The following is a 111,842-nucleotide window of genomic DNA, read 5'->3' as shown; positions in this document are numbered from 1 at the left end:
CGTGTCGTGAACACAGCGGAACTCGATCTCGATGCGATCGTCGCGTTGCTCGAAAACGCGCACGCGCGGGGAGAAGACGTGGCGCGCGTGCATTCCGGCGACCCTTCGCTTTACGGCGCGACAGGCGAGCAGATGCGCCGTCTCGATACACTCGCGATTCCTTATGAGATCGTGCCGGGCGTGACGGCGACGGCGGCATCGGCGGCGGCGCTCAAACGCGAACTCACCTTGCCGGGCATCTCGCAGACCGTGATTCTCACGCGCTATGCCGCGAAAACGTCGATGCCCGAAGGCGAATCGCTCGCGGAGCTGGCGCGTCATCGTGCGACGCTCGCCATTCATCTTGGCGTGCGGCATATCGAGCGTATCGTCGACGATCTGCTGCCGCATTACGGCGCGGATTGTCCTGTCGCCGTGGTGTTTCGCGCGAGTTGGCCGGATGAAACGCGCGTGGAAGGCACGCTTGCGGATATCGCGGTGAAGGTGCGGGCGGTGGGTCTGCAACGCACGGCGCTGATTCTCGTGGGCCGTGTGCTCGACGCCCAAGGTTTCGCCGATTCCACGCTCTACGGCAAGGAATGAAGGTCGATGCGCGATCTCGACGCTGTCTTCGCCGCGCTCGCTAAATCCGCGTTTCGCAGGCGTTTTGCGTTGGGTGTGCGGGAAGGGCGCTATCTGCGCGAACGCGGGGTGGAAGCGGTCGTCGCGCAGGCGCACGAGCTGATCGCGAAGCGCCTTGCGCCGCAAGCGCCGCTCAACGATGGCAAGCAGACGCCGTTTCGCGGGCATCCGGTGTTCATCGCGCAGCACGCGACGGCGACGTGCTGCCGCGGTTGTCTGGCGAAATGGCACGGCATCGCGGCGGGCAAGGTACTCGATGAAGCCGAACGTCGGCATGTCGTCGACGCGATCGATCGCTGGCTGCGCGCGCAGCCGTTGCCGGAGATCGCGGCTGTTGAAAAGCGGCAGGGCGAGTTGCCGTTTTGAGGTGCGGCTTATAACGCCCCCGCCGTGCAAGCGCGACGCCACCAGACCTGCTGAGCCTCAAGTCTTCATCGCCAATGCCGATAAGCACGGCATGGACAATTTCGACTTCGGCCCGGCGAAGGGGCCGCTCATCGCATCGATCGTGGCGCCCGCGAAAGCTTTGCTGAGCGCGCACAACGTCATCCGCAAGGCGCGCGGCGAACCGCCATTCACCGACGACGTGAAGGCATTCGCCGCATGGGTCGACCGAGGCGAACCCGAGGAGCCCGCGATGGCGCCGGTTCTATGCCGCCTGATCCGCGACGGCTACACGAGCTGATGCATCAGTTCTCGCCGCGTCGGTTCCGAGCCGGATCGGACTTCCGCTTCGCCCGCCGCGCCAGCATGTTGAGCGCTTCGACGAGCGCGGAGAACGCCATCGCCGCATAGATATAGCCTTTCGGCACGTGCGAGCCGAATCCTTCCGCGATCAGCGTCATCCCGATCACGAGCAAGAAGCCGAGCGCCAGCATCACGATAGTCGGATTGCGTTCGATGAACCGCGACAGCGGCCCCGCCGCGAACAGCATGACCGCGACCGCCGCGATCACGGCAACGAACATGATCGGAATGTGTTCCGTCATGCCGACCGCCGTCACGATACTGTCGATGGAAAACACCAGATCGAGCAGCAGAATCTGGCCGATCGCCGACAACGGTGTGAGGCGCGCGCCCGCATTCGCGCCAGCGTGATCGTCGGCGTCGTGCGTGACGTGATGGCGGATTTCCGTGGTCGCCTTCCACACGAGAAAGACGCCGCCCGCGATCAGGATCAGATCGCGCCACGAGAAGCCGTGCCCGAACGCCTCGAAGATCGGCGCGGTGAGGCGCACGATCAGCGCGACCGTGCCGAGCAAACCGAGCCGCATTACGAGCGCGAGCCCGATGCCGATGCGTTGCGTGCGCTCCCGATGCGCCTCGGGCAGCTTGTTGGTCAGGATCGAGATGAAGATCAGGTTGTCGATGCCAAGCACCACTTCCATGACGACGAGCGTCGCGAGAGCGGCCCAGGCGGCGGGATCGGTCAGCAGTGTGGCGAGGTAGTCCATGCGCGTCGGAAGCCTTTGAGTTGTGCGAAAGCCGCATCGAGTGGATTGAGCGCGTGATATTAACGCAGACTTGGATTAATGAAAGGAACTTGAAAACTTTTCGAGACACCAAGCGGAGGAGACACAGAGATGCGTTGCGAAGTGTCAGCGTTTGCGCTCAAAACACAACAAGCGCCGGATTTGAAACGGTTTTTTCCTTATGCGAAGATGCTCACCGCAGACGATTAAGGGTAAACTCTCGGTCTCGTTTGCCGCCGATTGCGGCGCCTGCCCACCCTCCTGCGCGCCGCAGGAAAACTCCTTGAGCAGCATGTCAGGAAAATCTCAACGCCTCGTCGAGCTGGACTTCTTTCGCGGACTCGTGCTGCTCGTCATCGTCGTCGATCACATCGGCGGCAGCATGTTGTCGCGCTTCACGCTGCACGCCTTTGCGCTCAACGACGCCGCCGAAGTCTTCGTGTTCCTCGGCGGCTTCGCCACGGCGACGGCCTATACCGCGATGGCCAGCCGGCGCTCGGAAAGCGCCGCACGCGTGCGATTTCTCAAGCGCTCGGTCGAAATCTACCGCGCGTTTCTCGTCACTGCCGCGCTGATGCTCGTCGCGACCTTCCTGCTGCGGCCGTTTTTCGGCAGCGCGCCGAATCTGGCGCTGCATGACCTCGACAGTCTCACGGCCGCGCCGGTGTCGTCGCTGACGCAGATTCTCACCTTCGAGCGCCAGCCGTATCTTGCCGCCGTCCTGCCGATGTACGCGCTCTTCGCGCTGTCCGTGCCGCTTACGCTGCCGCTCGCGCGCAGCAAGCCGTGGTTGCTGCTCGGTCTGAGCCTCGGCCTGTGGGCGTTTGCGCCGCAAATCGGTGAATACTTGCCATCCGCCAACGACACGCTTTGGGACTTCAATCCCGCCGCCTGGCAACTGATGTTCGTGCTCGGCGTGCTGGCGCGCTGCACGCCGGTTTATCAGCGCGTGAGTTCGCATCGCATGGGATGGGTCGTCAGTCTGGGCGCGCTCGCGCTGATCATCGGCATGGCGTACTACAAGCTGCTCGTACTGCCGCCCGTCTTGGATAGCGCGTTCAAGCGTGACCTCGCCGGCGCGCGCGTCGTCAATTTTCTCGCCATTGCGTGGATCGCCACGAATTTTGCGCGCTACGGTCTGATCAAGGAAATCGCATCGCGCCTGCCGTGGGTCGGGGCAGTGGGGCGCGACGGCATGGTGTGCTTTGTCGTCGGCACGGTGATATCGCTCGTCGTCGATTCCATCCTCTTCACGCTGACCGATGGCCTCATCAACGTGCCCGCCGGTCTGGCCGCGGATGCGATTGCCGTAACCACGCTGCTTGCCGTGCCTCAAGTGCATCAAGCGGTCTTGCGATGGCTGGGCGGGCGGCCAAGGACGATTCCGGCTGTGGTTCCTGCTGCCGAGAAAGGCGGGGCGCAGTAAGAAAGGGCGGCGAACAGGCCGCCTTTTTAACGCGCATACGAGCAACTAACGGTCGAGTTCAACGGCAGCTTGAAAGGGATTGGGCACAACCCTTGCAGACAAGGCGAAACCTTAACGATAAACCATCGACGTCATGTTAAAACTTGCCATTCTTTTCGCGGTCATCTCGGTCATCGCCGGCTTCTTCGGTTTCGGACGCGTGTCGTCCGGTGCGGCCGGCATCGCGAAGATTTGCTTCTTCATCTTCCTGATTCTGTTCGTCATCTTCCTGATCGTCGCCATTTCGGCGGGCTCGCTCGTCTTGTAACGACTGCGCGCTTCCTCGCATCGACCCGGTCGCCGGGTCGGTGTTACTCTGCGTCAAGAGACATTCACGCGACGGCATGGGCGCCCGACGACCCCGCCGCGCTGAATTCGAAAGGAGGAGGCGATGCAGCATGCCATCGGCGCGGCGCTTCGGCCCGCGCATCATGACGTAATCCATCAATCGCATGAGCGCTCGGCCACTTTTGGTCTTTCCGCGACCATGCGTCCCGAATACGAAGTCTTGTCCGGCGCGCAACTCGCCTTGAAGCGCGACGAGAGCCGCGCGCTCTTCGCTCACGCGTTGCCGGTGATGGAAACGCTCTACGCGCAGATCGCCAACACGCACAGCATGATCGCGCTCACGGATTCGAGCGGGCTGATTCTGCATTCCCTGGGGGACGACGACTTCCTCGCCCGCGCGCAAAAGGTCGCGCTGCAGGCGGGCGCGGTGTGGAGCGAGGCGCATCAGGGCACGAATGCCATCGGCACGACCATCGCCGAACGGCAGGCCGTCACCGTCCACGGCGATCAGCACTATCTGCGCGCCAACCATTTTCTGACGTGTTCGTCGGTGCCGATTCTCGATCCGCGCGGCGGCTTGAGCGGCGTACTCGATGTCACTGGCGACCGCCGCGGCTATCACCAGCACACGATGGCGCTCGTCAAAATGTCCGGCCAGATGATCGAGAATCGCCTGATCGCAAGCGCGTTCGGCGACGGTCTGCGAATTCATTTTCATAGCCGCCCGGAATTCATCGGCACGTTGATGGAAGGCATCGCCGTATTCGATCTCGATGGCCGGCTTCTGAGCGCCAATCGCAGCGCGCAGTTTCAACTCGGACTGGAGCTTGGGCATCTGCGCGTGCAGACGCTGGCATCGCTATTCGGTGCGACTCCCGACGAACTGATCGAGCGGGCCGGCAAGCCGCCGCGCCGCCTTCTGCTGCATAGCGGCGTCGGCGTGTTCGCGGGCGTCGAATATCGCGAGCGCACGGTCGCGCCGGTCGCGGTGCCAGTCAGAACGAATGCGCCCGTTGAAAGCAAGACGCCGTCGCGTCTCGCTGATCTCTGTACGGGCGATGCGCGCGTGTACGAACTCATCCAGCAAGTCAGGAAAGTGGTCGGCAAGGAGATTCCTATCCTGATCGGCGGCGAGACCGGCGCGGGCAAGGAGATGCTGGCGCGCGCCATTCATCGCGATTCGCCACGGCGCGATGGACCGTTCGTCGCGGTGAACTGTGCGTCGTTGCCTGAGACGCTGATCGAATCCGAGCTATTTGGCTATGCGCAGGGCGCGTTCACCGGCGCGGCCAAGCGCGGTGCGTCGGGCAAGATCGTGCAGGCGAACGGCGGCGCGCTCTTTCTCGATGAAATCGGCGACATGCCGCTCGCGCTTCAAAGCCGGCTCTTGCGCGTGCTGCAAGAGCGCGTGGTCGAGCCGCTCGGCGCGGCGCGCGCCGTGCCGGTCGACTTCACGCTGGTCTGCGCGAGCAACCGCAAGTTGCGCGAGCAGGTTGCGAAGGGCGAGTTTCGCGAGGACCTGTTTTATCGCGTGAACGGCCTGGCTGTAACCTTGCCGCCGCTGCGCGAGCGCACCGATTTGCGAGCGGCCGTCGAGCGCATCTTGCGCCACGAGTGTCTTGCGGACCGCGTGTTGAGCGTCGACGAAGATGTGCTCGCGCTGTTTGCGCGGCATCGCTGGCCGGGTAATTTCCGGCAGTTGAGCAATGTGCTGCGCACGGCATCGGCGATGCTCGATGATGACGAAACGCGCATCGGCGTGACGCATCTGCCGCGCGATTTCATCGATGATTTCGAGGCTCCCGTTCGCGACGAACCGAGCGCTGCTCCCGCTGGCGATGCGCGGCTCGCGGATATTGCCGCGAGCGTGGTTGCGGCGGCGCTGGAGTCGCATGGCGGCAATGTGTCGGCGACGGCGCGGGCGCTGGGTGTGTCGCGAACGACGGTTTATCGGAAGTTGCGGCGATAGCGCTTCCTTCACTGATACGACATGGTGAAGAGTGCCTTGCCGCTGACTCGGCCCATTTGCAAAGTCGCCGAGGTGCGCACGTACTGTGCGATAAGCGGAACGGTCATCGCGCCGCCGCTGGCTGTTCCAACGCTCCACTGGTTCGACGTTCCCGCGAGCGGCGATGCCGGTCCATAGGAGACCGGGCTGGAACCGAGCAGCACGCGAAGCCCTACACCTGACGCAGCCGAATCGCCACCGATCGTCAGAATATTCGATTGATTGGCAGGGTTGAGCGCGTCGGTGAGTGTCACGTTCACCTTGGCCCCCGCGGCACAATTCAGACCGAGGGAAAAAGCGGTGTTGCCCGCTGTCGCGCCGACGCTCGGCAAGTCCGACGGCGCGACTTTCTGCATCGTCACGGTGACCGCAGGCGTGGTAACGCTGCAGGCCTGACCGGTCACCATAGTGCCGGTGACGAGCGTCTCCGTGACGGTCAACGTATTAATGCAAGGGCCAGTGAAACTGATGGTCATGGAAGGCAGAATGGTGATCGTTCCGCCACTGATCGGTCCGGTCACGACCAAATCGGCGCGCACGTAGTGGGCCGTGCTGCCGCTCGTGACCGTAAAGGAACTGGTGGTCGGTGCCTGCTCCCAGCTCCCGTTCCAGCCGCTCGTGATATAGAACCGCACGCCTATGCCGTCGACGTTCGTCTGATAGGTTTTCGGATTGCCTGCGACCACGTTGCCGTTGACGGTGGTGATTTGCTGGATCGTGCACGTGACATTGGATGCCGACGCGCCGGGATTCTGCGACGTGCTGTTGAGTATCGTGCCCACAGCCGCGTCACGCCCGATCGAGAGCGAACCGGGAAATGACATCGGTGTCATGGAGCCATTTGGAAACGTGATTGTGTCGCCAAAAGCGCAAGTACCCGTGAGCAGCAGCCCAAGCGCGAGAAGTCGCGTGATCGCGGGGTATGGAGAACGGCCAAGCCGGTGCGCGGACGATATCCGCCGAGAACCGGTCCGAAGGTTTTTCATGCGAAGCATGACTTGAGCATAGTGGCCCGCCACGCGAATTGCGAACACTCGCGAGGCAATGCAAGTGCGCGCGAAACGAAGGTGGCGATCGTGCCGTTACGCGTGATGATCCAGCGAACTTGCATCGCCCGCGGCAGACGGCAGCGCGCCGCTATGATCCTTGAGGCCCACGCCGGTCAGCTTCAGGCGGCGCGCTTCGTTCAGCAGCCAGTGCAGCTTGAACGCGGCCGCATCGTAGTTCAATCCCTCGGGCCGCACGTTCGAGATGCAGTTGCGCTCGGCGTCGTGACGGCCTGGCCTCGGCGCAAAAGTCACGTAGAGCCCGAGGCTGTCGGGCGAACTGAGGCCCGGCCGCTCGCCAATCATCACCACGACGATGCGCGCTCCCAGCAACTCGCCGATCGGGTCGCCGAGCGCGACACGCGCCTGTGTCGCGATGACGACAGGCGCGACTTTCCAGCCATCGAGCTTCGGACTCAGGCGGGCGAGAAAGGCGGCGGCGTGTCGCTGCGCGGCGAAAGCCGAGAGGCCATCGGCGGCGACGAAAACAATGTCGGGCGCCGCTTCTGTTCGTGCGGCATGTTCGGCAAGGCGGGCGCGGCTGGCATCGTCGAGAGCGCGGCCCAGGTCGGGACGCCGCAAATAATGATCGCGATCCGGCGCGGCGCTCGCCGCTTCGAGCGTGTCGAAGCCGGCTGCATGGAGTTCCGCGGCGAGCGCGGCGGTATCGAGCGGCTGATGCACGGCGTCGCGCGCCTGCGCATGCGCCAGGCCAAAGGCGAGCAGCGGCGCGGTTGGCAAACTGTCGCCGGTGCGTCCCAGAGCAATGCGCGCGTTGGTGAAGCGCTTGAGCGCATCCCAGGGATTGGTTTCGATGCCGTTGGTGGAGCTCGAACCACTGGCAGATGCACTCGCGCGAACGCTGTCGCCGTCGTGCTTCGGCGCGCCAGTGTGCAAGCCCGCCATGTCGCGTCTTTGCACCGACGCGTCCGCGCGCTCATCGACGCGGTCCTCGCGCGCCGATGCATCCACGCTCCGCTTATCGATCTCATCCATCACGCATCGATCCAGTCGAGCAACGGCTGTCCCTGCGCGCTGCCGGATGCCGACAGCAAGCCGCCACGTCCATCCGTCACGCGCATTTTTTGCAGCCACGCTTCGAATTCCGGCGCGCGCTTCAAGTTCAGCACGCGGCGAATATAAAGCGCGTCATGGAACGACGTGCTCTGATAGTTCAGCATGACATCGTCCGCGCCCGGCACGCCCATGATGAAGTTCACGTTGGCCACGCCCAGCAGCGTCAGAAGCGTGTCCATGTCGTCCTGATCGGCTTCGGCGTGGTTCGTGTAGCAGATGTCGCAACCCATCGGCACGCCGAGCAGCTTGCCGCAAAAGTGATCTTCGAGGCCGGCGCGGATGATCTGCCGGCCATCGTATAAATATTCCGGACCGATGAAACCGACCACCGTGTTCGTCAGAAGCGGCTTGAAACGGCGCGCGACCGCATAGGCGCGCGCCTCGCAGGTCTGCTGATCGACGCCATGATGCGCATTGGCCGACAACGCGCTGCCCTGGCCCGTCTCGAAGTACATCACGTTGTCGCCGACCGTACCGCGACCGAGCGACAGCGCGGCATCGTGCGCTTCCTCCAACAGCTTGAGCGATACACCGAAACTCGCGTTGGCGCGCTCGGTGCCCGCGACCGACTGGAACACGAGATCCACCGGCGCGCCTTGCTCGATCGCCGCGAGCGTGTTGGTGACGTGAGTCAGCACGCACGATTGCATCGGCACGTCGTAGCGCTGGCGGAAATCGTCCATCATCGTGAGCAGCGCCGTGATGGCGGCAGGCGAATCCGACGCCGGATTGATGCCGATCACCGCGTCGCCGCAGCCGTAGAAAAGGCCGTCGAGCATGGACGCGGCAATGCCTTTCGGATCGTCGGTTGGATGGTTCGGCTGCAGCCGCACCGAAAGATGCCCCGGCAAGCCGATGGTCGTGCGAAACCGCGTGATCACCGGACGCTTGCGCGCGGCGAGGATCAGATCCTGATTGCGCATGAGCTTGGAAACGGCTGCGACCATTTCCGGCGTGAGACCCGCGGTCACGCCTTCGAGCGCGGCGGTGTCCGTGGTGTCGGCAAGCAGCCATTCGCGGAACTCGCCGACGGTGAGATGCGCGATGGGCGCGAAGGCATGCGCGTCATGGGTATCGACGATCAGGCGCGTGACTTCATCGTGCTCGTAGGGAATGAGCGGTTCGTCGAGAAACGCGCGCAGCGGCACCTGTGCAAGCGCGAGTTTTGCGGCGATGCGCTCTTCTTCCGTCGCCGCCGCGAGGCCCGCGAGTTCGTCGCCCGAACGACGCGGACTCGCGCGCGCGAGCAGCGTTTTCAGATCGTCGAAACGGTAGCGCCGTGCGCCGATCGTCTCCTGATATGTCATCGCGTTTCCTTCGTTCAAGGGAAAGCCGCCACGTCGTCCGTACGTGCTGCCACTCACTTTAACCGCTTCGCGCAGCGCCCGCGCCTCGTCAAAAAAGCCCGCCGCGCCGAAATCCGCGCCCGTGCGATAATTTCGCGCTTGTCCCGTCTCTTGCGTTGCGCCCGTGCAGCGTCATCGCCCGTGAAAAATCTCCTCGTGAACCTCGACCGTATCGGCGCTTTCGACGAAATCGTCGATGTCCGCACGCCGCTCGAATACGCCGACGATCACATCCCCGGCGCCCTCAACGCGCCGGTGCTGACCAACGAGGAGCGCGTGATCGTCGGGACCATGTACAAGCAGGTCTCGCCTTTCGAAGCCACGCGCGTCGGCGCCGCCATGGTCGCGCGCAATATCGCGCGACATCTGGATACGCTCTTTTCCGACCGGCCGCGCAACTGGCGCCCGCTCATTTATTGCTGGCGCGGCGGCAAGCGCTCCGGCTCGATGACGACCTGGTTCAACATGATCGGCTGGCAGGCGCGTCAACTGGAAGGCGGCTACAAGACTTATCGGCGCGAAGTGCTCGATTCCCTCGTCACGCTGCCGTGCCGTTTTCGTTACGTCGCGCTGACGGGCCACACCGGCAGCGGCAAGACGCGTCTGTTGCACGCGCTCGATCAGGCCGGCGCGCAAACGCTGGATCTGGAAGGGCTCGCGGCACATCGCGGTTCGTTGCTCGGCGCGTTGCCGGGACAGACGCAGCCTTCGCAGAAGGCGTTCGAGTCGGCGCTCGTGAGTGCGTTGCGTGGTTTCGATGCGGCCAAGCCCGTGTATATCGAAGCGGAAGGGCGGCGCATCGGCGCGCTTTCGGTGCCGGATGCATTGCTGGACGGTCTGCATGGCGCGGCGTGCGTGGAAGTGGAGGCGCGCCGCGAAGATCGCATCGCGTTTCTGTTGCAGGACTACGCGCATCTTTTCGACAATCCCGCGTTCTTCAAGTCGCAACTGGCGCGACTCATCGGGCTGCATAGCCGCGAGCGCGTGGAGCGCTGGCATCGGCTGATCGATGAGAACGCGCGTGCCGAGCTGTTCGCGGAACTCATCGACCGTCATTACGATCCCGCGTATGGCCGCAGCAGCCGCGCGCTTTATACGCATCTGGCAAAGGCGTCCCACATGACCTTCCGGCCCAACGATGCCGACAGCGTCGCGCAGGCCGAGGCGCTTCTCGCGCAATTGGCGCAGACATCGCCCGCGGCGAACTGAGATTAATCTTCATCATTCGAGTCAAACATGAATACTCACGCGCCCCGACCCCCTCGCATCGCGCCCGGCTGGATCGTTTTTCTGCTGATCGCGGTCGTCGGTCTCTTCTATGTCAAATGGTTTCCATACTACAACCGCGCGTTCGTGGCGGCGAGTCAGCATTCCATCGGCAAGTCCATTTTGATGGGCGCGTCCGCGAGTGCGCCGGCACCGTCGTGGCAAGCGGCGCTCGACTATGCCATGGCTTACGGCAAGGCCATCTGGCAGGCGATGGTGCTCGGCCTGTTGCTCGGTTCGGCGGTGCAGGCGTTGATTCCGCCGCGCTGGGTCGCGCGTGCGCTCGGCGAACGAAACTTCGGCAGCGTGTTGAATGGCGGCTTGATGTCCTTGCCCGGCATGATGTGCACGTGCTGCGCGGCGCCGGTCGTGGCGGGCTTGCGTGCGCGGGAAGCGGCGCCGGGCGCGGCGGTCGCGTTCTGGCTCGGCAACACGGTGCTCAATCCGGCGGCGCTGGTGTTCATGGGCTTCGTGCTCGGCTGGCAGTGGACCGGGCTGCGCCTCGTGCTCGGTGTGCTGATGGTGTTCGGGTTGGGTTACGCGGTCAATCGCATGGTGACGCCCGCGCAGGCGGCGCAATCGCGCGAGGCGCTTGCAAACCTCGTCAAGGAAGATGAGCCGGGCACGGCGTTTTCGCGCTGGTTGCGCATTCTCGGACGTATGACGTTGCGGCTCGTGCCGGAGTACATCGTGCTGGTGTTGTTGCTAGGCGCGGCGCGCGCGTGGCTGTTTCCGCATATCGGACCGAATATCGACGACAGCATGCTGTGGATCGTCGCATTCGCGATTGCGGGCACGTTGTTCGTCATTCCGACTGCGGGCGAAGTGCCGATCATTCAGGCGATGCTTTCGCTCGGCATGGCTGCCGGCCCAGCAGGCGCGTTGCTGATGACTTTGCCGCCCGTCAGCCTGCCCTCGCTCGCCATGCTCGCGCGCTCGTTTCCGCCGAAGGTGCTCGCGTTCGTCACGGCGGCGGTGGTCGTGTTCGGGGTAGTGAGTGGGGCGGTGGCGGCCTGGTGGTTTTGAGCAGACGGGCTCGGGTGCTCAACGACGATCGCCGTCGTGAGCGCCTTGCCCAGCGGCATCAATGCAGAGCCGCTCCCGCCTTGATCAACAACTTGAACGGCAAAGCCAGCAGCATCGCGCCGCCCACACCTGTCACCCAAAGCGCGACGAACCAGAAGACCTTCTTCGCGCGCATCATCGCAATAGAGCCGCCGCGTTCAGTGATAGTGATGTTCGCCATGACGCACCTTTCCTCTGAATACCCAATAACTCAGCATGGTGTAACCCAGGATCACCGGCAAAATAACCGCCGCGCCGACAATCGTGAAGAGCTGCGAAGAACGCGGCGAAGCGGCATCCCAAAGCGACACGCCCGGAAAAATCTCCTGCGGCGAAATGCTCGCAACCAATCCCGCGTAACCCAGCAACATGAAGCCGAGCGCCACCGCGAACGGCCGCGTTTCATGCCGCGAACGGATCGAGCGATGCATCGCCCAAGCACAGGCCACGACTAGCGCCGGCACCGGCAGCATCCGATAAAACCACGGCGAGTCGAACCAGCGCGATGCAATGCCCGCGTCCTGCAGCGGCGTCCACACGCTCACCACGACAATCGTCGCAAGCTGCAGCAGCGTCAACGGCCATACGACGCGATACAGCCGTCGCTGCAAATCGCCTTCGGTCTTCGCGATCAGCCAGCATGCGCCGAGCAGGGCGTAAGTCACGACGAGCGCGCCGCCCGTGAACAGCGAAAACGGCGTGAACCAGCCGAAGGCGTCGCCGGCGAAGCGGCCATCGGCGACGGGGATGCCATCGAGAAACGCGCCGAGCGCCACGCCTTGAAAGAACGTCGCGCCCGCCGATCCGCCGATGAACGCAAGATCCCACATGGACTTCGTGCGCGACGCCTTGGCGCGAATCTCGAACGACACGCCGCGAAAGATCAGGCACACGAGCATCAGCACGAGCGGCAGATAGAGCGCGGAAAGCACGGTCGAATAGACCATCGGGAACGCGGCAAAGAGACCCGCGCCGCCCAGCACGAGCCACGTTTCGTTGCCGTCCCACACGGGCGCGACGGTGTTCATCATCACGTCGCGGTCGTGCCGGTCGGGAAAGAAGGGAAACAGAATGCCGATGCCCAGATCGAAGCCATCGAGCACGACGTAGAGAAAGAGGCCCAGTGCGATGATCGCGGCCCACGCGACGGTGAGGTCCATATGTTCAAGCTCCTTCGATGGACTGATGCGGAAGACTCATCGGACGGCGCGCGGTGCCATCGGACGAATCGGGCGTATGAGACGGCGCGCCCGGCAACGCCGGCCCATGACGCAACAACTTCAGCAAGTAGTAGATGCCGGTGCCGAAGACGATCGTGTAGACGATCACGAACGCGAGCAGCGAGACGCCGACTTGCTGCGCGGTGACGGGCGAGACGGCGTCGGCCGTGCGCATCACGCCGTAGACCACCCACGGTTGACGGCCCGCTTCGGTCGTGACCCAGCCCGCGAGCAAGGTGATGAAACCGCTCGGACCCATGATCAGCACGAAGCGATGGAACCAGCGCGCATCGAATAACTTGCGCTTGCGATGCAGCAGCCAACCGGCGATGGACATGAGGATCATCAAGACGCCGAGTCCCGCCATCACGCGAAAACTCCAGAACACGATGGTCGAATTCGGCCGCTCGTCTTTCGGGAACGTCTTGAGGCCGCGAATCTCGCCGTCCCAGCTATGCGTGAGGATCACGCTGCCGAGATGCGGAATCTGCACGGCGTACTTCGTCGTTTCCGCTTCCATGTCCGGAATGCCGAAGAGATTGAGCGCGGTGCCGCCTTTCTCCGTTTCCCAAATACCTTCGATAGCCGCGATCTTCGCCGGCTGATACTTGCGCGTGTTGAGACCGTGCGCGTCGCCGACGAAAGCCTGGATCGGCGTCAGGACCAGCAGCAGCCAGAGCGCCATCGAAAAAGTCTTCCTGATGGCCGGATCGCGTCGGCCCTTCAGCAGATGCCACGCGCCCGTCGCGGCCACGACCAGCGCCGCGACGATGAACGCCGCAATCGCCATATGCGCGAGCCGGTACGGAAACGACGGGTTGAAGATGATCGCGAACCAGTCCACCGGCACGACGTGATCGCCTTCGATGCGAAACCCTTGCGGGGTCTGCATCCAGCTATTGGACGCAAGAATCCAGAAAGTCGAGATGAGCGTGCCGATGGCCACCATCAAGGTGGCGCCGAAGTGCGCTTTCGGGCCGACCTTGTTCCAGCCGAACAGCATGATGCCGAGGAAGCCAGCTTCGAGGAAGAACGCGGTCATCACCTCGTAGGTGAGCAAGGGACCCGTGATCGGACCGGCGAAGCTCGAAAAGCCACCCCAGTTGGTGCCGAATTCGTAAGCCATCACGACGCCCGACACCACGCCCATGCCGAACGCGACGGCAAATACCTTCGACCAGAAAAGGCACAGTTCCTTGTAGACGAGTTTGCCGGTCTTGAGCCACGCGCCTTCTAGCACGGCGATGAAGCTTGCAAGTCCGATGGAAAGCGCGGGAAAGATGATATGAAACGAGACAGTGAACGCGAACTGGATACGTGCCAGGTCGATTGCTTCGGGAGTCGCATGCATGATGACTTTTGCTTTGAAATTCACGCGTGCCGGATTGCAACGTGCGGCATGCGCGGGTTGAAACGTCGGTAATGCTGGAGCGGACTGTAGCGCCATTTATGCGTATCTGTTGCGCTGCGTCAGGAAATGCGCGTTGCGCGCAAATGCCGCGGTTTCAAGGATTTAGCGTGGCTAATGGCTTGAATGCGCATTGTTTTTGGTATGGAGGATGACTCGCCGAGAGCAGGAATGCGGGCTGCTTTACGCGACAATCGACCGCACTGCATCAAGACTCGTCCGATTCACATTGACGCAGGCTCGTTCGACGAACTTTCACGTCCTCGCGAGACTTCATTTGCGAGACGCGCGAGTACCATAATGGCTTTTGAGCACGCGCCACGCGCGGCTATGCAAGGAGACCCAAATGCGCCTCGATGACGAAGCAGAAAGCAGCAATGTCGAAGACCGGCGAGGCAGCGGCGGAGGCGGCGGATTCAGAGTCGGCGGCGGATCCATCGGCATCGGGACGATCGTCGTCGCGCTCGCGGCATCGTACTTCTTCGGCATCAATCCGATGACCATCATCAACGGCGCGCAAATGCTTCATGGCAACGCGCCCGTGCAGCAGCAAGCCGCGCCGTCGAATACGGCGCCAGCGCAAGACGCCGGCGCCGTATTCGTGCGTCGCGTGCTCGGCAATACCGAGCGAACCTGGCAACACATCTTCAGGACGCAGTTCAATCAGGACTATCCGGCGCCCAAGCTCGTGCTGTTCTCGGGCGGCACGCAAACAGGCTGCGGCACGGGACAAGCGGCGATGGGGCCGTTCTATTGTCCGAACGACCGGCGCGTTTATATCGACTTGTCGTTCTATCGCGAGTTGAAGGATCGCTTCGGCGCGGGCGGCGACTTCGCACAGGCCTACGTGATCGCGCACGAAGTCGGGCATCACGTGCAAAACGTGCTCGGCATCATGGACAAGGTCGATAGCGCACGCGCGCGCATGTCGCCCGCGCAGGCGAATGCGCTTTCGGTGCGCGTCGAGTTGCAGGCGGATTGTTTTGCGGGCGTGTGGGCGGCGGTTGCGCAGCAGGACAATGCAAAGCTCATTCAACCGGGCGATTTCGAGCAGGGCTTGAATGCGGCGGGCGCAATTGGCGACGACCGGTTGCAGCAGCAATCGCAAGGACGCGTGGTGCCGGAAGCGTTCACGCACGGATCGAGCGAGCAACGGCAGCGATGGTTGCGCAAGGGCTTGTCGTCCGGCGATATCCGTCAATGCGATACGTTTTCGGCCAAGACCCTGTAACGCCGTCTAGGCGCCGAAGACGTGACGCGACGGTGGACTTACAAACGCTGACAGCCGTGGCGCGACAAATTCTTTAGAATCGCTGTTTTTCCGGCGCGGCATCGAGCCGCACACACCGGTGCATCCAGGTCTGTCGATGAAGCGAATTCTGATCGTCAAAGTCACGTCTCTCGGCGATATCGTCGAAACGCTGCCGGTTGTCTCCGACTTGCGGCGGGCGTTTCCATCCGCGAAGGTCGACTGGGCCGCCGACGCCGCGTTCGCTGACATCATCCGTTGGAGTCAGGGTGTCGACCGCGTGCTGAGCGCGCCTTTGCGCAAGTTCAAGAAGGCGCGCAACTGGAACGATCTCAAGGAGATCACGGGGTCCATCAGCGAGTTGCGCGCCGAGAAATACGACGTCATCGTCGATATTCATGGCGTGTACAAGAGCGCGATCATCGCGTTCATAGCGCGTGGGCGGCGGCGCTACGGCTATCTGAATCAGGACCTTGGCGAGCGTGGCGCGGCGTTCGCGTACAACGCGCGCTTCGGTCCGCGTCCGCACACCGACGCCTGGCGCGGCATGCGCGTGAGCGTCGCCGATGCGCTGGGCTACGAGATTCAGGAAACGCCCGACTACGATCTTCGACTCCCCGAGCCTACGCATGACCTCGGCATTCCACGCGGCGGCGCGCCCATCGCCATGTTGTTCCACGCGACCTCCGCCGATGTGAAGAAGTGGCCAAAGGATCACTGGGCCGAAGTCGGGCGCTGGCTCGTCGAGCGCGGCTATCAGATTGCGTTGCCGTGGGGCACGGAGCGCGAGCGCGGCGAAGCGCAGGCTATTGCCGCACTCGTGCCGCAGGCGCTCGTGCTGCCGAAGCTGAGTGTCGAGGAATGCGCGCACTGGATTCAGGCGTCTGAACTGGTCGTCGGAACCGATACCGGGCTCGTCCATCTCGCACATGCTTTGCAGCGGCGCACCGTTATGCTGTTCGCGGCGACATCGCGCGAGCATTTCGGTATCCACGAACCCGGCCGTTCGGTCTCTGTCGGTGATGGCGGAGCGCCGCCTGACGTACCGCAAGTGCTCGAGGCAATACAAAGCGTTTTGGCTCCCGCTGAAGCGAATCGCCACGCGCATGCTGGCGTAATAACGCGTTAAAAAAATTTATGCGCATAAACTTTTTGCAGAATAATCGCGAAAGAGGGCGCACGGAAGTCATTTATTAGTGCGCGAACGTAAATTTTGCTTAATAGCACTTGACGGCGATTCCGCGACCGGAGACGATTGCGAAAACACTTAAGAATCGTCCGATAAATGATCGAAGACTCCGCCGTTGACGCACGACAGGCCTTCGTGCGTCTTCAACCTGCCGACGTCGTGCCGGGCGCGCCGCTCGAATGGGCGATCGTTTCCGCCGATGGAACGCCGCTTTTCGCGGCAGGCACCCTCATTCCCGACAAAGCGACGCGCGATTTCATTTTCAGGCAGTTCGATCCGCACCGGACTGCCGGCGACGCGGCGCCTCGACGAAAACCGGAAGAGCCGAGCGAGGAAACGCTCGTTCTCGACGACTTGGGTTTGTCGATCGGCGGCCGTATTGGCGTGCGTGTCACAGGCGGTTCGGGGTCGGCGATGTATGCGAGTCGCGTAATCGGGTTTTCGAATGCACGTCGCAATGGCGAGCGTTCGCTTTTTGTCACTCAGCCGCTCATGACGGGCTTCGATCCGCTGGACCTCACGCGTGGCGAACTGGTCGATCTCGTCGCGCTGACGGGAAAGGGCGTGTTCCGCTTCGCGTGTACGGTGGATGCGCTCTGCCGCGAGCCGTTCAGTTATGTGGTGTTATCGGCGCCAGGTACGATCCGCCGCCTGCGCACGCGCAAGTTCGTCCGCATGCCGACGCGCATGGCGGCATGCTTTGCCATCGAAGGCGAAGAGGGCGCGCTCAAACAGCCGGGTCGCGTGAGCGACATCAGTCCCTACGGCATGTCTTTGACTGTCGCGACGCCGAACGCGCGCGTGGGCGATCGTCTCGCACTCTCGTTTCGATTCGCGACCGACGGCGTCGATGTTCAGGTCGATACCATCGCCATCGTGCGTCACGTCGGCGACTTCGATGCATCGACGCAAAGCGCCGCTTATGGGCTTGAATTCGAATCGCTCGAACCGGCGCAGCGTATTGCGCTGAAGTCGTTCATGGCGGAGCACGGTTAGACAGGGCGTCGGCCGTTGCGCTTTGCCGAGCTGACATTCGCGAGCCTGCGCGTCGTCGGCGTCGTGGCCGAGCGCATGCCAGCCCCGCATCGCCCGCTTACCTCGAACATCAACTCGGAAAGCCATCCGGAAACAATCGCTCGACCGCATTCTCGAAGTGCTGAATCGGCGCGGCGCCACGCAATGCGATGGGCGGCGGCGGTTCCTTGCCCGGCGCGGCTTCGCGCGACAGCACGGCAAACGGCACGCCGCTCACGCCCAGTTGCTTGGCAAACTCTTCGTCTTCGATCACGAGGTCCGTGTAGGTGCCTTCGTCGAGCGCTTCTTCGAGCAACTCGGGATCGATGCCGCATGTCGCGGCAATATCGATGAGCGCGTCCGGATCGCCGATATCGATACCTTCCTCGAAGTAAGCCTTGAAGATCGCGCGATGCACGATATCGAAGCGCCCCGATTCCTGCGCAAAAAGCGCGGTCTCGAACGCCTTGCGGCTGCGTGGCGCGACGGGCGGCGGACGCATCAACACGTTGCGCTCCTCGGCAAGCGGAACCACCGAGTTTTCCCAGGCGTCCTGGGCTTGTTCGCTATTCGGATCAGGCAGCGGCGTGGGTTCGGGACGCAGTTCGAACGCGTGCCAGCGAAGCTCGACTGCGTTGCCATACGCCTTGGCGAACTGATCGAGCACCGGTGTTTCCAGATAGCAGAAAGGACATGTGAAGTCCGACCAGACATCGACATACAAAACAGGCGTGGTTGCCATGAAAAAACCTCGAATACAGGGCGATGCATGCGCGCGCCCGGAAAGGACAAAACAGCAAAACCGGTATGTTAGCGCGTGCTGCGAGTCGATGTAGGCATGGCGCGGCGCGTTCAAGATTCGCCGGCTCAGAACCCGCCGTCGAGCTCGATCTTGCTGCCGTCGAAGAAGCGCGACAGACGGAAGGCGCGCGGGTCGACGAGCGGGGTGTCGTTCGCGACGATATCCGCCATCAACCGACCCGCACCGGGACCGATGCCGAAACCATGCCCCGAAAATCCCGTGGCGATGAACACCCCGGGCGTTCCGTCGATGCCCGAGATGACCGGCACCGCATCGGGCGTTACATCGATATAGCCGGCCCACGACTGCTCGACCTTCACCGCGCCAAGCGCCGGAAAAACCGCGCGAAATTCGTCGAGCGCGCGCTGGTTGAAGGCCTCGACAGGCGCGGGGTCGAGCGTGCGCACGGACTCGAATACCGTCGGGCGATTCAGCGGCCAGTGGCGCGGACGGCGTAGTTCCTCGAAGAAGCGCGCGTTGAAGCCGAGCTTGAGCGCGCCGAGCTGGCTTTTTAGCGCGGGCAAAAACTTGAAGAACAGCCGGAAACTGTCGGGCGTGATGTCGCTGTAGTTGCGGAACGCGTTGGCGATGGTATAGCCGCCGTCGAGCCGCTTGCGATAACCCATCGCGTGATTGCACGCGCTCACGTCGGGACCGCCTTCGAGCGGCGCCGTGCGCATGACCGACGAACGCACCATGAGCTGTGGCACATCGACATCGAGGTTGCCCGCGAAGAGCCGCGTCCACGCGCCGCCCGCGACCACCACGCTCGTGCACGCGATCCGTCCGTATTCCGTCACCACGCCGCTGACCTTGCCGCCGCTCGTTTCCACGCCGCGCACGGCGCAGGGCGTGAGTATCTTGACGCCTCGCTTGCGCAGCGCGGCGGCCATCGCCGGGACGGCGCGTTGCGGTTCGGCGCGGCCATCGCCGGGCGTGTAGATGCCGCCCGCGAAGCGGCGTGACGCGCCGGTCATCAGCGCGGCGGTTTCATCGGCGGAGATGATGCGCGAGTCGAGCGCGTCGCGGCCGACTTTTGCGACCGCGCGCGCGAGCCACGCTTCGTGATCGGCGAGCGCTTTGGCGTCGTCGGCGGCATAGAGGATGCCGCATTCGCGAAAGCCGGTGTCGATGCCGAGTTCTTCATCGATACGACGCCACAGCTTCAGACTCTCGAGACTAAGTTCGAGCTCGCGCAGGTCGCGATGTGTCGCGCGGCACCAGCCCCAGTTGCGGCTCGACTGCTCGCCCGCGATGTGCCCTTTCTCGCACACCGCCACCGACAAGCCCTTGGCCGCCAGCGAGCGCGCGGTGCTGATGCCGATCACGCCGCCGCCCACGACGACCACGTCGACACGTTCGGGCAGCGTTCTGTCTTCGTCGATACGTTCTGTCAGCGGTCCCATGTCAGGACGCGCGCTCGTCAAGTCGTGCCGTTACGTTCATGTGTCGGTCAGGTTGAGCCGGGAGGCAGTCATGCTAAGGGATGCGCCTCTTTTTGACCATATCAATGAAATTGCCGCGATGTTGCATCAGGGCATGAAGCGCATGTTGCACGCTGTCTGCGCATGCGCCGGCGATCCGCTACGATAGGGCAGGCGCGGCGTCCAGGAGCAAACACAAGCGGATGCGCCGCGTCCGACAGCACCCGTCATCGAGCGTCAGGCACGGCGCGTGCGAACTCAGCGCCGCATGCGTCACGCGCCATTGGCGCCAGTCAACGCAATTTCACCCCATCTCTGGAGAACTTTCATGCAAAAGACAGCATCGGCGAAGTGGAGCGGCGGCATCAAGGACGGCAAGGGTTTCATCTCGACGCAAACCGGCGTGCTCAACGAAGCGCCGTATGGCTTCAAGTCGCGTTTCGAGGAAGGTCCGGGCACGAACCCGGAAGAGTTGATCGGCGCGGCGCACGCTGGCTGCTTCACGATGGCGCTTTCGCTGCAACTCGAACTCGCGGGTCTGAAGGCCGAAAGCCTGGAAACGAAATCGACCGTCACGCTCGATAAAGACGGCGAAGGCTTCACCATCACCGCGTGTCAACTCGATCTGAAGGCGAAGATTCCCGGCGCGGACAAGGCTGCATTCGACAAGGCCGCCCAAGCCGCGAAGGAAGGCTGCCCGGTGTCGAAGCTGTTTGCGGGCAACGCGAAGATTACGCTGAACGCCGAACTGGTTTCCTGAGCGTTCGAGGCGTAGTTTGAGTGAAAAGACGCGGACCGGTCATCTCGACCGTCCGCGTTTTTTAATGCCGCGCCGCGTTCTTCCTCTCGGCCTTATGCGCGTACATTTTGCTGTCGCTTTCAATCAGAAGGTCGAAGAAACTCGCATGCTGCGCGGGATCGAACTGCGTCTGTCCAACGCTGAAGCGAATCTCGTAACCGCGTGTGACCGAAGCATTGTGCGCAGCCAGCTTTGCGCGCAGACGTTCGAGCGCGTGGGCGGCTTCCTCGTCGCTCGCGTCGGTCAGGAGCGCGACGAATTCGTCGCCGCCAAGCCTGCCGATGACATCGCTTGCACGCAGCGAAGCGCGCAAGGCATCGGCGAAAGTGACGAGCGCGCGGTCGCCTTCCGCGTGACCAAAGGTGTCGTTGATACGCTTGAAATCGTCGAGATCGAAAAACAGCAGCGACGCGCGCCGATCGAGCCGTTTGCAGATATTGAGCGCATGCCGCGCTAGCGCTTCGAAACCGCGACGGTTGGCAATGAGCGTCAGGTCATCGACGGTTGCAAGTTCGATCGCCGCGATCTCCTGTTCCGCGATATGCGCGAGATCGCGCAAGAGGCTGCGCTCTTCGCCGTCGAATTCGCGGGGACGGGTATCGATGAGACAAAGCGTGCCCAACTTGCTGCCATTGGGCACCGTCAGCGGATGCCCCGCGTAGAACCGAATGCCGGGCGCGCCAGTCACGAGCGGATTGTCGTGGAAGCGCGTATCGATGCGCGCATCGGGAATCATCAACACGTCGTCATGCAGAATGGCGTGCGCGCAGAACGACACATCGCGCGAAGTCTCCGGCACATCGAGACCGATGCACGACTTAAACCACTGCCGATTCTCATCGATCAGGCTCACGAGCGCGATCGGCACGCCGAACAGCCGCCGCGCCAGGCGCGTGAGACGGTCGAAGCGCTCTTCCGGCGGGGTATCGAGGATATTCAGCGAGCGCAGCGTGGCAAGCCGGGCGGCTTCGGTCGAGGGTTTGGGCGCGACGAGCATGGATCTCCGTTTCCTGAGACGGTTTGGCGGCAGGGCCGCTGACGACGGGACAATCGGCAACAGTGCTTATTCTCCGACAAATACGCCAATTCTTCAGCACGAAGCCGAGCGCAGCGCTCGCTTCGACAGTCTCGCGCCGCGCGGCGTTTTCGCTATCATGCCGATGGACCGCGGCCCTTTGTCACGGCGCTTTCATCGCCCTTGCAGCGCACCTTCGTCGCGCAGGCGGGTCGGACATGGTGGCACTTCGCCATGAACCGACGACCCCTTTACCTGATTCGCATGGAGCGCCCATTGAAACTCAAGTTCGACTGGACCGTCATCACCCCGATTCTCGCGCTCGTCGTGCTCGTGGCCACCGCGCTCATTCACAACACCGCGCTCATGGCGCTGGCTGCCATCGCGCTGGCGTTCGCGGTGTTCGCGGCCGTGCATCATGCCGAAGTAGTCGCGCATCGCGTCGGCGAGCCGTTCGGCACGCTGGTGCTGGCCATTGCGGTGACGGTGATCGAAGTCGCGCTGATCGTCTCCGTCATGCTGTCCGGCGGCCCCGAAAAAGCCGGCTTGCCGCGCGACACCGTGTTCGCCGCGATCATGATTTGCAGCAACGCGATCATGGGGCTGTGTCTGCTGATCGGCGGCATGCGGCATCACGTGCAGGATTTTCAGTTGCAGGGCGCAAGCGCCGCGCTTGCCATTCTCTGCGCCATGTCCGTGCTCACGCTCGTCCTGCCGAACTTCACGAGCACCGTGCCGGGACCGGGCTTGTCCACTTCGCAACTCGTGTTCGTCGGGGTGATCTCGCTCGTGCTGTATGTGGTGTTCGTGTTCGTGCAGACCATCCGGCATCGCGACTACTTTTTGCAAGCCGTGCCGGATGTCGTCAAGCTAACCGCCACGGAAGACGACGTGCCCCACGCGCCGCCGCCGACCAACGCCGCCGCATGGACCGCGCTCGGCTTGCTCGTGCTGTCGCTTTTGTCCGTGGTCGGGCTGGCGAAGCTCTTGTCGCCTGCGGTCGAGGCGGGCGTCGCGGCAGCCGGTGCACCCGAGGCGGTCGTCGGCGTGGTGATCGCCGCGCTCGTTTTGTTGCCCGAAGGTCTCGCGGCATTGCGCGCGGCGCGTCTGAACCGGCTGCAAACGAGTTTGAACCTTGCGCTAGGCTCGGCGCTCGCGAGCATCGGTTTGACCATTCCCACGGTTGCGATCGTGTCGATCCTCATCGGCCAGCCTATCTCCCTCGGGCTCGCGCCGAAGGAGATCACCATGCTCGCGGTCACGCTGCTCGTCTCCGTGATCACGCTCGGCACCGGGCGCTCGACCGTGCTGCAAGGCGTCGTGCATCTGGTGATCTTCGCGGCCTTCCTGTTCCTGACCGTCGTGCCATGAGCATCGACGCATGCGGTTTTGCTACCATTCACGGTTTTCCGGCGCGCGCCGCGGGTTTCGTCGACCCGTCACGCGCTTGGCAGTAATCGCTCCGGCGTCAATTTTTACCGCAAGTCTCGAAGGATTGGAATGTCGTTCAAGAAGTCAGTCAGCAAGTCCGCATCGTTCGCTTTCTCCGCGATGCTCGCAGCACTCGCCGTCACCTCGGTTTCCGTTCACGCCAAGGAACTCACGCAGATCCGCTTCGCCGTCGATCCCAGCTACCCGCCGTTCGAATCCAAGCAGGCGGATGGCAAGCTGGCCGGTTTCGACATCGACCTCGGCAATGCGCTTTGCGCGCAGATGAAGGTCAAATGTGTGTGGGTCGAAAACAGTTTCGACGGCATGATTCCCGGCCTCAAGGCGCGCAAGTTCGACGCCGTGTTGTCCGACATGGGCATTACCGAAGAACGCCTGAAGCAGATCGATTTCACCCAGCCGCTCTACGATACCCACGCGCAACTCGTCGCGCGCGCGGGCTCGGGCATTCTGCCGACGCCGCAGGCGCTCAAGGGCAAACGCGTCGGCGTCGAACAGGGCACGGTGCAGGAACACTACGCGCGCGTGAAGTGGGAACCGCAGGGTGTGACCGTCGTGCCTTACGGCGATGAGGATCAGGTCGAGAACGATCTGGTCGCGGGCCGTATCGACGCCATGTTCACCGATGCCGCGCAAGCCGCCATCGGCTTTCTGAAGAAGCCGCAAGGCAAGGCGTTCGCGCTCGTCGGGCCGATTGTCGAAGACCGGGCGATCATCGGTCCGGGCACGGCAATCGGCTTGCGCAAGGGCGACGCCGATCTGAAGAACGGCCTGGACCAGGCGTTCGACGCGATCAAGAAGGACGGCACGTTCAAGCGCATCATGGCGAAGTATTTCGCCACCGATATCTCGATTCAGTAAGCGCCCTGGCGTTTAGCGTTCCGAGTATCGACCGAAAAGGCATCGCTTGCGGTGCCTTTCTTTTTTTACGAGGCAATTCATTCCATGCAGGTCACGCACCATCCGCTCGTCGCCGCTTCGCCTGGAACGGGGCGCGCGATCACGAGCTACGCCTTGGGCGCGGAACATGGGCCGAAGGTCTATATCCAGGCGTCGCTGCACGCCGACGAACTGCCGGGCATGGTGGTCGCGTGGTATCTCAAGCGGCATTTCGCGGAGTTGGAAGCGGCGGGGCGCCTGAACGCGCGGATCGTGCTCGTGCCCGTGGCGAATCCGGCCGGGCTCAATCAGCACTGGTTCGGCACGCAAATGGGCCGCTTCGACATGCAGTCCGGACAGGATTTCAACCGGCGCTTTCCCGCGCTTGGGCCGAGGCTCGTCGATAGACTCAAGCAACACCTGACTGGCGATGAAGCGCACAACGCCCGCGCCATCCGCGCCGCCTTGCGCGATGCGTTCGCGGCGCTCGAGCCCGCGACCGAACTCGAATCGCAGCGCATCGCGCTGATGACGCTGGCTTGCGATGCCGATCTCATCATCGACATGCATTGCGACTGGGAAGCCGTCGCGCATCTCTACACGACGCCCGAGGCCTGGGTTCGGATCGAACCGCTTGCGCGCTATCTCGGCAGCGAGGCGCAATTGCTCGCGGACGTGTCGGGCGGCGAGCCGTTCGACGAAGCGTGCGTATCGGCGTGGCGTTATCTGCGTGACGCGTTCGCCGGACGCTTCCCCATTCCTCGGGGCGCGGCAACCGTCACTCTCGAACTGCGCGGCGTGCGCGACGTATCGCGCGAAACCGCTGCGCGCGATGCACAGGCAATCGTCGATTATCTGACGCACGCGGGTTTTATTTCGGGCGATGCCCCCGCGCTGCCCGCGCTCGCCAATCCGCCGACGCCGCTTGCCGGATGCGAATACCTTCACGCGCCGATCTCCGGCGTGATTCTGCATGCGCGCGAAGTTGGAGAGAAAGTACGCGCGGGCGATGTCGTCGCTGAAGTGCTCGATCCGCTCCATGACGAACTCGTGCCGCTCATCGCGCAGAGCGGCGGCGTGCTGTATGCGCGGCACTGGACGCGGTTCGCGACGGCGGGAATGCTGGTCGCGCGCATCGCGGGCGCGGAAGTCCGGCGCGAAGGCGACCTGCTCGTGCCTTGAAGTTGCCGACGAGTCGTCCCACGCGGTTACCATACGTCGGCAAACCCGGTTTCAATGTCCACGGAGAACGACAGGAACATGCTGAAGAATCTCGATCCCTTGCTCAACGCCGACATCCTTCACGCACTCTGCGCGATGGGCCACGGCGATGAAGTCGTCATCTGCGACGCCAACTTTCCCGGCGATTCCGTCGCGCGTCAGACCGTGCGCGGACAATTGCTGCGTCTCGACGGCATCAACGCGCCGCGTGCGGTGCGGGCCGTGTTGTCTGTGCTGCCGCTGGATACGTTCGTCGATCATCCCGCCGAGCGCATGGAAGTGGTCGGCGACCCGGATGCGCTGCCTGCCGTACAGCGTGAAGTACAACGCGAAGTCGACGACGCCGAAGGCCGCGCCGTTCCGCTCGCGCCCGTCGAGCGCTTCGCTTTTTACGAGCGCGCCAAACAGGCTTATTGCGTGATTCAGACGAGCGAAGCGCGCGGCTACGGCTGCTTCATCTTCAAGAAGGGCGTGCAACTCGCGCCCGACACGCCAGCGCAATGACGCGCTGATTTCTTGACACTAGTTTGCGGCGCCTGACCGCGATCATGAAAACAGAATAGCCGGCCGGGCAACCCAGCGCGGCTTTCTGTCGGGCGCCTGCGCAAGGAGGGTCGGCCCGGCGGGAAGCGAGACATCCACGAGCGTATTACGGCGCGAGCATACCTTGCAGATGAAATAGCAGCCGAAGCTGTCGACGCTAGCTTCGGCCTTGGCGCGCGAGATCCTGCCGCTGCATCGTATGCAGGTCCACATAGATTCACCTTCGTTGTCGGAAAACTGGCTTTGGCTGGTTTCGCGCCGCCAGCGAAGTTCTTCCGATACCGGCTCTTTCGAGACCGGCAACTCGTCGAAGGTCTGCTCGCCATGAAACGCGAACACGTTGTCAAATGCACGCGGCTTGGTGCGACGTGTCTCGTGAAATGACAGTCAGAAAACTTGCTCGATAAGCGATGCCGCCAGTACTGGACAAATGCGGATCAGGGCAGTTTCAACGTGTAGTGATGCTGCCTCACCATGCGCTCAAAGCGAGCGAAAAGCAAACGGTATCGGGAAGGAGCAAGCAGAATGAGGCTGTTTCGGCTTGATATTAAGGCATGCTATAAAAGCTTCGAAAAGGCTTCGAGCCGTGCTTTCATTCCCTCAACACTGCCGGTAAAAAAATAAATCGCGACAGTTCCTCCGAAAGCGCCCACACTATGTGGCGCAGCAGTCGCCTTCGCGTCTGTGCAAGTCGGGGAGCAGGATCATGGCAAAAGGTCAGGTACGCGGAAATAAAGAGGCTAAAAAGCCCAAACAGCCGAAGAAAGTAGAGTCGCCGGCAGCGGCTGTATCGTGGGCCACGCCCAAGAAAAGCGCGGAAGCCAGCGCATCCGTGAAGAAGAAATAGCCTTAGCGCGACATTCGTTCAAGCTGTCCTCGGTGCATGGCGTGACGACGCTCTATTCTGACTTCGCCATCGAAGTGGAAGTCAGACGCCCACCACCGAGTCCCGATGTTTTCTCTTTCCGGACTGGAACCAGCATGACAACGAGACCCAAAGTCAATCCCGCCGTGGCCGTCAAACAAAGCGAATATACGATCGCGCAGAAGTCGCGTGCATCGGCGCTGAGCAACGCGGACAGCGAGCGCGCTCAAAAGCGCCGCGATAATGACGCGCTTATCGACGTCAACGCGAGCAAGTGGCGTTACGTGGGCCCGGGTGTCTAGATGGGAAAGCCCGCGGAAGTCCTCAACTTCCCGAACCCCAGCCGCAGCTACGACGCCGCAAGACACGGCGTGTGCTTCTGGGGTTACGACAGCAAGCGCGAGATCAGCTTTCTGGTCGAGGACAAGACGCTTGCCGCGCTGAATCCCGGCATGGGCACGGGTGAGCTGGCGCTGCTCGCCACGTTCGACCGCAATCGCGAACGCATTCTCGAACTGGCGAAGGGTCTCTACACGGGCGGCCCGCAGAACCGTTATACGATCCACGAGTAGCGTTCAACGCCGTGTAACCGTCACGTTGTCGCGGCGGCTTCAGTTGTCCAGCGCAATACGCACCGTGCGCGCGAGTTCATCGAGCTGAAACGGCTTGCGCAGCGCGGCAAAGCGCTTTTCCTTGATCTTCGATACATCGACGTCCGCATAGCCCGTTGCCAGGATCACCGGCAGATCGGCACGCAGTTCACGCGCTTTCGCGATCACCTCCATGCCGTTCATGCCGGGCATCGCGAAGTCGACCATCATCAGATCGGGATGGTCCAGTGGCAGGCGCTTGAGGCCGTTGGGGCCGTCGCAGGCGTGCGTCACCGAATAGCCGAGCGTCTGCAGACATTCGACGAGCATCTCGCGCACGTCTTCGTCGTCTTCGACCACGAGGATGCGCTTCGCGCCCGATGCGCTGTCCTCGGGTTTGAGCGCAACGTCGGCTTCCTGCAAATCCTTCGCGCCCAGCGGCAACCAGATTTCGACGCTCGTCCCTTTGCCCGGTTCGCTTTCGATACGCGCCACGCCGCCCGCCTGCCGCGCGATGCCGTAGACCTGGCTCAAGCCGAGCCCCGTCCCTTTGCCGACTGGTTTGGTCGTGAAGAACGGGTCGAACACGCGCGACAGCACGCCTGGCTCGATGCCCGAGCCCGAATCGCTCACACGGATGACCACGTAGCGTCCAGCCGTGAAGGTTTCGTCGGGCGCGGGGCGCTCGCCCGCGTGGATCGTGAGGCGCCCGCCGCCGGGCATGGCGTCGCGCGCATTGATCGTGAGATTGAGGACGGCCAGTTCCAGCTGATTGGCATCCGCCTGGGTCCAGAGATCTTCGGAATCGGAGGTCGTGGTGAACGCGATCGACGAGCCGAGCGAGATCGAGATGATGTCGCGCATGCCTTGCAAAAGCGACGCGACGTTGACCGCTTTCAAATCGAGATTGCTGGTGCGCGAAAACGTCAGCAACTGCGCGGTGAGCTTGGCGCCGCGTTCGGTGGCGCGCTTGGTCGTCGCGGCCATTTTGCGCACGCGCTCGTCGCTGCTGATTCGCGCGATCAATTCCGCGTTCGCCATGATGACATTCAGCAGATTGTTGAAATCATGCGCGATGCCGCCCGTCAATTGCCCGAGCGCCTCCATCTTTTGCGACTGCACGAGCACGGCCTGCACCTTGGCGCGCTCGTGGATTTCGCGCATCAGGCGATTATTTGCCGATGCCAGTTCCTGGGTGCGCTCGGCGATACGGCTTTCCAGCGAGTCGTTGAGCCGTTCGAGCGCTTCCTGCGCCTTCGAGCGCGCGATCAGATGCTGCTCCGACTCCGCGAGATGCCGGCGCGCATCGTACTGGCGCGCACGCGCCCGCAGCGACGACATCACCGCGCGGCGCAAGGTCTCCGAATTCAGCGGACGTTCGAGGACGAGCACGTTGCCAAGACGCTCCAGCATGTCGATACTCGCGGCCGAGCGCCGTTCGGTTGCGCGTCCTGAAAGCAGAATGATGGGAAAGTCGGACCACGCCGGTTGCCGGTCGATCCAGGCGGCGAGCACTTCGCCGTTGTCGCTCTTGAGCGATTCCTCGGTGACGATGGCAGTGCCCGCGCCGCGGTCGAGTTCGGCGGTGAGGCAAACCGAATCGGCGCACGCGAAGCAATCGCGGTCATCGAATGCGAGGACATCGGCGATTACGTCGGCATCGCGGCCGAATGGCGCCACTATCAGAACGCGAAACTCCATGGCGCTAGTTCCCCGAGGAGCCCGCGTGACTGGTGTCGGGAACCAGCATGGCCGTGCCGCCCTTGTACGAAGGCAGGCCGCTCAGAATGCCTTCGAAGTCGCGCAATGCCTCGCCGACGTTCAGCCCGCCCGCGCCCAGCTGAAATTGACGAATCGAGCGCTCATGGCCGCTCGCGCGGCTTTTCACGGCGGTCAGCGCCGTCAGCACTTCGCCTTGACGCTCGAAGTAGCGAAACAGCAGGACCACGTCGCTGAGATAACTGATATCCACGTCGCTCTGTATTTCGCCGATGATTCCATGCTGCCCCAGCACCAGCATCGTGATGACGCCGCGCTGGTTCAGATAGGTGAGCAGTTCGTGCATTTGCAGGAGCAGGTAGCGCTCGCCGGGCATCGCTTGCAGATACGCGTTCAGGCTGTCGATGGCAACGTAGCGCGCGTTGCCCTGTTCGACGCTCTGTCGCACGCTGCTCGTGAACTCTCCGGGCGATATTTCGGCGGGATCGACCTGGCGCAAGTTCAGCAAGCCGCTGTCGAGATGCGGCCGCAGATCGATGCCGAGGCTCGTCGAGCGCCGCAAAAGCGTGGTGCGCGTTTCATCGAAAAGATAGTAGACACACGGCTCGCCGCGTTCGAGCGCGGCGAGCAGACACGAGGTCACGGTGGTCGTCTTGCCCACGCCCGACGGCCCGACGATGAGCGTATTGGTGCCTGGCACGAGGCCGCCGCCGAGAAGCGCATCTAGCCCGGCCGTGCCGGTGCTGAGCGGCTTTGCCGAGAAATCGGCGTGATGTTCAGACGCGATCAGACGCGGATAGACTTCAATGCCGCCGGTGTTCAGCGTCATGTCGTGAAAACCTTCGCGAAACTTGATGCCGCGCATCTTCGCAATCCGCAGGCGCCGGCGCTCGCCGCCGTAGTCGTGCACGAGATTGTCGAGGCACAGCACGCCGTGCGCGATGCTGTGCAACTGCAGATCGCCGGGCTCGGACGTGTTGTCGTCGAGCAGCATGACGGTGCAGGCGCGCGTCGCGAAGTAACGCTTCAACGCGAGAATCTGTCTGCGATAACGCAGCGGGTTTTGCGAGAGCATGCGCAACTCGGACAAGCTGTCGAAGACGAGTCGCGCAGGCTTCACTTCATCCACTTGCGCGATGACATCGCGCACGGTTTCGCCCAGTTCCACTTCAGCGGGATGCAGAACGGTCTGCTCGTAACGCGGGTCGAGCCCTTCGTCCGATAGAAGTTCGATGATGGTAAAGCGCTTCGTGTCCCAGCCATGGCTTTCGGCCACGGCGACGAGTTCTTCCTTCGTCTCCGAAAGCGTCACATAAAGACCTGGCTCGCCGACTTCCGCGCCCTTGAGTAAGAACTGCAAGGCGAGAGTCGTTTTGCCCGCACCCGGCGCACCTTCGATCAGATACATGCGATGCGGCGTCAATCCGCCGCCGAGAATGTCGTCGACTCCCTCGATGCCCGTCGAAATGCGGGCGGGCAGGGCTTGCGTGGTTTTTTCTGGCATGTGCTTGCGCTTTCTGTTGTCTGGCCTTTTTATCTGGCCTTTCGCGCGAGCAATCGGAAAACATTGGAGAACGCCCGCGCCTCGCGTGGCGGTTGCAAGAAGCGAGCCAGTACACGCCGGCGCTGCGACGTTCGTTAAATTTACCGACTATCCAGCAAATTCCTGTTGCAAAAATCCAAACCAGAGCGACGCTTTTTAAGATTTGGTTGCAATGCAGCATGAAAAGGGTATAGTTAGGGTTATCCCCTAGCTAGTTACCCTGATTCTTTACCTGAGAGACGCCATGAAAACCACCGCTCAACAATCTTTGTTCGTTTCGTTCGGTTCGTTCCTGCGCTCGGCGAAGGCAACGGTGCGCCGCGAGTGGAATCGCGCACTGCAATTGCATCTGCAAAACTGCGAGATGCTCGTCGAATCGTATCGCCGCACCAAGTAAGTCGGACAATACCCGGTCAGAGTTTCAAAGCAACGCCCCGGAAGCGAATGGCTCCCGGGGCGTTTGTCTTTTACGAGCGCGTAGCGCATCGCCAGAGCGACAACGGCGCGCCTCCTCACGGAGAGCGCGCCGTTGTCGCATCGGATGGCGACGTCTAGATCGCCCAGCCGCCGAGATAGAACACCGCGAGCACGATCGCGATCGCGACCGTCCCCACGTTCAGCTTGCGATACTCGCCCGCCACGATCCGCCCGATCACCAGCGTGCAGAAGCCAAGCATGATGCCGGTGACGATATTCGCCGACAGCACGATGAACACGGCGCATACGAGCCCGGACATGGAGTCGACGGTATCGTCCATGTGCAGCTTGCTCACGTTGCCGAGCATGAGCAGGCCGACGTACATCAAGGCGGGCGCCGTCGCGTAGGAGGGCACGAGACCGGCGAGCGGCGAAAGGAACATCACCGCGAGAAAGAGCAGGCCGACGACCGTTGCCGCAAGCCCCGTCTTTGCGCCCGCCGCCACGCCCACCGACGATTCGATATACGCCGCCGCCGGTGCACCACCGAAGCATGCGGAGAAGATCGAGCTGAGCGAATCGGCCGTCAGCGCGCGTCCGCCGTTGACGATGCGCCCGTTGGCGTCGATCTGACCCGCCTGGCCCGCGACGGCGCGGATCGTTCCGGTGGCGTCGAACACGGCGGTCATCACGAGTGCGAGCACGCTCGGCAGCACGGCCATCGAAAGCGCGCCCTTGATGTCCATCGCGCCGATGAGCGACGCGTGTCCCGGCGTCGCGAGCGAAGGCAGCGCGAACACGCCGTGAAAGCGCACGGACGGATCGAAGATCAGGCCGATAGCCGACAGGCCGACCACCACGAGCAGAATGCCGCCCGGCACGCGCCGGCGTTCCAGCCCGAAAATCGCCGCCAGGCCGAGCACCGACATCAGCACGGGAAACGCGCGGATCGCGCCCAGCGAAACCGGCATGCCCGGCGCGGGATTTTTAACGATCAGGCCGACGTCGTTGGACGCGATCAGCAGCAGAAACAAGCCGATGCCGATGCCCGTGCCATGCGCGACGCCCGTCGGCAGATTGCGCAAGATCCACGAGCGCACGCCAGTCACGGAGATCGCGGTGAAAACGACGCCCATCAGGAACACGGCGCCCAGTGCGATGGCAGGCGAGAGGCCTTTGCCGAGCACGAGACCGAACGCGGTGAATGCGGTTAGCGAGATGGCGCAACCAATCGCGATAGGCAGACGCGCCCATACGCCCATCAGCAGCGAGCCGAACGCGGTCGTGAGGCACACGGCGACGAACACCGCGCTGGTATCGAAACCGGCCTTGCCGAGCATGCCCGGCACGACGAACACGGAGTAGACCATCGCGAGAAAGGTCGTGATGCCCGCGACCACTTCGGTCTTTTCCGTGCTGCCAGCGAGCGATATGCCGAAGTAGCGGTCAAGAAAGCCGCCGCTCGCGGTCGGTGCCGTGTCCTCTCGTTCGATAGGGGAAATGTCGATGTCGCCAAGCTGCTGGGCGGGGGATTCCAACATGAGCTGCTCCTTTATCAGCACGCTGAAACGGTCGACCGTGCGCGCAATCAAGCGCACTGCGGTCCGTCGTCAGGGTCGTCTCGTATTTAGTTCTGGATGTAGCCTCGTGCTCGCCGCTGATGGCTGCACTCGGTCAGGACAAAGACTATGGGAACGCAACGCGAGGTCCAATCCCGTGGAAAACATGCCGCTCATGCCAACATTCTTATATTTCTGAGAGTCCTAAGCTGGCTGGGGCTTCCCGCCAGAACGATAAACGCCGGACTAGGGCAAATGCCTAGGCCGGCGTCGGGGGTGAACGCTTCGTCACGTACGCCCTGACAAACCCATTACTGCATGATCCGCGATACACCGCGTCCGCGCGGGTCGGACATGGGCTCGGGCGTGTCGCCGTTGATGCGGATAGCCTGAATGTCGCCATTGAAGCCTTGCATCGTGAACTTATAGCCCTTGTCTTCGAGCTGCTTCACGACTTCCGGATCGAGCTGATGGAACGGCTCCTGGTAGATTGTGTCCGGCGGCAGCAACTGATGATGAAAACGCGTCGCGCCCACGGCTTCAGGTAGCGGCAAGTTGAAGTCGTAGACGTTCGAGAGCACCTGGAAGATCGACGTGAAAATGCGCGAGCCGCCCGGCGTGCCGATCACCATCGCGACCTTGTCGTCACGCGTGAGGATGGTCGGCGTCATGGAAGACAGCGGCCGCTTCTTCGGCTCGATGGCGTTGGCGTCGCTGCCGACCACGCCGAACATATTCGGCACGCCCGGCTTGGAAGCGAAGTCGTCCATCTCGTCGTTGAGCACGACGCCCGTGCCTTCGGCGATCACGCCCGAGCCGAAGTAGCCGTTGATGGTGTACGTGTTCGACACCGCGTTGCCCCATTTGTCGACGACAGAAAAGTGCGTTGTCTCCGCTTTCTCGGGCATCGATGTACCGAGGCCCGGCAGCACGCTCTTCGTCTCCGAGGGCTTGTCGGGATTCACTTCCTGTGCGCGTTTCAGGATGTAGTCGTCGTCGGTGAGTTGTGCAACCGGCACCTTGTAGAAGTCGGGATCGCCGAGATATTGCGCACGATCGGCGAAGACGCGTTTCTCGATTTCCGCGACGAGGTGAATGTACTGCGCCGAATCCAGCGGCACGCCTTCGAACTTGTCCTTCAGGTCCGCCTTCATCTTGAGCAACTGCACGAGGCCGACGCCGCCCGAACTCGGCGGCGGCGCGGTGATCACGCGATAGCCGTTCCAGCTCGCGACGATCGGTTGCCGCCAGACCGCCTTGTAGTCTTTCAGATCGCGCGACGTGATGAGGCCGTGGCCCGCCATGGAAGTGGCGATCAGCTCGGCCGTTCTGCCTTCGTAGAAGCCCTTGGCGCCCTTGTCGGAGATGCGCTGCAAGGTATCCGCGAGATCGGGCTGCTTGAATACCTGACCCGCCTTCATGCCGCCGAAGTAGAGATCGAAGTTCGTCTTGCCGGCGAAATCCTTCGATGCGGCGTCACGCCGGGAAATCAGTTGATCGTCGACGAGAAAGCCGTTTTCCGCATACTTGATGGCGGGCGCGAGCACCTGCTTCCACTTCAGCTTGCCGAAGCGCTTTTGCGCCTGCCACATGCCTTCCACCGTGCCCGGCACGCCGACCGCGCGATGTCCGTAAAGGCTCATGCCCTTGATGACCTCGCCCTTGTCGTCGAGATACATGTTGCGTGTGGCCGTGAGCGGCGCGCGTTCGCGATAGTCGAGGAAGTACGGACGATGATCCACGTACAGCGTCATGAATCCGCCGCCGCCGATATTGCCCGCTTCCGGATAAGTCACCGCGAGCGTGAAGGCGATGGCGACGGCTGCATCGACCGCGTTACCGCCTTGCTTCAGGATCTGCTCGGCGGTGTCGGCGGCGAACTTGTCGGCAACCGCCACGGCCGAGGCGGTGAGGACTTGCGGCTGAGTGTCCGCGGTCTTGGCAACGGCGGGCGTGGTTTCGACGAAACCGGCCGCCAGAAGCGCCGAGGCAACGATGGCGCTCAATGCGAGCGTGCGAAAGCGCGGTTCTCTTTTCGACTGCATCTCCTGCGTTCTCCTTAGGCTTTTCGGGGTTGTAAGCGCTTATACCATGTTCGCGGCGCGCCAAGAAATGGCACGCGCCGCATCATGCGCTCAAGGCATCAACTGACCGCCGTTCACGTCGATGATCTGGCCAGTCACATAGCGCGACATCGCCTCGGAGGCGAGATAGAGGAACGCGCCGCTGCAGTCGTCCGGCTCGCCTATGAAGCCCATCGGAATTGACTTGCGGAAGGATTCGAGCTGTTCCGGCGAGGTGAAGCGCTCCTGAAACGGCGTCTGGATCACGCCGGGCGCGACGGCGTTCACGCGGATGCGATCGCCCATCAGTTCCTTGGCCATGCCCTTGGTGATCGTGCTGACAAAGCCTTTCGACGCCGCATAAAGCAGCGCGCCTGGACCGCCGCCGTTGCGCGCCGCGACTGACGTCACGTTGATGATCGAACCGCCGCCGCCCGAACGCAGCGAGGGCAGCGCCGCGCGCGTGAATGCAACCACCGAGCGCGCATTGATATGCATGACTTCGTCGAAGAGTTCGTCGGTAACGTCGCCGATCGGCTCGCGCTTGACGAGGCTTCCCGCGTTGTTGATGAGCACGTCGATCTTGCCGAAGGCTTCGACCGTCGCGGCGACGGCGGCATCGATGGCCTTCGAATCGCGCACGTCCGCACCCACGGTAACGGCCGAGACCCCCAGCGCGCGCACGTCGCTCGCGACTTGCTCGGCTTGGTCCTTCGAGCTGTTGTAGTGCACCGCGACATTCGCGCCGTATTGGCCGAACGCACGCGCCGCCGCCGCGCCGATACCCGTGCTCGCGCCGGTGATGAGGATCGATTTGCCTTTCAGATCGTGCATGAGTGCTCCAGTGTGGTTGTTTTATGAACGGGACAGGTTGCGCCAGCCAAGAGTATACGGAGCATTCGCGGGCGGCGTCGGGCGGCGCGCAAGCCGCGCCCAAACCGGCCGCAAACAGTGGCAACATGTTCATCTGCTCACGTCGAAGTGAAACCAGGAGACGCACATGAACGCACAAGTCGATCCCATCCCCGCCGACCGTCAGGGCGTGATCCCGTACATCGCGGTGGCGGGCGGCGTGACGGCCATCGAGTTCTATACGAAGGTGTTCGGCGCTACCGAGATCTACCGGCTCGAACAGCCGGGCGGGCGCATCGGGCATGCGGAGTTGTCTATCGGCGGCAAGGTCGTCTATCTGTGCGACGAATTTCCGGAGATGGATGTGAAAGGCCCGCTCTCCGTAGGCGGCAGCCCGGTGATGCTGCATCTCTATGTCGATGACGTCGATGCCGTCGCCCAGCGCGCGGTGGACCAGGGCGCGACCATTCTGCGCGCGGTCGAAGACCAGTTCTATGGCGATCGCGGCGGCAAGATTCGCGATCCGTATGGGCATGTGTGGTGGATCGCGACTCACCGCGAAGATGTGTCGCCGGAGGAGATGCAGCGGAGGGCGGAGGCGTTGTTTGGCGGGGCGTGATTCTTCAACGCCCATCTGACGCGCTTACGATACGCGCGACGAGTCGGCTCGCGTGGAGCACGCGTCCGTCGGAACGACGCGCCGTGATGAATTCGCCAGCTAAGAAGCGCGCTTGTCAGCGCGAGCGCCGCGAAGAATTCACTACGCATCGAAACGCGGGTGAACCGCGCGCCACGCTCGAACGAAGCCGCTACGCATCGAACGAATACGTCTCGACCACGCGCCGCACCGATTCCCTGAACGACGCGACGAGATCCGAACGAATGCCGCTGCCCGGATAAGACAGCGCGTATTCATATTCGATATCGGTTTCGAACGGCCGCACGACCACGCCGTGCGAGCGCCAGACCTTGGCCGCGAACGGCTCGACGATCGACACGCCCAGACCGCCCGCGACCATCGCGTAGCGCGTGTGGGCAGTGTCGGTGAGCACGGTGTAGCGCGGCCTTTCTTCGGTCGCCGAAATGAGCGATTGCTCCGCCTCGTAAGGCTGCCGCGCATTGGGCAGCCAGCCGATCAGCTTCTCGCCGCGCAAGTCGTCCGGACGGATGATGTTCTTCGCAGCGAGCCTGTGCGACGCGGGCATGGCGCAAAGCGCACGCGCTTTCAGCAAGGTCTCGACTTCAATGCCTGCCACCGCGGGAAATGCCTGACTCAAGGCAACATCGGCGGTGTGATTTTGCAGGCTGACGAGCACCTCGGGCACCTTCACCGAATCCACCTTGATCGGCACGCCCGGATGACGCTCCGTGAAGTCGGCAAGCACGGGCGGCAACAACGTGGTGGCCAACACCGGCATGCAGGCGACGGTCAGGCCGTCCGAGGCTTCGTCGCGGATCATCTGCGCGACCTGTTTCAGGCGCTCCAGTCCCAGGAAGTTTTCCTCGACGGACTTATAGAAGCGCAGGCCCGCGTTGGTCGGATTCAGACGGCCGCCGATACGGCTGAAGAGGCTGAAGCCGAGATCGGCTTCGAGATCGGCAATCAGGCGGCTGATGGCCGGTTGCGTCACATGGAGTTTGCGGGCGGCGCCGACGCTGGTGCCCGTCATGATGAGGCTACGGAATGCCTCGATCTGGCGAAAACGAATCATTTTGGGGACGGCTTTGTCAAGCGGCTCTGGTAGTGCAGTTTCGGTACTGCGAGGACGCAGATCTTATAGGAAACAATGCTTTACTGCCTTTTCGCTGCGCTTTGACGCATGCCGACCGTGTGTGTTTTGCCAACAATTCGCACGAGTATTCGAAAAATTTAGTCACTATAACCACATGTGAGTGGCATCCGTCTTATTGATACGAAATACTCGCCGCCAACCTAGAAGCGCGATGAAAGGCCCGGCGTAAGCCAAAGGCTGGCCGCGGCGCGCGGGGGCAGTGCTTCGGGCTCTACGAATCTAGCCCTGATGATTCGTTGAGCCAATTGTTTAGTGCAGCCGAACTAAACGACCGGCGCAACTGCAACGATAACCAAGACAACGAGACAAGAAGGAAAACGCAATGCGCACGACCTCACTTACGCCCAAATACACTCTCGCGATGCTCGCGGCGCTGGCCTTCACGATGTCGGCGCACGCTGCCATCGTGCCGTCGGGCGTTACGCTTGCCGCCAAGCAGGAACTGGTGCGCAATAACGGCTCCGAAGTCGAAACGCTCAACCCCGCGCTGGTAGAAACGGTCGTGGCGGCGAACGTCACGCGCGACCTGTTCGAGAGCCTCACCGCCGCCAACGCGGACGGCACCGTGGTGCCGGGCGTGGCCGAAAAGTGGGAGCAGAAGGACGCGACAACCTGGCTCTTCCATCTGCGCAAGAACGCCCGTTGGTCCAATGGCGAGGCTGTCAGTGCGAGCGATTTCGTGTACGGCTGGCAGCGTTTCATCGACCCGAAGACGGCATCTTCTTATGCGAGCGTGTTCGGGCCGTTTCTCCTGAATGGCGCCGAGATCGTCGCGGGCAAGAAGCCGGCTAACGCGCTCGGCGTGCGCGCCATCGACGCCTATACGATCGAAGTCAAGACCGCCGGCCTCGTGCCGTTCCTCCCGGAACTGATGTCGAATCAGAACTTCGCGCCGGTGTATCGCGCGGGCGTCGAGAAATATGGGAAAGACTGGACCAAGCCGGGCAAGCTCGTGAGCAACGGCGCGTTTCAGTTGAAGGACTGGCAGGTCAACAGCAAGCTCGTGCTGACGAAGAACGCGAGTTACTGGGACAAGGAACATGTGCAGCTGACGCAAGTGACCTATCTGCCCGTCGAGGACGAAAACACGGACGTGAAGCTCTTCCAGTCGGGCGATAACGACATGACTTATCAGATTCCGACTGGCACGTTTGCCAAGTATCGCCAGCAGTTTCCGAACGACATTCGCAATTCGCTGATCCTCGGCACGCGCTATTACAGCTTCAACAATCGCGATCCGCTCCTGAAGGACGTGCGCGTGCGCAAGGCCTTGTCGATGGTGATCGACCGCGATCTGCTCGCGCAGCGCGTGACCGCCGACGGCCAGACGCCCATGTACGGGCTGATGCCCAAGGGCGTGCAGGGCGCGGATGTATCGGCATATGACTGGTCTGCCTGGCCGATGTCCAAGCGCGTCGAGGAAGCGAAGAAGCTGCTCGAACAAGCCGGCGTGAAACCCGGCACGAAGCTGCGTTTCGCCATGAACACGAGCGACTACAACAAGAAAATGGCGATTTTCGCGGCGTCGGAATGGAAGACCAAGCTCGGCCTCGACACGCAGATCGAATCGATGGAATTCAAGGTTCTGGTCAAGAAGCGTCACGAGGGCGACTATCAGATCGCGCGCAATGGCTGGGTCGCCGACTACAACGACGCCACCACGTTCCTCACGCTCGTGCAGTGCAAGTCCGAGCAGAACGACAACTTCAATTGCAATCCGAAGGCCGACGCCCTCGCGCAGCAAGCCAGCGAGACGACCGATCAGGCGAAGCGCACGCAGTTGCAGACGCAGGCGGCGAAACTCGTGATGGAGGATTATCCGTTCCTGCCGCTCCTGCAGTACGGCCTGCCGCGACTGGTGAAGAGCTACGTAGGCGGCTATTCGCTCAAGAATCCGATGGATCACTACGGCAGCAAGGACCTCTACATCGTCAAACACTGAGATACCTATGTGGTCTTATACATTGCGGCGCGTGCTGCTCACGCTGCCTACGCTTCTCATCGTGATCACGGTGTGCTATTTGCTGCTGCACGCCACGCCCGGTGGTCCGTTCGACGGCGAGCGCAAGGTTTCCGCCGAAGTGCTCGCGAATCTGCAGGCGAAGTATCACCTCGGCGAGCCGTTGTGGAAGCAGTACCTGCTGTATCTCGACAGCTTGTTGCACGGCGACCTGGGCGCCTCGTTCCGCTATGCCGACTGGAGCGTGAACGAACTCGTGCTGCGCGCCTTGCCGGTGTCGCTCTTCATCGGGGGCGTGTCGATGCTGCTCGCCATCATTATCGGCGTCGCCTTCGGCGTGGCGGCGGCGCTTCGGCGCAACAGCATGATCGATTACGCGCTCATGTTCGTGAGCAACGCGGGCAACGCGTTTCCCTCGTTCGTGATCGGGCCGGTACTGATCCTCGTGTTCGCCATTGCGCTGAAATGGCTTCCCGCGGGCGGCTGGAACGACTTTCAGATGCGCTACATGGTGCTGCCCATCGCGCTGCTCGTGATGATCAACGTCGCCACCGTGGGCCGCGTGACGCGTGCGAGTCTCATCGAAGTGATGAACACGCAGTACATCCGCACCGCGCGCGCGAAGGGCTTGCCCATGCGCACCATCGTGCTTCGCCATGCGATGAAGCCCACGCTCATTCCAGTCGTCTCGGTGCTCGGTCCGCTCGCGATTTCCTCGATCACGGCGGCGGTCGTGACGGAGTCCGTGTTCTCGTTGCCGGGCATCGGCAAGCTGATCGTGAACGGCGCGGCCAACCGCGATTACACACTGGTGCTGGGACTCGTCGTGCTCGTCACGGTGGTGGCCGTGCTGCTCAACCTTCTGGTCGACCTCGCCTATGCGTGGCTCGATCCGAAGATCCGTTACTAAAGGGCGCCCAATGAAATCCGTATCTTTAGCGCCGCTCTTGGAACAGGCCGTCGCGGGCCGAAGCCCCTGGCAGGACGCCCGCGCGCGCTTCGTGCGCAACAAGGCGGCGGCGGTCAGTCTCGCGTTGCTCGCGGTCATCACGCTTATCTGCATAGTCGGACCGTGGCTCTTGCCGAATCAGTTCGATTCCGCCGACTGGAACGCCATGAGCGCCGCGCCCACGTTCGAAAACTGGCACCTCTTCGGCACCGATGAAACCGGGCGCGATCTGCTCGTGCGCTGTCTCATCGGCGGACGCGTGTCGCTCGTGATCGGCGCGCTCGCCACGTTGACATCGGTCACGCTCGGCATCGTGTGGGGCGCGCTGGCGGGATTCATCGGCGGGAAGATCGATAACGCGATGATGCGTTTCGTCGACATGATGTACGCCATTCCGTACCTGCTGATCGCCATTCTCATGGTCACGCTGCTCGGCCGCGAGTTCTATCTCGTCGTGCTCACCATCACCGTGTTCTCGTGGATGGACATGGCGCGCGTGGTACGCGGCCAGACGCTCGCCATTCGCTCGAAGGAATACGTGGAAGCGGCGCGCGCCATCGGCGTGCCGACCTCGCGCATCATCGTGCGGCATGTGGTGCCGAATCTGCTCGGCATCGTCGCCATCTATACCACTGTCACGGTGCCCGGCGTCATTCTCACCGAATCCGTGCTGTCGTTTCTCGGGCTCGGCGTGCAGGAACCGATGACGAGCTGGGGCGTGCTGATTCAGGACGGCGTAGGCGTGATGGAAACCTCGCCGTGGATCTTGCTGTGTCCGGCGGCCCTGCTTTCGATCACGCTTTATTGCATCAACTTCGTCGGCGACGGTTTGCGCGACGCACTCGATCCGAAGGACAGGTGAGTCATGCCGCTACTTCATGTCAGCGATCTTCAGGTCGAGTTCAAGACCAACGACGCCACCGTGCGCGCGGTCAACGGCGTGAACTTCACGCTGGAAGCGGGGGAAACGCTCGGTATCGTCGGCGAATCGGGTTCGGGCAAGAGCCAGAGCGTGCTCGCCATGCTTGGGCTGCTTGCATCGAACGGACGCGCGAGCGGGCAGGCGCTGTATCGCGGGGAAAATTTGCTCGGGCTGTCGGGCAAGGCGCTGAACCGCATTCGCGGCAACCGTCTCTCGATGATCTTTCAGGACCCGATGAGTTCGCTCAATCCGTACCTGAGCATCGAACGGCAGATGACCGAAGTGCTCGAACTGCACAAGAACATGACGCGCCGCGCGGCGAAAAAGCGCGCCATCGGCATGCTCGAAGCGGTACGCATCCCGGAAGCGGCGCATCGTATCGGACAATATCCGCATGAGTTGTCGGGCGGCATGCGTCAGCGCGTGATGATCGCCATGGCGCTGCTCTGCGAGCCCGAAGTGCTTTTCGCCGATGAACCGACCACCGCGCTCGACGTCACCGTGCAGGCGCAAGTGCTGCAATTGCTGCGCGATCTGCAGCGCGACTTCGGCACGTCGATCGTGTTGATCACGCACGACCTCGGCGTGGTGGCCGGTCTCTGCGAAAAGGTCATGGTGATGTACGGCGGCCGCGTGATGGAGCAGTGCGATGCGAGCACGCTGTTCGCAAAGCCGTCGCATCCGTACACCATCGGGCTCTTGCGCGCGCTGCCGCGTCTCGACAAGAGCGGCGGCGAACTGACCGGCATTCCGGGCAATCCGCCGAACATGGCGCATCCGCCCGCGGGCTGCCCGTTTCACGAACGATGCGCGCATGCCGCCGAAGACTGCGTGCAGCACGTGCCCGCGTTGCGGCCGGTCGATGGCGTGCACTGGCTGCGCGCCTGCCACCGTCCCGCCGAAGACATGATCACCCGCTATCAGGAGGCGAGCCATGTCTGATGCATCGGCCCCGACGATACTTTCCGTGCGCGATGTCCGCGTGCATTTTCAGGTGAAGTCGAAGAAGCGCTTGCCGTGGGCGCCGTCGCGCACGCTCAAGGCCGTCGACGGCGTGAGCTTCGATCTGAAGGCGGGCGAAACGCTCGGCGTGGTCGGCGAATCGGGCTGCGGCAAGTCCACGCTCTCGCGCGCCATTCTCAACCTCATTCCCGCGACCGCCGGCGATATCGTGTGGATGGGCTCGCCGTTGCGCGAAGCATCGACGCGCGAATGGCATCGCGTACGCGGCGACGTGCAGATGATCTTTCAGGACCCGCTGGCATCGCTCGATCCGCGCATGACGGTCGGGCAGATCATCGCGGAGCCTTTGCTCGAACATCGGCCGGGCATGAGCCGGCACGAGATCGACGTTAAGGTGCGCGCGTTGATGGCGAAGGTGGGTCTGCGCGAACAGATGATCAACCGCTATCCGCACGAGTTTTCGGGCGGGCAGTGTCAGCGCATCGGCATTGCGCGCGCGTTGATTGTCGAGCCGAAACTCGTGATCTGCGACGAGCCGGTGTCCGCGCTCGATGTCTCCATTCAGGCGCAAATCGTCAATTTGCTGAAGTCGCTTCAGAAGGAGATGAAGCTCTCGCTGATCTTCATCGCGCACGATCTCGCCGTGGTGCGCCATATCTCCGACCGCGTGATGGTGATGTACCTCGGCCGCGTGATGGAGCTTGCCGACAAACACGCGCTCTATGAAACGCCGCGCCATCCGTACACGCGCGCGCTGCTTTCGGCCGTGCCGGTGCCGGACCCGTCGGTCGAGCGCGCCAAGGTCGTGCAGATTCTTTCCGGCGATATTCCGAGCCCGATCGACCCGCCATCGGGCTGCGTGTTTCATACACGCTGTCCCATGGCCGAGTCGCGTTGTTCGCTCGAGACGCCCACGTTGCGCGCGTTGGCGGAGAAATCCTCCGCCGCCTGCTTCTTTGCTTGATTACATCTAAACACGTCGAATAGAGGAACCCGGAAACTCGTCATAAAGCACTATCAATTTCGCTCGCGCGCAGCATGGCGCGTCTTCTGTTCGCCCTAGCCGTTTGCCACGTTCGTCCCGACCGTTTGTATCGCCGGACGTGGCTTTTCGCATCCGTTCGTTTCGGAATCCTTCATGGATTTCGATGGAGCAATCAACAGGTTGAGTCAGTAGTTGGAGATACTTTTCATGAAAAAACAAAAACGTTCCCTCGCGCTTTCCATTTTGCTTTTCAGCGGCTTCATGGCCGCTTCGGTCGCGTCCTACGGGCAACAAGCCCCGGCACCGACCGACGATACCGACCCGCCGTCGCGGCACACCGAGGCGCCGCCTTCATCGCCGCCCAATACCGAGGCAGATGCGCCCGTGAGCAATCAGGCGAAATCGAAAGGGCTGATCGAAGACTCGCATCTGAACTTGCTCACGCGCTCTTACACCGAGCATTTCGAAGCGAAGGGCGCGGAGAAGAAGGACGCGTGGGTGCTCGGCGAGCAAGCGGTATTCGAATCGGGTTACACGCGCGGTCTCGTCGGTCTCGGTTTCGATCTGACGATGTTCGGCGCGCTCAAGCTCAACGGCGGCAGCGGCGCGGGCAACCGCGTGCGAATTGGCGCGCCGGGCGAAGCGGGGCGCACGCAACTCGCGTGGGCGTATCCCGGCGTGTGGGACGTGAAGGCGCGTGTTTCGAACACCGTGTTCAAGTATGGCCAGCAACTCTTCGATAACCCGTTTCTCGTGCCGCACGACAATCGCGCGCTGCCGCCGACATATCGCGGCTTCTCGCTTGCCAGCGACGAGATCAAGAATCTGACCTTGAAGGCCGGTACCGTGGATGGCGTGATCGCGCGCGGCATGGCGAGCGTTACGGGCCTGACCACCGAGTACGGCGGCACGCACATGTCGCAGTTCACGTATTTCGGCGGCGACTGGACCCATGGCGACGATACCGCCGTCACGCTCTACGGCAGCGTCGCGAACAACGTGTGGCAGCAGTACTACCTCTCGGCGACGCAAAGTATCGGCGACCCGAAAACCGTGCGCTGGACCGGCGCGCTGAACTACTACTACACGGGCGCGATCGGCGACAAGCGCCAAGGCTCGATCAACAACAACGCGTACAGCCTGGCGCTTGCCGGCACGCACGGCGCGCATACGCTTCAATTCGCATTTCAGCAGATTGCAAGCGATCAGTTCTTCGACTACGTGGGCCAATCCGCGGGCGACTATCTCTCGAATTCGCTGGATGTCGACTACAACGCGCCGCACGAAAAGTCCGTGAGTCTGTCGTATTCGCTCAACATGAAGGAGTACGGCGTGCCCGGCCTGAAGTTCACGCTGTGGGGCGCGTATGGCTGGGACGCGGATGCGACAGCCATGGCCAACCAATATGCCAACCCGGATAGCAGCCAGCACGGGCTTTACTGGAAGGACGGGCAGCCGGTGCATGGCACGCACTATGAAATTGGCGTGATACCGAGCTATACGGTGCCGGACGGCAAGTTCAAGAACACGTCGGTCAAGTTCTACTACATGCACCATCACGGCAGCCAATACTATTCGGACGGAACGAGCGACGTGTATCGACTCATGGTCAACGTCCCAGTGAACGTGTTCTGACGAGAAGGGAGAAGCCTACAAAATCTCCTCTTTACATTACGTATAGCTTTCATTTATAAAGAGAGTGCGTGTTGCGGATTGCCATGTCTCGCCCACGCCCATCGCCCGGCAGCCTCGTGACTGCCGGGCTTTTTTTCGTCCGTTCAATGCGCGGCGGTAAGCTTTCATGCGCTTACGGTATGCATTGTCCTAAGTGAAAACCCCGCCGTTTCTTTCGCTTGACTTACTTGATATATCAAATACTGTGTATATGCGATGGCGGTCGAAGCGTCATCGCAGGAGGCGCCGCTCGGCGTCCGATTACACAAGGCAAGGAGACATGCATGGGAACCGACCGGATGGATCGCGAGACGGAGACGTCGCGCCTGGCGTCGCCGTGGGTGCAGTTGGTGTTCGGCGTGATTTGCATGGCGATGATCGCCAACATGCAGTACGGGTGGACGCTCTTCGTCAATCCGATCGACGAGAAGTATCACTGGGGCCGTGCATCGATTCAGGTCGCGTTCACTATCTTCGTGGTTACCGAGACGTGGCTCGTGCCCGTGGAGGGGTATCTCGTCGACAAATACGGTCCGCGTCCTGTCGTCGTGTGCGGCGGCTTGCTGTGCGCGATTGCCTGGGCGATCAACTCGGTGGCGTCGTCACTGCCGCTCTTGTACTTCGCGGCGGCGGTGGGCGGCATCGGCGCGGGCGCGGTGTATGGAACATGCGTCGGTAACGCGCTCAAGTGGTTCCCCGAGCGACGCGGCCTCGCGGCGGGCATCACGGCGGCGGGCTTCGGCATGGGATCGGCCGCGACTGTCGTGCCGATTGCGCACATGATCAAGTCGAGCGGATACGAAGCCACGTTCCTCTGGTTCGGACTCGGTCAGGGACTCGTGGTGTTCCTGCTCGGCATGGCGCTTTACGCGCCGCCCGCGCAGATGCTCGCCGCGGTCAAGAGCAAGTTGAAGCGCGCCGTCTACAACGCGAGCCCGAAGCAGGTGTTGAGTTCGCCGATCTTCTGGGTGATGTACATCATGTTCGTGATGATGGCCGCCGGCGGATTGATGGCGACCGCGCAACTCGGGCCAATCGCGAAGGATTTCGGGTTGCACGATTCGCCCGTGTCGCTGCTTGGCCTGACGTTGCCGGCGCTGACTTTTGCGCTGACCATCGACCGCGTGCTCAATGGCTTGACGCGACCGTTTTTCGGTTGGGTATCGGACCGTATCGGGCGCGAGAACACCATGTTCATCGCCTTTGCGATCGAAGCGGTGGGCATCGTCGCGTTATCGCGATACGGGCAGAGTCCGGTGGCGTTCGTGGTGCTGACGGGTATCGTGTTCTTCGCGTGGGGGGAAATCTACAGCCTCTTTCCCGCGACGTGCGGCGATACCTTCGGCCCGAAGTTCGCGGCCACCAATGCCGGATTGCTGTACACGGCGAAGGGAACGGCTGCGTTGCTGGTGCCGTTCTCGAGCGTGATCACATCGATGACGGGAAGCTGGCACGCGGTCTTCATGCTGGCGGCGGGCATGGCGGCAATATCCGCGCTGCTCGCGCTCTTCGTACTCAAGCCGATGCGCAATGCCCATTCGCAGAAGCATGCGCACGCGGCGGGGTTGGAGATGGGGTATTCGCCGGTGAAGGAGTAGAGCGCAAGGCGCGGGCGGGTGGCGTTAGGCGTCGCCCGTCTCGTCTCGTTGGTGCTTTATCGCATGGTGCATCAGCATGGCGGCGACGGCTTCGGGCGCCTCTCGAAGAAGCGAATGAAGCGCCAAGTCGGCGCACCCGCGCCGACGCTAGAACCGCATGCCCATGTTGCACATGCCGAAGCCAATGCCATTGGTGGCGAAGCCGGCGCATCCCAGAATGCCGCATCCGCCAAGCGCGGATAAGACTGCGAAAACCGCGGCGGCGGCAAGAAAAGTACGAACCTGCTTCATGATGTCGAAACGGAATAAACGTGGCGCCGCGATTGTCGCTCAATGGCTAGGCACGTTTGTCACAAAGCGTGAATGCCGAATGAATCACGCTTAACCGCCAGGACATCGCTCAATGCGGAATCGGCAGCTTGACCGGATCGCCGTCGCCTGCCACCGCAAAGACCAGCAGCTTCGCCGGCTTGGTCGCGCTCGCATTCTTCGATACGAGGTGATGCGCGCCGGGCGGCTCGTACCACGATTCGCCCGGCCCGTAGGTCTTCGGGGACGACCCTTCGAGTTGCGACGTGACATGACCTTCCAGCACATACGCGAAGATCGAGCCAGGGTGCATATGCGCCTCGGATGCCTGCCCCGGCTTATACGAGACAGTCGCCATCAGCACGTTCTTGCCCGCGATCTCGGGAATCGCCTGCTTCATCACGGGCGTGACGACTTCCGCGGCTGCATCGTGCGCGAACACCCTGGACGCGCTCAACGCCAGCGCCGCCGTCAACATCATGATCTTGCGAAGGTTCATGGCTTTTACCTCACGCGGGAATCTTGCGAAACGCGATTGAAAAGCGGTTCCAGCTATTGATCGCGGCGATGAGCAGCGTCAGATCGACGATTTCCTCGTCGCTGAAGTGCGGCTTCACGGCGGTCCAGACGGCATCGGGTACGTGCTCCTCGGACACGAGCGTGAGCGCCTCGGTCCATTCCAGCGCGGCACGTTCGCGGTCGGTGAAGAACGGCGTTTCGCGCCAGACGACGACCGTCGCCAGCCGGCGATCCGTTTCGCCGCCCTTGCGCGCGTCGGTGGTGTGCATGTCGACGCAAAACGCGCAGCCGTTGATCTGCGATGCGCGCAGGCGCACCAGCTCGGTCAGCGATTTCTCGAGTCCGCATTTAGCGATGCGCTCTTCGACACCAACGAGCGCCTTGATCGCGGCGGGGCTGGCTTTGTAGAAGTCGAGACGTGATTCCATGATGATTTCCTCTTCGCTTGGGGTTTGAAAGAGCGTCCTGAGTGACGCGACAGATGTAGATTAGTCGCCGGATTGGTTTTATGAAATGGCCGATTTTTGGTAATTTCAGGTGACCAGCGCCGGATCAAAAAAAGCCCGAGACGATGAGTCGCGGGCTCGATGACAGCGCTCATTCCAGCGCGGAAGCCGGTCCGAAAAACTCGTAGCGGCTCTGCGCATCCGGCACGCCGAGCGTCTTCAGATGCTTTTTCACCGCCTTCATGAAGGGCTTCGGCCCGAGAAAATAGGCATCGACGTCGCGAGTCACGGGCAGCCATCGCGCGAGCAGGGTTTCATCGACAAAACCAGTGCCGTGCGCTTCCTGGTCGCCATCGCGCTGCTGCTCATAGCAGTAGAAACGCTTCAGTTGCGGATGCCGCGTCGCCAGCTCATCCACCACCTCGCGAAACGCGTGCACGCCGCCGTGGCGCGCCGAATGAATGAAGTGCACCGGCCGATTCGGATTGGCGGCGAGCGCGGCATGCAGCATGGCAAGCGTCGGCGTGATCCCGACGCCACCGCTGATCAGCACGAGCGGCTTCTCGTTATGTTCGAGCCTGAAGTCGCCAGCGGGCGGATAAAGCTCGATGACATCGTTTTCACGTACGTTCGCATGCAGAAAACCGGACACGCGGCCGTTCGCTTCGCGCTTTACGCTGATGCGGTACTCGCGACCATTCGGCGCGGCGGACAGCGAGTAGTTGCGGCGCATTTCTTCGCCATCGATATAAACGCGCAGCCCGATGTATTGGCCCGGATGAAAGTCGAGCAGGGCGCCGCTATCTTCGGGCACGAGATAGAACGACACGATCTCCTCGCTCTCCGCGACCTTGCGCGTGACCACGAATCGCCGCGTGCCGCGCCAGCCGCCCGGCGCCTTCTCGCGTTCGCTGTACATGCCTTCTTCCAAGCCGATCAAAAGATCCGCGAGTTGCCGATACGCGGCGGACCATGCCTCGATCACGGCATCGGTGGCGATTTCCTCGCCGAGCACTTCGCGGATCGACCTGAGCAGGCAGCGTCCCACGACCGGATAATGTTCCGGGCGGATATCGAGCGCGACGTGCTTATTGATGATCTGCCCGACGAGTCCGCCGAGCTGTTCCAGTTGGTCGATGTGCCGCGCGTACATCAAGACGCCGTTGGCAAGGGCACGCTGCTGCGCGCCGCTCGCCTGATGCGCCTGGTTGAACATCGGACGCACTTCGGGATTCTCGTCGATGAGCATTTTGTAGAAGTGCGTGGTGAGCGCCTCGCCGCCGCTTTCCAGAAGCGGCACGGTGGCTTTGACGATGGCGCGGTGTTCGGGTGACAGCATGGTCGGAGTCCTCGTTCCAGGGCGAAGCAGGGAGCGCTTCGTCTCGCAATTTGCAATACAGGTTCCGTGCCAGAGTAGAATTATCGTTAAATCAATTGCTTACCTTCGCATATGGTCGATTCGACTCTAGTCAGAAAGACTGCTGAAGTAGTCGCAATGACTTCGCGTGTATTGCTCGACGCGCTCGTTCCGCTGATCGAAGACCTCTCGCACGAGATGCCGGACACCGAGCGCTATCGTCGCCTTTTGCGTACGCTGCGCGCGCTTTTTCCGGGCGACGCCGCCGCGCTCTTGCGACTCGATGGCGACATGCTCGTGCCGCTCGCGATCGACGGGTTATCTGGCGATACGCTCGGCAGGCGCTTCCGCGTCGGCGATCATCCGCGTTTTGCCCGCATCCTCGCGCGCAGCGAACCGACGCGCTTCGCCGCCAACTCCGATCTGCCCGATCCTTATGACGGCCTCGTCAAGGGCGTGGACGGTCATCTCGAAGTACACGATTGCCTCGGCTGCACGCTTTTCATCGACGAACGGCCTTGGGGTTTGCTCACACTCGACGCACTCGATCCCGCGCGCTTCGACGACATCGACATGGCTTCGCTTCAGGCGTTTCTCAGTCTCGCGGCGGCGACCGTGAGTGTGGCCGAACGCATCGATACGCTCGCGCGCACGGGCGAAGCCGAACGGCAGCGCGCGGAGTCGTATCGGCAGGCGAACGGGACGCGTCGCCGCGAGATGATCGGCAATAGCGAGCCGCACAAGCGCTTGCTGGAAGACATCGCGATCGTCGCTACGAGCGAGCTGACCGTGCTCATTACCGGTGAAACGGGCGTCGGCAAGGAACTCGTCGCGAGCGAGATTCATGCGCTCTCGTCGCGGGCCGACAAGCCGCTCGTGAGCCTCAATTGCGCGGCGCTGCCGGATACGCTCGTCGAAAGCGAACTCTTCGGGCACGTGCGCGGTGCATTCTCGGGCGCGTCGTTGGACCGGCGCGGCAAATTCGAACTGGCCGACGGCGGCACGCTTTTTCTCGATGAAGTCGGCGAACTGCCGCTCGCCGTGCAGGCCAAGCTCTTGCGCGTGCTGCAGAACGGGCAGTTGCAGCGCATTGGGTCGGACAGCGAGCATAAGGTCGATGTGCGGCTCATCGCCGCGACCAATCGCGATCTCGTCGAGGAAGTCCGGGCGGGACGGTTTCGCGCGGATTTTTATCATCGGTTGTCGGTTTATCCGCTCGTCGTGCCGCCGTTGCGTGAGCGCGGACGCGACGTCCTGTTGCTCGCGGGCTTCTTTCTGGAGGAGAACCGCGCGCGGCTCGGCCTTCTGAGCCTGCGCCTTTCCGCCGATGCGCAAGCCGCGCTGCTCGCTTACGACTGGCCGGGAAATGTCCGCGAACTCGAGCATCTGATCGCGCGCAGCGCATTGAAGGCGCTCGCGGGCGTGCGCGAACGTCCGCGCATCCTGACGCTTACCGCCGCCGACTTCGGTCTCGCCGACACCACGCGCACCGCGTCACCGGGCGCGCCGCCGACACCTGCCGCCGGCGTCGATTTCCGCGAAGCCGTCACCGCCTACGAACGCACGATCGTCCTCGATGCGCTCGCGCGTAACGGGCAGAACTGGGCATCGACGGCGCGTGAGCTTGGCGTCGACCGGGCAAATCTCAATCGTCTCGCGCGCCGCCTCGGGCTCAAGTAAGCGCGCAAATATTTTTCTCGAAAATCTTCACGCGGACGCGCAAAGCGTTTATTGGTGAGGCTAGGCAAGACGGCATGGCGTGGTTACGCATCTCAAAATAATGCGGTTCATTGATCTGGCGCAAACAGCGATCACTCGATCCGCACGCAGCAAACGCGCGGATTGAGACAATCTGCAGGCTGGGAAAAACGGTTGGGCTCTTCTAAGATCAGAAGTGCAAAAACGACGATCCACCGATACAACCACCCGACAATCATCAGCAGTACGAGCATTGCATTGCACTGAACAACAAGCGCCGGCGACCGCATTGACGTGCACGTCCGGCTGATCGAACACGGCAACTCGAAACGGGGGATACGTGGGAAACGTGGGATACGTGACTAAGCGCACCGCACTCCTGTTGTCCACGCTATTGGCATTCGCGAGCATGGGCGCATTCGCGGCGGAGCCGGCGCTCGAGCGCGCCCCGGACACCATGCAGGCCCGCGTCATGGGCTGCGCCGCCTGTCACGGCGCGCAGGGCGAAGGCACCGGCAACGACTACTTCCCGCGTCTTTCGGGCAAGCCCGCAGGCTATCTGTACAACCAGTTACTCGCGTTTCGGGACGGGCGCCGCAAGTATCCGCCGATGAACTATCTGCTCGCGTATCTACCGGATGCGTATCTCAGGCAGATCGCCGATTACTTCGCGGGCGAGCGTCCGCCATTCCCGCCGCCGAGCGCCGTCACGGCCGATACGAAGACGCTCGATTACGGCAAGGCGCTCGTCACGAAGGGCGATTCCGCGCGCAACGTGCCCGCATGCGTGAGTTGCCACGGCGGCGCGATGACCGGCATGGAGCCCGCCATTCCCGGCTTGCTCGGCTTGCACGCCGACTACATCAGCGCGCAACTCGGGGCATGGCGCTACGGCACGCGCACGACCATCGCGCCCGACTGCATGCGCCACGTCGCGCAGCAGTTGAGCGAGCGCGATATCACCGCCATCGCCGCGTTCCTCGCGTCGTTGCCCGCGCCGCCCGATGTGTCGCCGGTCGCGGCCGGAAGCCTCAAGATGCCGCTCGCTTGCGGCAGCGTCCATAACTAACCGAGGAACCGACGTGCTTCGATTCCGACAACTTGGGACGCTTGCCTTGGCGGTGTTCTTTGCGGCCTGCGCCGTATCGGCGGGCAACGCGTCTGCACAGACGAAGAGTGCCGATGCCGCCACGGTCCAGCGCGGCGAATACCTCGCGCGCGCGGGCGATTGCATCGCGTGCCATACGTTGCCCGCTGGCAAGACCTTCGGCGGCGGCCGTCCCATGGATACGCCGTTCGGCACGCTCTTCACGCCGAACATTTCGTCGGACAAGGAAACCGGACTCGGCAACTGGACCGCCGACGAGTTCTATCGAATGATGCACACCGGCCGCTCGAAGGACGGCTCGCTGCTCTATCCGGCCATGCCGTTCACGTCCTACACCAAGGTCACGCGCGCCGACTCCGACGCCATTTATGCGTTTCTCATGTCCACGCCGCCCGTGCATCAGCCGAACCGGCCGCATGAACTGCGCTTTCCGTTCAACCGGCGCGAACTGCTGATCGGCTGGCGCTCGCTCTTTTTCAGGGAGGCCGAATATCGGCCGGACCCGAAGCAATCGGTGGAATGGAATCGCGGCGCGTATCTCGTCGAAGGACTCGGGCATTGCTCGATGTGCCATACCGCGATCAACGCGCTCGGCGGCAATGTCGCGTCGAAGGCATTCGAAGGCGGCCTGATCCCGATTCAGAACTGGTACGCGCCCTCGCTTACGTCGAACAAGGAAGCGGGCTTGGGCGACTGGAGTATCGACGAAATCGTGGACTTGCTGCACGCGGGCGTCTCGCATCGCGGCGCGGTGTATGGACCGATGGCCGAAGTGGTCTACGACAGCCTGCAATATCTTTCCGAAGACGACGTGCGCGCGATGGCCGTCTATCTCAAGGCGTTGCCCGCGCGCTCCGGCGATAAGTCCGAGCCGCCGACCCAGGCCGTGGTCGAACAGCGCACGAATCTCTCGCCGCTCGGCAAGAAGATTTATGACGCCCAATGCGCCGAATGTCACGCGGCCCAGGGCCAGGGCAAGCCGCCCGATTTTCCGCCGCTCGCGAACAATCAGTCCATCGTCATGAACTCGGCCGTGAACCCTATCCGCATGGTGCTGAACGGCGGCTATCCACCCGGCACGTTCAAGAATCCGCGTCCATACGGCATGCCGCCGTTCGCGCAGTCGCTGTCCGACGTGGAGGTCGCGGCGGTCGTCACGTATATCCGCACCGCGTGGGGCAATCGCGGCGCGCCGGTGACGGTGAAGGAAGTCAACGAGCTGCGCTCCGCGCCGCTTTATTGAGGATCGACGACACATGAACGAAGACCCGAACGAAGACGCGCGGCTCGAGGAAATAGTCAAGAGCGGCCCCGCCGGCGCGCTCGCGCTCGCGGGTATCTCCACCGCGATCGTCATCGGACTGTGGTTCGTCTTTTACTTCGCCGTGTTCTTGCCGCGCGGGGTGATTCAGTGATCGTGATTCGTCGAGGCGGCAGATAAATGGCCATTTCCGAGGGTTCGCATGAAGTCGCCGAGCGCGTCGAAAAACGCTGGGCAATGCTTGTCATGGCGATCGTCGTCGTGCTCGTCGCGATGGTGGTCTACACCGGCATCCACTGGGCAATGATGCCGCCTTCGCGCGTCGAGACCGTGCGCCCTGAATCGCTGCATGTATCGGGCGAATTCATCGAAAGCAATCTCGGCAGCGCGCCCGAGGCGGATGGCTCGGTGACGGTGCGGATCGTCGCGCAGCAGTATTCCTTCACGCCGCAATGTCTCGTGGTGCCCGCAGGCGTGCCGGTTACGTTCCGCGCGACGAGTTCGGACGTGGTGCATGGCTTTCTGATCGAGAACACCAACATCAATTCGATGCTCGAACCCGGTTACGTCTCGACCTTCAAGACGACCTTCAACCAACCCGGCGAGCACCTGATGCCATGCCACGAATACTGCGGCACCGGGCATCAGAACATGTGGGCGCATGTGAAAGTGGTGGATCGCGCCGAGTTCATGCAGATGGCCGCGCAATTGCCGGCCAATTCGCGGAGAGTGTCCTGTGTTAAATAGCAAGCGCCTCGTCCTCGCGCATTTCTGGCTGGCGTTCATCGCCTTCGGTGTCGCGCTTTTGCTCGGCGCGTGGCAGATGCTGGTGCGCAGTCCGCTGCATCCGTGGCTGCAGAATCCGGAGCTTTACTACCGCTCGGTGACGGCGCACGGCTCGGCCATGGGCTACGTGTTTCCGACCCTGATCGCCATGGGCTTCGGCTATGCGGTAAGCGAACTGGCGCTGAAGCGCCCGCTCGTCGGAAAGCGTTGGGCGTGGCTCGGCTTCTGGCTCGTCGCCATAGGCTCCGTCACCGCGATGGCGCCTGTCGCCATGGGTCTTGCGTCGGTGCTCTACACCTTCTATCCGCCGATGATCGGCAACGCGTTCTATTACATTGGCGTGGTGCTGGTGGTCGTGGGCTCGTGGATCTGGGTCGCGCTGATGTCGGTGAACCTCGCGGCGTGGAAGCGCGACAATCGCGGCAAGCCGGTGCCGCTCGCCATGTTCGCGACCGTCGCGGGCGCTTATTTGTGGGGCTGGACGGCGGTGGGCGCGGCCATCGAAGTGCTGTTCATGATTCTGCCGGTGGCGCTCGGCCTCAAGCACACCATCGACGCGGGACTTGCGCGCGTGTTCTTCTCGTGGACGCTGCACGCTATCGTCTATTTCTGGCTGATGCCCGCGTATATCGCGTATTACACGATCATTCCGCGCGCCATCGGCGGGCGTCTTTACAGCGACGCGATGGCGCGCATCTCCTTCATTCTGTTTCTCGTGGTGTCGATGCCCATCGGCATTCACCATCTGTTCGCCGATCCGCAAGTCGGCTCGGGCTTCAAGTTCATGCATTCGGTGTTCACGGCGCTGGTCGCGGTGCCGACGCTCTTGACCGTGTTCACCATCTGCGCGTCGGTGGAGATCGCGGCGCGGTTGCGCGGCGGCAAGGGCGCGCTCGGGTGGATCAAGGCGCTGCCCTGGTCCAATCCCATGATGCTCGCCGTCGCCTTCTCCTTCGTGATGCTCGGCTTCGGCGGCGCGGGCGGGCTCATCAACATGAGTTATCAGCTCGACTCGACCGTGCACAACACGCAATGGGTGACGGGGCATTTTCATCTGATCTTCGCGGGCGCCATCGTCATCATGTACTTCGCGATCGCCTACGATCTGTGGCCGCATCTCACCGGCCGCGCGCTGCAAAACCTGAAGCTGATGCGCTGGCAGTTGTGGCTGTGGTTCGTCGGCATGATCGTGCTGACGTTCCCGTGGCATTACGTCGGCGTGCTCGGCATGCCGCGACGCATGGCCTTCTACGATTACACGGACCCTGCTATCGCGGCGCAGGCCGTGTCCGTGATCGTCTCGGTGATCGGCGGGTTCATTCTCGTGGTCTCGGCGGTGCTGTTCTTCATCGTGCTCATACAGGCGCATCGCGCGCCGCGCGTGACGGTCGAGGAATTCCGCTTCAGCCGCGCGTTGCATGAGCCGCGCAGCATACCGGTGGCGTTGAACAGCTTCGCGCTGTGGCTCGTGCTGATGATCGGCCTCACGCTCGTCAACTACGGTTATCCCATCGCGCAGCTTCTCTCGCGGCCGGATACCGCCGTGCCCGCGGTTCCCATCGGAGCGCAGCGATGAGCGACGAACGCCTCTTCACCTTCAGGAACCGCTGGTTCGCGACGAGCGTGCTGGGGATGATCGGCATCGCGGTGGTGTCGGCGCTGATCGGCTTCGTGTGGCTGCCTTCGGTGCATCGCGACGAGCCTTTCACGGGCGTCTGGAACGCCATCTGCAGCGCGGCGGGCGTGCCGCGCAGCTGGTACGCGGGCGAGGGCGGAAAGACCGTCGAGCCGACCGTCACGCTCACGGGTGTCGAAGTCACGCCGCAGTTGCTCGTGAACGTCAACGCGAGCGCGGTTGGACGCGGCGCGACGCTGGCTCTGCGCTGCACGATGTGTCACGGTGAGCGCGGCATGAGCGAGGCCAATTCGCCGAATCTCGCGGGTCAGTATGCGTCGGTGATCTACAAACAGTTGATCGATTTTCAGAAGGGCGCGCGCAATAACGCGGTGATGTCGCCGATGGCCGTGAATCTCTCCGATCAAGACATGCGCGATCTTGCCGCTTACTACGCGAGCTTGCCGAGGCCGCCCGCGCAGCGCAAGGTGAGCGCGTCGCTCGCGCCTTCGATCGTTTCCCACGGTGCGCCGATGCGCAACATCGCGCCCTGCGCGACGTGTCACGGCGGTATCGACAGCAAGGCGGGCAGCCCGTGGCTCGACGGCTTGCCGGCCGCTTATACGAAGGCGCAGTTGACCGCTTTTGCCAATGGCACGCGCACCAACGATATCAACGAAGTCATGCGCAACGTGGCGCGCAACATGACGCCGGACGAGATCGAAGCCGCGGCGGCTTACCATGCGCGGGAGCTGGACGGGCATTGAGCGGCTGCAACTGCACGCTATCGCCGTTCGGGAAGCAGGGGTTTCGTTGCCGCGCTGGTTCGGTTTCTGTATCGTGGTCCGTTCAATGCTGCGTTTTGCGCAGCAGGCACCGGACCCCGCAATGAACGATCACGCCATCCACACCACCGACGTCCTCATCGTCGGCGCAGGCCCCGTCGGGCTTTTCGCCGCCTTCGAAGCCGGCGTGCTCGGCCTTTCGTGCCGGATTGTCGACACGCTCGGGCGCATCGGCGGGCAATGCATCGAACTTTATCCCGACAAGCCGATCTACGACATTCCCGCCGTTCCGTCGTGCACCGCGCGCGAACTCGTGGATCGTCTGCTCGAACAGATTCGTCCGTTCGACGTGCCGATCCACCTCGATCAGCGCGTGATATCGGTGGCGCAACGCGAGGATCATCGCTGGACTGTTGAGACCGAGCAGGGCATGCGTTTCGATGCCGCCGCCATTCTGATCGCCGCGGGCAATGGCGCGTTCGTGCCGCAGCGCCTGCAAGTGCCGCAAGCTGAAGCGCTCGAAGACAACGGCGTGCACTACAGCGTCGCGCGTCTGGCAGATTTCGCGGACCGCGAGGTCATCGTCGCGGGCGGCGGCGATTCCGCGCTCGACTGGGCGCTGGCTTTGCGCGGCGTCGCGAAGAAGCTCACGCTGGTGCATCGGCGTAACGGGTTTTCGGCGGCGGCGGCATCCGTGGCGGCAATGAAGCGCGCCGTGGAGGCGGGCGAGATGGCGTTCGTCGTCGGCATGATCGATTCGCTCGACGCGCCCGGCAACACCTTGCGCGGCGTGCGTATCAAGCACGTTGACGGCACCACCGATCTCGCCGCCGACAAGCTCGTCGCGCTGTATGGCCTCGTGGCGGATCTCGGGCCTATCGCCCAATGGAACCTGGATGTGCGCGGCGGACGCATCGAAGTCGATACCTCGTATTACGAGTCGTCGCGGCCGGGCATTTTCGCGGTCGGGGATATCGCCAACTATCCGAACAAGCAGAAGCTCATCTTGTCGGGCTTTCACGAGGCATCGCTCGCATTGCGCAAGGCTTACTCGTACGCTTACCCCGACAAGAAGCGCGTGCACGTTCATTCGAGTTACGACGCGAAGCTCGCGCAGCGCGTGCAGTCAGGCGGCACGCACGCGGCGGAAGGGAGCTGACGGTTGCGCGTCGATCCGCTTCGACCAGGGCGCGCGTCTTGATCGGTCGATTCATCGCGTGGCTGCTGCTGGTGGCGTGCGTCGCGGCGCTCGGCCTGGGCTATGCGGTCTATGCGCGCCGCATTAGCGTACCCGCGCAATACGATCCTTTCACGCCGCTCGATGTTCGCGCGCCACCCGACTTCTTCACCACGTTCCGACGTTGGCGCACGCTGCACGACGCCGACATGTGCCGGGCCGCGCTCGAACAATCTGGGCTCGACTATCGGCCGATGGCGGATTCATCGGCCCCCGGCGGCTGCGGACTCAAGGACGTGGTGCGCGTGACGCAATCCGCCGAAGTTCGCTACAGCTCGCCGTATCTCGCCACGTGTCCGCTCGCGCTCTCGATGGCGTTCTTCGAGCATCGATACCTGCAGAGCGCCGCCGTCGAACTCTTCGGCGAACGCGTGACGCGCATCGAGCATGTTGGCAGCTACGCGTGCCGCAACGTGAATCATCGGCAAGACGGCGCGCTCAGTCAGCATGCAAGCGCCAATGCCATCGACCTCACGGGTTTCGTGCTCGCCGACGGCAAGCGCATCACGCTCGCGCGCTGGGACGATTCTGCATCGCCCGAAGCGAGCTTCCTGCGACGCGTCCACGAAGGCGCATGCCAGTCGTTCGACACGACCCTCGGCCCCGATTACAACGCGCTCCACAAGACGCACTTTCACGTCGACATGGGCCCGTATCGCATCTGCCGCTGATGCGTTCACGTCACGCGTGCTGATGCGCCGGATTACGGCAGGTCGAATGATCGTGAGGACCATCGCTCCATGCCGAGCCGAGGATGATGCTGCAGAAGTTCAGCCGCTTGTAGTTCGGGTCCTTCAGCGCGAGCACGTCTGCTTTCACGTTGCCAAACGTCGTTTCGGGCTTTTTGATGGTGCCTTGCGCGAACGCATCGATGATGCCTTCCTTGAAATTCGCTTCCCGCGGATGTGCCGCCACCACGAGCCGGCGCTGATCCGCCGTGAATTCGTCGTAAGCAAGCCCGAGCACGTCCATCTCAACGCCTGCCGTCACGAGCGCGACGACCGGCTTCTTGTACTGCGGAATGCCCGGCGTCGTGTGCAGCGCGATGGCATCCCATACTTGTTCGATCTCACCTTCGCCGATGCCGTAGCCGAGCAGGAAGTCGCGCGCCGCATTCGCGCCATCCACTTCGAAGCGGTCGTGCGCGCTGCTGTAAGCATCGACGAGTCCCATGTCATGGAACATCGCGCCGATATATAAGAGTTCCGCGTCATACTTCAGTTGCTTGCGTTCGCCGGCGAGCGCACCGAACAGGAACACGCGGCGCGAGTGGTGATAGAGCAAGTCGGGTTCCGTATCGCGCACGAGTTGCGTGGCTTCGCGCGCCATCTTGCTGTCGGGAATGCGAATGCCAGCGATGATTTCGTTCATTTCAACTACTCCTTGAAGGTTGTTCAGCTGATGTGGCTCGGCGAGATGGGATCGCTTGCCGGAAAAGTTTCGGCCAGCGCTTCATCGAGCAGATACTCCTGCAAGTCGGCATGCGCGCTGCGTTCGATATCGACGCGGGTGTTTGCTGATGTGTCCATTGCACTCGCCTCCGTGGCGTGAGACATTGCGTTGCATTGCGTTTCGATGAGTATCAGTGTCGGCAAAACGCGCGGTCGCGACAATGAAAACGACGCGTCGAACTCTGCCAGTCGCACGCTGTCTTCTGCCATGTGTTTTCAACGAGCTAAAAACCGCCTTCGCCGATGCCCACCGTTGCCCTCGCGATCTTTCCCGGCGTGCAGGCGCTGGACGTAGCCGGCCCCGTCGATGTCTTCGCGGAAGCCAATATGTTCGTACCCGCCGCCGATGCCTACGCAATCACGCTCGTCGGCCCCGAAGCGCTTGCGGTGCGCGCATCGAACGGCACGCGGCTGTTGGCGGACGTCTCATGGCATGAAGCGCGCGGGCGCTACGACACGGCGCTCGTCGCGGGCGGTCCGGGTCTGCCTTTCGATGAGCCCGATCCCGATCTCACCGCCTGGCTCGCCGATGTCGCCGCGAAATGCGAGCGGTACGGCTCGATCTGCACGGGCGCGTTTGCGCTGGGTCATGCCGGTCTGCTCGACGGGCGCGGAGTGACCACGCACTGGCAGAATGCGCCGCGTCTGGCCGAGCGCTTTCCACGGGCGCGCGTGGAGCTGGATCGCATCTATATGCGCGATGGGCGGCTCGTGACGTCGGCCGGAGTGACGGCGGGTATCGATGTGGCGCTCGCGCTCGTCGCGGAAGATCACGGGCCGCGCGTGGCGCTCGCGGTGGCGAAGCGCCTCGTCGTGTTCGCGCAGCGGCGCGGCGGACAGTCGCAGTTCAGCCCTTATCTGAGCGCGCCTGCCGACGAGACATCGCCGGTGGCGAAAGTGCAGGGTTACGTGATGGAGCACATCGGCGAAAGGCTCGCAGTGTCGCAACTCGCGAAGGTCGCGGGCATGAGCGAGCGCAATTTCGCGCGGGCCTTCGTGCAGCTCGCGCAGATGACGCCGCACGAGTTCGTCGAGCGCGCGCGGGTCGATGCTGCGCGCAACGCGCTCGAAAGCACGGATACGCCGCTCAAGACCGTGGCCTACGAATGCGGCTTCGGCACCGCGGACCGCATGCGCCTCGTGTTCATGCGGCGGCTCGGGGTATCGCCGAACGACTATCGGCTGAGCTTCAGGACACGCTTTTCAAAGTGATGGAACAGGCGTCGCCGTGCGTTCGCTAAAATTGGGATAACGAGGCGTGCCGCTGTTGCGGCTTTTCTTGCTGCGGGCACGCTGCATCGCAAACTAAATCGACAGACGGAAGATCGAATGACGACACAAGCGTCCCACGTGCAGGACCCCTTCGAGCGGCGCGCATTGCTGCTGCATCTCGGCGATGTGCTGGAAACCGTGTTCTGCCTGAGTCAATGCGCCGATGACTATCCGAGCATCGCCGATGCGGTGCGTGGTAACGATGCGCTCGCGGACTTCACGCTGCTTGGCTTCGTCGCGGGCGACATGACGCCGCGCGAGTTCATCCGACGCGCGTCGGGCGCGTTTTTCGTGTGGCCGAAGGCGCTGCTCGACGAGACGCTCAATCGGCCGATGCTCGCGAATACCGTGCGTCACGATCTATTCGAAGACAACGCGAAAGGCTGGGATGCGTATGTCGAGGAACGACGCCGCGAGGTGGCTTGGTTTGGCGAGGACTTGCCGGAGGCCGAGCAGAACACAGCGTCATTGGATACAGCCGAGTCCAGCGATTCAGCGAAGACGTCGCGGTATGCGACCTGGCCGTGGCCGGATAAGGCGAAGGATGCGTCATAGCGTGCCAAGCAATGGTCGATGGGGCGAGGACATTCGCAGCCTGTTCGTAACGCATCGAGGCGCGCGGGCCTATGGACACGTCCGCGTTCTGCGATCCTCCCAACCCCGCACGAAGCTCAGGGCTTCTTGCTCATACTGCCCGCGCCCGCATCCATTCCCAGGCCATTCGGCCGATCCGGCGCTGGTCCCTTTCCCGCCGAGGTCTTGCCCGGCGTCGTCTTGAGCGCATCGCTCGCCGATGCCGCCGCCGCGGCAGGTGGCGTCGAGCTGTGTTCCTGATAAGCCGGAGTACTGTCGTAGTGCAGCTTGTTCGGTTGCTGGGCGCTTGCCACGACTGCGATCGTGCCGCCGAGCAGTATCCCCGCCGTGCGGCTGAGTGCGCCGATTATCGGTTTCATGTATCGCCTCCCGTTGTTGTGCGCCCGACTGTAGCCAGCAAACAACGGACCCGCGAACATAGCTTGTTCTCGCGCAAAGTCCCCCGCAGGAGAGCAGACCACGGCGTCTTGCCTTGACGCGCATCAACGCCGGGCTGTGCTGCGCTCGGGACAATTCCTGTGCAGGACATCGATCCAGAACAGGGAAACCAGCAATGAAAACAGTGAAAGCAGGCATTAGCGCCATCGTCATGGCATGCGCGGCATTGTGCGCGGGCATGGCACACGCGGCGGAAGATTCGTCGTCGAACGTTTCGATGAGCGGCATCCATGCAGGCGATGTGCTCGTGCGGTTGCGCGCCATCAGCATCGAGCCGCAAGTGAGCGCGGGCGGGGCGCTCGGCACGCTCAACACCAACGTGAACAACTCCATCGTTCCCGAACTCGACTTCACCTACATGATTCGCGACGACATCGGCGTCGAGCTGATTCTCGCGACCTCGCGGCATCAGGTGACATCGAGCATAGGCGGGCTGGGCGGCGTGGGTGTTTTGCCGCCGACCTTGCTGTTGCAATACCACTTCAATCATGCGGGACGCGTGCGGCCCTATGTCGGCGCGGGTATCAACTACACGCTCTTCTACAACGACAAACTGAAAGCGGGCGACGCCGATGTCTCCATCAAGCACAGCAGCTTTGGCCCCGCGCTTCAGGCGGGCGTCGATGTGCAGGTCGCGAAGAATCTGTTCGTCAACGCGGACGTCAAGAAGATCTGGATGCGCACGAGCGCGTCGGCGGGCGGCGTCGATCTCGGCTCGCTCAAGATCGACCCGTGGGTGTTCGGCGTTGGCGTGGGCATGAAGTTCTAAGGGCGAAACAGGCGGCGACCGACCCGTTTTATCGAAAATTGGCGGATGAAGCCGGTGCTTCTGGCGTGGAACACTTTGCCGGCACGGTATTCTTGCAGCAGGCCCGGCGCAGACGCGCGCGGTCACCTGCCGCCTGAGGCCGGCGTGACCCCGTGCGAGCTGCAACGACTAATAACACCGCATCGGGGAAACGCAAGCCAATGAGACCTTCCACTTACGCGGGATTCGCTTTGCTCGTCAGTTGTGGCGCGGCCTTCGCGCAACAACCGCTCGCCTTGCCCGGCCGCAGTCAGAGCACGGGGCAGCAGAGCGTCGACAACGCGGCCTGCTACGCCTATGCCAATCAGACGACCAAGGTCGTGATGGCGCGCGAGCCGCAGACCGCACCCAAGAACAACGCCATCGAGACGCGCACGCTCGGGGCTCCGCGCCCGGTTGAGCCGCCGTTGCCGCCGGTTGCATCGGGCGCGCTGGCCGCGTCGGCGGCGCCGGCATCGGGCGCATCCGCGACGATGGCGGGCCGGCCCGCAGGCGCTTCGGCGACGGTTGCCGCGGGCGCATCGGCGCCGATGGGCGCATCCGGAGCCGCGGTCGCTGCAGGTGCTTCGGGCGCATCGGGCGCCGTGGCGGCCTCGGGCGCATCGGATGCAAATTACGCCGAGATGAAAATGCCGCCGATGCCGCCGCCCGAGCCGCCAATGGTGCGCTACTGGCGCGCGTACGGCGAGTGCATGCAAAATCGCGGTTATTACGTTCGCTGAAGCCGAGGGCCGCCGATGAGCGCATTCGCTCGAGTGCGCTCGTTGCATCGGCTAATGCAGGGCGCTTGTCGCGCTCGTGGCTATACGGCTGAAGCAGACGGTGAAAGAGTATTCAACTCTTGCGGACGCGGCCAGACAACACGGCCCAGGCAGTCTGCATCGTGCGACCTACGCTCATAACGAACGCGCCCGAGGGCCAAGCGATTAGAAGCTCCTTGCAGCGCGAAACGGAGACTTCAGATGAACGCCATGACGTCCCTTCACGAAGGCCAATGCGCGTGCGGCGCCGTGCGCCTTGCGGTTTTCGCGCGGCCGCTGCAAGTCAATCTCTGCCACTGCATGACATGCCGCCGCATTCACGGCGCGCCGTTCGGCGTCTATGCCATCTTCGAGCGCGACGCCGTGCAGATCACGGGCGATACCGTCGCTTGGCAAAGCTCGGAGACCGGGCATCGGCATCATTGCCTGACATGCGGCTCGCCTATCTATCTCGCCTTCGACGGCGTGCCGGAAATCGAAGTGCCAACCGGCATCTTCGACGAAACCGGCCTCTTTCCGCCCACTTACGAAATCTGGTGCAAAAACGCCGAGCCGTGGCACGACGCGCAGGGCAGGCCGCGCTTCGCGCGCGGCCGGCAGAACTAGTTCATCAGCACTCGACGATTGCCTTCACCACGCCCGCCTTCGGGTCGAGTAGCGACGAGAAGCGCTCGGGCACGTCGGCGAGCGTGAGCCGGTGGGTGTTGAGCGCATCGGTCGGCACTTCGCCGCGACGCATGGCATCGAGCACGGTCTCGAAGTCCTCGGGCGTTGCGTTGCGGCTCGCGAGCAAGGTTGCTTCGCGCTTGTGAAACTCGGGATCGGCGAACGAGATGCGGTCCGGCACGATGGACACCAGCACGTACTTGCCGCCATGCGCGATGAATTCGAAGCCGCGTTCCATTGCGCGCGAGTTGCCCGTGGCATCGAAGACGACATCGAAGAATTCGCCGTTGGTGAGGCTCGACAACTCTTCCTTGTCGCGCTCGCCGATTTGCACGGTCGCGTCCGCCTTCAACTCGCGGCGGCAGAAGTTCAGGCGATCTTCACGCGTGTCGAGCGCGGTCACGTTTGCGCCGCGCAGACGCGCAAAGGTGATCGCCGCCATGCCGATCGGCCCCGTGCCGACAACCAGCACGCGTTGTCCCGGTTGCACATCCGCGCGACGCACCGCATGCGCGCCGATCGCGAGGAATTCCACCATCGCGGCCTGATCGAGCGTGACGCCTTCGGCCTTGTGGACGAATTGCGCGGGGAGGTTCAGATACTCCGTGAACGCGCCGTCGCGATGCACGCCGAGCACCTGAATGTTCACGCAGCAATTGGTTTTGCCCTGGCGGCATGCAATGCACTTGCCGCACGACAGATAGGGCATGACATAGACGGTGTCGCCCGCCTTGAGTCCGCTCGATGCATCCGCCTCTTCGATCACGCCGGAGAGTTCATGCCCCATCACGCGCGGATAGGACAAGAACGGCTGATTGCCGGTGAAGATATGCAAGTCGGTCCCGCACACGCCGACGCGCTTCACGCGCAGCAGCACTTCGTTGTCGCCGCGCGCGGGCTTCTCGCGCTGTTCGGCCTTGAGGGTTCCGGGGGTTTCGCAGATGACGGTCAGCATGGCGTGTCTCTTTATGTGGTTCGTGTGGGGGCGACAGCGCATTAATTTAGCGATACGCGGCGATCTGGTCAAGCCAATTTAGTATTCGATAAAGTGGTAAGGCCGGATTGTGCGTCAGCGCGGCGGCGCGTTTCGCCTTATATTCTGAGCATCTCAATAAGGTTTCAGGACGGCACGTGCTTGCACTTCAGGATTTTGTCGAGCGGCACCCGCGGCTATTCGTGCTGTCGGGCGCGGGTATCAGCACCGAGTCGGGTATTCCCTGTTATCGCGATCGCGAGGGCCAGCGCACGGGCCGTCAGCCGATTCTGCTGAAAGAGTTTCTAGGCAACGACTACGCGCGCCGCCGTTACTGGGCGCGCAGCCTGATCGGCTGGCCGGTGGTGGCGGATGCGCAACCGAACGCGGCGCATCACGCCGTGCGGGCGCTGGCGGCGCGTTCGCGGGTGCATCGGCTGGTGACGCAGAATGTCGATGGCTTGCATACGCGTGCTGGAAATCCCGATGTCATCGAGCTGCACGGCAATCTCGGCCGCGTCCGCTGCATGGCTTGCGGCGCGGCGCTTACGCGCGTGGCGGTGCAGCGGATGCTGGAAGAAGCGAACCCGGATTTTACGAATTACACGGCGCCGTCGGTGCCGGATGGCGATGCGCAAATCGAGAACATCGACTTCGCTTCGTTCAATGTGCCGGGCTGCACGCGTTGTGGCGGCGTGCTCAAGCCGGACGTGGTGTTCTTCGGCGAGAGCGTGCCGCGCGCGCTGGTGCAGGACGCGGCAAGCTCGCTCGAAGCCGCCGACGCGATGCTCGTGCTCGGGTCATCGTTGATGGTGTATTCGGGCTATCGATTCTGCGAATGGGCGGCGAAGAGCGGCAAGCCGATTGCGGCGATCAATATCGGCAAGACGCGCGCGGATGCATTGCTTGCGTTGAAGGTCGAGGCGCCTTGTTCGGAGACGCTCGAGGCGTTGATCGAGGGGTTGGATGGGGGGTGAGCGGGGACGCTCGATGCGTTGAACGAGCGTTCCCACGTGTCCACTCAGCCCGCTTCACCCGCCATCGAATCGATCCCCTCCAGCAACCTCTCCGCCTGCTCCATCCGCGTAAAAACCCCCGGCGTCACACGCACGACATCGCTTGCATCCGGAATCGGCCGCGCGACCGTGAACACGCCAAACCTGTCCTTCAACGTCTTCACGATGACATCGCTCGCCAGTCCTTCGATGCGAAACGCAGTGATACCCGCCGTCATCGATGCATCCGCTGGTGTCATGATCCGCACGCCCGGCAGCGCGCGCGCCGGTTCGGCCCAGGCGTCGCGCAAGGCCCGCAGACGCGCTTCCTTCGAGCGCGCGCCAATGCGCTGATGCAACTCTAACGCCGCCGGCAACGTGAGCCAAGCCGCGAAGTTCGGCGAACCCGTGTGCACGCGCGAGCGGATATCGTCGGCGGGCCAGGTCGTATCGCCGAGATAGGGACTAATTGAACCGAGACGCTCTTTCTTGATGTAGATCGCCCCACAACCGAGCGGCGCGCCAATCCACTTGTGCAGATTCAACGCGACAAACGGCGCGCTGAGCGTCGGCACGTCGAAGTCGAGCATGCCCCAGGAATGCGCGGCATCGACGATCACGTCTGCGCCCGCAGCTTTCGCGAGCGCCGCGATCTCGCGAACCGGCGGCACCAGCCCCGTCGCAAAACAGACATGCGACAGCAGCACGAGCTTCGTGCGCGGATGCGCTTTCAACGCCGACGTGTAAGCGTCGAGCACGGCCTCGCGCGTGGCAGGCTCGGGCATCGTCATGCGCACCGGCTCGACGCCGCGCCGTTCGCGCAGCCATTCCATCGCATCGCGTCCGCACGGGTAGTCGAGGTTGCTGTAGAGCACGGTATCGCCCGGTTCGAGGCCGTTATAGCCGCTGATGAGCGCAAGCAGCGCCTCGGTCGCGTTGCGCGTGAGCTCGATTTCATCGGCGGAACAGCCCATGGCGCCAGCAAGACGCTGACGCAAGCCATCGTGGATCGTCATCCAGTGAGGACGCACGAGCAGCGTGGTTTCGTGGTTCAGGCGATCGATCCAATAATGGAACATTGACTTCACCGGCTCGGCCATGGCGCCCCAGTAGCCGTTTTCCAGATTGATCAGGTCGTCGGACTGTCTATACAGCCCGCGCACCGCGTCCCACCAGTCTTCGGCATGAGCGATGTTCGTGGCAGGCGCGACGGGTAACGCGGCCAGGGCGGCGTTGAATTCAGGCGTGCGGAAGTCGAGATGTTCGGTCATCGGTCTTTTGATCGCGTGAGGAGCACCAAGTATCGCCGATGAAGTATCGATTGGACAAAGTTACCGCCGTTGCGACGAAGGTATGGACAAAATGCCGACTAATCGTATTTCCGCCCCTTCAGACTTCGCAACCGCCCGCCGTAATAGTTCCTAGAGCGCCAAGCCCCGGATGAGGGCAAACGTTCGCTTGTACGCCGCGTAAGGCGCACGAGTCGAACATACGACGCCGAAACAGTTCCACGAACTGACTGAGAGAACCTTCAAATGAACCTTAGAAACATCACGATCAAGAACAAACTGGTCGCCGGCTTCGGCATTCTTGCCGTCCTCGTGGTGCTCGTCGCAGGCATGTCGCTGCGCTCGCTTTCCCAGGCGACCGACGGCTTCGCGAACTACGTCAACGGCATCAACGCGCGCGCCGATGTGGCCAGTCAGTTGCGCACCGCGGTCGACCGCCGCGCCATTGCCGCACGCAATCTCGTGCTCGTCAGCAAGCCCGCCGATCTCGAATTGGAAAAAGCCCAGGTCACGCGCGCTCACGCAGACGTGCAGGCGCGCCTGAAACAACTCAAGGACATGATCGCCTCGGCGAGCGACACGAGCGAGAAGGCCCGTGGCCTCGTCGCCGAAATGGCGAGCGTGGAAGGCTTGTACGGCCCGGTGGCGACGGATATCGTCGGCCTCGCGCTCGCCGGCAAGCACGACCAGGCGATCTCCAAGATGGACGACGAATGCCGTCCGCTGCTCGCCCAACTGGTCAAGGCCACCGACGACTACGCGAGCTACACGGCCACGCGTCGCGAAGAGATCGTGCGTGATTTCGAAGCTCAGTACGAGATGCAGCGCAACGTGCTGATCGCGCTGTGCTCGTTCGCCACGCTGTTCGCGGTGGCCGCGGGCTTTGCGATCACGCGTTCGATCACCCGGCCTATCGAGGACGCAGTCGAGATCGCGCAAACCGTGGCGCGTGGCGACTTGCGCAGCACGATCATCGCCGATTCGAAGGACGAGACTGGCGACTTGCTGCGTGCGCTTGCCGAGATGAACGAACGCCTGACCGAAACCGTGAGCCGTGTGCGCGACAGCAGCGGCGCGGTGGGCGGCGCCGCCAAGGAACTGGCCACAGGCAACACGGACCTGAGCCAGCGCACTGAAGAGCAGGCGGCGTCGTTGCAGGAAACGGCGGCGAGCATGGAGCAATTGACGTCCACGGTGCGTCAGAATGCCGACAACGCGCATCAGGCGAGTTCGCTCGCGTCGAATGCCTCGAATGTCGCGCGAAAGGGCAGCGATGTGGTCGGTCGCGTGGTCGACACCATGCACGGCATCAGCAACAGCTCGTCGAAGATCGCGGAGATCACGGGCATCATCGAAGGCATCGCTTTCCAGACCAACATTCTGGCGCTCAACGCGGCCGTTGAAGCGGCGCGCGCGGGTGAACAGGGACGCGGCTTTGCGGTCGTGGCAAGCGAAGTGCGCAGCCTCGCGCAGCGCTCGTCGTCGGCGGCGAAGGAGATCAAGGAACTGATCGCCGATTCCGTCGAAAAGGTGAAGGACGGCTCGGCACTCGCGAGCGAAGCCGGTACGACCATGACCGAAGTAACGCAGGCCGTGGCTCAGGTGACCGACATCATGTCGGAGATCGCGGCAGCATCGGCGGAGCAGGGACGCGGCATCGAGCAGGTGAATCAGGCCATCACGCAGATGGACGAGGTCACGCAACAGAACGCGGCGCTCGTCGAGGAAGCCGCGGCCGCATCGCAGGCGCTGGAAGAGCAGGGCCGTCGCCTGAACGAAGTCATGGCGTTCTTCGTGGTCGAAGGCGGTGGTATTGCGCCCCGGTCGTATGCGCCTGCCGCGCCCGTGGCGCGTACTGCCGCGCGCGTTGCCGCACCCGCGCGTACGCGGCGTGCTGCGCCCGTGGCGACCGCTGCGGCGACGCATGGCGACGAGTGGAGTTCGTTCTGACCGATCGCGCGCAGTAGCGCGTTGAATCTGCGTCGGACCGATGCCGTGCGTAGCGGCGTCGAACGAACGCCGCCACGGCTTTGAAGCGTGCTTACTTCGATACGACGAACTCGCAAGCGGCCTGCAGCGGCGCAAACCTCACGCCGCTGCCTGCCAAGCATCAGTGATGTTCGAACTCCGCACGCGGCTTCGGCGTTGCCTTGACCTTGGTGTACTGGAATTCGGGCAGGGCCTTGATCGCGTCCTTCGTCGCGCCGGGCAGCACGAGCTTTCCGCCCTGGAAATCGAGTTGTTCGACCGGAATGGCGACGTCGTGATGCGAGACGCCGAGGAACTGGTTTGCCGCGATGATCGCGAACGAAACCGAACGGTCTGGCGCCACGATGATGTCGTGGATCACGCCGACCTTCGCGCCCTGTTCATTGAAGACGGGCTTGTTGAGAATCGACTTCCTGACACTCCAGCCGTCGATGATGGCGGTCGATACCTCGACCGATACGCCGAGCGTCTGTGCGCCCGCAACTTGCGCGTAGGACGCGGTGGAAGTCAGGCCAATGGCCGATGCGGCGAAGAGCAGTGCCACGAGTTTCGAGTTCATCTTCCAATCCTCAAAAGATTTGGCAAATCAGTTCTTGGGAATTGCGCGAATCTAGCGCGGTAGAAGTGTGAACGTTTATTGCGAATTTTGCAGGGAACGTGCTCATACGCACGGCGTGCACCCGCTTGGGGCGCACGCCGTGACGCGGAAATCGAAGAAAATTCAGTGTGAAATGCGTTTCAGCGCTTCCGCTTTGTGCACGGCATGCTTGCCGCTCTTGTCGCTTTCCACCTCGTAGTGCGGATCGGACTTCGATGCATTGACCGTATGGCCATCGACTGTCGTGCGTTCGTGGATCACTTTCACGACATGGCCCGTGGTCTCGCCCTGCGGCGTATTCCAGCTAACGTGATCGTGCAGCTTGAGGGATTGAGTCATCGCGTCTCTCCATCGTTGAAGTGCCAACGAAAGCGCAACGGCCATGCCCACGCACGGCTACTTCAAGCGGGCGAGCGTCCCTTCATCCTCGTGGCCATCGAAAAAGCGTTGCAGCGCGTCGTTAAAGATCGCGGGATCGGGCGCGGTGCGCGCGAAGAGCGTCATCGACGAATGAAACTTCATGTCGTCCGGATACCCAAAAACTTGCTCGACGCTCGAATTCTTCACGCCATTGACGATGCCAGTCAATTCGACGAGCCGCGCGCCGAGCACAGGATGCGCGATATACGCTTCGGCTTCCGCGCGGGACTGGATAGCGTAATGCCGCGCCATGTGGCTATGGCCGAGACCTGCGATTTGCGGGAACACGAACCACATCCAGTGCGTGCGCTTGCGGCCGGCGGACAACTCGGCGCGCACGTCGTCGATGACGGCTTCTTGTGCATCGACGAAGCGTTGAAGATCGAAGGTATCGCTCATGGCATGTCCTGGCTCTCTAGTCACGCGACGGCATCCGCGATGCGCTTTCGCAGCGCCGCATCCGGATAATCGCCAATGCCCGCGCGCACGTTGTCGATCATGTACTCGCGCCGTCCGGTGCCCGGAATCACGCAAGTGACGGCAGGGTTTCCCAACACGAATTTGAGCAGAAGCTGTGCCCAACTCGTGCAGCCCAAATCGGCCGCGAACGCGGGCAGCGGTTTTGCGCGAAGCGAGGCGAGCAGCGAGCCGCCGCCGAACGGCTGATTGACGAGCACAGCGACGCCGCGCTCGGCGGCAAGCGGCAGCAGCCGTTCCTCGGCGTCGCGGTCGTTGGCCGCGTAGTTGATTTGCACGAAGTCCACACGCTCGGATCGCAGCACCGCTTCGACCTGCCCGAACGCGCTCGACGTGTAATGCGTGACGCCGATATAGCGCACGCGCCCGGCCGCTTTCCAATCGCGCAGCGTGGCGAGTTGCGTGCGCCAGTCGAGCAGATTGTGGATCTGCATGAGGTCGATGCGCGGCGTTTTGAAAAGGCGCATCGACTGTTCCATTTGCGCGATGCCCGCCTCGCGTCCATCGGTCCACACCTTGGTGGCGATGAACGCCTTGTCGCGTGCGTGCAATTCGGCGAGCAGGTCGCCCGCGACGGCTTCGGACGAGCCATACATGGGCGATGAATCGATCACCGAGCCGCCCGCCGCGAACAGCACGCGCAGCACTTCGGCGAGTTCGCGACGGCGGGCGGCGTCGTCGCCGACGTCGAATGTGCGCCACGTGCCGCAGCCGATTACAGGCAGCGCTTCGTTGCTCGATGGAATCGGGCGCTTGTGCATGGGCGTCGACTGCGAGGGCGCGATCTGCGCGATGAGCGGGTTTGTCGCTCCGGCGAGCGCCGCCGTGGCCGCGACACGCAGGAACCGTCGGCGATCCGGTGAACGGCCGTTCATGGCAGAGAAGAACCATGACGCCGTGCATGGTTCGAGTTAGGCAAAGGCATCATCGATCAGGCTCCTGGCGAAGACATGCAAGAACAGACGCAATGTCCGGTGCAACCCGCGTCTCGCAGCAGGATAACCTGATACCGAAACGAACGATGCCGGCGCTTCTTCTTCCTGGGCTCGTCGAGACAGACTCGGAAACGGTTACCATAACCGGCGCGTTTGTTTCACGTGCGTGCTCGCCTGATCGATACGCTTGCGTCTATGCTCGGAAGTCGTACCCGGCAACGAAAGCTCGATCTGACATTTTTTTGCAGCTAAGGCGAACCGTGCAGTTAGCATGTGCGCCCGAGCGCCGGCATTCGCGGCTTCGCTCTTCGCACCTTGCAAAACAAAAATGAATCTCCCAGACGCCCAGAACTTACGGCTCAACATAGACAGCGTGCGCGCCTTGCGCGTGGCCGGGCGCGCCGCCGAAGCGCAGGCCATGATCACTCGACTCGCCGCCTTGCCCGATTCGGGCATATGGATCGGACAACTCGGCATCGACTTGAACTATCTCGGCATGCGCGAGCTTGCGGAACGTTGTCTCAGGATAGCGCTTACGCACGACATGTCCCCCTTCGTGCGCTACCAGCTCACCGAAGAACTCGCGATGGTGCTTTACTCGAGCGGCAAGTATCACGAAGCGCATGCACTGCATCGCATCAACCGCGATGTCGGACGCGGCGAGTCGCTTCTCCACGTGCTCTTTAGCGGTGACATGCCGTGGATCGACCTGGCGCGTCCCAAGCTGCTCGGCATAGACGAACCCGTTGACGGCAAGTCGATCTTGATCTCCATCGAAGGCGGCTTCGGCGATTTCGTGCTCTATTCGCGCTACGTCGATGCCTTGCTGCGGGAAGGCGCACGCGAGTTGGTCATCGAAGTCTTCGACGAGTGGCGCGATGTCGTCCGCCCGCGCGAAGGCGTGCGTCTTGTCATCCCGACGGCCGAGCAACGTGCGCACGAGATGCAGCATTGCGACCGCATCACGTACGTGTTCAATCTCTTCGCGCGCTATCAGCATTCGCCATATTTTCCGATGGAGAATCCCGGCGGCATGATCGCATGCAATCCCAATCGCGGCTTGCCACACGAAGCGCTTGCATCGATGCAACGCGAACCGAAGCGGATGAAGGTCGGTATCGGCTGGCGCAGCGCCAGCAACGTGCGCCATGAGCCGTACCGGTCGATGCAACTCCAACAACTGGTCGCGTTGTTCGCCAATCCCGATTGTCGCTTCTACTCGCTTCAGGTCGGCGCGCTGACCGATGACGAACGTGCGTTGATGCAGGCACACGATGTCATCGACATGGCGCCGTATCTCGCGGCTTTCGGCGATACGGCATACGTGCTCGACGAACTCGATTTGTTCATCACCATCGACTCGGGGCCCGCGCATCTTGCAGGCGCGTTGAATCGTCCCGTATGGGTGCTGCTTGCAAACGCGTGCGATTGCCGCTGGTATGACTGTCAGCGCTTCACGCCCTGGTATCCGTCTATGCGGCTTTATCGTCAGACGCAACTCGGCGACTGGTCGCATCCGCTCGACGAATTGCAGGCCGATCTGGCGCAACTCGCTGCACGCTGACGCCGCTCGACCCCGGCGCGCTTCATGTACGATTGACGCAGCTCCCACATGCGCCCGCGACATGACTCGTCTATCGATCCGTTTGGTTCTCGTCCTGGCTCTCGTCTTGGCGCTCGCGCTGACTGGCATTGCTCATGCAGCATCCGGCGACGACGATCCATCGACCGTTATCAGCGACAGCCACGAGTTCGTCGTGGCCGAAGACGGTTCGGTGACGGAGGACGATACCACCGTGTTGCGCGCGAACACGTCGGCCGGCATCGACGAAATTGCGCAGCGTTACGTCTGGTACGACCGCAGCGTGTCGAACGTGGAAATCGTCGAAGCCTATTCCGTCGATGCCAACGGCGCGCGTCACGATGTTTCGCCCGAGCAGATCCGTGACATCCAGGAGCCGCGTTCGGCAGGCGCGCCCACGTTTCAGGACGCCAAGCTGCGCGCGGTGATTTTTCCGGCGGTGGGCATCGGCTCGACGGTGCATCTGCGGTTTCGCAAGAGCCAGGCGAGTCCTGTCATCGCGGGGCAGTTCAACTATTACGTCGATCCGGGTTCGCGGCCGGTGCTTGCACAGCGGCTCATCTTCGATCTGCCCGCGACCAAGCCGCTCTTCGCCGATGCGCGCGGCTATGAAGCCGAGCCGCCCGTCACCGCGAATGGCCGCACGCGCTATGCGTTCGATTACCGTCGCGAACACATTGCGCGCATCGAAACCGGCTCGGTCGCTTACGCGCAATACGGCGACCGTCTGATGGTGTCGACGTTTCCCGATTACGCGAGCTTCGCCGCGAGCTATCGCGAACCTTCCGTGGACCCGAGCACGAAAGATCCCGCCGTGATCGCGTTCGCGCAATCGCTCACACGCAACGACGCCGACGCGCGCGCCAAAGCAAAGACGCTCTACGACTGGGTACGTCGCAATATCCGCTATGTCGCGATGTTCATCGGTCAAAGTCCCGCCGTGCCGCATCGCGTGACCGAGGTACTTGCGAATCGTTATGGCGATTGCAAGGACCACGTCGCGCTGTTCGGCGCGTTGCTCGATGCCGTGGGCATTCGCAACGAGCCCGCGCTGATCGGCCTGGGCGCGGTGTATTCGCTGCCTTCGGTGCCAGGCTACGGCGCGGGCGCGATCAATCACGTCATCACATGGATGCCCGATCTGAATCTATATGCGGATAGCACGGCGGCGAGCGTCGAGTTCGGCTATCTGCCACTCGCGGACATGGATCGCCCGACCGTGCTCGTGAATGCCGGCAAGCTTTCGCACACACCATCCACGCAGCCCTTGTCGCGCGCGGCGCGATTGCAGATCGACGTGGCGCCCGGAGGCGTCGCCAACTTTGCGTATTGGGTCGAGGATGCAGGATGGAGTGCCGAGATCGAGCGTATGAATCTGCGTTCGGCGAATGCGGAGCGGCGCGAGCAGATCGCAACGGATCGTCTGCGTTATACGAATCTGCGTGGCGCGGGCGCGCTCACGACCAGCGATGTCGATGCCACGAGCGGCCCCTTCGCCACGACCGTGAACGGCACGGTCGACGACGTGGTCTGGCCCACTGGCACGACCGCGTTGTCCGCGTTGACGAGTCTCTCGGGCGGCATCGCGACGCAGGCGCGCAACTGGCTTGCGGAGCGCGTGCGTACGCAACCTTATCTGTGCATAGGCGGCGTGTTCGACGAGGTATCGCAGATCGTGCTTCCTCGTACGATGCACGTGGTCGAAGTGCCCGACAACCTCGACCTCGATAGCGGCTTCTTCCGCTTTTCATCGCGCTATCTGTTCGATGCCGCGACCAACACGATTCAAATTTCGCGCACTTTCACCGCGAATTTCGGCAAACAGGTCTGCACGCCCGAGGACTTTCAGGCGGCGCAGCCGGTGCTTAAGAAGATCGAGCGCGATACGCAAGGGCAGATCATCGTGAAGGCGGCGTTGCGATAGTGTGCCTTCACTGCGCGTCACGCGCTACACGAAAACCGTTCTGCGATTGCCTCACGCTCGAGCTGTATTTGAATCGCGTGGCCGATTGCATATAGCTCGCGCCTTCGCGCCACGAGCCGCCGCGAATCACGCGCACTGAACATGATGGATCGTCCCACGCGTGGCCATCGGCCGGTGCGCCTTTGTAGTTGCCGTGCCAGCAGTCGGCGACCCATTCCCAGACGCTGCCGTTCATGTCGTGGAGACCATACGGATTCGCGGCAAATGAGCCTACGGGCATCGGCGCTTCGGGACGATAAGGCTCGCCGCAATCCTTGCAGTCGGCGTTGCCTTTCTTCATCTGATCGCCCCACCAGTAAGTGCTCTGCGTACCGCCGCGCGCCGCATATTCCCATTCGGCTTCGGTCGGCAGGCGATATGCCTTGCCGCCCACCTTGCTCAACCATTTGACGTAGACCTGCGCGTCGTCCCAACTGACGTTGCGCATCGGCGCATTGGCGGGCGGCGCGTTGCCGGCGTCGCCATCGGGTGAGATACGTGTGCAGGCGCCGGCATCGACGCATGCATTCCATTGTTCGATCGTCACTTCGTATTTGCCGATGAGATACGGCTGCGCAATGGCCACGCGATGCGGCGGCTTTTCTGCGGGATCGTCGTTGTTGCTGCCCATGTTGAAGCTGCCAGCCGAGAGCGGGACCAGCGCGGGACAAGACGGACAGTCTTTTACTTCGGCCCCTGCGGAAGTCTTCGCTGCGGGTCTGGATGCGACTGCGACAGTGGCAGTCGTGGTTGCCGGTACAGGCGTGGTCGTGGGTGCGGTTTGACGCGGCTTTTCGGCGACGACAGGCGGCGCGGGCTTCGGCGTCGGCGCCGGAGTAGGCGAAGCTGGCAACTGCGGCGATGCCGCGGGCTTCGCACTTGCGGCCGCCGCACGCAAGCGATCGATACGCGCCTTGGCAAGCGTGGCGAATCGTCCGTTCGGATACGCCTTCAAATAGGCTTCGTAATCGCTTGGGTACGTGCTGTCCTTGATCGATTCCCAGAAGGTCAGTTCGTATTGCTCGCTGCTGTCCTTGGGAAGAATGCCGCGCGTACGGGTACCCGTGGCGGATTGCGTCGCATCGATGGCGTCCGTGGAAGCTGACGACATCGGTGCGAGTGTGAATGCGGCATCGAGTGTCGATGCGATCCACGGCCGTTGGCTATCGTGCGTCGACTGCGCGACATTTGCGGCGGCTATTTCGAATATTCTGGATGTGGCGCGTGCTCCGCCGGACATCGCTCGTAACAGCGCGGCGGTGTAAAGGCCGTTCCGTTCCGTCTCGGCGGCTTCGGTCGCAAAAGTAGTTGCGTACGCAACCAGTGTGTTCGCGGGCAAAGACATGCTCTCGGTGGGCGCGGCACCGAAGGGATCGTTCAGACACATGTCGAGCACGACGATGTTCGCGGCGTCCGGACGGCGCTGCACCATGCGCGCCACGACATCCTTCACCGGAATACCTTTCTCGACCAGCGTGACGGGCGCATCGGCGCGGGCATCGAGCGGGGCGAGCAGGGCATCGCCGCCTGCCTGCAGACCGTGGCCCGCAAAGTAGACGAGCGCGGTATCGTGTGGACCCAGTTGCATGACGAACGTGTCGAGCGCGTCGCGCATGGCGGTTTCGTTGAGATCGATACGGCGCGTCACGTTGAATCCGAGCGATGTGAGTGCAACGCTCATATCGTATGCGTCGTGCTCCGCGGCCGGCAGCGGGGCGTCGCCGTAGTGCGTATTGCCGATAACGAGCGCCATGCGATTCGCATGAGTGTCGGCGGCCGCGACCGAAGGTCTCTCAAGCGGTGGATCGGAAGGCGCTGCGAACGCGCCGCCCATCGTCACGAACATGCCTGCGATGAAGAGAGTCCGCCACATATTCACACCCTTTCGGTCCGGCTTGATTAGGGGCGCGCCGTTCGCGCGTCTGTCGTTGTCGCCTGGATGCTCATGCAAAGTCGGCGCATGCGAGGACCATGCATTTGCCGTCGCGCTCGTGCATCTGCAGCACAAACAAAGATAGCACGCGGTCAGTCGGCACTTAAATCCCCATTAAGCAGGTATGCGTGATGAGGAGTGCGCTTCCGGTCTCTCGTAAGTATCTTTTTTAAACGTTACGTTCTAATCTAAAAACCTGACGACGGCATGATCGCTCCACGCACGAGCGTACGACAGTATCTTCAGCGCTCGCACATTCGTCAGTCCTTCATGTGACTGTTCATCAAGAGGCATGCACAACATGTTGAGAAGAACCGTGCTTGGCGCACTGGCTTCACTCGCCGCCGTCGCCGCCGATACGTCTTTTTCCGCCGCGCGTCAGCGCACTCCCGCTCCGCCGAACGCCGAGGCATACATCATCTGGCCGCCCGACGGCGCCGTGATCTCGGGCGGCAAACTTTGGGTACGCATGGGACTGCGCAACATGGGCGTCTGTCCGAAGGGCGTGGACATGCCCAACGTCGGACATCACCACTTGCTGATCGATACTGACCTGCCGCCGCTCGATCAGGAGATTCCCTCCGACCGCAATCACTTTCACTATGGCGCGGGCGAGACCGATGCGCGCCTGGAGCTTCCGCCGGGCAAGCACACGCTACAGCTGCTGATGGGCGACTACAACCACGTACCGCACGATCCTCCTGTTTATTCCAAGAAGATCACCATCACGATGAAATGAAGCATGCACGGCAACCGCGCAGCCGAGGGGAATGACATGAAGAACCGAACCGTCAGCGCAATCGCGCTATCACGTTTTGCATTGCTTGCCGCTGTGTTTGCAGTGCAATTCGCCGTAGCGGGGCCGACGCCGGCGCCCGCCAACGCTTACGCCTATATCGGCTATCCAAACGATGGCCAGACCTTCGCGGCGGGCAAGCCTATTAAGGTGTGGTTCGGTCTACGGTACATGGGCGTGGCGCCGCGCGGCGTCAAATTCCCTAACACGGGGCATCATCACCTGTTGATCGATACGGACTTGCCGCCGATGGATCAGGAGATTCCGTCAGACCGCAATCACTTGCACTACGGCGCGGGCGAGACGGAAACGACTATAGAACTTCCGCCGGGCAAGCACACACTTCAGCTCTTGATGGGCGATGACCGGCACATTCCGACCGACCCGCCTGTGTATTCGAAGAAGATCACGATCTACGTCAAGTAAGCGGCGCGCGCATGCCTTAAGCGCCGCCTTTCCCTGTTGATACGCCGTATCCGCAGACGTTTCGCGGATGAGAGCGTTCGTCTCGGGCCCGAGAAAAGCGATGTCGTTCGATAACGGACAGTTGGAGTCCGAAGTGTTGGTAGAAGACCATCATCATTGGGTCGAGTTTGAGAGCACATTACGTCGACCGTGCTTATGTGCGACAAGGCTTTGCTAGATATTTTTCCGCATCGAACGACGACTGGCACACCCTATGCATTTAACAGCTCACGCAAACAAGTTGTCGCCAACCACCACCCGATGCGCAAAGCGCGAAGTCGCAAGGAGAACCGCCATGACCACGCTGACCATTCAAGACCTGCCCGTTACCGAAGAGCTCGATCGCCAGACGATGTCGGCCGTGCGCGGCGGCATGTCGTTCCTGTTTCCCGGCATCGATATCACGAAGTTCGAATCTTCGTTCAGCACGCAGCAACTGATCGGCCAGACCCAGAACACGGTGAATCAAAACGGCGTGGGCGTGGCCTTCGGCGGCAACATGATGTCGAACGTCATGCCGAAGCAGGAAGCGCAGAACATCAGCACCGTCAATCTTGGCGCCAGTCCCGTACTGAGCTAAATCAACCTTACCCAGGAGCCTCGATCATGTCCACTCTGACCATCCGCGATCTTTCCCATCAAGCCGAAATGGACCGTGACGAAATGTCGGCCGTGCGCGGCGGCATGAATTTCCTCATGCCGTTCTATAGCAGCAGCGCGTTCGATCTGAGCGGTACGACGGAACAACTCGCAAACCAGACGCAAAACACGTTCAACCAGAACGGCCTCAACGCTGCATTCGCAAGCGACATGACCTCGAACGTCAAGCCGAAGCAGGACGCACACAACGTCAGCAACATCAACGTGTTCACGCCGTTTGTTTCGTGAAGCCGGGAATAAAAGCGGCAGTGACACGGTAAAGCATCAATGTGGTTACGCGGTAATGGCGAGGCACGGGGAGTCTCGCTTGCAATACCCGCCCGCCATTCGCAAGACGGCGGGCGGCCTCCGATTCGATCCGTATGGCATCCCGTTCCGCCTTGTGATTTACTCGATGAATCGACGAGCCGGGCCGCGACGCCTCCACACTCAACCTGACCGTCGGTGCGCGTTCACCGGGAGCGAGATCGTGCAAGCCTTGTTGCCATCGTTGCGCTTTGGCTCTTTGCGCTTAGGCTCTTTGCGCTTTGGGCTGTTACGCGTCGGCCTTGCAAGCGGGCTTGCTCTGCTCGCCGGTTGCATCGACGTGAAGGTGCCGACTTATCAACGCCCGGACACGCCTGAGAAGACCGCCTTCACCAAGATCGACGCGCCCAAGGTCGCAGCGGCTGCCACCATTCAGCCCGACTGGTGGAAGCAGTTCCACGATCCCGCACTGGATACGCTCGTCGGCCAGGCTATCGACAACAACTTCGATATCAAGGTGCTGGCCGCGCGCATCAACGTGGCGGGCGCGCAGATCGGCGAGGCCCGTGCGGGCGCGTTGCCTTCCATGGATGCGGGTGCGGGCGCGAGCTTCGAAAAGACCACTGGCCAGATGTTTTCGAAGCAATACAACCTGGGCACGCAAGTGAACTGGGACATCGACATCTGGGGCGCGGTGGAAAAAGGCGTGCAAGCCCAGAAGGCCGAATTTCGCGCGACCGAGGCCGACTGGCGCGCGGGTTATCTCGAACTCGTCGCAAACGTTTCGACCACTTACTTCCAGATTCTTCAGTTCGACGATCAGATCGAGCAGCAGAAGAAGACCATCGCGACCAACCGGCAAATCCTGACGATCTTCGAGGGCATGGAAAAGAACGGCCTCGTGCCCCATACGCAGGTTCTGACGCAGCGCGCGGAATTGAACCGCCTGACGCGCGATCTGCTGGAATTGCGCCGTTCGCGCGATCTTGCCAATAATGCCCTCGCTACATTGACAGGCGTTCCCGCAGGCGAATTCAAGCTGCCGGAAGGGCATTTGCAAACGCGTGTGCAGGCGCCGCCGGTGCCGTCGGGGCTGCCATCGCAGTTGCTCGCACGGCGTCCCGATCTCGTCGCGGCGGAGTATCGCGTGCTCGAATCGTATGACCTCGTCGGTCAGGCGAAGCTCGCGCAATTGCCGACCATCAGTCTCACCGGGCGCGGCGGTAGCGCCAGTTTCGCGCTGACGGACCTGCTCAAAACTTTCACCTTCAGCTTTCTGCCAAGCATCAATATCCCGATTCTCGATCCGAGCGTTCGTGCTCACGTGAAGACCACCGAAGCGCAAACCACGGTCGCGGAACAGCAATATCGCAGCACCGTCATGAGCGCGTTCGAGGAAGTAGAGAATGCGCTCGTGAATCTCGATTCGCATACGAAGCAGCGCGTCGAGTTGCAACAGGAAGTAGAGCATCTGACCATCGTCGCGGCGCAGATCGACGCGCAGCTCAAGGAAGGCGTGATTTCTCAGCTGGAAGTGTTTGAAACCGAGCGCACCTTGCTTGCCGCACAGCTCGCGCTGCTCGCCAATCATCAGCAGATCCTGTCGGATACGGTGACGCTCTATAAGGCGCTCGGCGGCGGATGGCCAACGGTGAATGTTCAGAACGCATCCACGGATACGCCTCAGTGAGCAATCCTCAAGCTTTGCTAACGCTCGTTCCATATCGCCTCAAGCGGCTCGCGTATGGCGTTTTAAGCCAGTGCTGCATGATTGACTACGATAATGCGTGACTTAAACTTTCAACACCCGCCGTCGCATAGCTCGGCTGGCGGGACGACCCATCCGCTCCATGCGCCGCTCAAGGCTCGTGGACTCACTTCGTGACATGGACATGGCTCCAGGCGATCCGATAGCGGAACAGCAGCCGAACGTGGGCGAAGCGTTCGATGTCGTCCTGAAGCCGCTCGCTCGTAACGGAATCGGCGAGAATTTGGCGGAGATTCGTATCGACGAAAATCTCTTCGCCATTGGCCGCGCGGAAGCACCGTTCGATACCAGCCCGCCCGAAGCCGTCGCCCAACTCTCGCGTCGTCATGCACGCATCTTCATCGAGCATGGCCTCGTTTATATTGCCGATCTCGGCAGCAAGAACGGCACCGCCGTGAATGGCACACCCGTGCGCGAAATGCCCGTGCGCGTTCGTGCGGGCGATGAGATCGGGTTCGGCAACCGTCTCGCATACCGCGTGCAATTTGCACCGCGCAAGCGCCGCAACGTGGCCGTCAAGCCCTTGAGCATCACGCTCGTTCCGCAGCGCAACGACCTGAACTTGCAGCCCGTCGAACTGCTGCAATTCCCGTTTCTCGTGAGCAAGAGCGACGCTACGTTTGCGCGTCATCGAGAGCAGTATCCACATCAGGTGAATTACGTATCGCGGCGGCATGCGCACGTGTTCGTCAAGGGCGCGGCGCCGTTCGTCGAAGACCTTGGCAGCACCAACGGCACCTTCGTGAATGGCGCGCGCCTGGGCGAGTCAGCGGTCGAACTGAAGAACGGCGACACGCTTGCCTTCGGAGGCACGCATTTCGTCTATGTCGTGCATCTGCATGGCGAAGAGAGCGAATCGACGCTCACGGAAATGGCTGCCTCGCATGCCGACAATAACTTCGACAGCGACAAGACGACCTTCGTCGGATCGGCGCACTCGTTCCTCGATATCTTTTGCGTCGATCAAGCTGCGGCGATCGAAGACGAAATCAATCTGGATTCGCAGCCTGTCCCCGCAAAAGAAGCCGCTCCTGAAAAGAAGCGGCGTGGCAAGACGGCGCTTTTCGTTTCCGAATTGCATACGGCCTTCGCAGGCGATGACCGTCGTACAACGCGCCGCACGCGCATGATTGCAGCGAGTGTGCTGATCGCGATGCTCGCCGGTGGTGCGGCGCTCTTTTACAGCGGATCGAACGAACATCAGGCGAAATCGCTGCTGGCGCAGGGCGACTATGCACAAGCTGCGAGTGTCACTAGCGACTATCTGCTGACGCATCCGCAAGACACGCAATTCGCCGCGATGAACACGGAAGCCGTGCTCAAGGGAAATGTTCCGCGCTGGCTGGCCGCGTTGCAACATGGCGACTTCGCGAACGCCGACGCCATCATCGCGCAGATGAAAGCCCTCGGTCAAAACAATCCCGATGTGCGCTCCATGATCGACGAGCTCGACTGGATAGGCAAACTGGAGAGCTTCGTGATGAGCCGCGGAGGTCCTGATGCGCCCATTCGCATGTATGACGATGAAGGACGGATCGGCGCAATTCTGAAGCACTGGGAAGCGGATGCGTCGGGGCATCAACGCGATCTCGACCGGCTTGCGGGCTATGTGCCCGAGTTTCGCGAGCCGTATGCGCTTGCACTTAGTCATCTGCGCAAGTTGCAGAGCGACGACTCTGTCTACCTCGCGGCTATCGAGCGATTGAATGCGACCATCGTTAAGGGTCTTGCGCAAGACGATCTCGATTCCATCGACGGCGCGCTCAAGGATTATGCGGACAAATATCCGCGACTGGGCGGCCTCGATCGCGTGCGCGCCGATCTCAAGCGCTATGCGGATCTGCGCAGCGCGGCGAGCGGCACGAGCCTCGCACCGCTTGCCGCATCCATAAATACGGCGAATTTTTCGACGCCGCCTTTTCAGGAGCGGTATCAACAGATCAGTGCGGATCAACTGCCGCCACCTGAGGTGCTAAGACAATACGCTGCAATCGCCGATGCCTGGCGCGACGGCAAGACGCCGGATGCGCTGGACGGGTTGCAGAAATTGCCGCAAGGCTCATGGTCCGCGACGGCGCAAAAGGAACTCGCGCACAAGAAAGCCGTGGCCGCGCAATACGCCGATCTGCAGAAGGCGCGCGGCACGAAAGCTTATGACGAAGCGCTGCTGTCCTTCTACGAAACGCTCGATCTCGATAGCGACACGTGGTTCGCAAACAAGGTCGCGCCTGATGTCGCTTCGCTCCGGGACAAGGCTGCTGCCCGCGCGCAAAGCCTCATGTCGCGAGCACAGACGCTATGGAATCAGTATCGGACGAACGGTGGCATCGGCGGATCGCAACGGCTCGAATCGGGTGTGTCGGACACGTTCCGCAGTCAGGCGCGACTTCTCACCGATGCCGAGGATGCGGCCACACGCGGCATGCGCATCTTCCGGCAAGTGAAGGCCGACAACGGTAAGTGGGCGGCGCTTGCAAGCGAGATAGACAACGAGGCGAGCCTGCAGCGCCGCTCGCTGCAGGATCTGCGCATGGTGCTCGAACCGCAGTTGCTCAAGACCAAGCTCGGCTTGATCGGTGCCAACACCATCACGACGGCAACCACGGGAGGCACGAGCGGTGAAGAAAGACGCGCACCTTAAACCTTTATCGGAAGCGCTGGTCGATCATGGCGCGGAAGGTATCGCCATACTCACGGCCGAGCCGCTGCGCCTGACGCAAGCCCTCATCTACACGATGGTCGCGCTGGTCGCGTCCGCGCTCGTCTGGTCGTTCGTGGGACATGCGGATGTCACCGTGGCCGCGCAAGGCACGCTCGCCCCAGAGTCTGAAGTGCGGCGGTTCTACGCGCCGATCGACGGCGAGCTTGCCGAGCTTTTCATCGCGGAAGGCCAGCCCGTACGCAAAGATGACGTCGTCGCGCGCCTCAATGCACGTGGTGCAATCGAAGCGGCGACCAATGCGCTCGAAGCGCAACTCAAGCTCGACGATGCGGAACGCGAATGGAAGCAGTTCCCCGAGAAGAAGCTGCTCATGCAGCGCAAGATCGTCGCGCTGAAGAATCAGATGGAAGTGGAAGAGCATCAGCATCAACAGCGCGTGAACGAAGGCACGAGCAAGCTCGCGGAAGGACAGAAGGCGCAATTGCAGGAACAACGCAGCGTGCTCGAAAACGCCCGCCGCGCACGCGATGCCGCGAAGACCGAACTCGACCGCTTCACGCGGCTCTTTGCCTTGCCGGGCGGCGGCGGGGTGTCGGAATCGCAAGTGGAAGTCAAACGCAACGCGTATCTCGAAGCCGATGGCGGATATCGCGTGGAACAGTCGAAACTCGCAGAACTGGATTTTCGTCTGAGCCATGAATTCACGCAGGCGAAGGCGCAACTCGAAACGAGCGGACAGGAATCGACCAATCTGCGCTTGCAATATGAATCGGCCATGCGCGAAGTGGCGAGCACGGAAGACAAGTTGCGTCTGCAACTACAGACCGCGCGGCTCGTGGCGGATGCTGCCGCGCGCATCAAGTTCGAAAATATCGACAAGGATAATTTTCTGCTGATACTCGCGCCGGTATCGGGCGTCGTCACCGATGTCACATCCACGCAGACCGGTGACAAGATTCAGGCAAACACGCCGCTGGGCGGCATTGCCCCCGCCAACGCCAGGCCCGTATTGAAGATCGAAATTGCGGAACACGATCGTGCTTTTCTTCGCGAGGGACAGCACGTCAAGCTCAAGTTCAACGCGTTTCCTTACCAACGCTATGGCGTGATCGACGGCACGCTCGCGTTCATCTCGCCCGCGACCAAGCCGAGCCCTGGCACGAAGCAGCCTGTCTACGAAGGACGCGTGACACTCGATCGCGACTTCTATCAGGTGGCCGACACGAAATATCCGCTGCGTTACGGCATGACCGCCACTGCGGAGATCGTCGTGCGCGAGCGCCGGCTCATCGACCTCGGGCTCGACCCCTTCCGCAATGTGGCGGGATAGGGAAGGAGGGTTACGCACGCGGAACCGGTCGGACATGCTGCGAGATGCATCCTCAAATCAACGGAGAACGACATGACGGCGATAGTGCGAATCGACGACGAAGTGGTCGATGTCGGCGAACTGATTAGGCTGTTGAAGCTCAACGGCCAGTTCGACGGCCTGCTGGAGCAGCTGGTGCGCGACAAGCTGACCGTGCGCGCGGCGAAGAAGGCGGGCGTCAAGCTAAGCGACGATGAGATCCAGACGCGCGCCGACCAGTTCCGTCGCATTCGCGGACTGCATCGCGCGGCCGACATGAACAACTATCTCGATGCGCTTTCCGTGAGTCTCGACGAGTTCGAAGTGTTCATCACCGACACGCTGTATCAGGAAAAAATGCTTGAAAACATCGGTACGGAGCGCGAGGTCGAAGAATATTTTCAGCTCAATTCGCCGAAGTTCGACAGTATCGAAGTGAGCCACATTCTGCTCGATACCGAAGGCAGCGCGCGCGAAATGATCTCGTATCTCAACGACGACCCCGACAGCTTTGCGGACATGGCCCGCGAACATTCGCTCGCCGATACGCGCGAAGAAGGCGGCGTGATAGGCCGCGTGATGCGCGGGCAACTCAAGCCGGAGATCGAAGCGAAGGTCTTCAATGCAGAAGCCGGTGATCTGCTCGGCCCGTTCATCTCCGCCGATGGCTCTTCCTATGAGATTTTCTCGGTTACGTCGAAGTATCCCGCGAAGCTCGATCAGGACGTTGCAGCCGAGATTCGCCGGCTATTGCGCGAGGAATGGCTGGTGGCGCGCGCGCAGGAACATGTGATCGAAGCACGTTAAGCCAGAACCAAGCCGAAACTACGACAGAGCGAACGATATGGACGCCCCTTCGAGCCTGGATGCGCCCGCCGACTTTCTCGCGACCGTGGAGATTCTTTCGCCGTTCACGCGCGAGGAGATCGCGCAACTCGCGGAACATGCTCAGTCGCGCCGCTTTGGCTTCGGTGAAACCGTGTGCATAGCGGGGGATTCCGCCGACGGGCTCTATGTCGTGAAGGCCGGTTCTGTGCGCATCTTTACCGAGGAGCACGGCAAGGAAATCAGCATGGGAGTGAAGAAGGCGAGCGAGACGTTCGCGGATATCGCCATGCTGCGCGAGTACCGCCATGAATCGTCGGTGCGTTCTTCAGGCAAGACAGAACTGCTGTTCATCCCGCGCAATGCGATCGAGCCGATTATCGCAAGAAACCCGGCTGCGCTCGCGTTCGTCACGAGCTTCGTCGCGATCAGTTCGGCGGGCGGCTTCGTCGCGAAACTGTTCGATCTGCGCGGCAAATTGAACAAGGCCGAACTCGAGGAATGCGTGCGCAGCGTGGGCGTCAAGCGCGTCGGCGAAGGCAAGGAGATCTTCAAGCAAGACTCGCGCGACGACCGGCGCCTCTATGTCGTGCGGCAGGGCGAAGTGCGGATCGTGCGCGAAGACGGCAACGAAAAGCATGTACTCGCCACGCTCGGGCCCGGTGAAATCTTCGGCGAGAAGGCGTGCGTGATGCGTCAGGAGCAGATGGCGTCGGCCATTGCGCTCACGGACACGCGCCTGCTCGTAATCCCTGAAAAGACGGTGCATTTCATCATCGAGCGCAATGTGAAGCTGCGCGAAGTGCTGGAAGAACGCATTCGTTTCAGCGAGCGCGAACTGCAGCGTCAGAAGAAACTCGCTGAGCGTCGCAGACTGCCGTCGATGCTCGATCTCCACACCAAGCCCGAGATGGGCGAGCGCGTCATCAAGCGCTTTGCGTGGGTCGAGCAGGCCGAGGAAATGGATTGCGGCGCCGCGTGTCTTGCGATGATCTGCAAGCACTACGGCATCAACATGACGCTCGGCAAACTGCGCGAACTGGCGAACGTCACGACGCAAGGCGCAACGCTCGACAGTCTTGCGCGCGCCGGCGATGCGCTCGGCTTCACCACGCGCGGCGTGCAGTGCACGTTCGAGTCGCTACGCGGCTTCGAGATGCCGTTCATCGCGCATTGGGAGGGATATCACTACATCATCGTCTACGGTATTTCGAAAGACAACGTGTGGGTCGCGGACCCGGCCATCGGCTTCAAGAAGATGACCGTGGGCGAGTTCGAGCGCGGCTGGAGCGGCACATGTCTGCTGTTTTCTCCGGTGCAGGACATGGCGCAGCAAGCGGTCTCGCGTTCGCCGTGGATTCGCTTCGTGGGGTATCTGAAGCCGTACAAGAAGGTCCTGCTGCATCTGTTTTTAGCGACCTTCGTGATTCAAGTGCTGGGCGTGATTCCGCCGCTCATCATCCAGAACATTCTCGATGGCGTGATCGTGCATCAGAACGTCAGCTTGCTGCATGTGCTGATAGGCGGGTTGATCATCTCGAACCTGTTCACTCAACTCATGTCGACCATTCGTGCCTATCTTGCGAACTTCATGGTGCGCAACATGGACTTCGCGATGATGTCGCAGTTCTTCAGGCACACGTTCTCGCTGCCCTTCAGCTTTTTCGCCAAGCGCAAGACCGGCGACGTTTTCGCGCGCTTCCAGGAAAACCACACCATTCGCGCTTTTCTCACCGAATCCACAGTGACGACGGTACTCAATCTGCTGATGATCTTCATTTACTTCACGATCATGTTTCTCTACAACGTGAAGCTGACCTTGTTGCTGATTGCCTTCGTCATCCCGATGATGGCGCTTACCATCCTCGCCACGCCGCGCATCAAGCAGAATGCGCGCGAAGCGTTTTCTTCGGCTACAGACGCACGTTCGTTTCTCATGGAAGCCTTGGGCGGCGTGGAAACGGTGAAGGGGATGGGCATCGAGCGTGCGGTGCGGCTCAAGTGGGAAAAGAAGTACGCAAAGTCGCTCGAAGTGCAATACAAGTCGCAACGCTTCAATATCGGCGTAGGCTTGTGCAGCCAGTTGCTGAATGCAGGTACGACTATCGCCGTATTGTGGGTCGGAGCAAACCTCGTACTTTCGCGCGAACTGAGCATCGGCCAGTTGATTGCGTTCAATGCTTTCATGGGTAGCGTGCTGTCGCCGCTCATGGGCCTCATCAACTTATGGAGTCTCGTGAACGATGCCGGCGTGGCGATGGAGCGTCTCGGCGATGTGCTCGACATAGACCCGGAGCAGAAACCTTCGGAGATGGAGCAGCGCGTGATGTTGCCCGACTTGCAGGGCGAAATCAGCTTTAACGGCGTGTATTTTCGCTATGGCGAAGGCGACACGCCTTACGTGCTGGAAAATATCAGCTTCGATATCAAGCCCGGCGAACTCATCGCGGTAGTCGGAAGAAGCGGTTCAGGCAAGACGACGCTTGCCAAGCTGCTCGTTGGTTTCTATGCGCCGAGCGAAGGCAAGATGACAGTGGACGGCTACGACCTGAGCGTCATCGATAAGGGATTTTATCGCGCGCAGATTGGTTACGTCATGCAGAGCAACTTGCTGTTCTCGGGCACGATAGCGGAGAACATCGCGAGCGGCGAGGAGTCGCCGGATAGAAGGCGTATCGAGGAAGTGGCCAAGATGGCGGATGCGCATGCGTTCATCGTCAAGCTGCCGCTAGGGTATGAGCAGGTGGTGGGCGAACGTGGCGTGGGTTTGTCGGGTGGACAGATTCAGCGGCTCTGTATCGCGCGCGCGCTGTATCACGACCCACGTCTGCTGGTTTTCGACGAAGCCACGTCCGCGCTCGATACGCAATCCGAGAGCAATATCCTCGGCAACATGCAGGAGATTCTCAAGGGACGCACCGCGGTCATCATCGCGCACAGGCTTTCCACCATCATGCGTGCCGACAAGATTCTGGTGCTGTATGAAGGCGGTATCGTGGAGCAGGGCAGGCATGATGAGCTGGTCGCAAGAAAGGGCATGTATTACCAACTCGTGCAGAAGCAACTGAGCGCAGCATGAAAATACTAGACCAACCGGAAAGCGACAGCGGCGTGCCCGCATCGGCCATATCGTATGCGGGCATCATCGAGAAGATCGAGATTTTGCGTTCCACCTTGCGATGGACATCGCGGCTGGAGCGGCCCGAGATAGAAAAGCTTCTGCGTCAGGCGAGTTCCTTGCGCGATGAGGTCATGCAGCTTTCGCACAAGGAGCGCTTCATTCAGGCCGCTGCTGCTGAACCTCGACGCGATATGTCACCGGGCTCGCGGCGTCAGGCCTTGATCGAACGCAGCTTCGTATTCGAAGGCACGTTCGGCGATAACCCGAAGCTGCTCGAAGCCCTGGAAATAGCGGAAAAAGCCGCGCCTACGGATCTTCCCGTGCTGATCGACGGCGAGAGCGGCACGGGCAAGGAGCTGATGGCCAAGGTCATTCATGCGAATGGCTCGCGCGCGGACAAGCCCTATATCTCCGTGAATTGCGGGGCCATTCCGGATAATCTGCTGGAATCCGAACTATTCGGGCATCGAAAGGGCGCGTTCACGGGCGCGACCAACGACCGCAAGGGCAAGTTCGAGAGCGCGCATACGGGCACCATATTCCTCGATGAAATTGGCGAGCTGCCGTTGGTTGGGCAGGTGAAGCTGTTGCGCGTGCTCGAAGCGCACGAGATTCAACGCGTGGGTTCGGATGAAGCCATTTCGGTGGATGCGCGCATCGTCGCGGCGACGAATCGCAATCTGCGGCGCTTCTGCGATGAAGGTCGCTTTCGCGAAGACCTGTTTTATCGCTTGAGCGTGATTCATCTGACCTTGCCCGCGCTGCGTGAACGCCGCGACGAGATACCGCTCTTGCTGTCTTACTTCGGCGATGAAGCGGCGGCCACGCTCAAGCGCCGGCCCATCAAGATGTCCCCACGTTTAAGGGACTTCATGCGCAATTACGATTATCCCGGCAACATCCGCGAGTTGCGCAACATCATCTATCGCATCGCTTGTCTTGCAGGCGAGATGGCGGATATCGAGCATCTTCCGCTGGACATCCGGCCGAAGACATCGCTCTCATTGGCGATGGGCGGTCCTGCCGCGAATGGCAACGGCATTGCGACGGCGAGTTCGCTGAGCGAAGCCAAGCGCGTTGCGAGTGACGAAGCGGAGCGCGCATTTCTCGAACGTGGGTTGCATGAAGTGGGCGGCACGGTGGCCGAACTTGCGCGGCGGTATGAGATGAACCGGTCGCATCTGCAGATGCTTTTAAAGAAACACGGGCTGCATTCGAAGGACTTCAGGCTTGCGGCGCAAAAGAGCAGGGAAGGACAGTAGCTTCAATGTAGTGATCGTCCGTGTTAGACTGTACATACAATTGTCAATACGGGTGATGCGTGCATTTCGAGTGGGACGAAGCCAAGAACCAGACCAACATTCGGAAGCACGGCATTGATTTTCGAGACGCAGTAGACGTATTCAACCATCCGGTTCTGACCTGGTTGGATTCGCGGGAGGACTACGGCGAGGAGCACTGGATTGCGCTGGGCTGGATGAACGCCACGGTGGGCGTCGTAGTGTATGTCGAGCGGTGCGCAGACGCGGTGCGAATCATCTCGGCGCGCAAGGCAACCAGACATGAGGCAAAGCGCTATGAGAAAAAAATCGGCAACTGACTGGAAGCGGCTCGAGCAGGCACGAGACGCTGATATCGACCTGACTGAAATCCCGGAGCTTGACGACACCTTCTTCGAACAGGCTCAACTGCATGTGCCGCCGAAGCAGGCCGTCACCATGCGGCTGGATGCAGACGTGCTCGAATGGTTTCGTGAGCAAGGGAAGGGGTATCAAACGCGCATCAATCGGCTTCTGCGCGCGTATATGCAGATGCATCAGCAGCGCCATTCGTAAGCGCTTACAGGCCAGGATTAACCTGCGTCCTATCCAAAGCCATCAAATCCTCCGCACGCGCGACGACAACCGAAATGTTGTCGCGCCCGCCGCGTTCCAGCGCAATCTCCAGCAGCCTCTGCGCCGCGAGCTCGCAACTGCTCAACGCAAGCTGCGCCACCATCTCGTCCTCGCTCACTTCGTTCGAAAGACCATCGCTGCAAAGCAGGAACGTATCGCCATCGTGCAGCGTGATGGAATCTTCGTCGAGATCGAGGAAGTCGAGCGCGCCAACCGCACGCGTGATGAGATGCTGCGCCGGATGATGCAGCGCCTCCTCCGCCGTCAATTGTCCGCGCGCCTTCAGTTCTTCCACGTGACTGTGATCGCGCGTGAGTTGCCGCAGCCGCCCGCGCCGCAGTAGATAGATACGGCTGTCGCCCGCCCACAGATAACCGCATACGCCGTCTCGCGCAGCCAGCAACACCACCGTGCTGCCGATTCGCGATACCTGCCGTCGCGCCGCTTCCGCACGCAAGCGCGCGTTGATATCGAGCAAATGCGCCCGTGCATCCGCCAGTGCGCTTTGTGCCGTCATACTCGCCAAGCTCTCGATCACCATGCGGCTCGCCAGATCGCCAACCGCGTGACCGCCCATGCCGTCTGCGACGGCCCACAGGCCACGTTCGGGCGCATCGAGCAGCGCGTCTTCGTTGATCTGACGCACGAGGCCCGCGTCGGTGCGCGCAGCGGATGTCCATCGAAACTCGTTGCTGAAGGTCACGGCAACCTCCCAAGGTCCTGACTGGCGCGTCATGCGGTCGGCCGAGGCGCGCGGCCCCAGTCATTGTGCACTCAACCGCCGAGCTTATCCCGCGCGATTGCTGGACAGCGCGTTGGGACTGACGGTGAGCGTCGCGCCCGCACCGGTGTTGTTCACATCGACGCTCTGATACTGGTTGACCATCTGACCGACGCTGATGTTGTTCGTGATGTCGTAGATGTTCACCACGCTGCTGCCGCCACCGCCTTGCTGACGGTCCGCGACATATGGCGTGATCCAGCCGAAGAGCCAAGGCGCGCCACCGCCGCCACTGATGGCCAACATCGCCGCGCGATCGAGTTCGCGGTCGTGATCCAGATCGGTGATGGTGATTGCGCTCATTACGGCTCTCCTTGTTTGCTCGAATTCGATGCGGGCACTTATGCAAGGGCTATGCCGATATGCATGCGCCTCCGCCATCGGCTTATTCGATGCGGCCTTCGCCCTATGTCGATGCCCGCGCCTTGCGCCATCAGTTGGACCGTCGCCAACAACCGCTGTTGGCAGACAACCGAACGACCAACACTACGAACCGAACGCGCACGGGCGCTCTATTGATGCTCTGGAGCCAACACATCGCTCTCCCAGACTGTTGGTTAATAATCAACAACCGCTATCAAGAATCTAACGTAAAACGGTGATTTTCTATATAAATCAAACATTTACGAAGACTGGCAAGAAACCTGCAAAAGACTCCGCAACAAGCCGCCGAACAGACACTTCGGCGCGACGAGACCAAAAATCGGAGCGAGCCATGTCGAACACCCAACCGTCCGGACCGAACGATATCCAAGCCGCCGCGTGCAGCCTGTCGTTCGATGACGAACCGGCCATAGGCGCCGAACTCGTCACGCGCCGCTCGGGTTACGAACATCACGGACTCTATGCGGGCAACGGCCGGGTTATCCATTACGCGGGATTCGCCAAGTCGCTGCATCGCGGTCCGGTGGAAGAAGTCAGTCTCGCGCAATTCGCGGGCGGCCATGACGTGACCATCCGCCAAAACCCGACCGCGTGCTTCGTCGGCCTGGAAGCAGTGCGCCGCGCCCGCAGCCGGCTCGGTGAAGACCGGTATCGCTTGTTGACCAACAACTGCGAGCACTTCGTGACGTGGTGCCTGTTCGGCCAAAGCCAAAGCCGCCAGGTTCGCGCCTGCTTCGCCCATCCGCGCGTGGCGTGGCGCGCGGTGACGGGATTGTTTCGCGCCTATGTCGCTGCCGATCGGCAACGCCGCCTGAACGCCGCACTCGCCGCCTGAACGGCCTGACCAGAAAGGAGACCATCATGCACACCATTCAAAACTCGCTGCACTGGGCCGTCGACAAATGGCTCGCCCCGAGCGCGGCGCATCCGGCACGCGTCGTGCGGCTGTGTCGCTCGCAGGTCACGGGCTCGCGCTACGTCTGCATCGAGGCGTGGCACGCGAACGGACCGCTTGCGATCATCTTCTTCCGGCACGACGACGGCACCTGGAACGTGTTTCCCCCGCAAGCAAGACGCCCGTCGATGAGCCCGCAACGGCTTGCCGCCTGATACAGCGAAAGCGCCCGAGCCGCGCGAAGTCCCGGCTTTGACACGATGATCGCGCTGCCGCTACTCTAGCGGCAGGTTTATCGGCCGTGAGCACAGGCAGCCACCGCTGTGGTAGTTTCACGTCCGAGAACCCGCCCGACCATTGAGGACTTTGCCGATGACCCAGCCCGACTCCACTTCCCCCGCCCGCGCGATGCCCGATTGCGAAGTCGGCGACAATCCGCTCGGCATCGCGGGGCTGGAGTTCGTCGAGTTTTCCAGCCCGGACCCGCAGGGCCTCGCCGCTTTATTCGAGCGGCTGGGCTTCGTGCCGGTCGCGCAGCATGTCAGCAAGGCGGTCACGCTGTTTCGTCAGGGCAGCATGAATTTCCTCCTGAACGCAGAGCCGGATTCCTTCGCGTCGCGCTTCGCCGAATCGCATGGTGTGGGCATTGCCGCCATCGGCATTCGCGTGGTGGACGCGGCGCTCGCTCACGAGCGCGCGGTCGAATTCGGCGCCTGGGATTTCGAAGGCGAGAAGATCGGCCCGAACGAGCTGGCCATTCCGGCCATTCAGGGTATTGGCGACTCGCACATTTATTTCGTCGATCACTGGCCAGGCAAGGATAGCGGCGTGTCCACGATCTACGACATCGATTTCCGGCCCATTGCCGGCGCGAAGGCCGAGCCAGGCGGCACCGGTCTCTTCGAAGTGGATCACTTCACGCAGACGGTCGGCGCGGGCCGCATCCGCGAATGGCTCGATTTCTACCGCGAAGTGCTGCACTTCTCGGAGATTCATCAGGTGCATCCGGACTGGCATGTGTCGCAGGACTCCGCGGTCACGGTTTCGCCGTGCGGCAACATCCGCATTCCGGTGTACGAGGAAGGCACGTATCGAACGGATCTCATGCAGCAGTATCTGCCCGATCACGAAGGTGAAGGCGTGCAGCATATCGCGTTGGCATCGCAAGACATCTTCGCTTCCGTCGATGCCCTCATGGCGCGCGGCATGCGCTTTCTGAATCCGCCGCCGCGTTACTACGATCAGATCGACGAACGCCTGCCCGGACACGGACTCGATATCGACAAGCTGCGTGCGCGCGGCATTCTCGTGGACGGCGAGATTCTGCCGGACGGCACGCCGCAACTCTTCCTGCAAACCTTCGCCGAGCGCGAGCCGGGCGACATGTTCTTCGAGATCGTCGAGCGTCGCGGGCATCACGGCTTCGGCGAAGGCAATCTGAGCGCCATCGCGAAGGCACGCGGTTGAGCGTCAGGCGAACGTGCCCGCGCGCTCATTGCACGACGATCGTCCCCGTCATATGCGGATGCAGCGAGCAGAAGTACTTGTAAGTGCCGGGCTTGTCGAACACATGCGAGTAGCTTTGGCCGCTGTCGAGCGGGTCTGACTTGAATGACTTCGCTTCGTCCGCGACCGTATGCAGCATGTCGTCATGATTCACCCACGTCACCTTGGTGCCGACCGGCACGGTGACGCTCGGCTGGCTGAAAGCGAAATTGTCGATGCTGATGGTCGGCGTATTCATCGCCACCATCTGCTGCGCGGGTTCCTCCGCGCACGCCGAGGGAATGATGCCGACGAGTCCTTTGACGACGAGCGCAAGCGCGGCCTGACGCGCGACGCGTCCGGCAAGAGGACGCAATCTGGAGGGCGAGACATAGCTCGCGAGCGTGGCGACGTTCATGCCCTATCTCCTGCAAGCGGGGTATCGACGATGGCGAGATATTCGCGGCCCTGCACATGCGTGACTTCGCGCAGACCGAGCATGGAGCGCAGCTTGTCCGCGCCGACTTTCATCGGTCCGGGCCCCGATGCGGCGCCGGGCGCAGGCTGCGGAAACGCGGTGGACATAGCCGAATAGAAGCGCATGTCGCCTTCCACTTTTTGCGCTACCTGATGCACATGGCCGTTGAGCACCGTGACGGACCCGAAGCGTTTGAAGAGCGCGAGCGCTTGTGCGCTGTCGTCGGTGCCCCAGCCCCATTGCGGATAAAGCGCCCACAGCGGGATATGCGCGAACACGACGATCGGCGTGCTGCTCGATCGTCCTTGCAGATCGGCCTTGAGCCAGGCTAGTTGCGCATCGCCGAGAAAGCCGAGACCGCCGCCCTTGAGGTCGATGACATTGGTCAGGCCGATGAAATGCACGCCGCTTTCGTCGAAGCTGTACCAGTGCCGGTCGCCGCTCCTGCCGTATTGCGCTGGAAGACGCGAGAAGAACGGGTTGCCGTCCTCGACCAGCACGTCATGCTCGCCCGGCACGTAGTGCACCTGCATGCCCGCCTTGCGGATGATTTGGTCGGCGGTATCGAATTCGGCGGGCTTCGACAGATGCGTGACGTCGCCGGTATGAATCATGAACGCGGGCTGCTTCGGCATGGCGCTTACGCAATTGATCGCTTCTTCCAGCGTGCTCATCGGTTCCGTGTTCGGGTCCTTGCTGAAGCCAATGTGACTGTCGCTGATCTGCACGAAGCTGAACGAACTCGTCTTCTTCTCGGCCGCCTGCGCCGATGAAATGATGCTCGACACCGGCACGCCGCCGCTCACCGTCCACAGCACGCCCGCGCCGGCCCAGGCCATGCAGGACAATGCAGTGCGCCGGCGCTTGCCGTGGTCGTCGAGTTCCTGCGCGTCGGGCAAGTCTTTCGGGTCGTGTGTCATGCGCACTCCTTGAATACGAACAATGCGGCCGCGTTTCATGGTTTCCTGAAGCTCACGCGCATGGCGGCACGATGCATGGGCGTGAAGCCGGCGCGTTCATGTTCGAGTGCTGAAGCTGCGCGGCATCCGTCCATCGAACCGGCGAGAGCGCGGCGATATTCCCGATTCATCTCGTCGATTTTATTTTTTCGATTACGCCGCTTCGGCGGGAATAAACCGCGCCCAGGGCGAGTACATGTGACGAGGGCGTTGCAAGGTAACGAAAACGTCGAACCCTGTTCCCAAGGAGACCCGCGCGATGTGGCCCAGGTCGAAAGCAGATAAGTCCGCGGAAAGCCGAACACAGGCGGCGGGCGTGGACGCGCGTTTCGAGGCGACATTCATGCCGCATCTCGATGCCGCGTACAACCTCGCGCGCTGGCTGTCCGGCAGTCCGAGCGACGCCGACGATGTCGTGCAGGAAGCCTATCTGCGCGCCTTTCGTTTCTTCAGCGGCTTCGAGGAGGGCGAGGAAGCGAACGCGCGGGCATGGCTCTTTGCCATCGTGCGAAATACGTGGTTCACGGAATGGCGCCGCCGCGTGCAGCTCGCCGACGCGACGCCCTACGACGAAGAAATCGCCGGGGAGCAAGCGCTGCCCGGCTGGTCCGAGGAAGCGGGCATAGACCCGGAAACGCTTGCGGTACGCAAGGACGAGGTGCATATCGTGCATCGCGCACTCGAAACCTTGCCCATTCCGTTTCGTGAAGTGCTGGTCCTGAGAGAGCTGGAAGACATGAGTTACAAGGAAGTGGCCGCCGTGACGGGCGTGCCGATAGGAACGGTGATGTCACGGCTCGCGCGCGGCCGCAAGTTGCTGGCGCTCGCCGTGCACGCCGCGCAGGACAAACCGGGCATGCGGCTCGTGCGTCGCACGGGGCCGGGTCTTGAGGAGTCGGGCAATGGACAATAACGACACCGCCTCGCTCGCAACGAGGCTCATCGACGGCTCGCTGACTCATCGCGCGCCCGCGCATTTGCGTGCTCAGGTGCTCTCGCGCATCCGGGCCGAAGCGGAAGACGTCAAGGTGCGGGAACGCGCGCGCGAACGAAACCAGCAGGACGAGCAGGGCGAACGCTCGGCCCGTTCATGGCGATGGTTCGCCACGCCCGTGCCGTTCTTCGGCGGCGCGTTCGCGGGCGGCACGTTGGCCGCGCTCGTGCTCGGCGCGATGCTGTGGTTTCAGGCCGTGCCGCATGGCGTGAGTGGTGCGGGCGATCCGCTCGCACAGGAGATCGTCGCGAGTCACGTGCGTTCACTGATGTCGGACCGGCCTATCGACGTGCTGTCGAGCGACAAGCACACGGTGAAGCCGTGGTTCAACGGACGTATCGACTATGCGCCGCCCGTCATCGATCCGGCCGGGCCGGGGTTCGCGCTGGTCGGCGGCAGGCTCGATTACGTCAATCATCGGCCGGTGGCGGTGGTGGTGTATCGCTATCTGAAGCATCCGATCGACGTGTACGTGTTTCCCTCGAACAAGGGCGGCGCTTCGCTCGATACGAAGGAAGGGGCGGCGGCCGTCACGCAATCCGACGACGGTTATGCGCTCGCACGCTGGAATCGCGACGGCATGACCTTCTGGGCCGTCACCGATGCCTCCGGCTCGGTCATGCGTCAGTTCGTGCAGGCTATCGAGGCAGGCTCGCCACGTTAAGCCGGGCCGCGATCAAACGAGCAATCGTGCGCAAGTTGCGCGCGGCGTTCCTTAGGGAAGCCGCGCGTTTTTTTTGCGGCACGCGCTGATGCGCTTACGCATCTGCAATCTACCTGACTAAGGGTTTATTCCATCCCGTCGCACATTACGTCGCGTCGGGAGTGCGCTAACGCTCGTGCTGTTCGGGTATGTCCGAATATGGTCTGATCCTTACAATTTTCTAATATCGATCACCGCATTCGTAAATTGCCGTTCGAGCGATGCACCGAAACGAACGAGCGGCGAGGGCATGCGCAAAGCCGACCTCATCACATAACGATTCAAGCGACGGAGACAGATATGGGCATGCAGATGAAGCGCATCGCAGGTGCGCTCGCGTTCGGCGTCTTTGCATTGAGCGCGAGCCTCGCGCAGGCCGCGGATCCGATCAAGATCGGCGTCGACGGTCCCTTTACCGGCGGTTCGTCCTCGATGGGCGTCTCCATGCGCGACGGCGTGCGTCTCGCCACTGCCGAGATCAACAAGTCGGGCGGCGTGCTGGGACGGCAGATCGTGCTCGTGGAACGCGACGACGAAGCGAAGAATGAACGCGGCGTGCAGATCGCGCAGGAACTCATCAACAAGGAGAAGGTGGTCGCGGTCGTGGGCTATATCAACACGGGCGTGGCGCTCGCCTCGCAACGCTTCTTCCAGGAAGCGAAGATTCCGGTCTTCAACAACGTGGCGACGGGCACGGTCGTGACGAAGCAATTCGACGATCAGCCCGACAACTACGTATTCCGCAACGCCGCCGCCGACCGCATCCAGGCGCCGATGATCGTCGAGGAAGCCATCACCAAGCGCGGCTTCAAGAAGGTCGCCATTCTCGCGGATTCGACCAACTACGGTCAGCTCGGCCGCGAGGATCTGGAAAAGGCGCTGTCGGCCAAGGGCGTGAAGCCCGTCGCGGTCGAGAAGTTCAACATCAAGGACGTCGATATGACGGCCCAGTTGCTCAAGGCGAAGGAAGCGGGCGCGGAAGCGGTGCTGACTTACGGTATCGGGCCGGAACTCGCGCAGATCGCGAACGGCATGGCCAAGCTCGGCTGGAAGGTGCCGCTCATCGGCAGCTGGACGCTTTCGATGGCCAATTACATCGACAACGCGGGTAACAACGGCGAAGGCGCGCGCATGCCGCAGACCTTCATCCAGGAAGCCAACACGCCCAAGCGCAAAACCTTCATCGACGCTTACGTGAAGGAGTTCAAGCCGAAGAGCGATCGTATCGATTCGCCGGTGTCGGCGGCGCAAGGCTACGACTCGATCTATCTGCTCGCGGCGGCCATCAAGCAAGCCGGCTCGACCGATGGTCCGAAGGTGAAGGAAGCGCTGGAAAACCTCACGACGAAGGTCGAAGGCGTGGTCATGGTCTACGACAAGCCCTTCACCAAGACCGATCACGAAGCGATCAGTTCGAACGTTCCGGTGATCGGCGAAGTGAAGGCCGGCCGCGTGATCTACGCCTACGACGCGGACAAGAAGGGCGGCAGCACGCTTCGCACCAAGCAGACGACGGCGTCGAACTAACGCCGTGCCGCCGCTGTTGTCTCTCCAGGGCCCGGTCGCAGATCGGGCTCTTTTTCAATCGAGCATCCCACGCCGCCCTGACGCCCGACGATGATCCTTCTCCAGCTCATATATAGCGGCATCGCGCTCGGCATGATCTACGCCGTCATCGCCTTCGGCTATCAACTGACGTTCGCCACTTCCGGCACGCTGAACTTCGGCCAGGGCGATGCTCTCATGCTCGGCGCGCTCGTCGGCCTCACGCTCGTTTCGGCGGGCGTGAACTACTGGCTCATGATCCCGGTCGTGTGTCTTTTCGGGCTCGTGCAGGGCGCGTTCGTGGAGCGCATCGGCGTGCGGCCCGCCATCAAGATCAAGTCGGAGTTCGGCTGGATCATGTCGACCATCGCGCTCGGCATCATCTTCAAGAACGTCGCGGAAAACGTCTGGGGCCGCGACGACCTGCGTTTTCCGTCGCCCTTGCCCGAAGCGCCGCTCAAGGTGTTCGGCGCAAACGTGTTGCCGATGGAACTGCTCGTGGTCGGCGGCGCGCTCGTGATGATGCTCGCGGTGGAGTTCTTCAACCGCAAGACGATCTTCGGCAAGGCCGTGGTCGCCACCGCGAACGATCGCGATGCGGCCGCGCTGATGGGCATCAACACGGGGCTCGTCATCACGTTCTCGTATGCGTTGTCGTCGCTGACGGCGGCGTTCGCAGGCGTGCTGATCGCGCCGCTCACACTTACCGGCGCGACCATGGGCGCGGTGCTCGGCCTCAAGGCGTTCGCTGTCGCGATCATCGGCGGCTTGTCGAGCGGCATGGGCATCATCGTCGGCGGAATGATCCTGGGTATAGCGGAGACGACGACGGGCTTCTATATCTCGACCGGCTACAAGGACGTGCCGGGACTCGTGCTGTTGCTGATCGTGCTTGCGGTGAAGCCTGCGGGCCTCTTCGGCAAGACCGCGATCAAGAAAGTCTGAGGCCGCCTACATGAAAGCAAAGAACATAGTCGCGGCGCTCGCAGGACTCGCCGCAGTCGCGATCTTTCCGGTGGTATCGGGCAATCCGTATTACATCCACCTCGTCGAAACCATCATGATCTACGCGATCCTTCTGTTCGGGCTCGATATCGTGGTGGGTTACACGGGGCAAGTGTCGCTTGGCCATGCGGGGCTCTTCGGCGTGGGCGCTTATACGGCAGGCGTGCTTTTCATCAAGCTCGGCTTGCCGTTCTATCTGACCGCGCCGCTTGCCATCGTGGTGACGGCGGCTTTCGGCGCAATATTGGCGTTGCCCGCGTTGCGCGTGTCGGGTCCGTACCTCGCCATGGTGACGCTCGCGTTCGGCACCATCATCCAAATTCTTATCAACGAGATGGACTTCCTCACCAATGGTCCGATGGGTCTCAAGATTCCCAAGCCGACCATTGCCGGTCACAAGCTCGACGAAATCCAGTACTACTGGCTCGTGGCGGCACTGTTGGTGGTGTCGCTGATCGTGGTGCATCGCGTGCTCAAGTCGCATCTCGGGCGCGCCTTCGAAGCCTTGCGCGATAGCCCCATTGCGTCGGATTGCATGGGCGTGTCGGTGTATCGGCACAAGGTCTATGCGTTCGTCATCAGCGCGGGATTCGCGGGGCTCGCGGGCTGTCTCTACTCGTACTCCGAGCAGTACATCTCGCCGAACACGTATAACTTCGAGCTGACCATTCTGTTCCTGCTCGCCATCATCATGGGCGGGCGCAAGACACGCACGGGCGCGATCATCGGTTCGACGGTGATCGTGCTGTTGCCGAAGCTGCTCGACGACATCTCCAACTTTCGCGTCGTGGCAACCGCGCTTGCGGTGCTCGTCGTTGCGGGCGCGGCGCTCGCCCTGGCTCGCAAAACCACGACGCTGCAACGCGTGGCGATTCCCGTCATCGGCACAGCCGGTCTTGCGGCGTTTTCCTTCTGGATAGAAGCGCTCACCGACTGGCGTCTCACCATCTTCGGCCTGATGATTCTGCTCGTCGTGTATTACCTGCAAGATGGCATTGTCGGCTTCGTGCGCAAGACGCTCAATTTGGGCCGCGTGCGCGTGACGAAGGTCGACACGCAGGAACTGGCGATGCAGACCCAGCGGGACGACGCCGTCGCCGCCGTCACGACCGAAGGAGCAAGCACCATTCTCGACGTGCGCGGCGTGCTCATGCAATTCAGCGGTCTCAAGGCGCTCAACGATGTGAACATGACGGTCAGGCGCGGCACCATCCATGGCCTGATCGGTCCGAACGGTTCGGGCAAGAGCACGATGATGAACGTGCTCACGGGCATCTACGTGCCGACTGCGGGTGCAATCGAGTATCGAGGCGAGTCGCTCGCGGGACGCACGTCGTCGAAGATCGCGCTGTCGGGCATCGCGCGGACCTTTCAGAACGTGCAGCTCTTCGGCGAGATGACGGCGCTGGAGAATGTGCTCGTCGGCCTGCATCACACCTTCCGTTCGAACTTCGCGGATGTGGGTTTGATGAGTGCGCGCTACAAGCGTGAAGAACGCGCGGCGCGCGAACGGGCGTTCAATATGCTGCGCTTCGTCGGACTCGAACATGCAGCGGCCGAGGAAGCGCGCAATCTTCCATACGGCAAGCAGCGTCTGCTTGAAATAGCCCGCGCGCTCGCGCTCGATCCACAACTGCTGCTGCTCGATGAACCCGCTGCGGGCCTGACCGCGCCGGATATCCGCGAACTGGTCGCGATCATTCGCAAGGTGCGGCATCACGGCATTACCGTGGTGCTCATCGAGCATCATATGGATGTGGTCATGAGTGTTTGCGACACGGTTTCGGTGCTGGATTTCGGGCAGAAGATCGCGGAGGGCAAGCCCGCCGAAATACAGGCCAACGAGAAGGTGATCGAGGCTTACCTCGGCGGACAAGCGGCGGAAGCCGTCTGAACGCAACGCGCCAATCACGCCAAACCGATCAATCCGACGAAGCGACACGCGATGCTGACAATCAAGAATCTCCACGCAGGCTACGGCAAGGTCAAAGTGCTGCACGGCATCAGCCTGGATGTCCCGAAGGCGAGAGTCGTCACGCTGATAGGCTCGAACGGCGCGGGCAAGACGACGACCATGCGCGCCATCTCCGGCATGATCCGGCCGACGGAAGGCGAGATCACCATGGGCATCGGCAGCGACGCGAAGCGCATCGACGCCATGGATTCGCACAAGATCGCGCGCCTCGGCCTCGCTCATTCGCCGGAGGGAAGACGCGTTTTCGCGACCATGTCGGTCACGGACAATCTGCTGCTCGGCGCGTTTCCGCGCTTGACTTGGGCGCGTCCGAAAGGCGACGTGGCCGCCGATCTCGAACGCGCCATCGAACTGTTTCCGCGCCTGAAGGAGCGCCGCAATCAGCTGGCGGGCACGCTTTCGGGCGGGGAACAGCAAATGCTCGCGATGGCCCGCGCCATCATGCTGAACCCCGACCTCGTGTTGCTCGATGAACCTTCGATGGGCCTTGCGCCCATTCTCGTCGATGAAGTCTTCCGCATCATCGCGCGCCTGAAAGACGAGGGCGTGACCATGCTGCTCGTCGAACAGTTCGCCGCCGCCGCGCTCAACGTGGCGGACTACGGCTACGTGCTCGAGAACGGCCGCGTCGCCACGCACGGCCCCGCCGAGCAATTGAAGAACGATCCTTCGGTCAAGGCGGCCTATCTCGGCGCGAGCCATTAAAGAACCGCGGGCGGGCAAGTCGCACTATCATGGAGGCGTCGCGCGCACCGTTGCGCGCTCATCTTCGAAGGAGCGTCGCCATGATCAGCGGCAAGACCACCGTAATTGCCCATCTCGGCTTTCCGACCGAAGCGTTCAAGGCGCCGATGATCTACAACCCCTGGTTCGACAAACAGGGCATCGATGCCGTGGTCGTCCCCATGGGCGTGAAACCGGAAGATTATGTCGCTTTCGTGCCGCAGTTGTTCAAGCTGACCAACCTGCGCGGCGCGCTCGTCACCATGCCGCACAAGATCACGACCGTCGGCCTGATGGACGAAGTGAGCCCCACCGCGCGCATTGCGGGCGCATGCAACGCCATCCTCAAACGCGAAGACGGCACGCTGCTCGGCGACCAGTTCGATGGCGCCGGCTTCGTGCGCGGCGTCGAACGCAAGGGCCGCGCGTTGAAGGGCGCGCGCGTTCTGGTGCTGGGCAGCGGCGGCGTGGGCTCGCCGATTGCGGCTTCTCTCGCGGCGGCGGGCGTGGCGGAACTCGCCATCTTCGACACCAACACCGCTTCGGTCGAAGGGCTCGCCGGGCGTTTGCGCGATCACTATCCGGAACTCATCGTGCGTACGGACACGAGAGATCCTGCAGGCTTCGACGTCATCGTCAACGCAACGCCGCTCGGCATGAAGGAGAGCGATCCGTTGCCGTTCGATATCGATCGCATCGCGCCCACGACCTTTGTCGGCGAAGTGGTGATGAAGTCGGAGTACACGCCGCTCTTGCGCGCGGCCAAGGACAAGGGCTGCTCGGTGCAGGTCGGCACCGACATGCTGTTCGAGATGATCCCGGCGTACCTGGAATTCTTCGGCTATGGCACGGCGACCGCCGACGAATTGCGTGCCGTAGCCCAGATCAAGTACGCTTAGACGCAGAAGACGAGCGCGCGCGCGCGAACACTGACGCGCGCCGGGAAAGACTCAAGCGAGGAGACGCCATGACCGCCAGCAGCGCACCGACACGCCATCCGTTTCCCTCGTCCACGCGGCTTGTCGAGCGCGGCAAGATCGTCACCGCGCGCGAGGCCGTGCGCCTGATTCATGCGGGCGACACCATCGCGACGAGCGGCTTTGTCGGTATCGGCTTCGCGGAGGAAGTGGCGATTGCGCTCGAAGCGCGCTTTCTCGAAGACCACGCCGAAGGCAGCGAACCGGTTGCCGATCTCACGCTCGTGTATGCCGCAGGTCAGGGCGATGGCCGTGGCAAGGGCCTCAATCATCTCGCGCACGAAGGGCTCGTCAAGCGCGTGATCGGCGGTCACTGGGGACTCGTGCCGGGGTTGCAGAAGCTCGCCATCGATAACCGCATCGAAGCTTACAATCTGCCGCAGGGCGTGATTTCACAGCTCTTTCGCGACATTGCCGCGCATCGGCCGGGGCAACTCTCCACGGTCGGCCTCGGCACTTTCGTCGATCCGCGCAATGGCGGCGGCAAGCTCAACGCGCGCACCACGGAAGATATCGTGCGCGTCATGTCGATCGACGGCGCGGAGTATCTGTATTACAAGACCTTCCCGATCGATGTCGCCATCGTGCGCGGCACCACCGCCGATCTCAACGGCAACGTAACGATGGAAAAGGAAGCGCTCACGCTCGAAGCGCTCAGCATTGCGATGGCCGCGCGCAACTCTGGCGGTATCGTGATCGCACAGGTCGAGCGGCTCGCGGAGTCCAATACCCTCAACTCGCGGCAGGTGAAGATTCCCGGCGTCATGGTCGATTGCGTGGTGGTGGCGAGTTCCGACAATCACTGGCAGACCTTCGGCGAGCCTTATAGCGCGGCTTATTCGAGCGAACTGCGGGTTGCGGCAAGTTCGGTTGCACCCATGACGCTGACCGAGCGCAAGATCATCGCGCGGCGCGCCGCGTTCGAATTGATGGCCAATAGCGTGGTGAATCTCGGCATCGGCATGCCGGAGGGCATTGCAAGCGTGGCGAACGAAGAGCGGGTCATCGACCTCTTCACGATGACGACCGAACCCGGCGTCATCGGCGGCATTCCCGCGGGCGGACTCAATTTCGGCGCGGCGACCAATACGCAGGCAATCATCGATCAGCCGTATCAATTCGACTTCTACGATGGCGGCGGACTCGATATCGCCTTCCTCGGCCTTGCGCAGGCGGACCGCGACGGCAATCTGAACGTGAGCAAGTTCGGGCCGAAACTCGCCGGCGCGGGCGGCTTCATCAACATCAGCCAGGCGGCGAAGAAAGTCGTGTTCGTCGGCACGTTCAACGCAGGCAAGCTCGATGTCGGCTTGGAAGACGGCAAGCTCGTGATTCGCCGCGAAGGCGATTGCCGCAAGTTCGTCGATGCCGTGGAGCATCGCACGTTCAGCGGCCGGTATGCGTTCGAGCGCGGGCAGACGGTGCTGTATATCACCGAGCGCTGCGTGTTCGAATTGACGCAAGACGGGCTCGCGCTGATCGAAGTGGCGCCCGGTGTAGATATCGAGCGGGACATCGTTGCGCAGATGGGTTTTACGCCGGTGATCGACGCGCCGCCGCGCCTCATGGACGAACGCATTTTCCGCGATACGCCCATGGGATTGCGCGATACGCTGCTCGGTCTGAACCTCGCGGAGCGCTTCAGCTACGACGCGCGCAAGAACCTGTTCTTCATCAATTTCGAGGGGCACGAAGTGAAGAATCTTGGCGATGTCGAAGCTATTCGCCGCGAAGTTGCCAAGCAACTGGCGAACGCAAAGGTGCGCCCACATGCGATCGTCAACTACGACAATTTCTCGATTCGCCCCGATATGCTCGATGCCTATTCGGAGATGGTGACGAAACTCGTGGGCGACCACTACGACGGCGTCACGCGCTATACCACGAGCAGTTTCCTGCGCATGAAACTCGGCGATGCGCTCAAGCGTCGCGGCGTCGCGCCTTATATCTACGAAAGCGCCGAGGAGGCGCGCGATCACGAAAGCCGCCAGGCTTGAAGCGGTTATTAGCTTATATCGTCTCGCGATAAACACTTAAGGAACGCACGTTCGCCGTTCGATTGGAACGCCTTTGCTCGCGCACAGATAACCAAAGCTTGAAAACGTCGATGAGCGACCATCGGCCGCCGCGCGAGGAGAATCGCAAGCACACTATAATCATCGAGTGAATTGCGCATTCGTATCGAAAGCCGTTTCGTCACGGTCATCACGACGAGCGAGGCGCGCTTCGAATTACTTCAACACGGAGATCAAACATGTCCATCCGCATTGGCGACGAAGCCCCCGACTTCACCGCGGAAACCACCCAAGGCACGATTCATTTCCATGAATGGATTGGTGACAAGTGGGCTATTCTGTTCTCGCATCCGAAGGACTTCACGCCTGTCTGCACCACCGAGCTCGGCTACATGGCAAAGCTCAAGCCCGAGTTCGACAAGCGCAACACCAAGGTCATCGGCCTTTCCATCGACCCGGTAACGAACCATTCGCAATGGGCGAAGGACATCGAGGAAACGCAGGGCACGGCCGTCAACTATCCGATGATCGGCGACGCGGACCTGAATGTCGCGAAGCTTTACGACATGATTCATCCGAACGCGAGCGGCGGTGGCCCGCGCACCGCGGTCGATAACGCGACCATTCGCGCGGTGTTTCTAATCGGTCCGGACAAGAAGATCAAGGCAACCTTTACGTACCCGATGAGCGCGGGACGCAACTTCGACGAAGTGCTGCGCCTGCTCGACGCACTGCAACTCAACGCGAAGCACACGGTCGCCACGCCGGTGAACTGGAAACCGGGCGAAGACGTGATCATCCCGACTTCCGTGTCGGACGATGACGCCAAGAAAAAGTATCCGGAAGGCTTCAAAACGCTCAAGCCATATCTGCGCACGGTCGCGCAGCCGAAATAAGCACACGAGCCGACACCGCGCTGGCTGCATGCATGTGGATGCGGCCGGCGCGTTTTCTTTTATGCGTGTCCCGTTCGCCGTTCGGGCGCGGTATCCACTTCACCGGGACGGCGCAACATCTTGTCCACTTCCCCGGCGTGCAGTTCCTCGGTTTGAATCATCTGTCGCGCATATTCTTCGAGCGCGACCGACCGACCTTCCACGATCTTCAGCAGATCGCGATACAGATCCAGCGCGAGTTTTTCCGATTGCAGCGATTCGCGCAGAATGGTCGCGATATCGAACGTATGGTTGTCGAGCAACGGACCGATTTCAAGCGACGGATAGGCCCCGAGCGTGGTGATCCATTCGCCCGCCTGATGCGCATGCAGTAACGATTCGTCCGCCTGTTCGCGCAGCCACGAGACGATCGGTATCCGGCCGAAGCCGAAGACCAGGAAGGAGTAGTGGGTGTATCGCACGACGCCCGCCAGTTCGGATTCGAGAATCCGGTTGAGCACGCCGACGACTGCTTCCTTATCGAGTTCCGCCATGTTTGCCTCCGTGTTTCCAGTATGGAACGCTCAGCGTGAAAAGGGCATTCACCCATTGTAGTCACGCCGACGCCGTATGTAAGCCGCACGAATCGCGCGCAAGATACGGTCCACGGGAAGGCAACGGCTTTCGAACTTCCTGCTATGCCTCAGACGGTCTCTTCCAGCCAGACCGACGCCGCACGCGAAAGCACCTGCGACATGGCGGAGCGCGCGCCTTCGCCATCGACGGTCTCGATGGCACGCACGACCTTGCCATAATCGCCGAGTTGCGCATCGGTGGAGACAGTCTGCGTGCGAACGGTTGCCTTCATCGCACGGATGCCGACGCGCACCACGCAACCCATTTGCTGCAGCAGTTCGTCGCCGCTCGCTTCGATGATGGCGGCTTGCAACGCTTCTTCAGCGGAAGATTGCAGGCTTTCCGAAGGGCCTGCATGGACGAGCCGCTGAAAGGCCGCGTTGATGCCAATACGCTGATGCCGGTTCGCGCGTATGGCGGCGAGCGCGGCAGCGGGCGGATCGACGAGTGCGCGAAACTCGATCAGACGGCGCATGCATTCCTGATCGGGCATGGCGCGCAAACGCCAGTCGGCGACTTCTTCATCGAACACGAGCCATTCTTTCGCGGGCTTGATACGCGTGCCGGTCTTGGGCCGCACATCGAGCATGCGTCGCGAGATCAGAATGCTGAGCGCCTCGCGCATGATGGTCCGGCTTACCCCGTGCTTCTTCGAAAGAATCACTTGCGGAGGCAATACGTTGTCCTTGTATTCCCCGCTGACGATGCTCGCGACAAGCTGATTCACCACGCGCTTGACGAGCGATGTTTCATATCCATGATTCATGTTTTTGTTCTCGTGAAAACGCCCAAGCCTCTGCCGCGCCTCGCCCGTCGCCGAGCGGCTTGCCGCTTTGCTTTTTGTTTCTGCTCTCGGTACCACTCTTCGTTGGGTGAGCACGGCTTCTTCGCCGCAACCTGGTCTCCCCGTTATCAGCCATCCCGTAGCGGTCGTCCTTTTATGAACAGCATCGTCGATCCGCTTGACGGAGCGTATCTCCCGCACGTACGTTTTAACAATATGGTTCATCACGAAAACGACTGACTATAGTGCGTCCGCACACAGTGTTTTTCGCGCAAGCGTTTGCGAGGAACAGCGTGTAGGCAAGCTCGATGCGGTCTGCGAAGCATTCGAGTGGCTTGCCGCCATGTATCGACCTGGAACGCCAACGCTTGCCGATGTGTTATTTTCCGAACCGATAGACGCTGCATTTGCTCGGCGTCACCGGTCAACGACAACGCAACAAAGCGAGGAAAGGACATGAAAGTAGCCGTCATGGGCGCAGGCGCAGTGGGCTGCTATTACGGCGGCATGCTCGCGCGCGCGGGTCATGAGGTCGTGCTGATCGCGCGGCCGCAGCACGTCGAGGCCATTACGCGCGATGGTCTGCGTCTCGAAACACAAACCTTCGATGAACGTGTGCAGATTGCGGCAAGCACCGAAGCGAGCGCAGTGCGAGGAGCGAAGCTCGTGCTGTTCTGCGTGAAGTCCACCGATACCGAAAGCGCCGCCGCGTTACTCAAACCGCATCTCGAACGCGATGCGCTGGTTTTGTCGCTGCAAAACGGCGTCGAGAACGCCGAGCGCTTGCGTGAGTATGTGCCGCAAGAAGTGGCGGCGGCCGTGGTCTATGTCGCGTCCGAAATGGCAGGGCCAGGACATATGAAGCACCACGGGCGTGGTGAACTGGTGATCGAGCCATCAAGTTCGAGCGAAGAAGTCGCGCACGCCTTCGTGGCCGCTGGCGTGCCCACCGACATCTCCGACAACGTGCGCGGCGCGCTGTGGGTCAAACTCGTCTTGAACTGCACCTACAATGCGCTTTCAGCGCTTTCGCAATTGCCTTATGGACGCATTGTGAAGGGCGAGGGCGTGACGCGCGTCATGCGCGATATCGTCGATGAATGCACGGCCGTCGCTCGTGCCGAAGGCGTGACCTTACCTGGCGATGTGGATGCGGCCGTGCGCCGTATCGCGGAGACCATGCCGAACCAGTTTTCGTCGACGGCTCAGGACGTGATGCGTGGCAAGCGCAGCGAGATCGACCATCTGAACGGGTTGATCGTGCGACGTGGCGATGCGCTCGGTGTGGCGACGCCGGCTAATCGCATGCTGCATGTCTTGGTGAAGCTCGTGGAGAGCAAGGCAGATTGAATGCCGAAGGGAGCCAGGCACGCCTGATGCTCAAATGTAGCAGGCGCAGAACTGTCAGCGCTACAACTCCCGGAGGTTCACCATGAAGTCGATCATCAAAGTCGTGGCCGTTGCTGCCGTTGTGGTGGCGCCGGTTCTCTCGTTCGCTCAATCGGACACCAATTCGGCCGTGACGCGCTCGCAAGTCAAGCAAGACCTGCAGCAGGTCGAAGCGGCGGGCTATAACCCCGCAGCCGGCGACCGCACGACGTATCCGGCCGATGTACAGGCCGCCGAAGGCCGCGCCGCGCGCCAGAATGGTGCAGCGTCGACCAACGATAGCGCTTATGGCGGCTCGGATTACTACCGTGCATCCACCGGCTCGCGCGCCATGCCGCCCGTAAATAACGACGGCTCCAAGCCGACCTATTTCGGCCACTAAGCGATGCTCGCGGTAGCGCTCTAACGGCGCTACCGCCGTCCGTTTCTGCGCGGTTCATACAACCGCGCTACCATGACTTTCTCCTCGAAAACGGCAGGAAGAAGCCATGGAACGCACCGTTAAGATTCCCGGTCCCGATCATCCGATTACTGTCCAGCCCAGTCCTGCGCATGTCGTTGTGAAGGCGGGCGGCCGCGTAATCGCCGATACCAGCAAAGCGCTATCCTTGCGCGAAGCCTCATATGGTGAAGTGCTTTATCTGCCACGCGATGACGCCGACATGTCGCAACTCACGCGCACTTCACACGAGACGTACTGTCCTTACAAAGGCGTTTGCAGCTACTACAGCATCACGAGCGTGGGCGAAAAAGGCGTCAACGCCGTTTGGACCTACGAGCAACCCTACGATGCCGTCGCCGGTATCAAGGACCATCTCGCGTTCTATCCCGACCGTGTCGATTCCATCGAAAAGAAGGGCGCTTAAGACTCAACTCAGCGACGACTTCGCCCGGGCGCGTAGCTCGGCGGTGAAGTCGTCGAGCCAGCCTAAGGCCAAGCGCCAGCTTTGCCAGTAAAGATCGGTATCGAGTCGCGTCCCCGGCAATAGCTCGACCAGTTCGCCACTTTCGAGCCGCGACTCGACCAGCCGCTGCGGGCACATGCCCCATGCAAGTCCGGACGTGCACGCGCGCAGGAAACCTTCGCCGTGCGGAACGAAATGCGCGGGCGGTGCAATATCGGCACGAACAACGCGGCGAACAAAGCGCTTTTGCAATTCGTCCTTCTCGTTGAAATTCACACACGGCGCGCGACGCAATGCCTCGCGTGTCAGTCCTTCCGCGAAATAGCGCTTGAAATAACCGGGCGAACACACCGCTCGATAACGCATGCGACCAAGCTTGACCGACCGCCAGCCCGGTGCGGCATCGGCTTGCGTGGTGACGGCGCCTTGTACATCGCCCGCACGGATACGCTCTGCGGTGTGATCCTGATCGTCCACGACCACATCGAGCAACAGCGCACGTTCGATGCAGAAGTCAGCGGTGGCGTCGATGAACCATGTGCTCATGCTGTCGTCGTTCACCGCGATGCGCAGCCTGGCGCGGCTCCCGCTCGTCGTGCCGGGTAGTGTGGGCATGCGACCGCCCAGTTCGGCTTCGAGCAATTGCACGCGTTCGGTATGGCGGCACAATAGCGCGCCTGAGGAGGTTGCCTCGCACGGCTGTCCGCGTCGCACGAGCAGGCTGCCCACGCGTTCTTCCAGTAACTTCACGCGCTGCGAGACGGCCGAAGGCGTGACGCTCAATAACGCTGCCGCGCGCTCGAACGAACCGGTGCGAACGACCGCGAGCAAGGCATCGAGCGAGGCGTAGTCGAGCATTAGCGTTCCTTAATCTAACTTAGAAAGATTAGCTGGCTTCATGGGCCTTTACTGCGAGAGACTACGGCTTTCGTCGACCATGATCAAGCCCACGCCATGAATCTCACACCTTTCAAGCTGGAACGTTACTTCGCACAGCACGAATTCACCGCACGGCATTTGCTGTGCAGTTCCGATCCCGAATCGATGTCGGTGCGTGACCTGCTCGCGCTCGAACCGCAAGCAAGCGACGGCTTGTTCGATACCTGGCTCGGCTACACGGAATATCCGGGCGCACCGGACTTGCGAACCGAGCTGGCGGCCATGTATGAGTGCATCGATGCAAGCGGGATCATCGTGCATACGGGCGCTCAGGAAGCGATCTTTTCGTTCATGAACACGATGCTTGAGGCGGGCGATCATGTCATCGTGCACATGCCCGGCTATCAATCGCATTACTCGGTGGCTGAAGCGCTGGGCGTAAGGGTATCGCCGTGGCGAGCAAACGAAGCGGGCGGCTGGGCGCTCGATCCGGCCGATCTCGAAGCGCTGCTGAAGCCGCAAACGCGCGCCATCGTCCTTTGCTCGCCGCACAATCCGACCGGGTATCTGCCATCGCGCGAGGTGTTCGACGCTACTGTTTCGTTTGCGCGCAAGCACGGACTGTGGCTCTTCAGCGATGAGGTCTATCGCGGCCTCGAACACGACTGTGCCGACCGCCTTCCCGCCGCATGCGATGTCTACGAGCGTGCAATCACGCTCGGTGCGTTATCGAAAACGCATGGACTGGCGGGCTTGCGCATCGGCTGGATTGCAACGCAAAGCGCCCAAGTGCTGCAACGCATGAGCGTCTTCAAGGACTATCTGACGATTAGTAACAGCGCGCCGAGCGAGTATCTTGCAACCATCGCCGCGCGTCATTCAGGCACGCTCATCGAGCGGAATGTCTCTATCGTCCGTGAAAATCTACGGGTGCTTGATAAATTCATGGCACGCCACGCCATGAATTTCGAATGGCATCGGCCGCGTGCGGGCACGATCGGCTTCGTGCGGCTCAGGCAGGAGCGCGCCAGCAGCTTTTGCGCCGAGTTGCTGCAGAACACGGGCGTGCTGCTGCTTCCTTCGACC

Annotated in this window: 111 protein-coding genes (2 of these 111 running past the window's edge); 74 read left to right on the top strand and 37 right to left on the bottom strand. The window is 61.9% G+C overall.

What is annotated here, in order from left to right:
- The 3 genes from cobM to NCR98_RS17230 all read left to right on the top strand — a co-directional run.
- Positions 1-582: the 3' portion of a precorrin-4 C(11)-methyltransferase gene (gene cobM / locus NCR98_RS17240; RefSeq protein ID WP_244829505.1), read on the top strand. 144 nt of this gene lie to the left of the window's left edge; the window shows 582 of its 726 coding nt (coding positions 145-726); the start codon falls outside the window, past its left edge; its stop codon occupies positions 580-582.
- 6 nt (positions 583-588) lie between these two features.
- Entirely contained in the window at positions 589-987 is a 399-nt protein-coding gene (locus NCR98_RS17235) for a DUF4186 domain-containing protein (protein ID WP_250526769.1), read from the top strand.
- A 91-nt stretch (positions 988-1,078) separates the two neighbouring features.
- Complete coding sequence (locus NCR98_RS17230; protein ID WP_244829508.1) at positions 1,079-1,306, top strand: hypothetical protein; 228 nt, start codon at positions 1,079-1,081, stop codon at positions 1,304-1,306.
- A 4-nt stretch (positions 1,307-1,310) separates the two neighbouring features.
- Here NCR98_RS17230 and NCR98_RS17225 read toward each other — a convergent pair whose 3' ends face one another.
- The gene (locus tag NCR98_RS17225) at positions 1,311-2,075 is read right to left on the bottom strand and encodes a TerC family protein (protein WP_250510112.1); all 765 of its coding nucleotides are present in this window, start codon (positions 2,073-2,075) and stop codon (positions 1,311-1,313) included.
- A gap of 310 nt (positions 2,076-2,385) precedes the next feature.
- Here NCR98_RS17225 and NCR98_RS17220 point away from each other — a divergent pair, with 310 nt between their 5' ends.
- The 3 genes from NCR98_RS17220 (at position 2,386) to NCR98_RS17210 (ending at position 5,815) form a co-directional block, all read left to right on the top strand.
- On the top strand, positions 2,386-3,519 hold the full coding sequence (locus NCR98_RS17220) for an OpgC domain-containing protein (RefSeq protein ID WP_250526768.1): 1,134 nt from the start codon (positions 2,386-2,388) through the stop codon (positions 3,517-3,519).
- Between the two features lie 133 nt (positions 3,520-3,652).
- Entirely contained in the window at positions 3,653-3,826 is a 174-nt protein-coding gene (locus NCR98_RS17215; protein ID WP_087628737.1) for a DUF1328 domain-containing protein, read from the top strand.
- A gap of 123 nt (positions 3,827-3,949) precedes the next feature.
- Entirely contained in the window at positions 3,950-5,815 is a 1,866-nt protein-coding gene (locus tag NCR98_RS17210; RefSeq protein ID WP_250526767.1) for a sigma-54-dependent Fis family transcriptional regulator, read from the top strand.
- Between the two features lie 8 nt (positions 5,816-5,823).
- Here the strand turns inward: NCR98_RS17210 and NCR98_RS17205 are convergent, their stop codons facing one another.
- The 3 genes from NCR98_RS17205 to NCR98_RS17195 all read right to left on the bottom strand — a co-directional run bounded on the left by NCR98_RS17205 (position 5,824) and on the right by NCR98_RS17195 (position 9,284).
- A complete protein-coding gene (locus NCR98_RS17205; protein WP_250467200.1) occupies positions 5,824-6,687 on the bottom strand; it encodes a fimbrial protein in 864 nt (287 codons plus the stop codon).
- Positions 6,688-6,936: 249 nt separating this feature from the next.
- Positions 6,937-7,896, bottom strand: coding sequence for an ethanolamine ammonia-lyase subunit EutC (eutC, locus tag NCR98_RS17200; RefSeq protein ID WP_250510107.1), 960 nt, complete (start codon positions 7,894-7,896; stop codon positions 6,937-6,939).
- Positions 7,896-9,284: an ethanolamine ammonia-lyase subunit EutB gene (locus NCR98_RS17195; protein ID WP_244829517.1), complete on the bottom strand. Its 1,389-nt coding sequence runs from the start codon at positions 9,282-9,284 to the stop codon at positions 7,896-7,898. The genes eutC and NCR98_RS17195 overlap by 1 nt, the downstream gene beginning before the upstream one ends.
- Positions 9,285-9,464: 180 nt before the next feature.
- On the opposite strand from NCR98_RS17195, the gene mnmH reads away from it, so the two are divergent.
- Complete coding sequence (mnmH, locus tag NCR98_RS17190; protein WP_250493472.1) at positions 9,465-10,532, top strand: tRNA 2-selenouridine(34) synthase MnmH; 1,068 nt, start codon at positions 9,465-9,467, stop codon at positions 10,530-10,532.
- A gap of 27 nt (positions 10,533-10,559) precedes the next feature.
- Positions 10,560-11,615, top strand: coding sequence for a permease (locus NCR98_RS17185; RefSeq protein ID WP_250526766.1), 1,056 nt, complete (start codon positions 10,560-10,562; stop codon positions 11,613-11,615).
- A 58-nt stretch (positions 11,616-11,673) separates the two neighbouring features.
- Here NCR98_RS17185 and NCR98_RS17180 read toward each other — a convergent pair whose 3' ends face one another.
- From NCR98_RS17180 to NCR98_RS17170, 3 genes are read right to left on the bottom strand one after another with little or no spacing between them, the layout of a single operon-like run.
- The gene (locus NCR98_RS17180; protein ID WP_250467195.1) at positions 11,674-11,835 is read right to left on the bottom strand and encodes a hypothetical protein; all 162 of its coding nucleotides are present in this window, start codon (positions 11,833-11,835) and stop codon (positions 11,674-11,676) included.
- Positions 11,813-12,814, bottom strand: coding sequence for a cytochrome d ubiquinol oxidase subunit II (gene cydB / locus NCR98_RS17175; RefSeq protein ID WP_250526765.1), 1,002 nt, complete (start codon positions 12,812-12,814; stop codon positions 11,813-11,815). Before cydB ends, NCR98_RS17180 begins: the two co-directional genes overlap by 23 nt.
- Positions 12,815-12,818: 4 nt before the next feature.
- Complete coding sequence (locus tag NCR98_RS17170) at positions 12,819-14,225, bottom strand: cytochrome ubiquinol oxidase subunit I (RefSeq protein WP_250526764.1); 1,407 nt, start codon at positions 14,223-14,225, stop codon at positions 12,819-12,821.
- Between the two features lie 403 nt (positions 14,226-14,628).
- On the opposite strand from NCR98_RS17170, the gene ypfJ reads away from it, so the two are divergent.
- From ypfJ to NCR98_RS17155, 3 genes are all read left to right on the top strand, one after another.
- Positions 14,629-15,513 carry a KPN_02809 family neutral zinc metallopeptidase gene (gene ypfJ, locus NCR98_RS17165; RefSeq protein WP_250467189.1) on the top strand — a complete coding sequence of 295 codons (885 nt, stop codon included), beginning with the start codon at positions 14,629-14,631 and terminating at the stop codon, positions 15,511-15,513.
- 136 nt (positions 15,514-15,649) lie between these two features.
- Positions 15,650-16,660, top strand: coding sequence for a lipopolysaccharide heptosyltransferase I (waaC, locus tag NCR98_RS17160; protein WP_250526763.1), 1,011 nt, complete (start codon positions 15,650-15,652; stop codon positions 16,658-16,660).
- A 156-nt stretch (positions 16,661-16,816) separates the two neighbouring features.
- The gene (locus NCR98_RS17155; RefSeq protein WP_250526762.1) at positions 16,817-17,716 is read left to right on the top strand and encodes a flagellar brake protein; all 900 of its coding nucleotides are present in this window, start codon (positions 16,817-16,819) and stop codon (positions 17,714-17,716) included.
- A 109-nt stretch (positions 17,717-17,825) separates the two neighbouring features.
- Here the strand turns inward: NCR98_RS17155 and NCR98_RS17150 are convergent, their stop codons facing one another.
- Both NCR98_RS17150 and NCR98_RS17145 read right to left on the bottom strand, forming a co-directional pair.
- Positions 17,826-18,476: a DsbA family oxidoreductase gene (locus tag NCR98_RS17150; RefSeq protein ID WP_250467183.1), complete on the bottom strand. Its 651-nt coding sequence runs from the start codon at positions 18,474-18,476 to the stop codon at positions 17,826-17,828.
- 125 nt (positions 18,477-18,601) lie between these two features.
- Complete coding sequence (locus NCR98_RS17145; protein WP_250493467.1) at positions 18,602-19,942, bottom strand: NAD(P)/FAD-dependent oxidoreductase; 1,341 nt, start codon at positions 19,940-19,942, stop codon at positions 18,602-18,604.
- Positions 19,943-20,288: 346 nt separating this feature from the next.
- Between NCR98_RS17145 and NCR98_RS17140 the strand changes: the two genes are divergently transcribed.
- The gene (locus tag NCR98_RS17140; protein ID WP_244829538.1) at positions 20,289-20,720 is read left to right on the top strand and encodes an OsmC family protein; all 432 of its coding nucleotides are present in this window, start codon (positions 20,289-20,291) and stop codon (positions 20,718-20,720) included.
- 61 nt (positions 20,721-20,781) lie between these two features.
- On the opposite strand, the gene NCR98_RS17135 is transcribed toward NCR98_RS17140, so the two are convergent.
- A complete protein-coding gene (locus NCR98_RS17135) occupies positions 20,782-21,756 on the bottom strand; it encodes a GGDEF domain-containing protein (protein WP_250526761.1) in 975 nt (324 codons plus the stop codon).
- A gap of 282 nt (positions 21,757-22,038) precedes the next feature.
- On the opposite strand from NCR98_RS17135, the gene NCR98_RS17130 reads away from it, so the two are divergent.
- The 4 genes from NCR98_RS17130 to NCR98_RS17115 all read left to right on the top strand — a co-directional run bounded on the left by NCR98_RS17130 (position 22,039) and on the right by NCR98_RS17115 (position 25,827).
- Entirely contained in the window at positions 22,039-23,145 is a 1,107-nt protein-coding gene (locus NCR98_RS17130; protein ID WP_409014897.1) for a calcium:cation antiporter, read from the top strand.
- Positions 23,146-23,274: 129 nt separating this feature from the next.
- Positions 23,275-24,084, top strand: a complete 810-nt coding sequence (locus NCR98_RS17125) for an ABC transporter substrate-binding protein (RefSeq protein WP_244829543.1) — start codon at positions 23,275-23,277, stop codon at positions 24,082-24,084.
- Between the two features lie 84 nt (positions 24,085-24,168).
- Positions 24,169-25,284 (top strand): succinylglutamate desuccinylase/aspartoacylase family protein, encoded by a 1,116-nt coding sequence (locus NCR98_RS17120; protein ID WP_250526760.1) that lies wholly within the window; start codon positions 24,169-24,171, stop codon positions 25,282-25,284.
- Between the two features lie 78 nt (positions 25,285-25,362).
- Positions 25,363-25,827 carry an RbsD/FucU family protein gene (locus NCR98_RS17115; RefSeq protein WP_244829546.1) on the top strand — a complete coding sequence of 155 codons (465 nt, stop codon included), beginning with the start codon at positions 25,363-25,365 and terminating at the stop codon, positions 25,825-25,827.
- A 42-nt stretch (positions 25,828-25,869) separates the two neighbouring features.
- Here NCR98_RS17115 and NCR98_RS17110 read toward each other — a convergent pair whose 3' ends face one another.
- Positions 25,870-26,205, bottom strand: a complete 336-nt coding sequence (locus NCR98_RS17110) for a hypothetical protein (protein WP_250510097.1) — start codon at positions 26,203-26,205, stop codon at positions 25,870-25,872.
- A 453-nt stretch (positions 26,206-26,658) separates the two neighbouring features.
- Between NCR98_RS17110 and NCR98_RS17105 the strand changes: the two genes are divergently transcribed.
- Positions 26,659-27,033, top strand: coding sequence for a hypothetical protein (locus tag NCR98_RS17105; protein ID WP_250467172.1), 375 nt, complete (start codon positions 26,659-26,661; stop codon positions 27,031-27,033).
- Positions 27,034-27,303, top strand: a complete 270-nt coding sequence (locus tag NCR98_RS17100; protein WP_250526759.1) for a DUF1488 family protein — start codon at positions 27,034-27,036, stop codon at positions 27,301-27,303.
- Positions 27,304-27,342: 39 nt separating this feature from the next.
- Here NCR98_RS17100 and NCR98_RS17095 read toward each other — a convergent pair whose 3' ends face one another.
- Positions 27,343-29,022 (bottom strand): response regulator, encoded by a 1,680-nt coding sequence (locus tag NCR98_RS17095; RefSeq protein WP_250467170.1) that lies wholly within the window; start codon positions 29,020-29,022, stop codon positions 27,343-27,345.
- Between the two features lie 4 nt (positions 29,023-29,026).
- Entirely contained in the window at positions 29,027-30,544 is a 1,518-nt protein-coding gene (locus tag NCR98_RS17090; RefSeq protein WP_250526758.1) for an ATPase domain-containing protein, read from the bottom strand.
- A gap of 283 nt (positions 30,545-30,827) precedes the next feature.
- Between NCR98_RS17090 and NCR98_RS17085 the strand changes: the two genes are divergently transcribed.
- Complete coding sequence (locus NCR98_RS17085; RefSeq protein ID WP_244829554.1) at positions 30,828-30,980, top strand: hypothetical protein; 153 nt, start codon at positions 30,828-30,830, stop codon at positions 30,978-30,980.
- A gap of 154 nt (positions 30,981-31,134) precedes the next feature.
- On the opposite strand, the gene NCR98_RS17080 is transcribed toward NCR98_RS17085, so the two are convergent.
- The 3 genes from NCR98_RS17080 to NCR98_RS17070 form a co-directional block, all read right to left on the bottom strand.
- Positions 31,135-32,541 (bottom strand): NCS2 family permease, encoded by a 1,407-nt coding sequence (locus NCR98_RS17080; RefSeq protein ID WP_244829561.1) that lies wholly within the window; start codon positions 32,539-32,541, stop codon positions 31,135-31,137.
- Between the two features lie 329 nt (positions 32,542-32,870).
- Positions 32,871-34,604: a gamma-glutamyltransferase gene (gene ggt / locus NCR98_RS17075; RefSeq protein ID WP_250467169.1), complete on the bottom strand. Its 1,734-nt coding sequence runs from the start codon at positions 34,602-34,604 to the stop codon at positions 32,871-32,873.
- A gap of 90 nt (positions 34,605-34,694) precedes the next feature.
- Complete coding sequence (locus NCR98_RS17070) at positions 34,695-35,456, bottom strand: SDR family NAD(P)-dependent oxidoreductase (protein ID WP_250493457.1); 762 nt, start codon at positions 35,454-35,456, stop codon at positions 34,695-34,697.
- Positions 35,457-35,622: 166 nt separating this feature from the next.
- On the opposite strand from NCR98_RS17070, the gene NCR98_RS17065 reads away from it, so the two are divergent.
- Complete coding sequence (locus NCR98_RS17065; RefSeq protein ID WP_250493456.1) at positions 35,623-36,093, top strand: VOC family protein; 471 nt, start codon at positions 35,623-35,625, stop codon at positions 36,091-36,093.
- A 190-nt stretch (positions 36,094-36,283) separates the two neighbouring features.
- Here NCR98_RS17065 and NCR98_RS17060 read toward each other — a convergent pair whose 3' ends face one another.
- The gene (locus NCR98_RS17060) at positions 36,284-37,186 is read right to left on the bottom strand and encodes a LysR substrate-binding domain-containing protein (RefSeq protein WP_250493455.1); all 903 of its coding nucleotides are present in this window, start codon (positions 37,184-37,186) and stop codon (positions 36,284-36,286) included.
- A gap of 403 nt (positions 37,187-37,589) precedes the next feature.
- Between NCR98_RS17060 and NCR98_RS17055 the strand changes: the two genes are divergently transcribed.
- From NCR98_RS17055 to NCR98_RS17020, 8 genes are all read left to right on the top strand, one after another.
- Positions 37,590-39,209 carry a peptide ABC transporter substrate-binding protein gene (locus NCR98_RS17055; protein WP_250526757.1) on the top strand — a complete coding sequence of 540 codons (1,620 nt, stop codon included), beginning with the start codon at positions 37,590-37,592 and terminating at the stop codon, positions 39,207-39,209.
- A 7-nt stretch (positions 39,210-39,216) separates the two neighbouring features.
- The gene (gene oppB, locus NCR98_RS17050; protein WP_250526756.1) at positions 39,217-40,137 is read left to right on the top strand and encodes an oligopeptide ABC transporter permease OppB; all 921 of its coding nucleotides are present in this window, start codon (positions 39,217-39,219) and stop codon (positions 40,135-40,137) included.
- 10 nt (positions 40,138-40,147) lie between these two features.
- The gene (locus tag NCR98_RS17045) at positions 40,148-41,038 is read left to right on the top strand and encodes an ABC transporter permease subunit (RefSeq protein WP_250526755.1); all 891 of its coding nucleotides are present in this window, start codon (positions 40,148-40,150) and stop codon (positions 41,036-41,038) included.
- A 3-nt stretch (positions 41,039-41,041) separates the two neighbouring features.
- Positions 41,042-42,040, top strand: a complete 999-nt coding sequence (locus NCR98_RS17040; RefSeq protein ID WP_250526754.1) for an ABC transporter ATP-binding protein — start codon at positions 41,042-41,044, stop codon at positions 42,038-42,040.
- Positions 42,033-43,025, top strand: a complete 993-nt coding sequence (oppF, locus tag NCR98_RS17035) for a murein tripeptide/oligopeptide ABC transporter ATP binding protein OppF (RefSeq protein ID WP_250526753.1) — start codon at positions 42,033-42,035, stop codon at positions 43,023-43,025. Before NCR98_RS17040 ends, oppF begins: the two co-directional genes overlap by 8 nt.
- Before the next feature lie 228 nt (positions 43,026-43,253).
- The gene (locus tag NCR98_RS17030) at positions 43,254-44,681 is read left to right on the top strand and encodes an OprD family outer membrane porin (RefSeq protein ID WP_250526752.1); all 1,428 of its coding nucleotides are present in this window, start codon (positions 43,254-43,256) and stop codon (positions 44,679-44,681) included.
- A gap of 323 nt (positions 44,682-45,004) precedes the next feature.
- On the top strand, positions 45,005-46,318 hold the full coding sequence (oxlT, locus tag NCR98_RS17025) for an oxalate/formate MFS antiporter (protein ID WP_250526751.1): 1,314 nt from the start codon (positions 45,005-45,007) through the stop codon (positions 46,316-46,318).
- 18 nt (positions 46,319-46,336) lie between these two features.
- Positions 46,337-46,561: a hypothetical protein gene (locus NCR98_RS17020; protein ID WP_250526930.1), complete on the top strand. Its 225-nt coding sequence runs from the start codon at positions 46,337-46,339 to the stop codon at positions 46,559-46,561.
- A 157-nt stretch (positions 46,562-46,718) separates the two neighbouring features.
- Here the strand turns inward: NCR98_RS17020 and NCR98_RS17015 are convergent, their stop codons facing one another.
- The 3 genes from NCR98_RS17015 to hmpA all read right to left on the bottom strand — a co-directional run bounded on the left by NCR98_RS17015 (position 46,719) and on the right by hmpA (position 48,931).
- Positions 46,719-47,126 (bottom strand): cupin domain-containing protein, encoded by a 408-nt coding sequence (locus NCR98_RS17015; RefSeq protein WP_250526750.1) that lies wholly within the window; start codon positions 47,124-47,126, stop codon positions 46,719-46,721.
- Positions 47,127-47,136: 10 nt separating this feature from the next.
- Positions 47,137-47,574, bottom strand: a complete 438-nt coding sequence (locus NCR98_RS17010; RefSeq protein ID WP_244829592.1) for a carboxymuconolactone decarboxylase family protein — start codon at positions 47,572-47,574, stop codon at positions 47,137-47,139.
- Between the two features lie 169 nt (positions 47,575-47,743).
- Complete coding sequence (gene hmpA / locus NCR98_RS17005) at positions 47,744-48,931, bottom strand: NO-inducible flavohemoprotein (protein ID WP_250510086.1); 1,188 nt, start codon at positions 48,929-48,931, stop codon at positions 47,744-47,746.
- Positions 48,932-49,042: 111 nt separating this feature from the next.
- Here hmpA and norR point away from each other — a divergent pair, with 111 nt between their 5' ends.
- From norR to NCR98_RS16960, 9 genes are all read left to right on the top strand, one after another.
- Positions 49,043-50,629, top strand: coding sequence for a nitric oxide reductase transcriptional regulator NorR (norR, locus tag NCR98_RS17000; RefSeq protein WP_250526749.1), 1,587 nt, complete (start codon positions 49,043-49,045; stop codon positions 50,627-50,629).
- A gap of 427 nt (positions 50,630-51,056) precedes the next feature.
- On the top strand, positions 51,057-51,716 hold the full coding sequence (locus tag NCR98_RS16995) for a c-type cytochrome (RefSeq protein ID WP_244829697.1): 660 nt from the start codon (positions 51,057-51,059) through the stop codon (positions 51,714-51,716).
- A 13-nt stretch (positions 51,717-51,729) separates the two neighbouring features.
- Entirely contained in the window at positions 51,730-52,998 is a 1,269-nt protein-coding gene (locus NCR98_RS16990; RefSeq protein WP_250526748.1) for a c-type cytochrome, read from the top strand.
- Positions 52,999-53,011: 13 nt separating this feature from the next.
- Positions 53,012-53,170 (top strand): hypothetical protein, encoded by a 159-nt coding sequence (locus NCR98_RS16985; protein ID WP_250526747.1) that lies wholly within the window; start codon positions 53,012-53,014, stop codon positions 53,168-53,170.
- A gap of 26 nt (positions 53,171-53,196) precedes the next feature.
- Positions 53,197-53,763 (top strand): cupredoxin domain-containing protein, encoded by a 567-nt coding sequence (locus NCR98_RS16980; RefSeq protein WP_250526746.1) that lies wholly within the window; start codon positions 53,197-53,199, stop codon positions 53,761-53,763.
- The gene (locus NCR98_RS16975; RefSeq protein WP_244829598.1) at positions 53,753-55,378 is read left to right on the top strand and encodes a b(o/a)3-type cytochrome-c oxidase subunit 1; all 1,626 of its coding nucleotides are present in this window, start codon (positions 53,753-53,755) and stop codon (positions 55,376-55,378) included. Before NCR98_RS16980 ends, NCR98_RS16975 begins: the two co-directional genes overlap by 11 nt.
- Positions 55,375-56,184 carry a c-type cytochrome gene (locus NCR98_RS16970; protein WP_250526745.1) on the top strand — a complete coding sequence of 270 codons (810 nt, stop codon included), beginning with the start codon at positions 55,375-55,377 and terminating at the stop codon, positions 56,182-56,184. Before NCR98_RS16975 ends, NCR98_RS16970 begins: the two co-directional genes overlap by 4 nt.
- 85 nt (positions 56,185-56,269) lie before the next feature.
- Positions 56,270-57,361 (top strand): NAD(P)/FAD-dependent oxidoreductase, encoded by a 1,092-nt coding sequence (locus NCR98_RS16965; protein ID WP_502799768.1) that lies wholly within the window; start codon positions 56,270-56,272, stop codon positions 57,359-57,361.
- Between the two features lie 38 nt (positions 57,362-57,399).
- Entirely contained in the window at positions 57,400-58,110 is a 711-nt protein-coding gene (locus NCR98_RS16960) for an extensin-like domain-containing protein (RefSeq protein WP_250526744.1), read from the top strand.
- Between the two features lie 10 nt (positions 58,111-58,120).
- Here the strand turns inward: NCR98_RS16960 and NCR98_RS16955 are convergent, their stop codons facing one another.
- The gene (locus NCR98_RS16955; protein WP_250467140.1) at positions 58,121-58,810 is read right to left on the bottom strand and encodes an HD domain-containing protein; all 690 of its coding nucleotides are present in this window, start codon (positions 58,808-58,810) and stop codon (positions 58,121-58,123) included.
- Positions 58,811-58,833: 23 nt separating this feature from the next.
- Positions 58,834-58,968: a hypothetical protein gene (locus NCR98_RS33330; protein ID WP_255784629.1), complete on the bottom strand. Its 135-nt coding sequence runs from the start codon at positions 58,966-58,968 to the stop codon at positions 58,834-58,836.
- Positions 58,969-59,133: 165 nt separating this feature from the next.
- Between NCR98_RS33330 and NCR98_RS16950 the strand changes: the two genes are divergently transcribed.
- Both NCR98_RS16950 and NCR98_RS16945 read left to right on the top strand, forming a co-directional pair.
- A complete protein-coding gene (locus NCR98_RS16950) occupies positions 59,134-60,102 on the top strand; it encodes a GlxA family transcriptional regulator (RefSeq protein ID WP_250526743.1) in 969 nt (322 codons plus the stop codon).
- Between the two features lie 117 nt (positions 60,103-60,219).
- Positions 60,220-60,717 (top strand): hypothetical protein, encoded by a 498-nt coding sequence (locus tag NCR98_RS16945; protein ID WP_250526742.1) that lies wholly within the window; start codon positions 60,220-60,222, stop codon positions 60,715-60,717.
- 116 nt (positions 60,718-60,833) lie between these two features.
- Here the strand turns inward: NCR98_RS16945 and NCR98_RS16940 are convergent, their stop codons facing one another.
- The gene (locus NCR98_RS16940) at positions 60,834-61,115 is read right to left on the bottom strand and encodes a hypothetical protein (RefSeq protein ID WP_244829605.1); all 282 of its coding nucleotides are present in this window, start codon (positions 61,113-61,115) and stop codon (positions 60,834-60,836) included.
- Positions 61,116-61,345: 230 nt separating this feature from the next.
- On the opposite strand from NCR98_RS16940, the gene NCR98_RS16935 reads away from it, so the two are divergent.
- From NCR98_RS16935 to NCR98_RS16925, 3 genes are all read left to right on the top strand, one after another.
- Positions 61,346-61,963, top strand: a complete 618-nt coding sequence (locus NCR98_RS16935) for an OmpW/AlkL family protein (RefSeq protein ID WP_250526914.1) — start codon at positions 61,346-61,348, stop codon at positions 61,961-61,963.
- 200 nt (positions 61,964-62,163) lie between these two features.
- A complete protein-coding gene (locus tag NCR98_RS16930) occupies positions 62,164-62,724 on the top strand; it encodes a hypothetical protein (RefSeq protein ID WP_244829606.1) in 561 nt (186 codons plus the stop codon).
- 240 nt (positions 62,725-62,964) lie between these two features.
- Positions 62,965-63,369: a GFA family protein gene (locus tag NCR98_RS16925; RefSeq protein ID WP_250467132.1), complete on the top strand. Its 405-nt coding sequence runs from the start codon at positions 62,965-62,967 to the stop codon at positions 63,367-63,369.
- Positions 63,370-63,373: 4 nt separating this feature from the next.
- Here NCR98_RS16925 and NCR98_RS16920 read toward each other — a convergent pair whose 3' ends face one another.
- Complete coding sequence (locus NCR98_RS16920) at positions 63,374-64,384, bottom strand: zinc-binding alcohol dehydrogenase family protein (RefSeq protein WP_250467130.1); 1,011 nt, start codon at positions 64,382-64,384, stop codon at positions 63,374-63,376.
- Between the two features lie 107 nt (positions 64,385-64,491).
- Here NCR98_RS16920 and NCR98_RS16915 point away from each other — a divergent pair, with 107 nt between their 5' ends.
- On the top strand, positions 64,492-65,379 hold the full coding sequence (locus NCR98_RS16915; protein WP_284503870.1) for an NAD-dependent protein deacetylase: 888 nt from the start codon (positions 64,492-64,494) through the stop codon (positions 65,377-65,379).
- Positions 65,380-65,423: 44 nt separating this feature from the next.
- On the opposite strand, the gene NCR98_RS16910 is transcribed toward NCR98_RS16915, so the two are convergent.
- Positions 65,424-66,668: an aminotransferase class V-fold PLP-dependent enzyme gene (locus NCR98_RS16910; protein ID WP_250526741.1), complete on the bottom strand. Its 1,245-nt coding sequence runs from the start codon at positions 66,666-66,668 to the stop codon at positions 65,424-65,426.
- Between the two features lie 264 nt (positions 66,669-66,932).
- Here NCR98_RS16910 and NCR98_RS16905 point away from each other — a divergent pair, with 264 nt between their 5' ends.
- A complete protein-coding gene (locus tag NCR98_RS16905; protein WP_250526740.1) occupies positions 66,933-68,636 on the top strand; it encodes a methyl-accepting chemotaxis protein in 1,704 nt (567 codons plus the stop codon).
- A 160-nt stretch (positions 68,637-68,796) separates the two neighbouring features.
- Here NCR98_RS16905 and NCR98_RS16900 read toward each other — a convergent pair whose 3' ends face one another.
- From NCR98_RS16900 to NCR98_RS16885, 4 genes are all read right to left on the bottom strand, one after another.
- Positions 68,797-69,234, bottom strand: coding sequence for a PRC-barrel domain-containing protein (locus tag NCR98_RS16900; protein ID WP_244829612.1), 438 nt, complete (start codon positions 69,232-69,234; stop codon positions 68,797-68,799).
- 162 nt (positions 69,235-69,396) lie between these two features.
- The gene (locus NCR98_RS16895) at positions 69,397-69,612 is read right to left on the bottom strand and encodes a hypervirulence associated TUDOR domain-containing protein (protein ID WP_244829613.1); all 216 of its coding nucleotides are present in this window, start codon (positions 69,610-69,612) and stop codon (positions 69,397-69,399) included.
- A gap of 57 nt (positions 69,613-69,669) precedes the next feature.
- Positions 69,670-70,092: a DUF1810 domain-containing protein gene (locus NCR98_RS16890; RefSeq protein WP_250526739.1), complete on the bottom strand. Its 423-nt coding sequence runs from the start codon at positions 70,090-70,092 to the stop codon at positions 69,670-69,672.
- 20 nt (positions 70,093-70,112) lie between these two features.
- Positions 70,113-71,045 carry an aldo/keto reductase gene (locus tag NCR98_RS16885; RefSeq protein ID WP_250467122.1) on the bottom strand — a complete coding sequence of 311 codons (933 nt, stop codon included), beginning with the start codon at positions 71,043-71,045 and terminating at the stop codon, positions 70,113-70,115.
- Positions 71,046-71,433: 388 nt separating this feature from the next.
- Here NCR98_RS16885 and NCR98_RS16880 point away from each other — a divergent pair, with 388 nt between their 5' ends.
- Both NCR98_RS16880 and NCR98_RS16875 read left to right on the top strand, forming a co-directional pair.
- Entirely contained in the window at positions 71,434-72,669 is a 1,236-nt protein-coding gene (locus NCR98_RS16880; protein ID WP_250526738.1) for a glycosyltransferase family 9 protein, read from the top strand.
- 61 nt (positions 72,670-72,730) lie between these two features.
- On the top strand, positions 72,731-74,611 hold the full coding sequence (locus NCR98_RS16875; RefSeq protein WP_250526737.1) for a DUF3857 domain-containing transglutaminase family protein: 1,881 nt from the start codon (positions 72,731-72,733) through the stop codon (positions 74,609-74,611).
- Positions 74,612-74,618: 7 nt separating this feature from the next.
- Here NCR98_RS16875 and NCR98_RS16870 read toward each other — a convergent pair whose 3' ends face one another.
- Positions 74,619-76,523 (bottom strand): SUMF1/EgtB/PvdO family nonheme iron enzyme, encoded by a 1,905-nt coding sequence (locus NCR98_RS16870; RefSeq protein WP_250526736.1) that lies wholly within the window; start codon positions 76,521-76,523, stop codon positions 74,619-74,621.
- A gap of 361 nt (positions 76,524-76,884) precedes the next feature.
- On the opposite strand from NCR98_RS16870, the gene NCR98_RS16865 reads away from it, so the two are divergent.
- From NCR98_RS16865 to NCR98_RS16810, 12 genes are all read left to right on the top strand, one after another.
- Positions 76,885-77,322: a DUF4399 domain-containing protein gene (locus NCR98_RS16865; protein WP_244829619.1), complete on the top strand. Its 438-nt coding sequence runs from the start codon at positions 76,885-76,887 to the stop codon at positions 77,320-77,322.
- Positions 77,323-77,358: 36 nt separating this feature from the next.
- Positions 77,359-77,805: a DUF4399 domain-containing protein gene (locus tag NCR98_RS16860; protein WP_244829620.1), complete on the top strand. Its 447-nt coding sequence runs from the start codon at positions 77,359-77,361 to the stop codon at positions 77,803-77,805.
- 334 nt (positions 77,806-78,139) lie between these two features.
- Entirely contained in the window at positions 78,140-78,424 is a 285-nt protein-coding gene (locus NCR98_RS16855) for a hypothetical protein (RefSeq protein ID WP_250493432.1), read from the top strand.
- A 26-nt stretch (positions 78,425-78,450) separates the two neighbouring features.
- A complete protein-coding gene (locus NCR98_RS16850; protein WP_250493431.1) occupies positions 78,451-78,732 on the top strand; it encodes a hypothetical protein in 282 nt (93 codons plus the stop codon).
- Positions 78,733-78,973: 241 nt separating this feature from the next.
- On the top strand, positions 78,974-80,440 hold the full coding sequence (locus NCR98_RS16845; RefSeq protein ID WP_502799760.1) for an efflux transporter outer membrane subunit: 1,467 nt from the start codon (positions 78,974-78,976) through the stop codon (positions 80,438-80,440).
- A gap of 202 nt (positions 80,441-80,642) precedes the next feature.
- Complete coding sequence (locus tag NCR98_RS16840; protein WP_250526912.1) at positions 80,643-83,159, top strand: FHA domain-containing protein; 2,517 nt, start codon at positions 80,643-80,645, stop codon at positions 83,157-83,159.
- Positions 83,137-84,510, top strand: a complete 1,374-nt coding sequence (locus NCR98_RS16835) for a beta-barrel domain-containing protein (protein WP_244829623.1) — start codon at positions 83,137-83,139, stop codon at positions 84,508-84,510. Before NCR98_RS16840 ends, NCR98_RS16835 begins: the two co-directional genes overlap by 23 nt.
- A 72-nt stretch (positions 84,511-84,582) precedes the next feature.
- On the top strand, positions 84,583-85,335 hold the full coding sequence (locus tag NCR98_RS16830) for a peptidylprolyl isomerase (RefSeq protein ID WP_250467109.1): 753 nt from the start codon (positions 84,583-84,585) through the stop codon (positions 85,333-85,335).
- Between the two features lie 37 nt (positions 85,336-85,372).
- Positions 85,373-88,432, top strand: coding sequence for a peptidase domain-containing ABC transporter (locus NCR98_RS16825; RefSeq protein WP_250526735.1), 3,060 nt, complete (start codon positions 85,373-85,375; stop codon positions 88,430-88,432).
- Positions 88,429-89,736 (top strand): sigma-54 interaction domain-containing protein, encoded by a 1,308-nt coding sequence (locus NCR98_RS16820; RefSeq protein ID WP_250493429.1) that lies wholly within the window; start codon positions 88,429-88,431, stop codon positions 89,734-89,736. Before NCR98_RS16825 ends, NCR98_RS16820 begins: the two co-directional genes overlap by 4 nt.
- 59 nt (positions 89,737-89,795) lie before the next feature.
- Positions 89,796-90,074, top strand: a complete 279-nt coding sequence (locus tag NCR98_RS16815; RefSeq protein ID WP_250526734.1) for a BrnT family toxin — start codon at positions 89,796-89,798, stop codon at positions 90,072-90,074.
- Positions 90,052-90,309, top strand: coding sequence for a BrnA antitoxin family protein (locus NCR98_RS16810; RefSeq protein WP_250526733.1), 258 nt, complete (start codon positions 90,052-90,054; stop codon positions 90,307-90,309). The genes NCR98_RS16815 and NCR98_RS16810 overlap by 23 nt, the downstream gene beginning before the upstream one ends.
- Positions 90,310-90,313: 4 nt before the next feature.
- On the opposite strand, the gene NCR98_RS16805 is transcribed toward NCR98_RS16810, so the two are convergent.
- Together NCR98_RS16805 and NCR98_RS16800 are read right to left on the bottom strand one after the other, a co-directional pair.
- The gene (locus tag NCR98_RS16805) at positions 90,314-91,072 is read right to left on the bottom strand and encodes a PP2C family protein-serine/threonine phosphatase (protein WP_250467100.1); all 759 of its coding nucleotides are present in this window, start codon (positions 91,070-91,072) and stop codon (positions 90,314-90,316) included.
- An 84-nt stretch (positions 91,073-91,156) separates the two neighbouring features.
- Positions 91,157-91,453, bottom strand: a complete 297-nt coding sequence (locus NCR98_RS16800; RefSeq protein ID WP_244829628.1) for a hypothetical protein — start codon at positions 91,451-91,453, stop codon at positions 91,157-91,159.
- A 412-nt stretch (positions 91,454-91,865) separates the two neighbouring features.
- On the opposite strand from NCR98_RS16800, the gene NCR98_RS16795 reads away from it, so the two are divergent.
- The 3 genes from NCR98_RS16795 to NCR98_RS16785 all read left to right on the top strand — a co-directional run bounded on the left by NCR98_RS16795 (position 91,866) and on the right by NCR98_RS16785 (position 93,896).
- Positions 91,866-92,369, top strand: a complete 504-nt coding sequence (locus NCR98_RS16795; protein ID WP_250526732.1) for a lecithin retinol acyltransferase family protein — start codon at positions 91,866-91,868, stop codon at positions 92,367-92,369.
- A gap of 26 nt (positions 92,370-92,395) precedes the next feature.
- Positions 92,396-92,644, top strand: coding sequence for a hypothetical protein (locus NCR98_RS16790; RefSeq protein WP_244829630.1), 249 nt, complete (start codon positions 92,396-92,398; stop codon positions 92,642-92,644).
- A gap of 157 nt (positions 92,645-92,801) precedes the next feature.
- A complete protein-coding gene (locus NCR98_RS16785; RefSeq protein ID WP_250526731.1) occupies positions 92,802-93,896 on the top strand; it encodes a 4-hydroxyphenylpyruvate dioxygenase family protein in 1,095 nt (364 codons plus the stop codon).
- Positions 93,897-93,921: 25 nt separating this feature from the next.
- On the opposite strand, the gene NCR98_RS16780 is transcribed toward NCR98_RS16785, so the two are convergent.
- Both NCR98_RS16780 and NCR98_RS16775 read right to left on the bottom strand, forming a co-directional pair.
- Positions 93,922-94,332 (bottom strand): cupredoxin domain-containing protein, encoded by a 411-nt coding sequence (locus NCR98_RS16780; protein ID WP_250493426.1) that lies wholly within the window; start codon positions 94,330-94,332, stop codon positions 93,922-93,924.
- A complete protein-coding gene (locus NCR98_RS16775; protein WP_250526730.1) occupies positions 94,329-95,312 on the bottom strand; it encodes a metallophosphoesterase family protein in 984 nt (327 codons plus the stop codon). Before NCR98_RS16775 ends, NCR98_RS16780 begins: the two co-directional genes overlap by 4 nt.
- Positions 95,313-95,610: 298 nt before the next feature.
- On the opposite strand from NCR98_RS16775, the gene NCR98_RS16770 reads away from it, so the two are divergent.
- From NCR98_RS16770 to NCR98_RS16730, 9 genes are all read left to right on the top strand, one after another.
- Positions 95,611-96,264 (top strand): RNA polymerase sigma factor, encoded by a 654-nt coding sequence (locus NCR98_RS16770; RefSeq protein ID WP_250467091.1) that lies wholly within the window; start codon positions 95,611-95,613, stop codon positions 96,262-96,264.
- Positions 96,254-97,009 (top strand): anti-sigma factor family protein, encoded by a 756-nt coding sequence (locus NCR98_RS16765; protein ID WP_250467089.1) that lies wholly within the window; start codon positions 96,254-96,256, stop codon positions 97,007-97,009. Before NCR98_RS16770 ends, NCR98_RS16765 begins: the two co-directional genes overlap by 11 nt.
- Positions 97,010-97,354: 345 nt before the next feature.
- Entirely contained in the window at positions 97,355-98,575 is a 1,221-nt protein-coding gene (locus tag NCR98_RS16760) for an ABC transporter substrate-binding protein (protein WP_404989441.1), read from the top strand.
- A gap of 90 nt (positions 98,576-98,665) precedes the next feature.
- The gene (locus tag NCR98_RS16755) at positions 98,666-99,538 is read left to right on the top strand and encodes a branched-chain amino acid ABC transporter permease (protein WP_250526729.1); all 873 of its coding nucleotides are present in this window, start codon (positions 98,666-98,668) and stop codon (positions 99,536-99,538) included.
- Positions 99,539-99,548: 10 nt separating this feature from the next.
- A complete protein-coding gene (locus tag NCR98_RS16750) occupies positions 99,549-101,492 on the top strand; it encodes a branched-chain amino acid ABC transporter ATP-binding protein/permease (protein WP_250526728.1) in 1,944 nt (647 codons plus the stop codon).
- Positions 101,493-101,543: 51 nt separating this feature from the next.
- A complete protein-coding gene (locus tag NCR98_RS16745; RefSeq protein WP_250526727.1) occupies positions 101,544-102,278 on the top strand; it encodes an ABC transporter ATP-binding protein in 735 nt (244 codons plus the stop codon).
- An 80-nt stretch (positions 102,279-102,358) separates the two neighbouring features.
- A complete protein-coding gene (locus NCR98_RS16740; protein WP_244829643.1) occupies positions 102,359-103,195 on the top strand; it encodes a shikimate dehydrogenase family protein in 837 nt (278 codons plus the stop codon).
- Positions 103,196-103,263: 68 nt separating this feature from the next.
- Entirely contained in the window at positions 103,264-105,270 is a 2,007-nt protein-coding gene (locus NCR98_RS16735) for an acyl CoA:acetate/3-ketoacid CoA transferase (RefSeq protein ID WP_250526726.1), read from the top strand.
- A 257-nt stretch (positions 105,271-105,527) separates the two neighbouring features.
- On the top strand, positions 105,528-106,184 hold the full coding sequence (locus tag NCR98_RS16730; protein ID WP_244829646.1) for a peroxiredoxin: 657 nt from the start codon (positions 105,528-105,530) through the stop codon (positions 106,182-106,184).
- Between the two features lie 59 nt (positions 106,185-106,243).
- Here NCR98_RS16730 and NCR98_RS16725 read toward each other — a convergent pair whose 3' ends face one another.
- Both NCR98_RS16725 and NCR98_RS16720 read right to left on the bottom strand, forming a co-directional pair.
- Positions 106,244-106,717 (bottom strand): ferritin-like domain-containing protein, encoded by a 474-nt coding sequence (locus tag NCR98_RS16725; protein WP_244829647.1) that lies wholly within the window; start codon positions 106,715-106,717, stop codon positions 106,244-106,246.
- A gap of 149 nt (positions 106,718-106,866) precedes the next feature.
- Positions 106,867-107,565 carry a FadR/GntR family transcriptional regulator gene (locus tag NCR98_RS16720; protein WP_244829648.1) on the bottom strand — a complete coding sequence of 233 codons (699 nt, stop codon included), beginning with the start codon at positions 107,563-107,565 and terminating at the stop codon, positions 106,867-106,869.
- 474 nt (positions 107,566-108,039) lie between these two features.
- Between NCR98_RS16720 and NCR98_RS16715 the strand changes: the two genes are divergently transcribed.
- The 3 genes from NCR98_RS16715 to NCR98_RS16705 all read left to right on the top strand — a co-directional run bounded on the left by NCR98_RS16715 (position 108,040) and on the right by NCR98_RS16705 (position 109,838).
- A complete protein-coding gene (locus NCR98_RS16715) occupies positions 108,040-108,933 on the top strand; it encodes a ketopantoate reductase family protein (RefSeq protein ID WP_250526725.1) in 894 nt (297 codons plus the stop codon).
- Between the two features lie 82 nt (positions 108,934-109,015).
- A complete protein-coding gene (locus tag NCR98_RS16710) occupies positions 109,016-109,354 on the top strand; it encodes a DUF4148 domain-containing protein (RefSeq protein WP_250526724.1) in 339 nt (112 codons plus the stop codon).
- A gap of 106 nt (positions 109,355-109,460) precedes the next feature.
- The gene (locus NCR98_RS16705; protein WP_250526723.1) at positions 109,461-109,838 is read left to right on the top strand and encodes a DUF427 domain-containing protein; all 378 of its coding nucleotides are present in this window, start codon (positions 109,461-109,463) and stop codon (positions 109,836-109,838) included.
- Positions 109,839-109,841: 3 nt separating this feature from the next.
- Here NCR98_RS16705 and NCR98_RS16700 read toward each other — a convergent pair whose 3' ends face one another.
- The gene (locus tag NCR98_RS16700) at positions 109,842-110,735 is read right to left on the bottom strand and encodes a LysR family transcriptional regulator ArgP (RefSeq protein WP_250526722.1); all 894 of its coding nucleotides are present in this window, start codon (positions 110,733-110,735) and stop codon (positions 109,842-109,844) included.
- Between the two features lie 96 nt (positions 110,736-110,831).
- Here NCR98_RS16700 and NCR98_RS16695 point away from each other — a divergent pair, with 96 nt between their 5' ends.
- Positions 110,832-111,842, top strand: partial view of an aminotransferase class I/II-fold pyridoxal phosphate-dependent enzyme gene (locus NCR98_RS16695; protein WP_250526721.1) — the 5' portion only. 108 nt of this gene lie beyond the right edge of the window; only the first 1,011 of its 1,119 coding nucleotides appear in the window; the start codon lies at positions 110,832-110,834; the stop codon falls past the right edge of the window.

This window comes from Caballeronia sp. GAWG2-1, from assembly GCF_023631405.1.
Lineage (GTDB): Bacteria > Pseudomonadota > Gammaproteobacteria > Burkholderiales > Burkholderiaceae > Caballeronia.
Note: the sequence above shows the minus strand (reverse complement) of the source record. Positions and strands in the feature narration are given on the sequence as shown.

Excerpts from the sequence above, each read along its gene's own strand:
- NCR98_RS17115 (WP_244829546.1), top strand. The coding sequence starts at position 25,363 with ATGCTGAAGAATCTCGATCCCTTGCTCAACGCCGACATCCTTCACGCA.
- NCR98_RS16770 (WP_250467091.1), top strand. The coding sequence starts at position 95,611 with ATGTGGCCCAGGTCGAAAGCAGATAAGTCCGCGGAAAGCCGAACACAG.
- NCR98_RS17215 (WP_087628737.1), top strand. The coding sequence starts at position 3,653 with ATGTTAAAACTTGCCATTCTTTTCGCGGTCATCTCGGTCATCGCCGGC.
- NCR98_RS16940 (WP_244829605.1), bottom strand. The coding sequence starts at position 61,115 with ATGAAACCGATAATCGGCGCACTCAGCCGCACGGCGGGGATACTGCTC.
- NCR98_RS16840 (WP_250526912.1), top strand. The coding sequence starts at position 80,643 with ATGGCTCCAGGCGATCCGATAGCGGAACAGCAGCCGAACGTGGGCGAA.
- NCR98_RS17210 (WP_250526767.1), top strand. The coding sequence starts at position 3,950 with ATGCAGCATGCCATCGGCGCGGCGCTTCGGCCCGCGCATCATGACGTA.
- oxlT (WP_250526751.1), top strand. The coding sequence starts at position 45,005 with ATGGGAACCGACCGGATGGATCGCGAGACGGAGACGTCGCGCCTGGCG.
- NCR98_RS16820 (WP_250493429.1), top strand. The coding sequence starts at position 88,429 with ATGAAAATACTAGACCAACCGGAAAGCGACAGCGGCGTGCCCGCATCG.
- NCR98_RS17150 (WP_250467183.1), bottom strand. The coding sequence starts at position 18,476 with ATGGCAACCACGCCTGTTTTGTATGTCGATGTCTGGTCGGACTTCACA.
- NCR98_RS16745 (WP_250526727.1), top strand. The coding sequence starts at position 101,544 with ATGCTGACAATCAAGAATCTCCACGCAGGCTACGGCAAGGTCAAAGTG.
- NCR98_RS16925 (WP_250467132.1), top strand. The coding sequence starts at position 62,965 with ATGAACGCCATGACGTCCCTTCACGAAGGCCAATGCGCGTGCGGCGCC.
- NCR98_RS17085 (WP_244829554.1), top strand. The coding sequence starts at position 30,828 with ATGAAAACCACCGCTCAACAATCTTTGTTCGTTTCGTTCGGTTCGTTC.
- NCR98_RS16705 (WP_250526723.1), top strand. The coding sequence starts at position 109,461 with ATGGAACGCACCGTTAAGATTCCCGGTCCCGATCATCCGATTACTGTC.
- NCR98_RS16995 (WP_244829697.1), top strand. The coding sequence starts at position 51,057 with ATGGGCGCATTCGCGGCGGAGCCGGCGCTCGAGCGCGCCCCGGACACC.
- NCR98_RS16985 (WP_250526747.1), top strand. The coding sequence starts at position 53,012 with ATGAACGAAGACCCGAACGAAGACGCGCGGCTCGAGGAAATAGTCAAG.
- NCR98_RS16850 (WP_250493431.1), top strand. The coding sequence starts at position 78,451 with ATGTCCACTCTGACCATCCGCGATCTTTCCCATCAAGCCGAAATGGAC.
- NCR98_RS17030 (WP_250526752.1), top strand. The coding sequence starts at position 43,254 with ATGAAAAAACAAAAACGTTCCCTCGCGCTTTCCATTTTGCTTTTCAGC.
- NCR98_RS16780 (WP_250493426.1), bottom strand. The coding sequence starts at position 94,332 with ATGAACGTCGCCACGCTCGCGAGCTATGTCTCGCCCTCCAGATTGCGT.
- eutC (WP_250510107.1), bottom strand. The coding sequence starts at position 7,896 with ATGGATGAGATCGATAAGCGGAGCGTGGATGCATCGGCGCGCGAGGAC.
- NCR98_RS17205 (WP_250467200.1), bottom strand. The coding sequence starts at position 6,687 with ATGACACCGATGTCATTTCCCGGTTCGCTCTCGATCGGGCGTGACGCG.
- NCR98_RS16875 (WP_250526737.1), top strand. The coding sequence starts at position 72,731 with ATGACTCGTCTATCGATCCGTTTGGTTCTCGTCCTGGCTCTCGTCTTG.
- NCR98_RS17230 (WP_244829508.1), top strand. The coding sequence starts at position 1,079 with ATGGACAATTTCGACTTCGGCCCGGCGAAGGGGCCGCTCATCGCATCG.
- NCR98_RS16825 (WP_250526735.1), top strand. The coding sequence starts at position 85,373 with ATGGACGCCCCTTCGAGCCTGGATGCGCCCGCCGACTTTCTCGCGACC.
- NCR98_RS16830 (WP_250467109.1), top strand. The coding sequence starts at position 84,583 with ATGACGGCGATAGTGCGAATCGACGACGAAGTGGTCGATGTCGGCGAA.
- NCR98_RS16790 (WP_244829630.1), top strand. The coding sequence starts at position 92,396 with ATGCACACCATTCAAAACTCGCTGCACTGGGCCGTCGACAAATGGCTC.
- NCR98_RS17140 (WP_244829538.1), top strand. The coding sequence starts at position 20,289 with ATGCAAAAGACAGCATCGGCGAAGTGGAGCGGCGGCATCAAGGACGGC.
- NCR98_RS17220 (WP_250526768.1), top strand. The coding sequence starts at position 2,386 with ATGTCAGGAAAATCTCAACGCCTCGTCGAGCTGGACTTCTTTCGCGGA.
- NCR98_RS17015 (WP_250526750.1), bottom strand. The coding sequence starts at position 47,126 with ATGAACCTTCGCAAGATCATGATGTTGACGGCGGCGCTGGCGTTGAGC.
- NCR98_RS17120 (WP_250526760.1), top strand. The coding sequence starts at position 24,169 with ATGCAGGTCACGCACCATCCGCTCGTCGCCGCTTCGCCTGGAACGGGG.
- NCR98_RS16885 (WP_250467122.1), bottom strand. The coding sequence starts at position 71,045 with ATGAACGGCCGTTCACCGGATCGCCGACGGTTCCTGCGTGTCGCGGCC.
- NCR98_RS16855 (WP_250493432.1), top strand. The coding sequence starts at position 78,140 with ATGACCACGCTGACCATTCAAGACCTGCCCGTTACCGAAGAGCTCGAT.
- NCR98_RS16930 (WP_244829606.1), top strand. The coding sequence starts at position 62,164 with ATGAGACCTTCCACTTACGCGGGATTCGCTTTGCTCGTCAGTTGTGGC.
- NCR98_RS16910 (WP_250526741.1), bottom strand. The coding sequence starts at position 66,668 with ATGACCGAACATCTCGACTTCCGCACGCCTGAATTCAACGCCGCCCTG.
- NCR98_RS16965 (WP_502799768.1), top strand. The coding sequence starts at position 56,270 with ATGCTGCGTTTTGCGCAGCAGGCACCGGACCCCGCAATGAACGATCAC.
- NCR98_RS17060 (WP_250493455.1), bottom strand. The coding sequence starts at position 37,186 with ATGATTCGTTTTCGCCAGATCGAGGCATTCCGTAGCCTCATCATGACG.
- NCR98_RS17170 (WP_250526764.1), bottom strand. The coding sequence starts at position 14,225 with ATGCATGCGACTCCCGAAGCAATCGACCTGGCACGTATCCAGTTCGCG.
- NCR98_RS17040 (WP_250526754.1), top strand. The coding sequence starts at position 41,042 with ATGCCGCTACTTCATGTCAGCGATCTTCAGGTCGAGTTCAAGACCAAC.
- NCR98_RS17080 (WP_244829561.1), bottom strand. The coding sequence starts at position 32,541 with ATGTTGGAATCCCCCGCCCAGCAGCTTGGCGACATCGACATTTCCCCT.
- NCR98_RS17135 (WP_250526761.1), bottom strand. The coding sequence starts at position 21,756 with ATGCTCGTCGCGCCCAAACCCTCGACCGAAGCCGCCCGGCTTGCCACG.
- NCR98_RS16935 (WP_250526914.1), top strand. The coding sequence starts at position 61,346 with ATGGCATGCGCGGCATTGTGCGCGGGCATGGCACACGCGGCGGAAGAT.
- NCR98_RS17145 (WP_250493467.1), bottom strand. The coding sequence starts at position 19,942 with ATGGGACCGCTGACAGAACGTATCGACGAAGACAGAACGCTGCCCGAA.
- NCR98_RS17180 (WP_250467195.1), bottom strand. The coding sequence starts at position 11,835 with ATGGCGAACATCACTATCACTGAACGCGGCGGCTCTATTGCGATGATG.
- NCR98_RS17070 (WP_250493457.1), bottom strand. The coding sequence starts at position 35,456 with ATGCACGATCTGAAAGGCAAATCGATCCTCATCACCGGCGCGAGCACG.
- NCR98_RS17045 (WP_250526755.1), top strand. The coding sequence starts at position 40,148 with ATGAAATCCGTATCTTTAGCGCCGCTCTTGGAACAGGCCGTCGCGGGC.
- NCR98_RS17130 (WP_409014897.1), top strand. The coding sequence starts at position 22,039 with ATGGAGCGCCCATTGAAACTCAAGTTCGACTGGACCGTCATCACCCCG.
- NCR98_RS16810 (WP_250526733.1), top strand. The coding sequence starts at position 90,052 with ATGAGAAAAAAATCGGCAACTGACTGGAAGCGGCTCGAGCAGGCACGA.
- NCR98_RS17125 (WP_244829543.1), top strand. The coding sequence starts at position 23,275 with ATGTCGTTCAAGAAGTCAGTCAGCAAGTCCGCATCGTTCGCTTTCTCC.
- NCR98_RS17090 (WP_250526758.1), bottom strand. The coding sequence starts at position 30,544 with ATGCCAGAAAAAACCACGCAAGCCCTGCCCGCCCGCATTTCGACGGGC.
- NCR98_RS16700 (WP_250526722.1), bottom strand. The coding sequence starts at position 110,735 with ATGCTCGACTACGCCTCGCTCGATGCCTTGCTCGCGGTCGTTCGCACC.
- NCR98_RS16980 (WP_250526746.1), top strand. The coding sequence starts at position 53,197 with ATGGCCATTTCCGAGGGTTCGCATGAAGTCGCCGAGCGCGTCGAAAAA.
- NCR98_RS16750 (WP_250526728.1), top strand. The coding sequence starts at position 99,549 with ATGAAAGCAAAGAACATAGTCGCGGCGCTCGCAGGACTCGCCGCAGTC.
- NCR98_RS16860 (WP_244829620.1), top strand. The coding sequence starts at position 77,359 with ATGAAGAACCGAACCGTCAGCGCAATCGCGCTATCACGTTTTGCATTG.
- oppF (WP_250526753.1), top strand. The coding sequence starts at position 42,033 with ATGTCTGATGCATCGGCCCCGACGATACTTTCCGTGCGCGATGTCCGC.
- NCR98_RS16920 (WP_250467130.1), bottom strand. The coding sequence starts at position 64,384 with ATGCTGACCGTCATCTGCGAAACCCCCGGAACCCTCAAGGCCGAACAG.
- NCR98_RS16895 (WP_244829613.1), bottom strand. The coding sequence starts at position 69,612 with ATGACTCAATCCCTCAAGCTGCACGATCACGTTAGCTGGAATACGCCG.
- NCR98_RS17100 (WP_250526759.1), top strand. The coding sequence starts at position 27,034 with ATGGGAAAGCCCGCGGAAGTCCTCAACTTCCCGAACCCCAGCCGCAGC.
- NCR98_RS16795 (WP_250526732.1), top strand. The coding sequence starts at position 91,866 with ATGTCGAACACCCAACCGTCCGGACCGAACGATATCCAAGCCGCCGCG.
- NCR98_RS17235 (WP_250526769.1), top strand. The coding sequence starts at position 589 with ATGCGCGATCTCGACGCTGTCTTCGCCGCGCTCGCTAAATCCGCGTTT.
- NCR98_RS16870 (WP_250526736.1), bottom strand. The coding sequence starts at position 76,523 with ATGTGGCGGACTCTCTTCATCGCAGGCATGTTCGTGACGATGGGCGGC.
- NCR98_RS17065 (WP_250493456.1), top strand. The coding sequence starts at position 35,623 with ATGAACGCACAAGTCGATCCCATCCCCGCCGACCGTCAGGGCGTGATC.
- NCR98_RS16800 (WP_244829628.1), bottom strand. The coding sequence starts at position 91,453 with ATGAGCGCAATCACCATCACCGATCTGGATCACGACCGCGAACTCGAT.
- NCR98_RS16890 (WP_250526739.1), bottom strand. The coding sequence starts at position 70,092 with ATGAGCGATACCTTCGATCTTCAACGCTTCGTCGATGCACAAGAAGCC.
- NCR98_RS17155 (WP_250526762.1), top strand. The coding sequence starts at position 16,817 with ATGATCGAAGACTCCGCCGTTGACGCACGACAGGCCTTCGTGCGTCTT.
- NCR98_RS16755 (WP_250526729.1), top strand. The coding sequence starts at position 98,666 with ATGATCCTTCTCCAGCTCATATATAGCGGCATCGCGCTCGGCATGATC.
- NCR98_RS17185 (WP_250526766.1), top strand. The coding sequence starts at position 10,560 with ATGAATACTCACGCGCCCCGACCCCCTCGCATCGCGCCCGGCTGGATC.
- NCR98_RS16785 (WP_250526731.1), top strand. The coding sequence starts at position 92,802 with ATGACCCAGCCCGACTCCACTTCCCCCGCCCGCGCGATGCCCGATTGC.
- NCR98_RS16725 (WP_244829647.1), bottom strand. The coding sequence starts at position 106,717 with ATGGCGGAACTCGATAAGGAAGCAGTCGTCGGCGTGCTCAACCGGATT.
- NCR98_RS16720 (WP_244829648.1), bottom strand. The coding sequence starts at position 107,565 with ATGAATCATGGATATGAAACATCGCTCGTCAAGCGCGTGGTGAATCAG.
- NCR98_RS16765 (WP_250467089.1), top strand. The coding sequence starts at position 96,254 with ATGGACAATAACGACACCGCCTCGCTCGCAACGAGGCTCATCGACGGC.
- NCR98_RS16945 (WP_250526742.1), top strand. The coding sequence starts at position 60,220 with ATGACGACACAAGCGTCCCACGTGCAGGACCCCTTCGAGCGGCGCGCA.
- NCR98_RS17055 (WP_250526757.1), top strand. The coding sequence starts at position 37,590 with ATGCGCACGACCTCACTTACGCCCAAATACACTCTCGCGATGCTCGCG.
- NCR98_RS16955 (WP_250467140.1), bottom strand. The coding sequence starts at position 58,810 with ATGAACGAAATCATCGCTGGCATTCGCATTCCCGACAGCAAGATGGCG.
- NCR98_RS16775 (WP_250526730.1), bottom strand. The coding sequence starts at position 95,312 with ATGACACACGACCCGAAAGACTTGCCCGACGCGCAGGAACTCGACGAC.
- NCR98_RS16730 (WP_244829646.1), top strand. The coding sequence starts at position 105,528 with ATGTCCATCCGCATTGGCGACGAAGCCCCCGACTTCACCGCGGAAACC.
- NCR98_RS16950 (WP_250526743.1), top strand. The coding sequence starts at position 59,134 with ATGCCCACCGTTGCCCTCGCGATCTTTCCCGGCGTGCAGGCGCTGGAC.
- NCR98_RS16715 (WP_250526725.1), top strand. The coding sequence starts at position 108,040 with ATGAAAGTAGCCGTCATGGGCGCAGGCGCAGTGGGCTGCTATTACGGC.
- NCR98_RS17010 (WP_244829592.1), bottom strand. The coding sequence starts at position 47,574 with ATGGAATCACGTCTCGACTTCTACAAAGCCAGCCCCGCCGCGATCAAG.
- NCR98_RS16740 (WP_244829643.1), top strand. The coding sequence starts at position 102,359 with ATGATCAGCGGCAAGACCACCGTAATTGCCCATCTCGGCTTTCCGACC.
- cydB (WP_250526765.1), bottom strand. The coding sequence starts at position 12,814 with ATGGACCTCACCGTCGCGTGGGCCGCGATCATCGCACTGGGCCTCTTT.
- NCR98_RS16735 (WP_250526726.1), top strand. The coding sequence starts at position 103,264 with ATGACCGCCAGCAGCGCACCGACACGCCATCCGTTTCCCTCGTCCACG.
- NCR98_RS33330 (WP_255784629.1), bottom strand. The coding sequence starts at position 58,968 with ATGGACACATCAGCAAACACCCGCGTCGATATCGAACGCAGCGCGCAT.
- oppB (WP_250526756.1), top strand. The coding sequence starts at position 39,217 with ATGTGGTCTTATACATTGCGGCGCGTGCTGCTCACGCTGCCTACGCTT.
- hmpA (WP_250510086.1), bottom strand. The coding sequence starts at position 48,931 with ATGCTGTCACCCGAACACCGCGCCATCGTCAAAGCCACCGTGCCGCTT.
- ggt (WP_250467169.1), bottom strand. The coding sequence starts at position 34,604 with ATGCAGTCGAAAAGAGAACCGCGCTTTCGCACGCTCGCATTGAGCGCC.
- NCR98_RS16760 (WP_404989441.1), top strand. The coding sequence starts at position 97,355 with ATGCAGATGAAGCGCATCGCAGGTGCGCTCGCGTTCGGCGTCTTTGCA.
- NCR98_RS16865 (WP_244829619.1), top strand. The coding sequence starts at position 76,885 with ATGTTGAGAAGAACCGTGCTTGGCGCACTGGCTTCACTCGCCGCCGTC.
- NCR98_RS17095 (WP_250467170.1), bottom strand. The coding sequence starts at position 29,022 with ATGGAGTTTCGCGTTCTGATAGTGGCGCCATTCGGCCGCGATGCCGAC.
- NCR98_RS17195 (WP_244829517.1), bottom strand. The coding sequence starts at position 9,284 with ATGACATATCAGGAGACGATCGGCGCACGGCGCTACCGTTTCGACGAT.
- NCR98_RS16905 (WP_250526740.1), top strand. The coding sequence starts at position 66,933 with ATGAACCTTAGAAACATCACGATCAAGAACAAACTGGTCGCCGGCTTC.
- NCR98_RS17225 (WP_250510112.1), bottom strand. The coding sequence starts at position 2,075 with ATGGACTACCTCGCCACACTGCTGACCGATCCCGCCGCCTGGGCCGCT.
- NCR98_RS16710 (WP_250526724.1), top strand. The coding sequence starts at position 109,016 with ATGAAGTCGATCATCAAAGTCGTGGCCGTTGCTGCCGTTGTGGTGGCG.
- NCR98_RS16900 (WP_244829612.1), bottom strand. The coding sequence starts at position 69,234 with ATGAACTCGAAACTCGTGGCACTGCTCTTCGCCGCATCGGCCATTGGC.
- norR (WP_250526749.1), top strand. The coding sequence starts at position 49,043 with ATGGTCGATTCGACTCTAGTCAGAAAGACTGCTGAAGTAGTCGCAATG.
- NCR98_RS16970 (WP_250526745.1), top strand. The coding sequence starts at position 55,375 with ATGAGCGACGAACGCCTCTTCACCTTCAGGAACCGCTGGTTCGCGACG.
- waaC (WP_250526763.1), top strand. The coding sequence starts at position 15,650 with ATGAAGCGAATTCTGATCGTCAAAGTCACGTCTCTCGGCGATATCGTC.
- ypfJ (WP_250467189.1), top strand. The coding sequence starts at position 14,629 with ATGCGCCTCGATGACGAAGCAGAAAGCAGCAATGTCGAAGACCGGCGA.
- NCR98_RS16880 (WP_250526738.1), top strand. The coding sequence starts at position 71,434 with ATGAATCTCCCAGACGCCCAGAACTTACGGCTCAACATAGACAGCGTG.